Origin of the sequence: Delftia sp. CH05 (genome assembly GCF_009827015.1) — a bacterium.
Taxonomy (GTDB): domain Bacteria; phylum Pseudomonadota; class Gammaproteobacteria; order Burkholderiales; family Burkholderiaceae_C; genus Comamonas; species Comamonas tsuruhatensis.
The window spans coordinates 56,740-172,082 of sequence record NZ_WUMG01000007.1 but is presented as its reverse complement, the minus strand read 5'-3'; the positions used below and the strand labels follow the sequence as shown (position 1 = coordinate 172,082).

Genomic DNA, 115,343 nt, shown 5'->3' with positions numbered 1-115,343 from the left:
GCAGCCGTGACCCTGCGCTTGCCGCACTCAGGCGGCCTGCTGCCTGTCCAGCCGCTTGAGGAACACACCAATCTCCTTGACGACCTGGGCATCTCCCTTTTCCTCAGCACAGGCCAACCCCGTGCTCCACGCCTGCCGAGCCCCCGAAGCATCGTCCAGCGCCAGCAATGCCCGGCCCAGAAGCTTCCATGCCACCGAATAGCCGGGATCGAGTTCAGTGGCGCGCTGCAGGTGCGAGTGCGCCACAGCAGGCGCATCGCCATCAAGATACGCCTTGCCCAACGTGCAGCGCATCAAAGCCGAGTCATTGCCGGACGCCAGGAGGCCCTCGAGCCTTTGCGTCATTTCGTTCATGATTTCATCCTTTGGTGGCAATGCATGTTCTCGATCCAGCTGAAATTGCGGTCATGCTACAATCTCGCGGTTGTCTGCGCAGACAATGCTGTATCTCACGCCGGCGCGTCGTGCACTACGACGAAAAAAACAACGGTGACAGCCGCAGAGACGTTCTGCCGTAAAACGATGGTCGCGTAAGAGCCATCGTCCACATCACCCGCAAAAAGCCCGCTTTCAAGCGGGCTTTTTGCATTCCCACTGCCTGGCTGGTCTCACGATGGCGTGTGAAAAAAGCAGGATTTACGACTCAGTTGCATGCAACTTCACCCGAGTTAGCTCCGTCAAGCACCTTGTTTCAATTTACACTTGACAACTAGGAAGGACCGGGGGCGCCAGACGCCAGCGCTCTCATTTCAAACTCTTAGCATGTGTCCTTCCTGGATTGATCGCATGGAACGCTCCATTCAGCGCCCCGGCCGCCTCCGCAGCCGGGGCGTTTTTTCTTGACGACGATCGCTCAGGCGCCCTGGCAACAACCGAAACGGGCACAAAGGCAAGTTTTTTCTCAATTCCAGAGAAAAGCACAGGTTTATTTGAGAATGATTCTTGTTTGCGCGTATGATTCAACCCATGCCGCAGCATTCATGGTGTTGCAGCAGTTCAGTTTCATCGTGGGGCGACTCGTCAGGCCAGTTCAGCCTGCAGTCGTTTTTGCCAGCCAGCGGTATGCCGGTTAGCCAGGCTCTTTTTTTAAAGCACGATCATTTCTGGATATTCAATGCATCAGTTGCACTGAGGCAGCGTCCACAGCAGGCGCTTTTTCTTCGCCCCAACACTGCCATCGCGCATCCATCGCGCACCGGCCTGCGACTGCACACCAAATTTCTCTGAACTCCATCGCATCCAGGCAATGCCCTGGCTGCAGATTTCCTTCGCGCAATGCAACAGGCCCGGCCCGCGCCAAGCGCAAGCCGGGCCTTTTCTATTGCCGGATCAGGAGCCGCGACGGCGCAAACGGATGGCCAGCCCGCCCATCATCAGACTCAGCAGAGCCACAGCCCATTCGCTCAGTGAAGGAATCGCCGCTGGCGTGCCGCCGCCGACCGCCGCAGCAGGCACAACCAGTGCAGAGGGATCTTCCACCCGGCCGTTGGCCACCAGATCGTCATCACCCAGGCCACCATCGCGCAGCACGAAGGAGACGACGCGCCCCTGCAGCGTTGCCAGTATCCGATACCAGTGCTGCGTGGCGTTGTCGCTTGTGCGCCCCCACTTCCAGTACTCGGCACCGCTGGGCAGATCACTGGGATAGGTCAGCTTGACAGTCACGAGCGCACCCGCATCACAGCCATCGGTATTCAGCTTCAGCAGTCCGTGGGGCACCACAGCCCCCGGACGCGGTGTGCCAGGCGCCGCCATGACCTGAGGCGGCTCGGCCAGGCGGCAGTTGATACCGCCGCCGGCGACTTCGCCCGATACCGCCATCTGGCCCGACCCGGTGATGTTGAAGCGGTTGGCCTGGTCCACAGGACCTGCAGCAGCCGCCAGCAACGGATAGCTGGCAGTCACAGGCGCATGGACCCCATCGCTCACGCTCAGTTGCAAGCTGGCCGAACCGGCCACCGATGCCAGATAGACGGCGGAGCGAAATTGCTCCGACACCTGAGCGGGGCTGCCGCGCAACTGTATGCCCGGCTGCGCGGCATCGGCGTCTTCGAGTCCAAGCACCTGCCCGTTGCTGGCAACAATGGACAGCGTCACGACAGGACTGTCGGCATCTGCCACCTGCACATCGGCCAGATCGGCCGCCTGGCCAACCACCACGGATTGCGCATTGGCGGGCAAGCCACTGAGCGATGGCGCCTGCCCACCTAAATTCAGACCCAGCAAAATCGGATTGTGGTCGCTGGAACGATAGGCCGTCGGCGCATAGAAGCTGGCCTGCTGGTCCAGCGACTTGTACTCGAGGTTGTAGTCCAGGACTTCAGGCTCCTCGGCATTGATGGCCCACTTGACCGCGCGCCCCACGCTCGGCTGCAGGCTGGCACTTACCAGCACATGGTCCAGCGAGCCCCACATTCCATCGAACGCATAGGACAGGCCCTGAGACACCTTGGCGTAGCCGCCATCCTCCAGCGCCTTGATGGGGTCCTCCTTAGAGTACGCATTGAAATCCCCGACCAGCACCACATGCGGGCTGGTCGTGCCTGTGGGCCGGGTTGCCAGCCAGCTGCTCAGTTGCTCGGCCGTCTTCACACGCGCGGCGTTGTTGGCGCCCTGGCCGTCAAGCGCGTCTGCATTGCCCGGGCTGCTGAGCACACTGCCCTTGGATTTGAAGTGATTCACCACCAGCGTGAACTGCTCCGTGCTGCCGCCTACCGCAAAAGTCTGTGCAATCGGTACGCGAGCGCCGCCAACGCCTGGGTTGAAGGCGTCGTAGGTGGTGACGCTGGGTGCCGCTGCGCTGCCCACCGGCGTGACACGATCGCTGCGATAGAGGATGGCAACGGTGATCGCATCCGTGCCAGCACCCGCCACCGTACCTGAAGCCTCGCTGAAAGGCGCTTTGACCACCGCATACACGGCGCCGGCAGGCTTGTCCGCACTCGCGTTCAAGGCGTCGGCCAGATCCTGGATGGCGCTGCCCGGGCCAAAGCCGTTGTTCTGCACCTCCATCAGGCCATACACATCGGCGCCCAGCCCCAGCAGATTGGCCACGATCTTGGCGCGCTGCCTGTCCAGCTCGGCAATGCTGTTGGCACCACGAATGCCCTGCTGATTGCCCAGGGGCGTGCTGAACATCACCTGGGAAGAGCCGCTGGTGGCGCCCGTCAGGTTGAAGAAATTGAGCACGTTGGCTGAGGCAATCTTGAGCGATGCCGCCCCCACAGCCTGCTGCAACTGAGCAGCCGAGGGACGCGCCGCCCCCGAGAACTGCGGCGTCTGCGTGGGCTGTACGCGGTAGCTGGTCAGATACGGCTCGCTGGCAGCTGCATCCGAGAACTGATCAAGCACGCCGATGACACGGTCCACGCCATCGCCGGCACGCAGCGTGTTGGAGGCCGACAGAGACTGTCCGCCGCGGCCCGGCACAGAGGCGGGATTCTGTGCGCCAGAGCGATCATCCAGAATAATCTGGCTGCGCTGCAATGTCTGCACATAGGCGGCATAGCCCGTCACGCTGGGCGCATTGAGTTCGGTGTACTGCGCCAGCGGCGCGTCGGCAGACAGCGTGACATTGCCGTAGCGGCCCAGCGTGCGGTTGTCGCTCACCACCAGCTTGCCGCCCGCAGTGGCGGACGCGACCTCCACACGCATCCCCTCCAGACGCTCCCACTGCCCCATATCGCTGACAGGCAGCGTGACGCGCACGGGCTCCGGCAAGGCGGCCGCGCCACGGACCACGAAGTCCGTGACGGCGCTGAGCTGGGTCTGGTTGCGAAACTCGCTCACCGAGGCGGAGACCTGCACCAGCTTGCCTACCGTGCCCTCATCCACCCCGGGATTCGCATTGCCGTAATAGACGAAGACGCCCTCCGAGGTGGCAGCATCGCCATCGGAATCCGCCTCCTCCTCCTGCACGAAGAAGCCGCTCAACCCTGGCATATAGGCCGTTACCACGGCGCTCACTGTCACCTTCTGCCCCACCAGGGGAGACTGGTCGCCGGAACCCTGGAGTGCAGAAATTCTGGTGATGGGCGGCTCGCCCCCCGTCGTGAAGCCCAGCGCCGTGCCGGTCCACACATTGCCCGAGGTATCCAACACCGGCTCGCCCACGGGAACCAGGCTGTAGGACGTATTGACCGCCAGCCGCACACCCGCGTTGAGCGTGATGGTCGAGCCACTGAATTTCACCTGCGCCGCATCGCCAGCCTGCAGCATTGCCACCACGGTGCTGCCCTGGCGCAGTTCGAAGCTGCCGCTACCGGGTTTCACCGCCTCATCAAAGCTCAGCTTGATTTCGGGATTCAGCGCCACCCCGGTTGCCGCCGCAGCAGGAATGGTGGCCTGCACTGTGGGTGGCGTGGTATCGGGCAGTGCCAGGGCGATGGAGACATCGTCAACGGCCAAGCCGTGATCGTTGCCCACATCATTGAGTTCGACCCAACGCAGCCACAACGTGGCGCCTGGCGCCCAGCCCAGACCGCGCAGTTCGCCGCCCACATCATTCACCCGTCCGGCCACATTGCCATCCACCGGGGCGGCAGTACCGGTAGCGATCGGCGATTTCCAATTGAAATTCGCACCCGCAGGCAGCCATTCAGGCACATCGGCAAAGGTCGTGCCCATGCCGTACTCCAGCTCCATGGGCTGCTCGGAGGTGTTGCCGCCATTGCGCCATTGCTCGCCACTGAATCGCAGGCTGATGCCATCCACCGCGCCGCCCGTGTCATTGCGCATCGCCAGTGCAATCCAGCCGGCCACGGCACCCTGGGAGGGGCTGCCAAAGTAAGCTCCACCCGATGCCACGCCACCCAATGCACGGTCCGCATCCAGTCCCAGGCTGTAGAAGCTGCCGGCATTGGACGCGCCATTGCCTGCCGCATATGCAGTGATGCCCGCCAGGTTCCTGTTGAAGAGAAACCAGCCCGGCAGGGTGCTGTCATTGGCCCAGGCCAGCCCCGTCCCGGACGCGGCCAGGGTGTCGAAATTCTGCGCATAGGTGCCAGTGAAAGGAACCTGCGCCCATACGCTGGCGGAGGCCGAAAGAAGCAAGCCTGCACCATACAGACGCCAACGATGGCGCTGCAGCGGCGGACTCATCGGATTGGCCGGGTTGAATACAAACGGAATCAGCGTGCGGACAATGGACATGGACGTGCAATAAAAAATAATGCGCATCCCCCCGTGGTTGCGCAACTTCCGGTTTATCGCGCATGGACATGACCAGCCTGTGACTCGGCGGATGCTCCCGCGTCCTACGCGCAGACTGGCCGCTCACCCATCTGCCACTCCCCACACGGTATGCATCATTGCACCCAGTTTCTGAATCGTTTCATTGCCGGCCCTGGGGCATTTCCTCCTCCCTCCCTCTCATTCCCCCAGGAAGCCTTCAAAAAGGCACCGGCTCTTTCTTCCCAGGCCAGCGCAAGCCGCTGGCCTTTTTCTTGGGCGCGCCACGTCGCTGGTGGCTTTTCGTGCGTCCGCACACTCCCAAACTCTTTTTCTTACTCATAACTTACAAAAATTCATTCCCGTGATATACACGCGCATCTCCCACTGAAAATCATCATCGCCATGACATCCGACTACAGGGCCCTGCTGCAACAAAAAGCCGATCTTGAGAAAAAGATCGACGCTCTGATCAAGCACGCAAGAACGGATGCGATCACTGAAGCAAAGGCCATGGTGCAGCAATATGGCCTGACGAAAGAGGATGTCTTCCCCTCCGCCAGGATCAAACCTCGCAAGACCGGACAGCGCAGCGTGGGCGAACCCAAATTCCGCAACCCCGAAACCGGCGCAACCTGGACAGGCCGCGGAAAGCCGCCCAAGTGGATAGAAGGCAAGGACCGCGCAAGCCTCGCCATCTGATCGCCAGCCATATTCAGGCGCGATGCCATACCATGTGCTTCCATCACCAGGAGGAAGCACACATGAGCAAACAGAACTCGGACACGCTGTTGGCTGCAGAACTGGCCGACCACTTCATAGAAGTCATTTTGTCGACCAAGCCCGAACTGCTGGTGTCGGGCATCGGCGGAGTGGCAGACCTGAACCATATACAGCATGGAGCCAAGGCCCTGGCACATTTCCGCCTGACGCTGATCCAGGAACTGTCCCAGCAGCCCATGCCCGACATGAGCAGCCACTGAGGCGGGCGCGAGGCAACGAACAGGCAAGAAAAAACCGCCACACACTGAGGTCTTCAGTGTGTGGCGGTGTCTTGGATGGTGGAGCTGGCGGGAATTGAACCCGCGTCCGCAAGCCTTCGCCGGGCAGATCTACATGTTTAGCGTTCTGTTTTGAGTCTCGCCTCCCGAGTCGCGCAGGCGCACGCTACCCGGGATGCCAGCTTCCTTGGATCTTGCCACGTACTAAGAAGCCCAGCACGCAGCCAGCTGATGTGAATTCCCTTGCAGCCGGGAGGTATTGCTACCCCCTTGCCCAGCCCATCAGCGTGCTGTTGCAAGGCTCACCGGATTTAAGCGGCGAGTGCGAAACGTTCGTCGTTTGCAGTTAGTTTTTTGAATGGAGATTTACGAGCGTCAATCAAGCTCGACATGCACCACACCGGTCCTGAACCCACGTCGAAACCAGGACAGCCCCAAGGCTCCTATCTTAGCCTCTTTCCAGCAGTTTCAAGAGCTCCAGCGGAGAATTGATTTGCGCATCCGCCTGCCAGTGCAGCGTATCGCCGGCTGCGCCAAGGTAGCCGTAGCAAGCCGCCACGGTCTTCATGCCTGCGGCCTTGCCTGCAACGATGTCGCGCTCGTCGTCACCGACATAGACAAAACTCTCGGGAGGAAGGCCGATACGCGCGGCAGCCTCCAGCAAGGGTGCAGGATGGGGCTTTGCATGGGGCGTGGTGTCGCCGCTGACGACGGCTGACGCAGTTGCGAACAGCGGCATCTGTTGCGTCAGCGGATCGGTAAAGCGCATGGACTTGTTGGTGACCACGCCCCAGGGCATGGACACAGCCTGGAGTCGTGCAATCAGTTCCTCGACACCCTCGAACGCATAGGTGCGCTCTGTCATGCATTGCTCGTAGTTGCGGAAGAACTCCTCGCGCATCTGCGCAAACTCGGGCGAGTCGGGCGTGAGCCCGAACCCCACCCCCAGCATGCCCCGCGCCCCCGCGCCCGCCATGGGTCGATATCGCTCATAGGGAATTGAAGGCATCCCCCGATCCGTACGCATCCTGTCTGCGGCTGCACCCAGGTCTGGTGCACTGTCGATCAAGGTGCCGTCCAGATCGAACAGCACGGCTCGGACTTCTTTCCACATGCGGCTTACCCTTCGGCCCGGCGCGTGGCCAGCATGTAGTTCACAGATGTGTCTGCACTGAGCCAGTAGCGCCCGGTGATGGGGTTGTGCTGCAGGCCCTTGCTGGCCTGCAGATCAAGGCCTGCCTGACGGGCGAACATGGCGAGTTCGCTGGGCTGGATCAGTTTCGCGTACTCATGCGTACCCTTGGGAATCATCTTGAGCAGGTATTCTGCCGCGACGATGGCCAGACCGAAGGCCTTTGCACTGCGGTTGATCGTGGAGAAGAACACCCAGCCGCCAGGCTTGACCAGCTCAGCACAGGCCGATACCACGGAGGCGGGATCGGGCACATGCTCCAGCATCTCCATGCAGGTCACCACATCAAAGGAACCAGGCTGCTCCTGGGCTAGACGCTCCACACTCACTTCGTGGTAGTGAATGTTGGGCGTACCCGTCTCCAGTGCATGCAGCTGGGCCACGCGCAATGCCTTGGTGGCCAGATCGATGCCAACCACTTCGCGCGCACCCTTGCGCGCCATGGAGTCGGCAAGGATGCCGCCGCCACACCCGACATCCAGAATTCTGCGCCCCTTCAAGGGAACTTGCGCATCGATCCAGTCCAGCCGCAGCGGATTGATCTGATGCAGGGGTTTGAACTCACTTTCCGGGTCCCACCAGCGATGGGCCAGGCTGGAGAATTTCTCCAGCTCCGCCGGGTCGGCGTTGAGGTTGATTGCGTTGCTCATGGCGTCGATTGTCGGCGATTGCGGCGACCGTTCAGCCATAAAAAAAGCCCCGTTGCCGGGGCTTTTGCGAGAAGCAATCGAAAGATTACTTAGCGGCGCGGGTGCCGACCACTTCGATTTCCACGCGACGGTTCTTCGCGCGGCCTTCCTTGGTCTTGTTGTCGGCGATAGGCTGCTTTTCGCCCTTGCCTTCGGTGTAGACGCGGTTCTTTTCGATGCCCTTGGACACCAGGTAAGCCTTCACAGCTTCAGCGCGGCGAACCGACAGCTTCTGGTTGTAGGCGTCAGAACCAACGGAGTCGGTGTGACCCACGGCGATGACCACTTCCAGGTTGATGCCCTTGACCTTGGAGGCCAGGTCGTCCAGCTTGGCCTTGCCTTCGGGCTTCAGAACCGACTTGTCGAAGTCGAAGAAAGCGTCGGCAGAGAAGGTCACCTTGGAGGCCACGGCCGGAGCGGGTGCCGGTGCGGGTGCGGGAGTTGCCGGAGCGGGCGTTGCGGCGGGAGCCACAGCGGCGGCCACAGGCTTCAGAGCGCCGTCGCAGTCAGCAGCTGCAGTGGCGGGCGTCCAGTTGGCATCGCGCCAGCACAGTTCGTTCGTGCCGTTCTTCCACACCAGTTCGCTGGTGCCGTTTTGCCAGTTGTCGATGGTCTTGCCACCGTCAGCAGCCTTCACTTGTGCGCCAGCGGCCGTTGCGAGGGCGGCAGAGGCAAACAACATCGCCACTTTGTTCAGTTTCTTCATGGTTCTCCTCTTGGGGAAAAAGCCGCAGCAGGGCTGCGAATCTGTGGACGTCATCAGTGACCATCACCAAAAACGTTGAATTGATTGTGCCATACGTCACATGCAGACGGACCGCCAAGCGGGGGCCAACAAGTAGGACAGCGGCGGAATTCCAGGGTTATGTTGCTCGGCTGCTACACGTCATTCGACCTAAAATGGGCCTTTTCCCGCCGTCAGAGTATCGCCACACATGACCCAGTTTGCTAAAGAAACCCTGCCCATCAGCCTCGAAGAGGAGATGCGTCGCAGCTATCTCGATTACGCAATGAGCGTGATCGTGGGCCGGGCGCTGCCCGATGCGCGAGATGGTCTCAAGCCTGTGCATCGGCGCGTGCTTTTTGCCATGCACGAGCTCAACAACGACTGGAACCGGCCGTACAAGAAGTCGGCGCGTATCGTCGGTGATGTGATCGGTAAATACCACCCGCACGGCGACAGTGCGGTGTACGACACCATCGTGCGCATGGCGCAGGATTTCTCGCTGCGCCACATGCTGGTGGACGGTCAGGGCAACTTCGGTTCGGTGGACGGGGACAGCGCGGCGGCGATGCGTTACACCGAAATCCGCCTGTCCAAGATTGCCCATGAAATGCTGGGCGATATCGACAAGGAAACGGTCGATTACGGCCCGAACTACGACGGCAGCGAGCGCGAGCCGCTGGTGCTGCCTGCGCGGCTGCCCAATCTGCTGGTCAACGGTTCCTCGGGCATTGCCGTGGGCATGGCCACCAATATTCCACCGCACAACCTCAACGAGGTGGTGGACGCCTGCCTGCACCTGCTGCAGACGCCCCAGGCCACCATCGACGAGCTGATGGAGATCATCCCCGCGCCCGACTTCCCGACGGCCGGCATCATCTATGGCATCAACGGTGTCAAGGAGGGCTATCGCACGGGTCGCGGACGCGTGGTGATGCGTGCCAAGTGCCACTTCGAGGACATCGACCGCGGCCAGCGCCAGGCCATCATCGTCGATGAGCTGCCCTACCAGGTCAACAAGAAGACGCTGCAGGAGCGCATGGCCGAGCTGGTGCACGAAAAGAAGATCGAGGGCATCAGCCACATCCAGGACGAGTCCGACAAGTCGGGCATGCGCCTGGTGATCGAGCTCAAGCGCGGCGAAGTGCCCGAGGTCGTGCTCAACAACCTGTACAAGCTGACCCAGCTGCAAGACACCTTCGGCATGAACATGGTGGCGCTGGTCGATGGCCAGCCCAAGCTGTGCAATCTGAAGGATCTGGTCGAGGTCTTCCTGCAGCACCGCCGCGAAGTGGTCACGCGCCGCACGGTCTATGAACTGCGCAAGGCGCGCGAGCGCGGCCATGTGCTGGAAGGCCTGGCGGTCGCGCTGGCCAACATCGACGACTTCATCGCCATCATCCGCAACGCGCCCACGCCACCTGTGGCCAAGGCCGAGCTGATGACGCGCAACTGGGACAGCAAGCTGGTGCGCGAGATGCTGACGCGCACCCGTACCGATGGCGGCGTGGTCAATGCCGACGACTACCGCCCCGATGGCCTGGAACGCGAATTCGGCATGCAGGCCGATGGCCTGTACCGCCTGTCCGAGACCCAGGCCCAGGAAATCCTGCAGATGCGCCTGCAGCGCCTGACCGGCCTGGAGCAGGACAAGATCGTCGCCGAGTACAAGGACGTGATGTCCATCATCGAGGACCTGCTGGACATCCTGTCCAAGCCCGAGCGCGTGTCGGCCATCATTGGCGACGAACTCAAGCAGATCAAGGCCGAGTTCGGCCAGAGCAAGGTTGGAGCCCGCCGCAGCACGGTCGAGTACAGCGCGCAGGACCTGTCCACCGAGGACCTGATCACGCCCACCGACATGGTGGTCACGCTCAGCCACACGGGCTACATCAAGAGCCAGCCGCTGTCCGAGTACCGCTCGCAAAAGCGCGGCGGCCGCGGCAAGCAGGCCACGGCCACCAAGGAAGACGACTGGATCGACCAGCTGTTCATCGCCAACACGCACGACTACCTGCTGTGCTTCTCCAACCGCGGCCGCCTGTACTGGCTCAAGGTCTGGGAAGTGCCGGCGGGCTCGCGCGGTTCGCGTGGCCGCCCCATCGTCAACATGTTCCCTCTGCAGGATGGCGAGAAGATCAACGTGGTGCTGCCGCTGACGGGCGAGTACCGCAGCTTCCCGGCCGACCACTATGTGTTCATGTCCACCAGCATGGGCACCGTGAAGAAGACGGCGCTGGACGAGTTCTCCAACCCGCGCAAGGCCGGCATCATCGCCGTGGGCCTGGACGAGGGCGATTTCCTGATCGGCGCAGCCCTCACCGACGGCAAGCATGACGTGATGCTGTTCAGCGACGGCGGCAAGGCCGTTCGATTCGACGAAAACGACGTGCGCCCCATGGGCCGCAATGCGCGTGGCGTCAAGGGCATGACCCTGGAAGAGGGCCAGAGCGTGATCGCGATGCTGGTGGCCGAGGACGAATCGCAAAGCGTGCTCACGGCCACGGAAAACGGCTACGGCAAGCGCACGTCCATCGTCGAGTACACGCGCCATGGCCGAGGCACCAAGGGCATGATCGCCATCCAGCAGTCCGAGCGCAACGGCAAGGTGGTCGCCGCCACCCTGGTCCACGCCGATGACGAAATCATGCTGATCACCGACACTGGCGTGCTGGTGCGTACCCGGGTGTCGGAAATCCGCGAGCTGGGCCGAGCCACCCAGGGCGTGACGCTGATCTCGCTGGACGAAGGCGCCAAGCTGGGCGGCCTGCAGCGCATCGTCGAAAACGATGCCAACGAAGTCGAGGGCGAGGCCACGGGCGAGGAAGCCCCGGGCGGCGACGAAGCCGCTGCCGAAGGCACGGGCGAGCCCGCCTGATGACCCGGCCGCCGCTGGGGCTGCCTCCCACACCGGGAGCGCAGCCGTAGCGGCGGCCCAGATTTTTGACAGTTGCAGGCCCTGCCCGACCTGGCGCCTGCGCGTGACTTGACATTGAACTCCATGAACCGCCCTTACAACTTCTCCGCCGGCCCTGCCGCCATTCCCGCCGAAGTGCTGCAGCAGGCAGCCGCCGAAATGCTCGACTGGCACGGGTCCGGCATGAGCGTGATGGAGATGAGCCACCGCGGCAAGGAGTTCATCTCCATCTACGAACAGGCCGAGGCCGATCTGCGCGAGCTGCTGGCCGTGCCGCCCGAATTCAAGATTCTGTTCATGCAGGGCGGCGGCCTGGCCGAGAACGCCATCGTTCCGCTGAACCTGTCGCGCGCCGGCACGGTGGACTTCGTGCTCAGCGGCAGCTGGAGCCAGAAGTCGGCCAAGGAAGCACGCAAGTACGTGGCCGATGCACACATCGCAGCCAGCGGCGAGGACAGCCAATTCACCACCCTGCCCGCCCCTGAAAGCTGGCAACTGAGCCGTGGCGCCAGCTACGTACACATCTGCAGCAACGAAACCATCCATGGCGTGGAGTTCCAGGAACTGCCCGACCTGAAGGCGCTGGGCTGCGATGCTCCGCTGGTGGTGGATTTCTCCTCGCACGTGGCCTCGCGCCCCGTCGATTGGAGCCGCGTGGGCCTGGCGTTCGGCGGTGCGCAAAAGAACCTGGGCCCGGCCGGCCTGACCCTGGTCATCGTGCGCGAGGACCTGCTGGGCCACGCCCTGCCCGCCTGCCCTTCGGCCTTCGACTACAAGACCGTGGCCGACAACCAGTCGATGTACAACACGCCGCCCACCTGGGGCATCTACATCGCGGGCCTGACCTTCCAGTGGATCAAGCGCCAGACCGAAGGCGGCCTGACCGGCGTGGCGGCCCTGCAGGCGCGCAATATCGCCAAGGCCGACCTGTTCTACCAGTACGTGGACCAGTCCTCGTTCTACGTGAACAAGGTCGCTGCCAATTGCCGCTCGCGCATGAACATCCCTTTCTTCCTGCGCGACGAGTCGCGCAATGACGCCTTCCTGGCCGGAGCCCGGGAACGCGGCCTGCTGCAGCTCAAGGGCCACAAGTCCGTCGGCGGCATGCGTGCCAGCATCTACAACGCCATGCCCATCGCTGGCGTGCAGGCGCTGGTGGAGTACATGCGCGAATTCGAACAGCGCAACGCCTGACCGACCACACCCCCTTCCATGAGCACCCCACCCCAAGCCTCTCCCGATCTGGCGCATCTGCGCGTGCAGATCGACGATATCGACCAGCAACTGCTGGATCTGCTGAACCGACGCGCCCGCGTGGCCGAGCAGGTCGGCGAGGTCAAGAAGCGGGAAGGCACGCCCTTCTTCCGCCCTGACCGCGTGGCCCAGGTCATCCAGAAGATCGAGTCCGCCAACCCCGGCCCGCTCAAGAACGCCCATGTCTCGGCCATCTGGCGCGAGATCATGTCGGCCTGCCTGGCGCTGGAGTCACCCCAGCGCGTGGCCGTGCTGGGCCCGGCGGGCACGTTCTGCGAGGAAGCGGCCATCCAGTACTTCGGCGGCGCGGCCGACCTGATGTACTGCAACAGCTTCGACGAGGTCTTCCACGCCACGGCCGCGGGCAGCGCGCAGTACGGAGTGGTGGGCGTGGAGAACTCCAACGAAGGCGTGGTCACGCGCTCGCTGGACATGTTCCTGCATACGCCCTGCCACGTGGTGGGAGAGGTCAGCCTGCTGGTGCGCCACAACCTGCTGCGCAGCACCAACACGACCGAAGGCATCAAGGTGGTTGCGGCTCACCCCCAGGCCCTGGCCCAATGTCAGGGCTGGCTGTCCAAGCATCTGCCACATGCCGAACGCCGCCCGGTGTCCAGCAACGCCGAAGGCGCCCGCCTGGCGGCGCTGCACCCCGACATCGCCGGCCTGGCCAGCGAACGCGCGGCCCAGCAATTCGGCCTGCACGTGGTGGCGCATGCCATTCAGGACGATGCCTACAACCGCACGCGCTTCGCCGTCATCTGCCTGCCGCATACGCTGGCGACGCCCGCACCCAGCGGGCAGGATTGCACCAGCATCATCATCTCCGTGCCCAACCGTCCCGGCGCCGTGCATGACCTGCTGGTACCGCTCAAGCGGCACGGCGTCTCCATGACGCGCTTCGAATCGCGCCCCGCACGCACCGGCCAGTGGGAGTACTACTTCTACATCGACCTCGAAGGTCACCCGGCCCAGCCCAACGTGGCCAGCGCGCTGCAGGAGCTGCGCGAGCTGTGCGCCTTCTACAAGGTGCTGGGCACCTATCCGGTCTCCAAGTGATGCAGCCGTTCGAACAACTGGGGTTGATCGGCTGCGGCCTCATGGGCGGCTCGTTCGCGCTGGCGCTCAAGCAGGCCGGGCTGGTCAAGCGTGTCGTGGGCTACAGCAAATCCCCGTCCACCACCGAGCGCGCACGCCAGATGGGCGTCATCGATGTGGAGGCACCCTCGGCCCTGCTGGCCGCCGCCGGCGCAGACCTGGTGCTGCTGGCGGTGCCCGTGGCGGCCACCGAGGCCACGCTCAAGTCCATCAAGCACCTGGTCACGCCCGGGATGATGATCATGGACGTGGGCTCCACCAAGGTCGATGTGGTGCATGCCGCCCGCTCGGCATTGCGCGACCAGCTCGGCTCCTTCGTGCCGGCCCACCCCATTGCGGGCAAGGAAGTCTCGGGCGTCGAGCATTCCGACCCCCAGCTGTACAAGGGCGCACAGGTCATCCTGACGCCCACGGAACGCACACTGACCGAGCACCTGCAAAAGGCCCAGTCCCTGTGGGAGCTGCTGGGCTGCCGCGTGCGCGCCATGTCGCCAGAAGCCCACGACAGCGCCTTTGCCACGGTCAGCCACCTGCCGCATCTGCTGGCCTTCGCCATGATGCAAAGCGTGATCACCCAGCCCGATTCCGATGAGGTGCTGTCCCTGGCCGGCCCCGGCTTCCGTGACTTCACACGCATTGCAGCAGGCGACCCCAAGATGTGGCGCGATGTGCTGCTGGCCAACAGCGAACAGGTGCTGGCGCAGTCGCGCCAGTTCCAGCAGGCGCTGCAGCAACTCGAATGCCTGATCCAGGCCGGCGACGGCCAAGGCCTGGAAGACCACCTGACCCTGGCCAGCGCGGCGCGTGCCCACTGGCGCATGGGCGTACCGCGCCGCTGACGCGCAACGCCGGCCGCGCTCCAAGCGCCCCCAAGCGCATCTGTGGATTGCGGCCAGCGCGGCCGCAATGCCTTCCGATAGCCTGTTTGCCTCCGAATTGCCATGTTCAGTACCGCCTTCCTCGATATCCCCCCTCTTTCCCGCGCTCAGGGCACGGTGAGCCTGCCAGGCTCCAAGAGCATCTCGAACCGCGTGCTGCTGCTGGCAGCGCTGAGCCAGGGAACGACCGTGGTCCACGACCTGCTTGACTCGGACGACACGCGCGTCATGCTCCGGGCCCTGCAGCAACTGGGCTGCACGGTGGAGCCCGCGACCATCACCCTCGGCCAGCCTGTGCGCATCACCGGCCTGGGCGGCGTCCTGCCCTCCGGCGCCACTGCCGAGCTGTTCATGGGCAACGCCGGCACGGCCATGCGGCCGCTGACGGCTGCCCTGTCCGTGCTGGGCGGCGACTTCCAACTCAGCGGCGTGCCGCGCATGCATGAGCGCCCCATCGGCGATCTGGTCGATGCGCTGCGCCAGCTCGGCTGCCGCATCGACTATCTGGGCAACGAGGGCTTTCCTCCGCTGCACATCCGCCAGCCCGATTTCTCGCAGCTGCCGCACAGCCCCATCCAGGTGCGTGGCGATGTCTCCAGCCAGTTCCTGACCTCGCTGCTGATGGCGCTGCCGCTGCTGGCCACCACGCGCGACATCACCATCGAAGTCGTGGGCGAGCTGATCTCCAAGCCCTACATCCATATCACGCTGGAGTTGCTGGCCCGCTTCGGCATCGCCGTGCACAACGAGAACTGGCAGCGCTTCACCATCCCGGCCGGCAGTCGCTACCGCTCGCCGGGCGAGATCCATGTCGAGGCAGACGCCTCGTCGGCGAGCTACTTCATCGCACTGGGCGCCATCGCCTCGGACAGCGCCGAAGGCATCCGCATCCTCGGCGTGGGACTGGATTCCATCCAGGGCGATATCCGCTTTGTCGAAGCCGCGCGCGCCATGGGGGCCGAGGTGGAGGGAGGCCCGAACTGGCTGCGCATCCGCCGCGGCGCCTGGCCGCTCAAGGCCATCGACCTGGACTGCAACCACATCCCCGATGCCGCCATGACGCTGGCCGTCATGGCCCTGTATGCCGATGGCACGACCACGCTGCGCAACATCGCAAGCTGGCGCGTCAAGGAGACCGACCGCATCGCGGCCATGACCAAGGAGCTGCGCAAGCTGGGCGCCGAAGTCGAGGAAGGCGCGGACTTCATCCGCGTCACACCACCCGCATCCACCGCCGCATGGCGCGCGGCCAGCATCCACACCTACGACGATCACCGCGTGGCCATGTGCTTCTCGCTGGCGGCCTTCAACCCGGCCGCCCTGCCGGTGCGCATCGAAGACCCCAAGTGCGTCGCCAAGACCTTCCCCGACTACTTCGAGGCCCTGTTCTCGGTCTGCGAGACGGCCCGCGCGCGCATTCCCGTGATCTGCATCGACGGCCCCACGGCCTCCGGCAAAGGAACCATCGCCGCCGAGGTGGCCGAGGCCCTGGGCTACCACCTGCTGGACTCGGGCGCGCTGTACCGCCTCACAGGACTGGCCGCGTCGCGGGCCGGCATGGTGCTGGACGAATCCCACGCCCCGCAGATTGCCGCGCTGGCGCGCGCGCTGCCCGTGCGCTTTGATGCCGAGCAGCGCATCTGGCTGGGCGACGAGGATGTCACCCTGATCCTGCGCAGCGAGGAGTCGGGCATGAACGCCTCGCGCGTCTCGGCCCTGCCGGCCGTGCGCGATGCACTGGTGGACCTGCAGCTGTCCTTCCAGCAGCTGCCGGGACTGGTCGCCGACGGCCGCGACATGGGCACGGTGATCTTTCCCCATGCTCCCCTCAAGGTCTATTTGTCGGCCTCCGCCGCCTGTCGCGCCGAGCGCCGGCATAAGCAGTTGATTTCCAAAGGAATTGCCGCTAACATAAGCGCCCTTCGGGCAGACCTTGAAGCACGCGATGCGCGGGACATGAACCGCAGCGTTGCCCCCCTCAAGCCCGCCCAGGATTCCATGCTGCTTGACAGCTCCGAGCTTTCCATCGAAGAGGTGGCAGAGCAGGTGCTTTCATGGTGGCAGGAACGCCAGCCGTTCGGCCGCGACTGATTGCCAGTTGCGCCGCACGGTCGGCAACCCGCCCTCCGGGCCCAGACATGGCGGCACCGCCCCGTGTACGGCCCGAAGTTCATAGACTCCAACCCCGTGGTTGAACCCACAACACCTCCGCAAACAGTCCTAGAAACGCTTGGCAATGGTGCCAACGGAAACCTGTTTGCGGGCAAGGAAATACATGTCTGAATCTTTTGCCTCCCTGTTTGAAGAATCGCTGCAACGCACGGAAATGCGTCCTGGCGAGGTCATCACCGCTGAAGTCGTGCGCGTCGAGCACAACTTCGTCGTCGTGAACGCTGGCCTGAAGTCGGAAGCCTATGTGCCGATCGACGAATTCAAGAACGACCAGGGAGAAATCGAAGTCCAGGTGGGCGACTTTGTGTCGGTCGCCATCGGCTCGATCGAAAACGGCTACGGCGACACCATCCTGTCGCGCGACACCGCCAAGCGCCTGGCCTCGTGGCTGGCTCTGGAAAAGGCCCTGGAATCGGGCGAATTCGTGACCGGCACGACCTCCGGCAAGGTCAAGGGCGGCCTGACGGTGCTGGTCAACGGCATCCGCGCCTTCCTGCCCGGTTCGCTGATCGACACCCGTCCGATCAAGGACCTGACTCCGTACGAAAACAAGACGATGGAGTTCAAGGTCATCAAGCTGGACCGCAAGCGCAACAACGTGGTGCTGAGCCGCCGCGCCGTGGTCGAAGCCTCGATGGGCGAAGAGCGCGCCAAGCTGATGGAGACGCTGAAGGAAGGCGCCATCGTTCAAGGCGTGGTCAAGAACATCACCGAATACGGTGCGTTCGTGGACCTGGGCGGCATCGACGGCCTGCTGCACATCACCGACATGGCATGGCGCCGCGTGCGTCATCCCTCGGAAGTCGTGCAGGCTGGCCAGGAAATCACTGCCAAGATCCTCAAGTTCGACACCGAGAAGAACCGTGTCTCGCTGGGTCTGAAGCAAATGGGCGACGACCCGTGGATGGGCGTTTCGCGCCGCTATCCCTCGAGCACCCGCCTGTTCGGCAAGGTCACGAACATTGCCGACTACGGCGCGTTCGTCGAGCTGGAACCCGGCATCGAAGGCCTGGTGCACGTCTCCGAAATGGACTGGACCAACAAGAACATTGCTCCGACCAAGCTCGTGACCCTGGGTGACGAAGTCGAAGTCATGGTGCTGGAGATCGACGAAGACAAGCGTCGCATCTCGCTGGGCATGAAGCAGTGCAAGGCCAACCCCTGGCAAGAGTTCGCGCAGAACACCAAGCGCGGCGACCGCGTCAAGGGCCCGATCAAGTCGATCACCGACTTCGGCGTGTTCGTGGGTCTGGCTGCCGGCATCGACGGCCTGGTGCACCTGTCCGACCTGTCCTGGAACGAGCCCGGCGAAGCTGCCGTGCGCAACTACAAGAAGGGCCAGGAAGTCGAAGCCATCGTGCTGGCCGTGGACGTCGAGCGCGAGCGCATCTCCCTGGGCATCAAGCAGCTGGACAGCGATCCCTTCACGACCTTCGTGACCGTGAACGACAAGGGCCAGATCGTGTCGGGCAAGGTCAAGACGGTGGACGCACGTGGTGCTGAAATCGACCTGGGCGAAGACATCGTCGGCTACCTGCGCGCTTCGGAAATCGCCGTTGACCGCGTGGAAGATGCCCGCTCGGTGCTGAAGGAAGGCGACGAGATCACCGCCGTGGTGGTCAATGTGGATCGCAAGACCCGCAACATCCAGCTGTCGATCAAGGCCAAGGACCAGGTTGACCAGCAAGAAGCCATGGCTTCCCTGTCCGCCCAGTCGGCCAAGGAAAACGCCGGCACGACCAGCCTGGGCGCCCTGCTGCGCGCCAAGCTGGACAACTCCGACAAGTAATCAGCAGCCAGTCTGCTGACCGCTGAAGGTCGGATGCGACGGGTGCCTCCGGGCGCCCGTCGCCATTTCAACCCCTGATTCCTATCCTTGATGACCCGATCCGATCTCGTCGAAGAACTCGCAGCACGCTTTGGCCAACTGAGCCAGCGCGACGCCGAGCAGGCCGTCAAGACGATTCTTGACGCCGTCAGCGATGCCCTGGTGCGCGGCCATCGCATCGAAATCCGCGGCTTTGGAAGTTTCTCGGTCAACCACCGCCCGCCCCGCATGGGCCGCAATCCCCGCAGCGGCGAGGCCGTCCACATTCCGTCCAAGCGCGTGCCGCACTTCAAGCCCGGCAAGGCCCTGCGCGAAGCCGTGGACCTGCGCCCCGGCGCGGCGCCCGACACGGTTGCCGCCAGCTCCGCAGGCACCGGCCCTGCCGCCTGAAAGCCGGCTTGCCGGCTGCGCGCACTGCAGCCGTCGTCACCGCCAGGCTCTAGAATCGTTCCCGTCACACAAGGGAACACATGAAGTACTTCCTGTGGCTGCTCAAGGCGGCCATTTTTTTTACGCTGTTCGCCTTCGCACTGAACAACCAGCAGGACGCGACGGTGCACTTCTTCTTCGGCACCTCCTGGACTGCGCCGCTGGTACTGGTGGTGCTGGCGGCCTTCGCCCTGGGCCTGATCGTGGGCGTGCTGGGCATGGTGCCGCGCTGGCTCAAGCACCGCAATGCCGCGCGCTCGACCCAGGCCCCCGCGCCTGCAGCCGAAGGAGCGGCGCCAACCACGGCGCCCAAGGCGCCCCCCTCCCCCATCCTGCCGGGCGACGTGCATGGAATTTGATCTGAGCTGGATACTGCTGGGCCTGCCCGTGGCCTTCGTGCTGGGCTGGCTGGCCTCGCGCTGGGACCTGCGGCAGATCCGCGCCGAAAACCGCCAGGCACCCAAGGCCTACTTCAAGGGATTGAACTTCCTGCTCAACGAGCAGCAGGACAAGGCCATCGACGCCTTCATCGAAGCCGTGCAGAACGACCCCGACACCTCGGAGCTGCACTTCGCCCTGGGCAATCTCTTTCGCCGCCGCGGCGAATACAACCGCGCCGTGCGCGTGCATGAGCACCTGCTGTCGCGCGGCGACCTCAGCCGCGTGGACCGCGACCGCGCCCAGCACGCGCTGGCCCAGGACTTTCTGAAGGCAGGCCTGCTCGATCGCGCCGAGGACGCGCTGCGCCGCCTGGAAGGCACGGCCTTCGAGGCCGAGGCCCGCCTGGCCCTGCTGGCCATCTACGAGCGCTCGCGCGACTGGACACAGGCCGCCGCCATTGCTCGCCGCATGCAGGATGCCAACCAGGGGGACTTCAGTGGCCGGCTGGCGCACTACCTGTGCGAAGACGCCCAGTCCTTGCTCACGCAGGGCCAGCAGGCCGAGGCGCTGCAGCGGCTGCAGCAAGCCATCACCACAGCACCCCAGGCTGCGCGACCGCGCCTGGAGCATGCCCAGCTGCAGCATCGCATGGGGCAATCGGCCCAGGCCTTGCAAACGCTGGAGAGCCTGGCCGAGCAATCCCCCGCCGCGCTGCCGCTGGCAGCCCAGTTGCTGGTGGACATCGCCGCCGCCACAGGCCAACGCCAGGATGTCCACCAGCTGCTCAGCCAGCAATATGCCCAGGCACCTTCGCTGGACCTGCTGCAGGCGCTGGTTGCGCTGGACGCTCAAATTGAAGAACAGAGCACCGATGGTGAAACCAAGGCACCGGGACGCGCCCGCCTGGTCCAGCATCTGGACCGGGAACCTTCCCTGGTGGCTGCTGCGCAGTGGCTGGCTGGCGAGAAACTGTCCGAGGAGCAATACCACCCAGCCGTGCAACGCGCGCTGGACCACGCCGCCAAACCGCTGACCCGCTACCGCTGCGCGGCCTGCGGCTTCGAGGCTCGCCAGCATTTCTGGCACTGCCCCGGCTGCCAGAGCTGGGACAGCTACCCGGCCCGGCGCGTCGAGGAGCTGTGATGGGCCGGGGTGGCGAAAGGCGGCCATATCCCCGGCACCGCGTCACCCCCATTGGCAAACACGGCATGACCAGTGTATTTTCAGAGTATTCCTAGAAACCGCCCTGGAGGGCGCGTGGCCATTGGCTTTGGGCGCGTGCGGCCGTGCCTGCGCCGGCCTCCTGGAGCCCGCGACTGCCTGGCGGCACGCCAGAGGCCTGCATAAGATGCTTCTGGGTCGCAATGTTGCGGCCCTCAACATTGAGGGATCAGGAGGTTTGTATGTTCAGAAAATTGATGGCTGGCTTCATTGCGCTGCTGTGGTCCGTGATGGCTTTGGCCGCTGTGGAAGCCAACAAGGCGAATGAAGCCGAACTGACATCCATCAAGGGCATAGGCCCGGCCATGTCGGCACGCATTCTCGAGGAACGCAAATCCGCCCCCTTCAAGGACTGGCCCGACTTCATCGCACGGGTCAAGGGTGTGGCCGAACCGACAGCCACCAAGTTTTCGGGCGAAGGCCTGACTGTCAACGGCAGCAGCTACAAAGGCCACAGCGCCAAGCCTGATGCCAAGGACACTGCGGCCAAGGGGGGCAAGGACACGGCGGCCCAGGGCACCAAGCCGACCAAGGAGCAGGCGGCAAAGCCGGCCACTCCAGCCAAGGCCGGCTCGGCCTCCTGAAGACGCGAACTGTCTCTATCCAACCCGCTTCGGCGGGTTTTTCATGCGTACGACCCTCGGGGTATGCGCGGCCATAGCCTGAAACATGCTCAGGTTTTCATAGCGAAGCAAAAAACCTTGCCCGTAAAATGGACCGCCCATGCCCCTGATCACCCTCATACTCCTACCCTTCATCGGCAGCCTGATTGCCGCAATGCTGCCCGCCAATGCGCGCAATACGGAGTCGACTCTGGCCGGCGTGATCGCATTGGGCTGTGCCATACAGACCGCATTGCTGTTTCCACAGATCGCCGATGGGGAAGTGCTGCGCCAGGAGATCGAGTGGCTGCCGGCACTGGGACTGAACCTGGTGATCCGCATGGACGGCTTTGCCTGGATGTTCTGCATGCTGGTGCTGGGCATAGGCTCGCTGGTCGTGCTGTATGCGCGCTACTACATGTCGCCGGCCGATCCCGTGCCGCGCTTTTTCTCTTTCTTTCTGGCCTTCATGGGCGCGATGGCGGGCGTGGTGCTGTCGGGCAACATCATCCAGATTGCCTTCTTCTGGGAGCTGACCAGCCTCTTCTCCTTTCTTCTGATCGGATACTGGCACCATCGCAAGGATGCACGCCGCGGCGCGCGCATGGCGCTGACGGTGACGGGCACAGGCGGCCTGGCCATGCTGGCCGGCATGCTGGTGCTGGGCCACATCGTGGGCAGCTATGACCTGGACAACGTGCTCATCGCCGGCCAGCAGGTGCGTGACCACCAGCTGTACCTGATCGCCCTGGTGCTGATCCTGCTGGGCGCGCTGACCAAGAGTGCGCAGTTCCCCTTCCACTTCTGGCTGCCGCACGCCATGGCCGCGCCCACGCCGGTGTCGGCCTATCTGCACTCCGCCACCATGGTCAAGGCCGGCGTGTTCCTGCTGGCGCGCATGTGGCCCGTGCTGGGCGATACCGATGCCTGGTTCTGGCTGGTGGGCGGAGCGGGCGCGGCAACCCTGCTCATCGGCGGCTATCTGGCCATGTTCCAGCACGATCTCAAGGGATTGCTGGCCTATTCGACGATTTCCCACCTGGGCCTGATCACGCTGCTGCTGGGCCTGAACAGCAAGCTGGCCGCCGTGGCTGCGGTGTTCCACATCATGAACCACGCGACCTTCAAGGCCTCGCTGTTCATGGCCGCGGGCATCGTTGACCATGAAAGCGGCACGCGTGACATCCGCCGGCTTTCGGGCCTGCGGCACATGATGCCCATCACGGCCACGCTGGCCTGCGTGGCCAGCGCGGCCATGGCGGGCGTACCGCTGCTCAACGGCTTCCTGTCCAAGGAGATGTTCTTCGCCGAGACTGTCTACCTGGATGCCGCTCCCTGGGTGCGCACGGCCTTGCCGGTGGCCGCCACGGTGGCGGGCATGTTCAGCGTGGCCTATTCGCTGCGCTTCACCATCGACGTCTTCTTCGGCCCCAAGGCCACCGACCTGCCGCACGACCCGCACGAGCCTCCGCACTGGATGCGCGTGCCCGTCGAGCTGCTGGTGCTGGCCTGCCTGGTGGTGGGCATGCTGCCGGCGTGGGCGGTGGGCAGCTTTCTCGCAGCGGCCGCCACGCCCGTGGTCGGCGGCGACCTGCCCGAGTACAGCCTGGCCATCTGGCACGGCTGGAACATGCCCTTGATCATGAGCCTTGTGGCGTTGATTGGCGGCATCCTGCTGTACATGCTGCTGCGCTGGCAGCGCCAGGCCGGCCATATGGATACCGCGCCGCTGGTGGGCACGCTCAGCGGCCAGCGTGTTTTCGAGAATCTGCTGGCCCGCCTGTCCCTGCTGGGCCGCTGGTCGCGCCGGCGCCTGTCCACCATGCGCCTGCAGTGGCAGATGCTGTGGCTGGTCTGCACCGCCGTGCTGGCTGGCGTTCTGCCCCTGTGGCTGCAAGGCATCAAGCTGGGCGACCGGAGCATGCTGCCGCTGTCGCCCGCCTTCGTGATGCTGTGGGCCGTGGGAATTCTCTGCGCCCTGGGTACGGCCTGGAAGGCCAAGTACCACCGGCTGACGGCGCTGATCATGCTGGGCGGCGCCGGCCTGTGCACCTGCCTGACCTTCCTGTGGTTCTCGGCGCCTGACCTGGCGCTGACCCAGCTGGTCGTCGAGGTCGCCACCACGGTGCTGATGCTGCTGGGCCTGCGCTGGATGCCCAAGCGCGACAAAAGCCTGCACATTCCCGTGCTGTCCGCCGAGCTGCGCGCCCGCTCGCGCCGCATGCGTGACCTGCTGCTGTCGCTGGTTGCAGGTGGCGGCATGGCCTGGCTGGCCTTCGCCATGATGAGCCGCCCCTTCTATGACGGGGCCTCCACCTTCTTCCTGGAACATGCGCTCAGCGATGGCGGCGGCACCAATGTGGTCAACGTCATGCTGGTGGACTTCCGGGGCTTCGACACCTTCGGCGAGATCGTGGTGCTGGGCATCGTGGCCCTGGTCGTCTATGCGCTGCTCAGGCGCTTTCGCCCGGCCCGCGAGACGCTGGACCTGCCCGAGCAGCAGCGCTACATGCCTGGCGACCTGCAGACCGATCTGTTCAATCCGCGCAACGCAGGCGATACGGCCGTGGGCTACCTGATGGTGCCTGCCGTGCTGGTGCGGCTGCTGCTGCCGTTTGCCGCCCTGGTTTCCGTCTACATCTTCATGCGCGGCCACAACGAGCCCGGCGGCGGCTTCGTGGCCGGCCTGGTGTTCTCGGTCGCCTTGCTGATGCAGTACATCATCTCCGGCACGCAGTGGGTCGAGGCCCACCTGCCGATCTTCCCGCGCCGATGGATCGGTGTCGGCCTGCTGTTCGCACTGGGTACCGGCATGGGCTCCATCGTGGCCGGCTATCCCTTTCTCACCAGCCACACCTTCCATATGACCCTGCCAGTCGTCGGCGACGTGCATCTCGCCAGCGCCCTGTTCTTCGACATCGGTGTGTTCTCGCTGGTGGTCGGCGCGACCATGCTCATTCTGACGGCCATCGCCCACCAATCGGTGCGCAGCCACCGCTACCACGCCCGTCTGCTGGAGGAGCAGCAGCAACAGGCCGAAGAGGCCGAAGCCGCCGTGCAGCAGGCCACCGCTGCAGCGCTTGCACGAGGAGGTTTCTGATGGAAGTCGTGCTTGCCATTGCCATCGGCGTACTGACGGGCTCGGGCGTGTGGCTGCTGCTGCGCCCACGCACCTACCAGGTCATCATGGGCCTGGCCCTGCTGTCTTACGCAGTCAACCTGTTCATCTTCAGCATGGGCCGCCAGGGCCTGGCCATCGACAAGGAGCCCGTGCTGCGCGCCGGCGTGCCGCAGGATCTTGCGCACTATGCGGACCCCATGCCGCAGGCGCTGGTGCTCACGGCCATCGTGATCGGCTTTGCCATGACGGCACTGTTCCTGGTGGTGCTGCTGGCCTCGCGCGGCACCACGGGCACCGACCATGTGGACGGAGCCCATTCCCGCACCGAGCAGGAGATGCCATGAACGAGCTGACCGCCCGTCTCATGCCGCACCTGATGCTGGCGCCCATCGTGCTGCCCATGCTTTCGGCAGCGCTGATGCTGTTGCTGCGCGAAGAGCGCCAGCGCCTCAAATTCGCTCTTGGACTGGTATCCACCCTGATGGGGCTGGGCGTGGCCGTGATGCTGATGCTGTGGACCGACCAGGCCGGCGCGCCCGTCAACCTGGGCGTCTACATGCCGGGCAACTGGCCCATGCCCTTCGGCATCTCGCTGGCACTGGACCGCCTGACCGGCATGATGCTGGTGCTGACCTATACGGTGGCCCTGGCCTCGCTGGTCTTCTCCAGCGCCCGCTGGCACCGCGCGGGGATGCACTTTCACTCGCTGTTCCAGTTTCAGCTGATGGGCCTGAGCGGCGCCTTCCTCACGGCGGACCTGTTCAACCTGTTCGTGTTCTTCGAGATCATGCTCGCGGCCTCCTATGGACTGGTCCTGCATGGTTCCGGGCGGACGCGCATCCAGGCGGGCCTGCACTACATCGCCATCAATCTTGCAGCCTCGTCGCTGTTCCTGATCGGCGTGTCCATGCTCTACGGCCTGACCGGCACGCTGAACATGGCCGACCTGGCACGTGCCATCCCCCAGGTCAGCAGCGACGACCGCGGGCTGCTGCATTCGGCCGCTGCCATCCTGGGCATTGCCTTCCTGACCAAGGCAGCCATGTGGCCGCTGAACTTCTGGCTGGTGCCGGCCTACAGCGCAGCCACCGCTCCCGTGGGCGCCGTGTTCGCGCTCATGACCAAGGTGGGCGTCTACGTGGTGCTGCGGCTGTGGACGCTGCTGTTCAGCTCCGAGGCCGGCGCCTCCGCCCTGTTCGGCAGCACCTGGCTGATCGTCGGCGGCATGCTGACCATGGCCTTCGGCGGCCTGGGCATGCTGGGCTCGCAGCGCCTGACGCATATCGCAGGCTTTGCGGCCGTTCTCTCTTCGGGCACCTTGCTGGCCGCCACGGGCTTTGGCCAGAACGCCTTGACGGCGGGGCTGCTGTACTACCTGCCCAGCTCCACCCTGGCCGTGAGCGCCCTGTTTCTGATCGCCGACGTGGTGGACCGCTGGCGCGTGGATGACGATGCGGGCGAGCCCTATGAGGATGACGAGGCTCCCTTCCTCAACGCCGAACTGCTGCCCACGGAGGGCTTCAACCTCGACGAATCCGAAGAGGTGCTGATCGGCCGCGCGATTCCCGCAGCGGCCGCCTTCATCGGCCTGAGCTTCATGCTGGCCACCCTGGTGGTCACCGGCCTGCCCCCGCTTTCGGGCTTTGTGGGCAAGTTCGCCATGCTGTCTGCCCTGCTCAACCCGCTGGGCCTGGGCAACTCCAGCGGCTTCCAGGCCGGCTGGGCCGGCTGGGTGCTGGTGGCGCTGATGATCGCCACGGGACTGCTTGCCCTGCTGTCGCTGGTGCGCGCCGGCATACGCCATTTCTGGGCGACCGAGGAGCAGAACTCGCCTTCGTTGCGTGTGGCCGAAGGCCTGCCCATCGCCGTGCTGCTGGCCTGCTGCGTGGCGCTCACCGTGCAGGGTGGCCAGCTGATGGGCTACACGCAGCGTGCGGCCGATGCGCTGCTGGCGCCCGATGTCTATGTGCGCTCCGTCATGGGCACGCAGCCGGAGCCGAGCCCGGCAGAAAAGAAGGCGCGGCTGGAAGCCGGCCCCGAAGGCGCCGCGCGCGCCGCTGCCCAGGCCAGCGGCGCGCCCATGCCCGCAGGCATAGGCGATGCAGGCCCAACGGCCGGCAAGGAGGATTCCCGATGATGAAAACCCTGCTGCCCGCGCCGCTGCTGTCGGTGGCGCTGTTCCTGCTGTGGCTGCTGCTCAACCGCTCGTTCAGCAGCGGCCAGATCCTGCTGGGCGCCTTGCTGGGCCTGTTGCTGCCGCTGCTGCTGCGCGGCCTGCGCCCCTTGCCCGTGCGCGTGCGCCATCCGCTGACCATCGTGCGCCTGGGGCTGCGCGTGGTCTGGGACACCTCGGTGTCCAACTTCAACGTCGTGCGGTTCATGCTGTTTCCGGGCATGCGCAAGCACCCGGCCAACTTCGTGCGCATCCCGCTGGAACTGCGCGACCCCAACGGCCTGGCCGTGCTCGCCATGATCGTGTGCATCACGCCCGGCACGGCCTGGGCCGAGATCTCGCGCGACCGCTCCCAGCTCATGCTGCATGTGCTGGAGGTCGATGATCCCGAAGAGATCGTCCAACACGTCAAGCGCTCCTACGAGCGCCCCCTGATGGAGATTTTCGAATGATGCCCTGGTTCCACTGGACTTTGATGTTCGCGCTGGGCCTGCTGGTCGCCGCCATGGGCTGCGCCGTGCTGCGCCTGCTCAAGGGCCCGCACGCCCAGGATCGCGTGCTGGCGCTGGACTGCATGTACCTCAACGGCATGCTGGCCATGCTGCTGATGGGCATCATCTATGACAGCACCAGCTATTTCGAGGCCGCCCTACTGGTTGCGCTGTTCGGCTGCGTGGGCTCCACGGCCATGGCCAAGTTCCTGCTGCGCGGCGAGGTGATCGAATGATGCCGGAAACCACCACGCTGCCGCTGTGGTGCCAGATCCTGGTGGCTGCGCTGGCGCTGGGCGGCGCCATCATCGCCTTTCTGGGCTCCATGGGCCTGTGGCGCCTGGACAGCTATTTCGAGCGCGTGCATGCGCCTTCCATCATCGCCACCATGGGCTGCTGGCTGATCATGCATGCCACCTGGATCTACTTTTCCGTCAGCGGCCAGAGCCTGGCCGTGCATGCGCTGCTGATTGCGGTGTTCATCTCGGTGACCGTTCCCATCACGACCATCTTCCTGATGCGTGCAGCCCTGTTCCGCGCACGCCGTGCGGGCCAGGACGTGCCCCCGCCGCTGAGCAGCGTCGTGCGCAACGAGCCGGCCGAACACCCGGACGTCTGAAGCGCAATCGGGCCTGAAAATACCCGCCGATGCGGCAGGCAGCGGCAGGCAAAAGCCCTACTGCCAACTGTCCAGCATACGAATTCGCCCACGGCTGCGTCAATGCGCCAAAGCACCCGGTGCGCGAGCCCCGCGGCTATGAGTTTGTGAGCGTATAGTGCAGTCATCATCTGCGCTGGCAACGTATTTGATGGAACGGCCACAGGCGTGGCCGCCCTGGTTTTTCCTGTGTACGAGGGTTCATGCAAATCTCTTCCCCCCTGACCGATACCGACCTCGCCAACGGCTGGTCGGCCCTTCACAACCAGGCACACAACGGCATGGCATTGCAGCAGAACTCCAATCGCCTCGCCTTCGCGGACCCGGAATTCATGTTCCGCCGCGAAACCCGCGGTATCCGCATGCAGCTGGAGCTGCTCAAGCCGGACCTGGCCCAGATCGAGCGCGGCATCGAGCACACCGTCGTGGTCTATGGCAGCGCCCGCTTCGTGGACCTGGAGCAGGCCGAGCAGCAATTGGCCGACGCACAGGCCAGCGGCGATCCCCAGCGCGTTGCCTTGGCCGAGCGCGCCGTGCGCAATGCGCACCGCTATGAACAGGCCCGCGCCTTCACGCGCATCGTGGCCGCCGACAGCCTGAACCAGCCGCCCGAGGAGCGCCTCTACATCTGCACCGGCGGCGGCCCCGGCATCATGGAGGCGGCCAACCGGGGCGCCCATGACGTGGGCGCGCCCAGCATCGGCCTGAACATCGAGCTGCCGCACGAGCAAAACGGCAACCGCTTCATCTCGCCGGACCTGAGCTTCAAGTTCCACTACTTCGCCCTGCGCAAGATGCATTTCATGATGCGCGCCAAGGCCCTGGTGGCCTTCCCCGGCGGCTTCGGCACGCTGGACGAGCTGTTCGAGGTGCTGACCCTGATGCAGACCGGCAAGACGCATTCGGTGCCCGTGATCCTTTTTGGCACCGAGTTCTGGAAGCGCCTGCTCAACATCGACCTGATGATCGAGGAAGGCACGATCTCGCCCAAGGACCTGCAGCTGTTCCGCTATACCGATGATCCGGTCGAGGCCTGGGCGCTGATCAAGCAGTTCCACGCTGGCGGCTGGTAAGCCGCAGCGGCCGGCAGGCCGCCACCGCGTCGCAAGGCGATCTGCGCACCAAGGCGCAGGTCGCTTTTTTTCATTCCGGCTTGCGCGGCGTCAGCCCCATGAACCAGGCCGTGCGGATGCCCGAGGCCACGGCCGCACCCACCACCCAGAACAGCGCAGACACGCCGATCAATGCCCCCGCCGAGCCGAACAGCACGGGCATGGCCACGCTGGAGGCATTGATGGCCATGAGCCGCAGGCCCAGTGCCTCGCCATGGCGGTGCTCGGGCGTGATCTGGTGCAGCATGCTCATGACCATGGGCTGCACAGATCCCAGTGAAAAACCCAGCATCACTGAACACATGCCCATGGTCAGCGCCGAGTCCATGAAGGGGTACAACGCAAAGACGAAGGCGGTGATGGCCATGGCACCGGAGATCACGGCGCCTTCGCGCAAGCGCTCGGCCACCAGCGGCATGGCCAGGCGGATGGCGGCGGCCGCCACGGCAAAAATGCCCAGCAGCGTGCCGATGACCGAGGCGCTCAGGCCCTTCTCATGGCCCAGCAGCGGCAGCACGAAGGTGTGCACGTCCCAGCATGCGGACTGCAGCCAGTTGACCAGCAGCAGGTTGCGGAAATTGCGGTCGCGCAACAGGTCCCAGGCATGCTGCTTGGGACCGCCGATGGGCGCGCGCACGGGCGGCAGCTCCTGCGTGTGGCGCACCCAGCTCCAGGCCAGCACGGGCACCAGGGCCAACAGGCCGAAGGCGACGCGGTAGCCCATGGTGCTGCCCTCGCCGCCAAAATTCGCGTGATCGATCAGCAGCCCGGTGCTGAAGGGCCCGATGAAGTTGGAGATGGCCGGGCCTATGGCCAACCAGCTGAACACCTTCTTGAGCGCCACCGCATCGTGGGTGACACGGCCCGCATGGCGCTGCACGGCAATCACCACGGCGCCGCTGGCTCCGCCCGTCAACAACGCCGCAAGGCATAGCACCGGATACAGCGGCAATGCCAGCGCCAGCGCGCAGCCCCCGCTGGCCGCCAGCATGGACAGGAAAAACGGCTTGCGAAAACCATGCTTGTCCGCGAAGCGCCCGGCCGGCAGCGCCAGGAACACCTGGGTCAGCGCGAACAGCGCCAGCAAGATGCCCACGGCCGCTGCGCTATAGCCCTGCTGCAGGGCCAGCAAGGGCGCTGCCAGCCGCATGCCGGCCATGGTGGCATGCACGCTGACCTGCGCCATGATGACCTTGAACAGGGCCAGGTTCATCTCAATCCTGCTCCGATCCCGGCTCCATTCCGGCCGCAGCATCCTTGTCATCCGGCAGGCCGGGCCGCGCTGCACTAGAGGTCGGCGCGGGCAGCTCCTGCACGTCGCGCAGCTGGCGCTGGATGGCGCGCGTGCGCACGCCCACCTGCTCGAAGCGCTTGGCCGCCGCGTCTATGGACTTGCGCGTGGCATCCACCACTTCGCCGAACTTGGCAAACTCGGTCTTGACCTGGCCGAGCACCGCCCAGACCTCGGACGAGCGCTTTTCGATGGCCAGCGTCTTGAAGCCCATCTGCAGGCTGCTGAGCATGGCGGCCAGGTTGGCCGGGCCGGTGACCATCACGCGGCAGCCGTTCTGCACGGCCTCGACCAGGCCGGGGCGGCGCATGACCTCGGCAAACAGGCCTTCGGTAGGCAGGTAGAGCACGGCAAAGTCCGTGGTGTGCGGCGGGCTCACGTACTTGCCGTGGATCTTGCGCGCCTCGAACTTGATCGATGCCTCGAAGGCATTGCCTGCCGAGACAATGGCCGCCTTGTCCGCCGCATCCTGGGCGTCGAGCAGGCGCTGGTACTGCTCCACCGGGTACTTGGCGTCGATGGGCAGCCAGACCGGCGTCTCGTCGCTGCGTCCGGGCAGGCGGATGGCGAACTCCACCATGTCGTCGCTGCCGGGCACGGTCTTGACGTTGCGCGCGTACTGCTCGGGCGTGAGCACGTTCTCGATGATGGCGCCCAGCTGCAGCTCGCCCCAGGTGCCGCGCGTCTTCACATTGGTCATCACGCGCTTGAGATCGCCCACGCTGCCGGCCAGCGTCTGCATCTCGCCCAGGCCCTTGTGCACCTGCTCCAGCCGGTCGCTGACCAGCTTGAACGATTCGCCCAGGCGCTGCTCCAGCGTGGCATGCAGCTTCTCGTCCACCGTGCGCCGCATCTCTTCCAGGCGCGCCGCATTGTCTGACTGGATGGTGGCCAGCCGCTCGTTGAGCGTGCCGCGCAGCTGCTCGGCATGGACCTGGCTGGATTGCGCCAGCCCGCCCAGCTGCTGCTGGATGTCGTTCTTGAGGGAGTCCAGCGTGCTGCGCGTGGTCTGCGCCAGCGCCTCGAAGCGCTCCTGCACATGGGCGTTGAAGCGCTGCGTGCTTTCGCCCTGGGCCTCGCGGGCCTGGGCGCTGTCGGCGGCCAGCCGCACGGTGAGCCGGCCCAGTTCCATGCGAAAGGCTGCCAGCGCCTCGCCCTGCTCGCGCCGCGCCGCCTGGGCATCGAGCTGGGCCTGGGCCAGATGGGCCTGCAGCTGCTGCGAGACGCGGTCCAGCCCGCCATCGCTCTTGGCCACGGCCATCTGCGTGGCCTGGGCACCGCGCTCGAGCTGCTGCAGCCGCACGTCCAGCATCTGCAGCGCCTGCAGCACCTGCTGGGGCGCCACCCCGTCCTCGCGCTGCGCCGAGCGCCTCCACAGCAGCCAGATCACGGCCGCCTGCCCCAACAGCAGCACGGCCCAGGCCGACCACCACACTCCGGATATCTGGGTCAAGATTTTGCTTGCGCTCCATGCAGCGGGAAGCGGCCACGGCCAGCCTTCCCGCGATTGTCACAACACGGTGTTCAGGCCTTGGCGCGCGCGCCGGCGGCCGCCGCTTCGGGCTGGTTCACGGGCGTGCGCGGGCCCTTGCCGGACAGGAAGTCGATCAGGTTGTCGGCCGCCAGCTCGGCCATGGCGCTGCGCGTGCCCATGGTGGCGCTGGCGATGTGCGGGGTCAGCACCACGTTGGGCACGGTCAGCAGGTCGGGATGGACCGAGGGCTCGCCCTCGAACACGTCCAGGCCTGCTGCAGCAATGGTCCTGTCGCGCAGTGCCCTGGCCAGCGCCGCGTCATCGACGATGCCGCCGCGCGCGATGTTGATCAGCGTGGCCGTGGGCTTCATCCGGGCGATCTCGGCCGCGCCTATGGTGTGGTGGTTTTCCTTGGTGTAGGGCAGCACCAGCACCACATGGTCGGCCATGGCCAGCAGTTCATCCTTGCCCACGTAGCCGGCCTTGCATTCGGCTTCCAGCTCGGGCGACAGGCGCGAGCGGTTGTGATAGACCACCTTCATGCCGAAGCCATGCGCCCCGCGTTTGGCGATGCCCTGGCCGATGCGGCCCATGCCGATGATGCCCAGCGTGCTGCCGTGCACTTCCGCGCCGGCAAACAGGTCGTAGCGCCAGGAGTTCCACTTTCCGGCGCGCAGGTAGTGCTCGCTCTCTGTCACGCGGCGGGCCGTGGCCATCAGCAGGGCAAAGCCGAAATCGGCCGTGGTCTCGGTCAGCACGTCGGGGGCATTCGTGCCCTGCACACCTGCAGCCGTCATCGCAGGCACGTCGAAGTTGTTGTAGCCCACGGCCATATTGGCCACCACCTTCAGGCGCGGGCAGGCGGCCAGCAGCGCCGCATCGATGGTCTGCGAGCCCGTGGTCAGCACTCCATCCTTGTCCTGCAGATGCCTGGCCAGTTCCTGCGGGCTCCAGACCACGTCATCCTGGTTGGACTCGACCTCGAAGTGCTGCTCCAGCTTGCGCACCACTTCGGGCGGGATGGCACGGGCGATCAGGATGCGGGGTTTGCTTGCCATGTCTGTCTCTTTCCTTGTCTTGGCGTTAGGCGGTTCTTCAGCGGAACCAGATGAAGCTCATCAATACGAACAGCGGCACCAGAATGCACAGCGACCAGGCCATGTAGCCGAAGAAGCTGGGCATCTTCACGCCGCGCTCCTCGGCAATGGCCTTGACCATCAGGTTGGGCGCATTGCCGATATAGGTGTTGGCGCCCATGAACACCGCGCCCGCCGAGATGGCGGCCAGCGTCGAGGCCATGGCCGTCATCATCTGAGCGGCGTCTCCGCCCGCCGTATTGAAGAACACCAGGTAGGTCGGCGCGTTGTCCAGGAACGAGGACAGCAGGCCCGTGGCCCAGAAATACATCAGCGGATCGGGCGTGCCGTCGGCACGCGTCACGGCCCCCACGATGGCGCCGAAGGGTCCGGCCGTTCCCGCCTTGAGCATGGCGATCACGGGAATGATGGTCAGGAAGATGCCCGCGAACAGCTTGGCCACTTCCTGCATCGGCCCCCAGCCGAATTCATTGGCCTGGTGCACGCTGCGCGGCGTGAGCCTGAGGGACAGCACAGTCACGGCGACGAGGCCCGCATCGCGCACCAGACCCGGCAGGCCCACATGCGTGCCGGCCAGCACCAGACCGGCATCGGTACGCCACAGGCCGCTCATCAGCACCAGTGCCACCACGGCCAGCAGCAGCACGAAGTTCACGCCGCCATCAAAGCCCAGGCGGCTGGCGCGGCCCAAGGCATCGACGCTGGGCGTGGGATCGGGCAGATCCGCTTCGCCGGCCTTGCGCAGCAGCCAGGCATCGATTGCGTAGAACAGCGCCAGCAGCGCGCCCACCAGGAACAGCGTCTCGGTGAAGATGTGGCGTACCGTCCAGAAGAAATCCACCCCCTTGAGAAAGCCCAGGAACAGCGGTGGATCGCCCAGCGGCGTCAGCGAGCCGCCGGCATTGGAGACGATGAAGATGAAGAACACCACCACATGCACTTGGTGCCTGCGGTTGTCGTTGGCGCGCAGCAGCGGCCGGATCAGCAGCATCGAGGCGCCCGTGGTCCCCATGAAGCTGGCCAGCACGGCGCCGATCGCCAGGATGGCCGTGTTCAGCCCCGGCGATCCCTTGAGATTGCCGCGCACATAGATGCCGCCCGACACCGTGTACAGCGCCGTCAGCAGGATCACGAACGGCAGGTATTCAGCCAGCAGGGCATGCACCAGGTTGGCCATGGCCGCGCCCACGCCGAACACCGCCGCGAAGGGCAGCAGAAAGACCAGCGCCCAGGCGGCCGTCACCTTGCCGAAATGCCGGTGCCAGAAATGCGGCGCCGCCAGCGGCATCAGGGCGATGGACAACAGCATGCCCGCAAACGGCACGCCCCAAAGTACCGAAAGCTGGCCGCCGTCGATATCGGCGGCCAGGGCCCAGGATGGCGCGCAGGTGGCCAGCAGCGCCAGCAATCCGCGCAATGCCTTCATGGTCCCGTCTCCTCTTTGTTCTCTATTCACTGTCCCCTCCTGGCGGCAGGTGGTGCCGCAATCAAGCCTGCGCCGCAGGCGGCGCAATCTCGAACACCTGGCGCAGGTAGGCCAGGTACTTCTCGTCATCGCACATGCTCTTGCCCGGCGTGTCCGAGAGCTTGGCCACGGGCTGGCCGTTGCAGCGGGTCATCTTGATGACGATCTGCAGCGGCACATGGTCGGGCGCGTCGCCCAGGTCGTTGGTCAGGTTGGTGCCTATGCCGAAGGCCAGCTGGCAGCGGCCATGGAAGCGCTGGAACAGCTCGATGGTGCGCGGCACCGTCAGGCCGTCGCTGAAGATCAGCGTCTTGGTCAGCGGATCGATGCGGTTGGCACGGTAGTGGGCCAGCAGCCGCTCGCCCCACTCGAACGGGTCGCCGCTGTCGTGGCGCGCACCGTCGAAGAGCTTGCAGAAGTACAGGTCGAAATCGCGCAGGAAGGCCGACATGCCGTAGACGTCCGACAGCGCAATGCCCAGGTCGCCCCGGTATTCGCGCGCCCAGGATTCGAAGCCGAAGATCTGGCTGTCGCGCAGGCGCGGGCCCAGGGACTGGCAGGCCTGCAGGTATTCATGCGCCAGCGTGCCAAGGGGCCGCACGCCCAGCTTCATGGCGTACAGCACATTGCTGGTGCCGGCGAACTGGCCCTCGGACTCCACGGATGTGCCGGGCCGGCCCAGGCGTGCGCACAGCACGCGCAGCACCTCTTCATGCCAGGCCCGCGAAAAGCGGCGGCGCGTGCCGTAGTCGGCAATCTTGAGCTGCTCCAGGCCGGGCTGCTGCAGCAGCGCAATCTTGGCGTCGAGACGGCGCCGGCCTTCCGGAAAATCGGGCACCGGCTGGGTGTTGCGGAAGTACACCTCGTTGACGATGGCCAGCACGGGAATCTCGAACAGGATGGTGTGCAGCCAAGGCCCGCGGATGGTGATGTCGATCTCGCCATTGGGCAGCGCCTGCACCGTGATGCATTTCTCGTTGAGGTGGAACAGGCCCAGGAAATCGACGAAGTCGCTCTTGATGAAGCGCAGCGAGCTCAGATAGGCCAGCTCCGCGTCCTGGAAACGCAGGCTGCACAGCGAGCGGATCTCGGAGCGGATCTCGTTCACATAGGGTGCGAGCTGCACGCCGGGGTTGCGGCACTTGAAGCGGTACTCGACCTGTGCTCCGGGAAACTGGTGCAGCACCACCTGCATCATCGTGAATTTGTACAGGTCGGTATCGAGCAGGCTGGTGATGATCATGGACAGAGCCGGGCGGTAAGCGCCCCAGCGGTCAGATGGCAGACAGCTTTCGAGTGTAGGCCATACACACGCTGCCGCGCTGCGAGCGCACGCCTTGCATGCGCCCCGGACGCCATCAGCGGCGCAGCAGCGGCTCCAGCACCTGTCGCAGCGCCTGCGGAATCTGGGCAGGCCGGCGCGTATGCCGGTCCACATAGACATGCACGAAATGCCCGGCTGCCGCCGTCAATGGCTCGCCCTGCGCGAACAGCCCCACCTCGTAGCGCACGCTGGAGCCACCGATGCGGGCCACCCGGATACCGGCCTCCACCTCCTGCGGGAAGGCCAGCGGCGCAAAGTAATTGCATTGCGTCTCTATGACCAGGCCTATCGTCTCGCCCGCGTGGATATCCAGCGCGCCCTGCTCGATCAGATGGGCATTCACCGCCGTATCGAACCAGCTGTAATAGACGACGTTGTTGACGTGCCCGTAGACGTCGTTGTCCGACCAGCGCGTGCTGATGCGTCGGAATGCCGCATAGGCCGAACGGGGCTGCGGCGCGGGGCGGCTCGGGGGCGATTCATTCATGGCGGCCATTGTGCCGCCGGCCGAATGCGCCCTGTCCCCAGCCACTGTCGCCATCACGACGCGCACTGTTGCCAATCACTCGCCAAGCGAGTAAGCATGCAAACCGAAAAATGTCGTCAAACCGACATAAAACCAATTAAAAATCAAAGACTTACAAAAAACCCACAGCTTTGCCGATTTTTTTGCTGCACCGCAGCATCAGGTACTTGATTCCTTTTTTGCAATCCCTACAATAAGACCCATGCTGCACTGCAACATGACACTCAGTCAGGTCAGCGCAGGCAATTCCCCGTAACCCGAGACCCCTGTGGTCCGTTTTTCTGGAGACTGACATGAGCTTGACCCCTGACCAAATCCTGAGCGCACAAAAGGCCAACCTGGAAACCCTGTTCGGCCTGACGAGCAAGGCCTTCGAAGGCGTTGAAAAGCTGGTGGAACTGAATGTGACCGCCTCGCGCGCCGCACTGAACGAAGCCGCCCAGCACACCCAGGCCGTCCTGAGCGTGAAGGATGCGCAGGAGCTGCTGTCGCTGCAGGCCAACCTGTTCCAGCCCCTGGCTGAAAAGACCGCTGCCTACAGCCGCCACCTGTACGACATCGCCAGCGGCACCGGTGCCGAGCTGGCCAAGGCCTTCGAAAGCCAGGCATCCGATCTGCAGAAGAACTTCAGCGCCCTGGTGGACACCACCGCCAAGAACGCACCCGCAGGTTCCGAAACCGCCGTGGCCGTGATGAAGAGCGCCGTGTCGGCTGCCAACAATGCCTTCGAGTCGGTGCAAAAGGCCGTCAAGCAGGCTTCGGACCTGGCGGAAGCCAACTTCACGGCCGTGACCAACACCGCCAGCGAAGCCGTCCAGTCGGCCCAGACCCGCAAGCGTTGATCACGCCGTCTTACAACAGGGTTGCGTGCAAGAATTAGTGATTACCCTCATAATTGCATGCATCCCGGGTCGCAAGACCTGACCAGTTGTCTCCTTGGATCCTCTCGAAACCCCCGTTTCTGGATCCTTTCAAAACCCAGTCCTTGGACTGGGTTTTTTTTATTCCCGTCCTCGATACCCCGGGCTGCCATAGCCCTCCAGAACCACCCCCTTTATTAAGAACAATTCGCGTTTAGCCTATCATCGCGCTTTGCCAACAAAGAGAGGCCTGTCTTCATGTCGAAATCCCTGAAAGCCCTGTTTGCCGCTTGCGCCCTGGTGGCTGCCGGCACAGCCATTGCCGACTCCCAGGTCGTCAACCTCTACTCCGCGCGCCACTACTCCACGGACGAGGAGCTGTACAACGGCTTCACCAAGGCCACCGGCATCAAGATCAACCGCGTGGACGGCGACGACGCCGGCATCATTGCGCGCCTGAAGGCCGAGGGCCAGGCCTCGCCGGCCGACGTGATCCTGCTGGTCGATGCCGCGCGCCTGTACCGCGGCGAGGTGGATGGCCTGTTCCAGCCCATCCACTCCAAGCTGCTGGAAGACGCCATTCCCTCCAACCTGCGCGCCCAGCCCACGGCCGATGGCATCAGCTGGTTCGGCCTGTCCACACGTGCCCGCGTCATCGTCTACAACAAGGCCAAGGTCCAGCCTGCCGACGTGCAGAACTACGAATCGCTGGCCGACCCCAAGTTCAAGGGCCAGCTGTGCATCCGCTCGGGCTCGCATCCCTACAACCTGAGCCTGTTCGGCACCGTGGTCGAACACATGGGCGAGCAAAAGGCAGAGGGCTGGATCCAGGGCATGAAGGCCAACCTGGCCCGCCCGCCCAAGGGTGGCGACACCGACCAGATCAAGGCCGTGGCCTCGGGCGAATGCACCATCGGCGTGACCAACAGCTACTACCTGGCGCGCATGATGCGTTCGGGCAAGCCCGAGGACCAGGCCGTGGTCGGCAAGATCGGCGTGGTCTTCCCCAACCAGTCCAGCTGGGGCACGCACCTGAACATCGCGGGCGGCGCCGTGGCACGCCATGCCAAGAACAAGGACAACGCCGTCAAGTTCCTGGAGTACCTGGCCAGCCCCGCCGCCCAGAACTACTTTGCCAACGGCAACAACGAGTGGCCAGCAGCCAAGGGCGTGGAACTGGACAACCCTGCCCTCAAGGAAATGACCGGCGGCAAGCCCTTCAAGAGCGAGACCATCCCGATCACGGCCGTGGGCAAGAACATGACCAAGGTCCAGCAAATGCTGGACCGTGCCGGGTTCCAGTAATCCCCATCGCGCCCATCACCAGCCCGGCACTGCCGGGCTTTTTCTTGGGCGCGACATGGCTGCGGCCGGGGCTGCATGCATAATTTGAGAGTTACGTTTACGTCAACGTCAGATAACCAAGGAGACATTCCATGCAGATCAAGGACCGGGTATTCATCGTCACGGGCGGCGCCTCCGGGCTGGGCGAAGGCACGGCGCGCATGCTGGCGGCCGAGGGCGGCAAGGTGGTGATCGCCGATATGCAGGCGGACAAGGGCGAGGCCGTGGCGCACGAGATCGGCGGCGTCTTCGTCAAATGCGACGTGAGCCAGGAGGCCGATGGCCAGGCCGTGGTGGACAAGGCCGTGAGCCTGGGCAAGCTGGCAGGCCTGGTCAACTGCGCAGGCATTGCGCCCGCCGAGAAGACCGTGGGCAAGAACGGCGCGCACAACCTGGCGCTGTTCTCCAAAACCATCACGGTCAACCTGATCGGCAGCTTCAACATGATCCGCCTGGCCGCCGCCGCCATGTCGGCCAACGAGCCCGAGAGCACGGGCGAGCGCGGCGTGCTGATTTCCACGGCCAGCGTGGCCGCCTACGACGGCCAGATCGGCCAGGCGGCCTATGCGGCGTCCAAGGGCGGCGTGGTCGGCATGACGCTGCCCATTGCGCGCGACCTGGCGCGCAACGGCATCCGCAACATGACGATTGCCCCCGGCATCTTCGGCACGCCCATGCTGTTCGGCATGCCGCAGGAAGTGCAGGACGCGCTGGCCGCCGGCGTGCCCTTCCCCAGCCGCCTGGGCACGCCCCAGGACTATGCCAAGCTGGTGCGCCACATCCTGGACAACGACATGCTCAATGGCGAGGTGATCCGGCTGGACGGGGCCATTCGTCTGGCACCGAAGTAAGCACCCCCTGAGCGGCTACGCCGCTTCCCCCTCTCTTTCTCGCTTCGCGAGGGAGGGGGACGACACCCTCGCGGCGGGGCGGCGCGGCCGGCATAGGCCCTTGCTCGGTGTCCCTCGCTTTGGGCCGTGCCGGTTTTTGAGATACGCGCGTTGTCACACCGTGGTGTCTGCAGGCGTGTCTGCAGGCGCTCTGGCCATCATCTCCAGCCCCTTGCGCAATGCAGGGAACAGGCTGTGCTGGAAGTTGTTCCAGCGCAGCTCAAGAATCGTGTCTTGGGGATCGATGTCGGTGCCCAGCACGTCGGCGATGACTTCGCCGGAGTCGATGCCGTTGTCCACGTAGTGAAAGGATGCGCCGGTCTTGAACAGGGGCGGGGCCGGGCGCTGTTCCATGGTCTTCCAGTCCACGATCTTGTAGCCTTGTGCGCCATGCAGCGCGTCAAGCGTGGCGCAGGCGCCCCGGCGTTCATAGGGTGACTCCAGGCGCGTGATGCCGGGGTGGATGTTGGCGATCCTGCGGTGGAACAGGGCACCGGGCCGCACGAGCCGGTCCAGGATGACGAGCAGGCCATCCAGCACCACCCGCTCGGCACCCAGCTGTACCAGCCTGTCCTGCAACTGCGCCTCGAACATCTGCTTGCCCGCGGCGCGCTGCGGATCGTTCAGCGGCAGGCGCCGGTAGGAAGACGGCACGGCCATGAGCAGGTCATTGACCCTGCGCCCCTGGATGCGCAGGTCCGGCGGATAGAACCAGCGGCCGCCCGGCTGGTAGCTGAAGCCGTAGTCGCCGATTTTTTCGCGGTCGCGCGGCGAGGCCTCGTCGTCGTCGTGGATCACGGCCTCCAGGCTGTAGATATCGCCCAGCGGGCTGGTGTCCAGCAGCTCGCCCAGGTATTCGAGCGGCGACTTCATGTAGCGCGTTGCGCCCTTGTAGGCGATGTGCTGGCCTGCCTGGTCGGCGGCGGCGTTTCTCAGGGACCAGATGTAGACGAGTTTTGTCTTTGCCATGTGCGTGAGTTCAGCGTGAATCAGGTGGCCGCAAGTGCGGCGTCCGGGGTCGGCTCGGTGGCCGCGGGCCCTTGATGCTCCGGGTGCGGCTGCGGCGCAGCGATGCGGCCGGCATCCATGCGGACCACGCGGTCGGCCAAATGGAAGTAGCGGTCGTCGTGCGAGATCACCACCAGCAGGTGGCCCCTGGCGCGCAGCTCGGGCAGCAGCTCGGTGTAGAACAGGTGGCGGAAGCTCGGGTCCTGGTCGGCCGCCCATTCGTCGAAGACCAGCACGGGCCGGCCCTCCAGATAGGCGTGGACCAGGGCCAGGCGCTTGCGCTGGCCGGTGGATAGGTCGATGGTGCTGAAGCTGCCGTTGCGCACGCTGACCTTGTGGGCGATCTCCAGCCGCTGCAGGTAGGGCAGCGCGGCCTCGGGCAGCGCGGCGGCCTGGCCCTCTTCGCCGCCGGCCACCAGGTCCTCGAACAGGTAGAAGTCCGAGAACACCGTGGTGAACAGCTGGCGGTAGTCATCGCGCGTCTGTGCCGTGACGGGCTGGCCGTCATGCAGGATCTCGCCCTGCTGGGGCGCATACAGGCCCAGCAGCAGCTTGATCAGCGTGGTCTTGCCCGAGCCGTTGTCGCCCACCACAAAGACCAGTTCGCCCTTGTCCAGCTTCAGGTCGATGGGACCGATCTCGAAGGCCTTGCCGCCTTCGGGCGCATCGAAGGCATAGCGCACGCCACACAGCTCCAGGCCGTGGTCCAGGCGGACCTCGCCGGGCCGGCTGTCCAGGTGCAGGTGCGGCTCCGGGCTGGCAAAGCGCGCCGACAGGTCGGCAATGCGCTGCAGCGCCACCTTGGCACGGCCCAGGTTGGGCAGCGCGCCTGCGATCTGGTCCATGGGGCCCTTGAGGAACAGCAGCACCAGCACGAAGCCGCTGAGCACCACGGGCTCGGTGGTGCGCAGCGCGGCCCAGCCCAGGATGAGGGCAATCAACAGAAAGAACAGCGCCGAACCGAAGGCCGTGGCCAGTACATAGGTGTTGATGGCGCGGCTGTTGATGCGGCGGATGGCATCCACGGTGGAGCCAATCTGCCCGTCGAAGATGCGGCCCCGGCGCGCGCGGTGCATGCGCAACTCCTTGGCGCCTTCGCTGATGGCGCGGTAGGCCTTGTGCAGCACTTCCTCGTGATCGCGCGCCTTCCAGAACCCCGCCACGCCGCGCGACTGGGCCAGCGCCTGCAGGCTGACGCCCAGCACCAGCGCCACCACCAGCATGGCAAACAGCGGCGGCGACAGCAGGGCCAGATAGGCCAGGCAGCCCAGCGCAATGGCCAGGGCGATCACGTTGGAGGCCAGCACGAAGGCCACGTCGCTGATCATGTCCACATCCTGCGTGAGCACGGGCATGAGGCGGTGCGTGCGGTAGCGCTCCAGCGCATCGATGGGCGCGGCCAGGATCTTGCTGGCCAGCTCCTTGCGCAGCCGGGCCACCAGGCGCTGCCCCACGAAATTGCCCGACATGTCGGACGCGGCCCGGCACACCAGCACGGTGGCGCACAGGGCGATGAAGGTCAGCAGCAGCCCGCCGGCCAATCCGCCTGGGCGGTTGAGCACCTGGTTGATGGTCGCCAGCAGCGCCACCGTGGCCCCACCCGCGCAAATGCCCGTGACCACGGACAGGGCCATCCACGGCAGGAAGGGCCTGAGCAGGCGCAGTACCTCGGAGGGCGGTCGGCTGGCGTTTTCCATAAGGGATTCCTCTGGCGCCCGTGGGCGCATGGCCTTGCAATGCCGGCGCGGCCCGGCGTTTTCCTGGGGATGCGGCGCACGACGCACGCTGCCCACTCCCTGCAAGACGTGCGAGCGCGGGAAATGTTCATCGTCCCGGCGATGAACAAATTCCGCCGCCCAGCGTCATCACGGGGAAGGGGCAGCGCGGGCGCCATGCCCTGCATCGGCCCGCCCTGCCTTGTCTGCCGCACACCCGAAGGACGCCATGGCTCTCCACCCCGACCTGCAAGCATTTCTTGAACTCGCCAACGCCCAGGCATCCAGCCGCCCGCGCATGAGCCAGATGACGGCAGCGCAGGCGCGCACCGCCTACGACAACGCCACGCTGGCGCTGGACCTGCCGGGCGACGATCTGCCCACCGAGGACCTGGAGCTGCCCACGCGCGACGGCGCGCGTATCCGTGCCCGGCTCTACCGCGCAGCCCCTGGACACACAGCCGCGCCCTGCCTGCTGTTCCTTCACGGCGGCGGCTATGTGCTGGGCGGCCTCGAATCCCATGACAGCCTGTGCCGCAGCCTGGCGCTGGGCACGCCCTGCAATGTGCTGGCCATCGACTACCGGCTGGCGCCAGAGCACCGCTTTCCCACCGCCTTCCTCGACGCACAGGACGCCCTGGCCTGGCTGCTGGAGCACGGCGGCCGCCATGGCCTGGACGCGCAGCGCCTGGCCATTGGCGGCGACAGCGTCGGGGGCACGCTGGCCACGGCCCTGTGCATCGCCGCGCGCGACGCGGGCATGCCCCAGCCCTTGCTGCAGTTGCTGCTCTACCCCTGCACGGCAGCACGGCAGGACAGTGACTCGCATGCGCGCCTGGCCACCGGCCATCTGCTGGAAGGTGACACCCTGGCCTGGATGTTCGGCCAATACCTGCGCAGCGATGCGGACCGGCAGGACTGGCGCTTTGCCCCGCTGCAGGCATCCGACCTGGGCCGGCTGGCCCCCACGCTGATGGTGCTGGCCGAGTACGACCCGCTGATCGACGAAGGAAAGCGCTATGCCGAGCGGCTGCAGGCCGCCGGCCTAGCCGTGGACCTGCAGATCTACGCCGGCATGGTCCATGACTTTGCGCGGCTGGGCGCCCTCACCGAAGAGACCGAGGTGCTGCGCGACCGGATCTGCAAGGCACTGGCCCATGCCTTTCAGGCGGCCCAGATCCCGGCCCTGGCATGAACGGCCCTGGCATGAACATTTGCCGCGCCTGCACGTCATCCCGGTCATGAGGCTGCCTTGTGTCCCCTGCGTCCCTTGCGTCCCTTGTGTCCCCTGTGCCCTTGCCCGAGCCCCGACCCGTGTCCCGCACGCGGGGCACTCCATCTGAAAGAGTCCACGTGCGTCCAGCCGAAGCCACCGCTACACCGTCACCGGACGCCTCCGGCGCCAGCTACCTCGCCCATGCAGGCGCCGAGACGATCAGCGTCTTCGGCGATGGACAGCGGCTGCGCCTGGAGCGTTCGGGGTCCGTGGATGCCGGCAGGCCCGGCAAGCACAGTCTCTGGAACCTGTCACCCGCGGCCGCGCCAGGCCTGCTGCGGCTGCAATGGATGGGGCCCTGCTCGGGCATGCCCGAAGCCGATGAACTGCTGGCCGCGCTGCAGGCCGGTTTCGGCCTGCGCCCGGATGCCCGGGAAATCGAGCTGTCCCTGCCCCGCCTGCCACCGGGCCTGCGCGACAGCATCGCCACGGTGCAGCCGGGCCAGGCTGCGCGCGTGGCAAGAGACGTGCTCTGGCAGCAGCCCCTGTGGCTGCCCCGCCCGCGCCCACCCTATGCGCTGCACTACACGATCAGCGAAGGCCGGCGCCACCCCGTGCGCCTGCACAAGCCGCGCGGCGAGGTCTACCGCCGCTTCATCCCCTGGCTGGGCCGCACGCTGAGCTTTCGCACCGTGGAGCCCGAGGCCGACCTGCCCCTCATCCACCGCTGGATGAACGACCCGGTCGTCGCGCATTTCTGGGAGGAAAGCGGCGACCTTGCCCACCACCGCGCCTATCTGCAGCGCATGGCCGGCGACCCGCATGCGCTCGGCCTCATCGGCTGCTTCGACGGCGAGCCCTTCGGCTACTTCGAGGCCTACTGGGCCAAGGAAGACCGCATCGCCCCCTTCTATGACGCGGGCGACCATGACCGGGGCTGGCATGCGCTGGTGGGGGAGGCGCGGTTCCGCGGCAGACCCTACCTGACGGCCTGGCTGCCCTCGCTGTCGCACTACCTCTTTCTGGACGACTGCCGCACGCAGCGCATCGTCGTAGAGCCGCGCGCCGACAACCGCAAGATGCGCAAAAGCCTGCCGCGCTGCGGCTATGCGCTGGTCAAGGAATTCGACTTCCCGCACAAGCGCGCCGTGCTGGGAGTGCTGCTCAGGGAACGCTTTTTCGCAGACGCCTTGTGGATACCGCAGACCGACGCAGCCGCGCCGGACGCACTGGACGCATCGACCCAATGAAAGGACCTTCCATGCAAACCCACCCGCTGATCGGCATCGGCTTCGGCCCCTCCAACATTGCCCTGGCCATCGCCCTCAAGGAGCGCGAAACCACCGCGCGGGCCATGCACCCCGTCTTCATCGAAAAGCAGCCGCGCTTCGCCTGGCACCGGGACATGCTGCTGGAGCAGGCCCACATGCAGGTGTCCTTCCTCAAGGACCTGGCCACGCTGCGCAACCCCACCAGCCGCTTCACCTTCATCAACTACCTGCACGAGAAGGGCCGGCTGCAGGACTTCATCAACCTCAAGACCTTCTTTCCCAGCCGCCACGAATTCAACGACTACCTGGCCTGGGCCGCCTCCAAGTTCGAGGACCGCTGCGTCTACGGGCAGGAAGTCATCGAGGTGCTGCCTGAAAAACGCGACGGCAAGGTGGAGCTGCTGCGCGTGCGCTCGCGCGATGCGGCCGGCAACGTGCATGAGCGCCTGGGCCAGAACCTGGTCATGAGCATCGGCGGCACGCCCAGCATTCCCGAGCAGTTCAAGCCCCTGCGCGGCGATGCGCGCGTCTTCCACTCCAGCGCCTACCTGCGCAGCATTGCAGAGCATGCCAGGCCGCTGCGCATCGCCGTGGTCGGTGCGGGCCAGAGCGCCGCGGAAATCTTCATGGACCTGCACGGCCGCTACGCCAAGGCCGAGATCGACCTGGTCATGCGCGCCCGCTCCATCCGCCCCTCGGACGACAGCCCCTTCGTCAACGAAATCTTCAACGCCGACTTCGTGGACCATGTCTACAGCCGCCCGCACGACGAGCGCGGCGCTCTGCTGCGCGAGTTCTGGCACACCAACTACGCCTGTCCCGACCTGGAGCTGATCGAGAGCATCTTCAAGGTGTTCTATGAACAGAAGGTCGTCGGCGACACGCGCCACCGCTTCCTGCGCCGCCACGAGGTGCAGGACGTGCGCGCTGCCAGCGACGGCATCCACCTGGGCCTGCGCGACCTCAACAGCGGCATCGACCATGCATCGCGCTACGACGTGGTGGTGCTGGCCACCGGCTATGCGCGCGAGCACCACAAGACCCTGCTGGACCCGCTGGCCCCCTACCTGGGCGACTTCTCCGTGAGCCGCGACTACCAGGTGCACACCACGGCGGACTTTCGCCCCGCCATCTTCCTGCAGGGCGCCTGCGAGGGCTCCCACGGCCTCAGCGATACCCTGCTGTCCGTCACCTCGGTGCGCACCGGCGAAATCGGCGACGCCCTGCTGGCAGCGCAAGCCCAAAAACCCGATGTTGCGCGCACAGAACAGCTGGCGCTGCAGGACTGAAAGATCGCACCGGGCATGATGGCGCACGAATCTCCCATGCCATAATTTGAATGCAAACCATTTGCATTTGAATTCGAATCACCTGCGCCGCTGAATCCCATACCCGCTGCTGCACCGCCCCGGCCCTGGCCGGGGTTGCAGCATCCGGTAGGCCCTTCTCTGTACGGACCCAGGGATTCCAACCCATCGCCCTTGCGGAAAGGCAGGTATCCGGATGCGTGACCTGATCCAGGAACTCGTGGCTCACTATGGCGATCTGCGCCGCCAGCTCACGCGCGATCTCCGGGATCCGCACTATGCGGCCGACATCGCGCAATCGAGCTTCGAGCGGGTCTATGTGCACGCCCTGGGCCTGCGCAGCGGCAAGAAGGCCGAGGCGCTGCCCGATGCCGACATCGAATCCCCGCGCGCCCTGCTGTTTCGCGTGGCACGCAACCTGTGCATAGACGATGCGCGCAAGCGCAAGACCTCCCAGGACTGGACGCGCCAGCAAATGGCGGTGCAGCACAGCGCGCCCTCCAGCGAAACCCTGGCCGCCCAGCGCCAGATCCTGGACCGCGTCGTCCAGGCGCTGGAAGGCCTGCCGCCGCGCCGGCGCGAAGTCTTCATCCTCTTTCGCGCCCATGGCTACACGCGCGCGGAAATCGCCGATCAGCTCAACATCACCGAAATGGCCGTCGCCAAGCACATGGTGCGCGCCACGCTGGACTGCTCGCGCGTGCTGGCCCAGCTGCGCTCCGAGCTGATCGAGGACCATGCGCTGGGCAGCGCCATGGATTTCGACAACAGTACACTGACCGACGACGCATCCTGACCCCCCTTTCCATGGCAAGTGCACCTAGCGAGCGCATGGTCGAGCATGCGCTGACGCTGATCGTTCAAAGCGAAATCGCTCCCGACCCGGTGGCCCACCAGGCACGCCTGACCCTGGGCGCATGGCGCGAGAAATCAGCCCGGCACGATGCCGCCGCACGCGAGGCGCACCTGCGCTGGAACATGCTCGGCGGCCTGTCCGGCGGACTGCGCGAGCAATTCCAGGAAACCGCCCTGCTGGCGGACAGCGCCTCGCGCTCCACCAGGAGCGTCCAGCGCCGCAAGCTGCTGCTGTCGTTTGCAGGGCTGCTGGGCACCGGCGCGCTGGCGGGCCGGGGCGCCTACTGGTACTGGCAGCAGCCCCTGCACACCTCGGCCTATGCCACGCGCAACTCGCAGATGCTCAAGGTCACGCTGGCCGACGGCAAGGCGCCGCTGCAGGCCAGCCGCATCGAGCTGGCGCCCCAGAGCGCCATTGCCGTGACGCTCTACCGCCAGCGCCGCAGCGTATCCATGTCGCGCGGGGAAGCGCGATTCGAAGTGGCCTCGGACCCCGACCGCCCCTTCGAGGTCATCACGCGCGAGGCGCGCATCGAGGTCGTGGGCACGGTGTTCACCGTGCGCGACCGTGGCGGCACGGTCACGGTGGGCGTGGAGCATGGCCATGTCAGGGTCCGCGTGCTGGGCAGGGATGCGCAGGATCCGGCGACCGAGGCGGCGGCCACGCTGGACCTGCTGCCAGGCCAGGTGGTGGACATCCGCAATGGCCAGCCCGAGGCCGTGCGCCAGGCCGATGCCGCCACGCTGTCCGCCTGGCGCGAAGGCTGGCTGGTCTTCGAGAACACCCCGCTGGCCGAGGCCCTGGCCACCGTCAACGCCTACCGCACCCAGCCCATCGAAGCCGCCGATGCGCGCGTGGCCGCGCTGCGCCTGACGGGGCGCTTTCGCGCCAACGACTCGGCCGGCCTGCTGGCCGTGCTGCCCTCCATCCTGCCGCTGAGGGTGCGCCCGCAGGCCGATGGCAGCGTGCTGCTGCAGGCGCTCTGAACGGCGCCTTCGGTTCCCCGACAAAGAAAAGGCCACGGCCGGATCGCTCCAGCCGTGGCCCATGGCCCATGCCCGCTTACCAGCGATAGGTGGCCGTGCCGATCACCTTGCGGGGCTCGCCGTAGAAGCAGCCGTAGGAGCAGCTGGCGATATAGGTCTTGTCGGTCAGGTTGGTGAGGTTCAGGGCGAAGCGCCAGGGTCCGGTGGTGTAGCTGACCATGGCATCCACCAGGGTGAACGCCGGCAGCGAGACGGGAACGCCATAGGCCAGGCCGCGTGTCTGGCCCAGGTACCTGGCGCCCATGCCCACCTTGAGGCCCGCAAGCCCGAAGTCTCCAAAGCTGTAGTCGCCCCACAGCGATATCTGGTTGTAGGGCACGCCGATGGAGCGCTTGCCCAGCTCGTCCGGCTGCAGGGGGCTTGCCTGCGTGGTGCGCGCATCCGTGTAGGCATAGGCGGCAATGATGTTCACATTGCGGCCTATGGAGCTTCGCGCCTCCAGCTCGAAGCCACGGGAACGGACTTCCCCGGCCTGGATGTTGAACGCCCTGCTGGCGTCCTGGGGATCGGGCACGAGCAGGTTCTGGCGGGTGAGCTGGAAGACCGCTGCCGAAACCATGGCCCTGGAGCCGCTGGGCTGGTAGCGGACACCGGCCTCGTACTGCTGTCCCGTCGTCGGCTTGAACCGCGATCCGAGGCGGTCCTGGCCCTGGGTGGGCTCGAAGGACTCGCTGTAGCTGAAGAAGGGGGCAAGGCCATTGGCGGCGAGATAGACCACGCCCACCCGGCCCGTGAAGGCCGAGCTTTTCTCATTGGCCGCGCTCACGTCCCCGGTGAAGAAGTTCGTCTCGTTGAAGCGGACCTTGTCATAGCGGCCGCCCAGCAGGACCACCCACTTGTCATCGATCTTGATCTGGTCCTGCGCATAGATGCCGAGGCGCTTGTAGTCGTTCTTCCAGGACGAACGGTAGTAGGGGGAGACAGGCCCCACCGGCTTGCCGTAGACCGGGTTGAAGACATCGAGGTCGGCGGCCTGCTGTTCATAGCGCTCGGTCTCGTGCTTTGGCAGGGCGTAGTCGAAGCCCACCAGCATGGTGTGCTTGATGCGGCCCTGGTCCAGCTGGTACTGCAGCGAGGTATCGGTCACGAAGGCCGACGAGCGGTCCCAGCGCGGCTGGTAGTAGCGCTCCACCACCGAGCGCTGGTCGGCGGACAGGCCCCAGCCGTCCGTGCTGAAGTAGCTGCTCTTTGCGTTGTAGTAGCGCATGCTGTTCCTGAGCTTGAGCTTCTCGGAAAAGGCATGTTCGAAGAGATAGCCGATGGAGTAACGGTCCAGATCGAATTTGTCCCGTCCCGCCTCTCCGATGAAGCGGTTGCGGGGAATCTGTCCATTGATGTTGGGCAGCAGGGTGCCGTAGGCGGGCAGCCCGTAGACGTAGGTGGTGCGGTCCTTCTGGACCTCGGCCAACAGTGTCAGCGAGGTGTTCGCATCGGGCTGCCACTTGAGCGATGGGGCGATATAGGTTCTGTCATCGGGGACTCGGTCGATGAAGCTGTCGCTGTCGCGCTTGAGCGCCACCAGCCGGTAGGACCATTTGCCCTCGTCGTCCAGGGCACCCGCAAAATCACCCGAGACCTGCTTGCGCCCGAAGCTTCCGGCATCGATGTTCAATTCCCGGATTTTTTCCGCGGTGGGCCGCTTGCTCACGGTGTTGACCACGCCGCCCGGGGAGACCGAGCCAAAGATCACCGAAGAGGCACCCTTGAGCAGCTCGATGCGCTCCAGGCCGTAGGGCTCCTGCCGTCCGTCGTAGATGTTGGCCGTGAACAGGCTGCCGTCCCGGTACATGCCCGTGGTGCGGAATCCGCGCAGGTACAGGCTGTCCGAGGTCCGGTCCAGGCCCTCGGCGCGGGTGACGCCGGCCGCGTAGCCCAGCGCATCCTGCAGGCTTTGCGACTTCAGCGTCTCGATCTCCTGGGCGCCGATGACCGTGATGGACTGCGGTGTCTCCAGGATGGGCGTATCGGTCTTGGTACCCGTTGAACTGCGCCGGGCGACATAGCCCTGCACGGGGCCGGCTGCGGTTTCGCTGTCCGTGACGTTGATGGTCGGCAAGGTCGCGCCGGAGACCGCGGGACGGCGGATGGCGAAGCCTCCGTTGTTCATCCTGATGGCTTCCAGGGACGTGCCGGCCAGCAGCTCCCGCAAGGCCTGCTCCGATGTCAGGCGGCCGTTGACGGCGCGGGAACTGAGCCCGGCCACCAGGTCGCCTGCGGCAAACATCTGGGTTCCCGTCTGGCGGGACAGCTCGTTGATGGCCGAAGCCAGGGCCTGGGCCGGCACATGGATATCGAACACTTGGGCAGCCTCCTGCCCTGTGGCCTGGGCCACCGCCTCGGTGCTCCAGAACGAGACGGAACCAAAGGCCGTGGCAAGGGCCAGGCTCAGCAGATGTTGACGGGGCAAGGAAGGCATGGTCGAAGAATTTCCAAAGGCATTGAATGAGACTGGTTACCAACCGGGCACGGACCTCCGCCCGGGTTGTTGTGCATTCCAAAGACGTTCTGCGCGCAAAAATGGAGACAAGGTGTAACCCGGTTTTCACGAAAAAGACCCGGGACGGGACGGGCCGGGGGGCACCCCGGCCGCCGTTGCCCCTCAGTCCAGCGCGTACTCCAGCGCCAAGGCGTCGAGGATTTCGGCCGTCAGCCCCTCGTTCCTCATGATGGCGTAGTGGTCGGCGCGGATCACCGCGCCCTCTGCCCTTTCGGCCCTTCCGGCGTCCTCCTGGCGCAGCTGGTGCGCGAGCCGCAGCCGGTGCCCGGCCGCGGTTTCATCGCTCCACCAAAGGCTTGCCGCCGCTTGCACGGGCGCCAGGGCCTGCGCCTGCAGCGCCAGGTGCTTCAGGTGCAGGGTGGTCAGAAAGGCCTGGGCCAGGTCGGCGCCGTCCATGCAGGCATGGCCGCTCGGTCCCCCCGGTCCCTGCCTTGCAGCTTCGCGGCCCAGCGCGGCAGCCAGCAGATCGGCGCGGGGCGGCACCGATGCATCGATGTCCGCAAGGTCCTCGATGCGCGCCAAGGGCAGCATCTGCGAGACGAAGAGCCGGAAGTCATCCCACCACGACGGGGACCCGGCCGCATCGCCAGCAGGCACGAACGGGTCCACCAGCCCCAGGAAACCCACCGTCTGTCCCTGGCCTTCGAGCCGGGCCGCGATCAGGGCCGCCAGGCTGCCGCCCAGGGACCAGCCGAGCAGGTGGTAGGGGCCGGCGGGCTGTACCTGCCTCACCATCGCGCAGTAGTCGTCGGCCATCTGCTCCAGCGAGCGGTCGCGGTAGCCGGGATCGCCCAGGCTGCGGCAGGGTATGGCGTGGACGGTGCGCCGGTCCTGCAGTGCCCGCGCCAGCGGCTGGTAGTCAAACACCGTGCCGAACCCGGCATGCACGCAAAACAGCGGTGGCGCAGCCTCACACACGGCGTTGAGCGCCACGACGCCCCCAGCTCCACCGGCGCCGGCTGAGCGAAGCTCCAGCAGGCCGGCAATGGTGGGCCGCTGCAGAAGGTCGCGCAGCTTGAAGTCCAACTGCGGATCGCCCAGCTTGCGCACCTTGGCGTGCATCCTGAGACTGAGCAGGGAGTCCCCGCCCAGCTCGAAGAAGTTGTCGGTCTCGCCCACGCGTTCCACGCCAAGCACCTCCTGCCAGATGCGGGCCAGCGCCATGGCCGACGCTGTGGACGGTGGCACGTGAACCCGCCCGGCATCTGCCTGCGGCAGCGGCAGCGCACCACGGTCGAGCTTGCCGCTGACCAGTCTTGGCAGGGCGGGCAGGACCAGCGTATGGGCCGGCAGCATGTAGTCGGGCAGGTGCTCGCCTGTCTGCTGGCGGATGCGCTGGACCAGGGACTGCGCGGCCGTGCCCTCCTCCCCCACCACATAGGCCACCAGCTGCTTGCCTGTACCGGCATCCTGGACCAGCACGGCGGCATCGACCACGCCGGGCACGGCCCGGACGGCCTTCTCGACCTCGCCCAACTCGATGCGGAAGCCCCGGATCTTGACCTGGTGGTCGGCCCGGCCGATGTACTCGATGTTGCCGTCCGGCATCTCGCGCACCAGGTCCCCCGTGCGGTACAGGCGGCCGCCACCGCCGTCGAAGGGGTCGGCGACGAAGCGCTCGGCCGTCAGGCCGTGGCGCGACAGATAGCCGCGCGCCAGGCCGTAGCCGCCGATGTACAGCTCGCCCACGACGCCGTGCGGCACCCGGTGCAGGTCGGCATCCAGGATGTGCACCGTGCGCTCGCCCACGGGCCGGCCGATGGGGGCGTAGGCGCAGTCGAAGGTCTCGCTGGCCTCGGCCTTCCAGATCAGCGGCGTCACCACCGTCTCGGTGGGGCCGTAGCCGTTGATGAGCAGGCGCGGGCGCAGGCTCTGGCGCACCTTGTCGTAGGCGGCCTTGGGCATGGCCTCGCCACCGAAGACGTACAGCTCCACCGGCGGCGGCTCCTGCGACTGCTCTGCGGCCCAGTCCGCGATCTGCGCCAGATAGGCCGGCGGGAACGCGGCATTGGAGATGCCGTGGTGGCGCAGGGCCTCGCAGGCCTGCTCCGCCGTCCACATCTGCGGCTCGCGCAGCACCAGGCCGGCGCCGATGCTCAGCGCCGTCAGCCAGCGCTCATGCGCGCCGTCGAACGAGAAGGACATGAAATGCAGCTCGCGCGAGTTCGCCCGCATGCCGTAGATCCCGGCCGTGGCCGCGCAGTGCATGGCCAGCGGCCCGTGCTCGACCACCACGCCCTTGGGCTGCCCGGTCGAGCCCGAGGTGTAGATCACATAGGCCAGGTCGCGCTCGTGCACGGCATGGGCCGGCGCCGCGTTGCAGGCCTGGGTGAAGTCCACCTCCTCGGCCACCACCAGATGGGCCACGGCCGGCGTGCCCAGCTTGTGCAGCGCCGCCCTGTGGGCGATCAGGTGGGAGGCACCGCTGTCTGCCAGCATGAACCTCTGGCGTTCGGCCGGCGACGCCGGGTCCAGGGGCAGGTAGGCCGCGCCCGCCTTGAGCACGGACAGCAGGCAGATCACCATTTCCAGCGAACGCTCCATGGCGATGCCGACGATGGCGCCGCGCCCCACGCCGGACTGCACCAGGCGGTTGGCGAAATGGTTGCTGCGCGCCTGCAGCTCGCCATGGCTGATGGTCTGCTCGCCCATGACCAGCGCCACCGCGCCCGGGTCCCGGTGCGCCTGCAGCGCCATGCCGGCATGCACGGGCAGGAACGGCGGGCGGCAGGCATCCGTGCCCGTGCCCGTGCCTGTGCCCGCCGGCCCATCGCGTCCGGGCTCGGGCAGCAAGGCGATGTCCCGCAGGCAGTGCACGCCCTCGCCCGCCATGGACGCCAGCACCTGCACCAGTTGCCGCAGCAGGGCCTGCACGGTGTCATCGCCGAAGCTGCTCCGCTGGTAGATCATCTTGAGCGACAGCACATCGCCCAGCCGCACCTCCAGGTCCATGGGATAGGAGGTCACGTCGATGGCATGCGTCACCGCAAACCGCAGATGCGGGTCGTCGTGCGCGGACAGCACGGCATCCATGGGGTAGTTCTCGAACACCAGGATGCTGTCGAACAGGCCGCGCTGGCCCTTGCCCGCCCAGCGCTGGATGTCCGAAAGCGACGTCTGCTCATGCTCGCGCGAGGCCAGGTTCTGTGCCTGCAGCGTGCGCAGCCAGGGGCCCAGCTCCAGCGCGCCGTCGCAGGCCACGACCACCGGCAAGGTGTTGATGAACAGCCCCTGCATTCTTTCCACGCCGGCCAGCTCGGGCGGGCGGCCTGCCACCGTGGCCCCGAAGGCCACCGTGGCCTGGCCCGTGTACCGCGCCAGCACCAGCGACCATGCGGCCTGCACCAGGGTGTTGGCCGTCACGCGCTCGCGCTGGGCAAACTCCACCAGCTGCTGCGTGGCACCGGCATCCAGCGCGGTGCCGGCCTCGTGGTGCCCCTGCCGGGCTGCAGGCGAGGCACCAGGCCGGACAGCAGGCCGGGCAAGCGCATCCACCAGCAAGGTGGGCTCGTGCAGCGGCTGCACCAGGCGCCTCCAGTAGGCCTCGCTGGCCCCGTGGTCCAGGCCTTGCAGCCATGCGATGTAGTCGCGGTAGCTGGTGTCCACGGGCTCCACGGCAATGCCCTTGTAGTCGCGCAGCACCTCGCCCAGCAGGCTCGATGAACTCCATCCGTCCGTGAGCAGGTGGTGGGCGGTCCAGATGCAGTGGTGGCTGCCATCGGACACGCGGACCAGGGCCAGCCGCATCAGCGGCGGCTTGCTGAGGTCGAAGGCCGCGAACTGCCCGGCGGCCAGGGCATCCAGGGCCCCCGCCACATCCTCGCTGTGCCGGCAGTCATGCTCGGTGATGTCCAGCAGGACCTGCCGGGCCACCCATTGCAGCGGCAGGGACGCATCGGCCAGGAAGCCGCTGCGCAGCACGGCATGGCGGTCCAGCACCGCCTGCCAGGCCTTTCGGAAGCGCGCGGCATCCAGGCCATGCGCGTCGATGCGCAGCTGGGTGACATAGGACAGCCCCGAGGGATCGGACAGGCTGTGGAACAGCATGCCCGACTGCATGGGAGACAGCGGATAGAGGTCCGCCAGATTGCCCGCAGGCAGGTCCAGGCCGTCCAGCTGCGCCTGCGTGACCCGGGCCAGCGGGAAGTCCGAGGGCGTCACCCCCTGCGCGCCGCTCAGGCAGTGGTCGATCAGGCCTTCCAGCTCCTGCCGGTAACGCCCCATCCAGGCCTGCACATCGGCGGTGTCGTGGCGCGCCGTGCTGAAGGCGGCCGTCATCACCAGCTCGCCGTCGTACACGCGGCCATTGATGGTGAACTCGTGCGACAGCGGCGCCGAGGCGTCGGCCGGCATGCCGCTGCCCTCGGCAGCCGGCAGCCATTGGGCCGCGCTGTCAAAGCTTGCATCGAACTGCCCCAGGTAGTTGAAGACCAGGCTGGCCTGGGGCAAGGCCTGCATGGCCTGCCTTTGCTGCGCCGTGCCCAGGTACTTGAGCACGCCATGGCCCAGGCCGTGCAGCGGCACCTCGCGCAGGCTTTGCTTGACGCGCTTGAGCGCGTCGCCCGGGCCTGTGCCCGCATCGAGCGCCACCGGGAAGACGCTGGTGAACCAGCCCACGGTGCGCGAGACGTCCACGCCGGCCGACAGCTCCTCGCGGCCATGGCCCTCCAGGTCCACGAGGATGCGCTGCTGCCCGCTCCACGCGCACAGAGCGCGCCCCAGGGCGGCCAGCAGGATGTCGTTGATCTGCGTCCTGTAGGCCGCCGGCACGCGGCTGATCAGGGCCTCGGTGCGCTCGCGGTCCAGCCGCAGCTCGACGCTGGACTGCCATGCCAGGGTGTTGGCCCCCCCGGGGCGGGCACAGGGCAGGCTGGCCGGCACCTGGGCCAGCGCCTGCCAGAAGGCCACCTCGCCGCCGCATTGCGCGGCATGGGCCTGCAGCGCCTGCGACCAGCGCTGGTAGCTGGCGGTCTTGTGGACCCTGGCGGGCTCCAGGCCCTGCAGCCGGCTGGCATAGGCCGAACGCAGGTCCTCGAGCAGGATGCGCCAGGAGACCCCATCGACGATCAGGTGGTGGGCCACCAGCAGCAGGCGCCAGCTGCCGTCGCCCACCTCGATGCACAGCCCGCGCAGCAGCGGCCCGTGGACGATGTCCAGGCTGCGCTGCGCCTGTTCGCACAAGGCCTCGATCGCGCCGGCATCCCGTGCCTGGCGCACCCACAGCAGTGCCTGCAGGTCGGCCTCGGACGGGCTTGCGTAGGCCTGCTCCCAGGCGCCCTGCGCCGTGGGGCGAAAGCGCAGGCGCAGGCTGTCGTGCCGGGCCAGCAGGTCGGCCAGGGCCTGGCGCAGCGGCGCAGGCTGCAGCGGCTGCATGCTGCGCAGCAGCAGGGCCTGGTTCCAGTGGGATCGCTGCGGCACGTCCGTTTCGAAGAACTCCGCCTGAATGGGCAGCAGGGGAACGCTCCCTTGGACCGGGGTCTCATGCTCCACGGCCTCGTCCTGCACGGGCTCGGCCACACGCGCCAGCTCGGCAATGCTTTGCCGCTCGAACAGCTGCCGTGGCGACAGCTTCCAGCCGAAGCGGCGCAGGCGCGAGACGATCTGCAGGCTCAGGATGGAATCACCGCCCAGCGCGAAGAAGTTGTCGCTGCGCCCCACCCGCTCCAGGCCCAGCACCTCGGCCCAGATACGGGCCAGCAGCGCCTCCAGTTCGCCCTCGGGCGCCTGGCTGGCGGCTGGCATGCCGAACGCGGGCAGGGCCTGCCGGTCCAGCTTGCCGTTGGCGTTCTGCGGCAACTGGTCCAGCACCATGATGGCGCCCGGCACCATGTAGTCGGGCAGTACCGTGGCCAGGCGCTCGCGCATCTCCTGCCCGTCCAGGGTCCGCCCGCTGCGGGCAGACACATAGGCCAGCAGCCGCGTGCCCGCCGGTCCCTCGCCGGCCACGACCACGGCCTCGCGCACATCGTCCAGCGCCAGCAGTTGCGACTGCACCTCGCCCAGCTCGATGCGCAGGCCGCGGATCTTGACCTGGTGGTCCACCCGCCCCAGGTACTCCAGTTGGCCCTGCGCATTCCAGCGCACCAGGTCGCCCGTGCGATAGAGTCTTGCGCCATCGCGGCCGAAGGGGTCGGCGACAAAGCGCTCCGCGCTGAGCCCTGCCCGGTTCAGGTAGCCGCGCGACAGCAGGGGCCCGCCTATGCACAGCTCGCCGGCCACGCCCAGGGGCACGGGGCGCATCCGGTCGTCCACCACCCACATGTGCCGGCCCGCCAGGGGCCGGCCTATGGGAAGGTCCTGGGGCGCCGCGCCGGCGCCTTCCACCAGGCCGGTGCAGTCGAAGAGGGAGGCCGTGACGGTGGCCTCGGTCGGGCCATAGGCATTGAGCAGCCTCACATGGCCCAGCCCGGCATCGCGCCAGGCCTGCAGGCCGGCGCCCGGCATGGCCTCGCCGCCCACATGCACCTGCCTGAGCCGCCCGTACCCGCGCAGGCCCTGGCGCGCAAAATCCTGGACCAGCAGCAGCCAGTAGGCGGTGGTCAGATCGGCCACGCTGATCTGCCTGGCCATGAGTTCCCTGTGGAAGGTGGCGCTGTCCCAGAGTTCGGGCCCGCGCAGCACCATGGCCGCGCCGGCCACCAGCGGCGCGAACAGTTGCTCGATGCAGCCATCGAAATTCAGCGTGGCGAACTGCAGCACACGGTCCTGCGGCGACAGCGCGGCAAAGCCGACGGCCAGCTGCGCCTGCTCGGCCAGGCAGCGGTGGGAAATGCCCACGCCCTTGGGCCGGCCGGTGGAGCCCGAGGTGTAGATCACATAGGCCAGGCATTCGCCATGCACGGCGGCACCGGGGTTGTGGTCGGGCCCCGGCATCGCGCCGATGGCATCCAGGTCCAGCGCCTTCACGCGACCGGCCACCTCCAGCCCCAGGCGGGACTGCGTGAGCAGGCAGGCCATGCCGCTGTCCTCGACCATGTGGGCCAGGCGCTCGGCCGGATAGCCGGGGTCCAGGGGCACATAGGCCGCGCCCGACTTGAGCACGGCCAGCACGGCCACCACCATCTCCACCGAGCGTTCCACCGCAATGCCCACGCGCACCTCAGCGCCCACCCCCTCGGCGATCAGGCGGTGCGCAAGGCGGTTGGCACGCCGGTTGAGCTGCGCATAGCTGATGCATTCGTCGCCAAAGACCAGGGCCGTGGCCTGGGGCTGCTCGTCCGCCTGCTGCTCGAACAGCCTGTGCACCAGGGGCTGGGCGTCGCGGCTCTGCGGGTTGCATCCGGACTGCCCCGATTGCGCCCATTGCGTCAGCAGCGCCCATTCGTCCCGGTCCAGCAGCTCGATATCGCAGGCCGGCAACGCAGGCGTTTCGGCCAGGGCCGCAACAATGCCTTCCACTGCGGCCAGCATGTAGGCGCACAGGCGCTGCGCGCCCACGGTCTTGCTGGCCTGCCCGACCAGGCGAAAGCCCTGGCCCAGGTCATCGATGGACATGTCCACCGGGTAGTTGGTGCGCTCCTGTCCGCCCAGGGCCGTCATGCCCTCCCACGCGCCCGAGGCTGCGCCCGCTGCCTCCGTCTCCTGCGGCGCTGCGGTGTAGCGGTAGTTGAGCAGGGCCGAGAACAGCGGCGTCCCCCCCGCCAGAGCGCTGCAGCGCTGCGCCAGCGACAGCGTGGCGTGCTCGTGGTGCATCAGCCCCGTCAGCAGTTCATGCGTCTGGCGCAGGCATTCCTGCACGCTGCGGCCGCCCAGCCGTATGCGCAGCGGCAGCGTGTTGATGAACATGCCCAGCGCGCTGTGCGCGCCCTCCCCGCCCTGCATACGGCCAAAGAGCACGGTGCCGAACACCACGTCGTCCTTGCCCGTGGTCCTGCCCAGCACCAGCGCCCAGGCCAGGTGGAACAGGCTGGCTGCACTCACCCCATGGCGCTGTGCCTGCCGCCGCACGCTGCGCGCCAGGGGCTCGTCCAAGGCCAGCCTGGCCTCTTGCACCGCACTGCCGTCGCCCTGCACATCCAGCAGGCCAAACGGCGCCGTAGGTTCATCCACATCGCCGAGCATGGCGCGGAAGAAGTCCTCATGCTCGCTGGTGCTCACGCCCAGGCGGGCCTGGGCCACGAAGCGCCTGAACGGCAGGGGCCTGGGCAACTCCGCCTCGCGGCCCTGGGCCATCAGCGCGATCTCCTCGACGATGCGCTCCAGCGTCGTGTGGTCCAGCACCAGGTGGTGGGTCAGCAGCTGCAGCAGCCAGCGCCCGTTGGGCGCATCCTGCGCCGCCACGGCGCGGATCATGGGCGCGCGGCGCACATCGATGCGCTGCACGCGCGGGTCCAGCACGGCCTGCAGCCGGCTGGCCACATCCGTTCCTTCCCCTTCACCTTCGCTCTCCTCCAGCCAGTCGAGCAGCACCTGCGCCTGCCGGCAGACCACCTGCACGGGCTCGGCCAACCCCTCCCACAGCACGGCCGTGCGCAGGATGTCGTGGCGTGCGATGACCCGGTTGAGCCGTTGCACAAAGCCCAGCAGCCGCTCGCGCGTGTCGAAGCCCAGCAGCGTGGGCGTGGCATAGGCGTCGCCCTGCGGGTGCAGCGTGTGGTGGAACAGAATGCCTTCCTGCAATGGCGCCAGCGGATAGATGTCCTGGATGTTGGCCGCGCCACCGGGCACGGCGGCCTCGACCCGTGCGATCTCCTGCACGTCCAGCGCCGCCAGTGTCAGCATGGCGGGCGTGATGGCCGTGCAGCCTTCGGGGATGCCGTTGGGCGGCACCTGCACCTGGGCGGCGCCGTCCGCCTGCATCAGCTGCGCCGCAAAATCCGCCAGCTGCGGATGCTGGAACAGGCTGCGCACCGAGGCCGACAGGCCATGCGCGCGCATGCGTTCCAGCATGCCCATGGCCAGCAGCGAGTGTCCGCCCAGCTCGAAGAAGTTGTCGCGCCGCCCCACGCGGTCCTGCCCCAGAAGCTCGGCCCATATCGCCGACAGCTGCTGCTCGACCCCGTTGTGCGGCGGCTCGTATCCACGCTGCGCCCATTCGGGCTGCGGCAGGGCCTTGCGGTCCACCTTGCCGTTGGCATTGAGCGCAAGCGCAGGCAGCACGACGATGGCCGAAGGCTGCATGTAGTCCGGCAGCCGCCGGGCCAGCGCCTGGCGCAAGGTTTCGGCCAGCCCCGCATCGGCGTCCGGGCCGGCCACATAGGCGACAAGGCGTGCGCCCGCCGCGCCCGATGTGGCTTGCGCCGCGACCACCACGGCCTCGCGCACGCCGGGCTGGGCCAGCAGATGGGCCTCGATCTCGCCCAGCTCGATGCGCAGGCCGCGGATCTTCACCTGGTGGTCCAGGCGCCCCAGGTACTCGATCTGGCCGTCGCCGTTCCAGCGCACCAGGTCGCCCGTGCGGTACAGCAGGCCGCCCTGCGTGTCCAGCGGATCGGCCACAAAGCGCTCGGCCGTCAGTGCGGGGCGGTTCAGATAGCCGCGCGCCAGGCCCGTGCCGCCCAGGTACAGCTCGCCGGCCACGCCCTGTGGCGCCGGCCGCATGGCGCAGTCCAGCACATAGGTGCGGATGCCGCTGATGGGCTGGCCGATGGGAACCTGGCGCCGCCCGTCGTCGCGGCAGCGCCAGTGGGTGACGTCGATGGCCGCCTCGGTAGGGCCATAGAGGTTGTAGAGACCGGCTCCGGGCAGGAGCCTGAAGACGGCGTTCTGCGCCTCGGCCGGCAGGGCCTCGCCGCTGCACAGGATGCGCCTGAGGCCCGTGCATGCTGCAACGCCCGCGTGCGCCACAAAGGCCTGCAGCATGGAAGGCACGAAGTGCACGGTGGTGACGCCATGGCCCGTGATCAGCGCCACCAGCCTTGCGGGGTCACGGTGATCGCCAGGCGCGGCCATCACCAGCCGGGCGCCGGCCATCAGGGGCCAGAAGAACTCCCAGACCGACACATCGAAGCTGAACGGTGTCTTTTGCAGCACGGCGTCCGAGGCATCGAGCGCATAGGCCTGCTGCATCCAGGCCAGCCGGTTGTGCAGGGCCGCATGCCGGTTGGCCGCGCCCTTGGGACGGCCCGTGGAGCCCGAGGTGAAGATCACATAGGCCAGATGCTCCCCATGCACGGCAACCACCGGGTTGCGCTGCGATTCACCGGCCACATCGATGCGGTCGATGTCCAGCCACTGCAGATCCTCGCCTGCGGGCAGGCGCTCGCGCAGCGCGCTGTGGGTGAGCAGGCGCCGCACGGCGCCGTCTTCGATCATCTGCGCCAGCCGTTCGGGCGGGTGATCGGGGTCCAGGGGCACATAGGCGCCACCGGCCTTCATGATGGCCAGCAGGCCCACCACCATCTCGATGGACCGCTCCATGGCGATGCCCACCCGGGTCTCCGGCCTCACGCCCAGGGCCATCAGCCGGTGTGCCAGCTGGTTGGCGCGGCGGTTGAGCTGGTCGTAGCTCAGCACCTGATCGCCAAGGACCAGCGCCACGGCGTCCGGCCGTGCCTGGGCCTGGCGCTCGATCAACCGGTGCACAGGCTGCATCCCTGGTTCGGTTCGGGCGCCCAGGCTCCAGGCCTGCAGCTGCGCCCATTCCTTGCCGTCCAGCATGTCCAGCGCCGCAGCCTCCAGGCCGGGCTCGCTTTCCAGCGCGTGGACCAGGGAGGCCACGGCCGACGCCATGTATCCACACAGCCGTTCAGCCCCCAGAGCAGCATCGGCCTGGGCCACGATGCCAAAGCCTTCGCCCAGGTCATCGATGGACACGGTCACGGGGTAGTTGGTGCGCTCCTGTCCGCCCAGCGCCGTCATGCCTTCCCACGCGCCCGCTGCGGCCCCCTCCTGCGGGGCCACGCTGTAGCGGTAGTTGAGCAGGGCCGAGAACAGCGGCGTTCCCCCCGCCAGAGCGCTGCAGCGCTGCGCCAGCGACAGCGTGGCGTGCTCGTGGTGCATCAGCCCCGTCAGCCCCGCATGCGTCTCATGCAGGCAGTCCTGCACGCTGCGCCCGCCCAGCCGACCGCCCAGCCGTATGCGCAGCGGCAGCGTGTTGATGAACATGCCCAGCGCACTGTGCGCGCCCTCCCCGCCCTGCATGCGGCCAAAGAGCACGGTGCCGAACACCACGTCATCCTTGCCCGTGGTCCTGCCCAGCACCAGCGCCCAGGCCAGATGGAACAGGCTGGCCGCACTCACCCCATGGCGCTGCGCCTGCCGGCGCACGCTGCGCGCCAGGGGCTCGTCCAAGGCCATCCTTGCCTCCTCCACCGCGCTGCCGTCGCCCTGCACATCCAGCAGGCCAAACGGCGCCGTGGGCTCATCCACATCGCCGAGCATGGCGCGGAAGAAGTCCTCATGCTCACTGGTGCTCACGCCCAGGCGGGCCTGGGCCACGAAGCGCCTGAACGGCAGGGGCCTGGGCAACTCCGCCTCGCGGCCCTGGGCCATCAGCGCGATCTCCTCGACGATGCGTTCCAGCGTCGTGTGGTCCAGCACCAGGTGGTGGGTCAGCAGCTGCAGCAGCCAGCGCCCGTTGGGCGCATCCTGCGCCGCCACGGCGCGGATCATGGGCGCGCGGCGCACATCGATGCGCTGCACGCGCGGGTCCAGCCGCTGCTGAAGCGTGGCGGCCACATCGCCTTCGCCCTCGCGTTCACCAGGCTCCAGCCAGTCGAGCAGCACCTGCGCCTGCCGGCAGACCACCTGCACAGGCTCGGCCAACCCCTCCCACAGCACGGCCGTGCGCAGGATGTCGTGGCGTGCGATGACCTGGTTGAGCCGTTGCACAAAGCCCAGCAAACGCTCCCGCGTGTCGAAGCCCAGCAGCGTGGGCGTGGCATAGGCGTCGCCCTGCTGGTGCAGGGTGTGGTGGAACAGAATGCCTTCCTGCAGCGGCGCCAGCGGATAGATGTCCTGGATGTTGGCCGCGCCGCCGGGCACGGCGGCCTCGACCCGCGCGATCTCCTGCGCGTCCAGCGCCACCAGCGTCAGCATGGCGGGCGTGATGGCCGTGCAGCCTTCGGGGATGCCATTGGGCGGCACCTGCACCTCATGCCGGGGCAGGCCTTGTTCGCGGCGCAGCGCCAGCGCCAGATCCGCCAGCCGGGGGTGCTGGAACAGCGTGCGCACCTGCGTCACCCAGCCCTGGGCGCGCATGCGCTCCAGCAGCTTCAGGGCCAGCAGCGAGTGCCCGCCCAGCTCAAAGAAATGGTCGTGGCGCCCCACGCGCTCCACGCCCAGCACCTCGCTCCAGAGTGCGGCCAGACGCTGCTCGCCGTCGCCCACGGGCGCCTCGTAGTGCAGGCTGGCCAGCAGTTCAGGCTCGGGCAAGGCGGCCCTGTCCACCTTGCCATTGGCATTCAGGGGAAGGCGGTCCAGCACCATGATGGCGGCCGGCACCATGTAGTCCGGCAGTTCAAGGGCCAGGCGCTCGCGCAGTTCGGCCGCCGTGACCTGCAGCCCCTCATGCGCCGAGACATAGGCCGCCAGGTGCATGCCCGCCGGACCCTTGCGGGCCACAACCACGGACTCCCGCACCTGGGGCTGGGCCAGCAGCCGGGCCTCGATCTCGCCCAGCTCGATGCGAAAGCCCCGGATCTTCACCTGGTGGTCCAGGCGCCCCAGGTACTCCAGCTGGCCTTCGTCGTTCCAGCGCACCAGGTCGCCCGTGCGGTACAGGCGGCCGCCGCCCTGGTCGAACGGGTCGGCGACGAAGCGCTCGGCGCTCAGGCCGGGCCGGCCCAGGTAGCCCTGCGCCAGCGCCTGCCCGCCCAGATAGAGTTCGCCGGCCACGCCTGCGGGAACCAGTCCCAGATCCTGGCCCAGCACCAGGGCCTTGGTCGCGCTGACGGGGCGGCCGATGGGGACCGGGCTGCGGCCATCGTCGCGGCAGGTCCAGTGCGTCACGTGGATGGCGGCCTCGGTCGGGCCGTAGAGGTTTTGCAGGCTGACGCCGTGCAGGCGGCGCAGGGCTTCGCGCTGTGTCTCGGCCGGCATGGCCTCGCCGCCGCAGATCACATAGCGCAGGCGGGTCTCCTCCTCGATGCCCTCATGGGCCAGAAACGCCTGCAGCATGGCCGGCACGAAGTTCAGCGTGGTGATCTGGTGGCGGCGGATCAGCGCGACGATGCGCTCGGGATCGCGGTGGTCGCCGGGCCGGGCCACCACCAGGCGCACGCCCGCCGTCAGCGGCCAGAAGATTTCCCAGGCCGAGACATCGAAGCCGAAGGCCGCCTTGTGCAGCACCGCGTCGGCCCGCGTGAGCCGGTAGTGGTCCTGCATCCAGGCCATGCAATTGGACAGCGCGGCATGCCGGTTGGCCGCCCCCTTGGGCCGGCCGGTGGAGCCCGAGGTGTAGATCACATAGGCCAGATGGTCGCCATGGACCACCACTCCGGGATTGTGGTCAGGCCCTGCGTCCAGGTCCAGATCGTCGAGCTCGACCACGTTCAGCGCCTGCGCGAACGGCAGGCGCTGGCGTGCCTTGCGCTCGGTCAGCAGCAGGGCAATGCCGCTGTCCTGGGCAATGTAGGCCAGGCGGTCCACCGGGTACTCCATGTCCAGCGGCACGTAGGCGCCGCCGGCCTTGAGCACCGCCAGCAGCCCGGCCACCATGTCCACCGAGCGCTCCAGCGCAACGCCCACGCGCACGTCCGGCCCCACGCCCAGGGCCATCAGCCGGTGGGCCAGCCGGTTGGCCCGGGCGTTGAGCTGGGCCGAGGTCAGCGCCTCGTCGCCATGGACCAGGCAGACGGCATCGGGCTGCTCCCGCACGCGGGCCTCGAATTCCCGGTGCACGGGCAGGGCCTCGGGATGGGACTTGCCATTGAGGCTCCACTGCAGCAGCCTGTCCCGTTCATGCGCGGGCAGCACCGCAATCGCGGTCACGGGCTGGCCGGGGTCGCGCGCCAGGGCATCGGCCAGGCCGTCCAGCGCCTCGTGCATGTAGCCGCACATGCTGTGGGCATTCACCGCATCGATCACATGCGCGATCAGCGTGAAGCCCTCGCCCGTGTCGTTGACCGACAGGCCGAACGGGAAGTTGGTGCGCTCGTGGCTTTGCAGTATCTGCACGCCGGTCCAGGCATCGCCGGCGTCCGCGTCCTGCAGCGCCGTGTGCCGGTAGTTGAGCAGGGCCGTGAACAGCGGCGCCCCGCCGGCCAGGCCGCTGCAGGACTGGGCCATCGACAGGCTGGCATGCTCGTGGTGCAGCAGGTCCGTCAGCGCGGACTGGGTCTGGCGCAGGGCCTGGGCCACGCCACGGCCGGCCAGGCGAACGCGCAGCGGCAGCGTGTTGATGAACATGCCCAGCGCGCGGGCCGCGCCCTGCTGCGCCTGCATGCGGCCAAACAGCACGGTGCCGAACACCACGTCGTCCCTGCCGCTGGTCCTGGCCAGCACCAGGGCCCAGGCCAGGTGGAACAGCGCGGCGGCGCTGACGCCGTGGCGCCGGGACTGCTGCCGCAACCGGGCGGCAAGGCCGCCGTCAAGCACCTGCCGCACCTCGTTCGTGCGCGCTCCGTCGCCCTGGACATCGAGCAGCCCGAAGGGCGCCGTGGGCTCCTGCACATCGCCCAGCATGGTGCGGAAAAACGCCTCATGCCCGGCCATGCCCTCGCCCGAGCGCGCCTGGGCCACGAACTGGCGGAACGGCAGCGGCCGGGGCAGCGCACTGGAGCGGCCCTGCTGGATCAGCGCGATCTCGCCGATCACCTGCTTGAGCGTGGTGTTGTCGTCCACCATGTGGTGGGCCAGGATCTGCAGCAGCCAGCGCTGGCCCGGCGCGTCGTGCGCGGCCACCAGGTGGATCAGCGGCGCCTTGCGCAGGTCGATGCGGTAGCCCTGGGCGCAGGCGGCCAGCCGGGCCCGCGCGTCCTGCGCGTCCTGCGCGTCCTGCGCGTCCTGCGCGTCCTGCGCGTCCTGCGATGATGCCGCTGTTCCGCCCTCCTCCAGCCAGGACAGCGGCAGGCGGGCCTGCCGGCAGACGACCTGCACGGGCGTCGCCAGGCCCTCCCAGAACACGGCCGTGCGCAGGATGTCATGCCGCGCGACCACCTGGTCAAAGCTCTCGGCAAACCGCTGCAGCCGCTCGCGCGAGTCAAAGCTCAGCGTGTGCGAGGTGACATAGGCATCGCCCTCGGACTGCAGCAGGTGGTGGAACAAAATCCCCTCCTGCAGCGGCGCCAGCGGGTAGATGTCCTGGATGTTGGCTGCGCCACCGGGCACCGCCGCGGCAATGCGTGCAACCTCATCCTCATCCAGCGCCACCAGGGTCAGCATGTCCGGCGTGATCGCCGTGCAGCCTTCGGGGATGCCGTTGGGCGGCACATCGATCTCGCCGGCTACCTGCTCCCCTTGCTCACCCTGCTGCTCCTGCCGCACCGCCTGCGCAAACTCCGCCAGCCTCGGGTGCTGGAACAGCGTGCGCACCTGCACGCGCAGGCCCTTGGTGCGCACGCGCTCCAGCAGGCCCAGGGCAAGCAGCGAATGCCCGCCCAGCTCGAAGAAGCCGTCCTGCCGTCCCACGCGCTCCACGCCCAGCACCTCGGCCCAGATCTTCGCCAGCGTTTCTTCGAGTTCACCTTGCGGTGCCTCGTATTCCTGCGCACTCGCCATCTCCGGCTCGGGCAGCGCCTTGCGGTCCACCTTGCCGTTGGCCGTCAAAGGCAGGGCGTCAAGCACGACGATGGCCGAGGGCACCATGTAGTCGGGCAGTACCTGGCCCAGGCGCTGCTTGAGCTGGCTTTCCTCCACCGCGTCACGCAGGGAGACATAGGCGATCAGCCTTGCACCATCCTTGGCCAAAACCACGGCCTCGCGCACTTCAGGCTGGGCCAGCAGTTGCGACTGCACCTCGCCCAGCTCGATGCGGAAGCCCCGGATCTTGACCTGCTGGTCGGCACGGCCCAGGTATTCGAGTTCGCCCTGTGCACTCCAGCGCACCAGGTCGCCCGTGCGGTACAGGCGCTCGCCGGACTCCGCGAAGGGGTTGGCGATGAAGCGCTCGGCGCTCAGGCCTGCACGGTTCAGATAACCGCGCGCCAGGCCCTCACCCGCCACAAACAGCTCCCCCGCCACACCCTGCGGCAGCAGGTTCAGGCTGCCGTCCAGCACATACAGGCCCAGGTCCGGAATCGCCACGCCCACGGGGCTGCGCCCGCTATCCAGATCCTTCCGTGTGATCTGCCGGTACGTCACATGCACCGTGGTCTCGGTGATGCCGTACATGTTGATGAGCTTGGGGCTCTGCTCATCACCGAAGCGGTCGAACCAGGGCCGCAGGCTCTCGGGCTCCAGCGCCTCGCCGCCGAAGATCACCTGGCGTAGCGCCAGGCCAGCGCCGCCTTCTTCATCCTGCTCCACGGCATGAACCAGTTGCCCAAAGGCCGAGGGCGTTTGATTGAGAACCGTTACGCGCTCGGCACGCAGCAAAGCCAGGAAGTCCTGGGGCGAGCGGCTGACCCAGTACGGCACCACCACCAGCCTGCCGCCCGTGCACAGGGCGCCGAAGATCTCCCAGACCGAGAAGTCGAAGGCGTAGGAGTGGAACAGGGTCCAGACATCGTCAGGCCCGAAGCCGAACCGGGCATCGGTGGCGTCCAGCAGCCGTGCCACGTTGCGGTGGCTCAGTTGCGCGCCTTTGGGTTTGCCTGTCGAGCCCGAGGTGTAGATCACATAGGCCAGACTGTCGGCCGAGACTTCAACCTGCGGATCGGTATCGGGTTCGCCCGACAGGTCCAGCATGTCGATCTCCAGCACCTGCAGCACAGCAGCGCCGGGAATGCGCTCGCGCAGCGCAGCCTGCGTCAGCACCAGAGAGATCCCGCTGTCGGCCACCATGTGCGCCAGCCGGTCGGCAGGGTAATCCGGGTCCAGCGGCACATAGGCGCCACCGGCCTTGAGGATGGCCAGCAGTCCCACCACCATCTCCACCGAGCGCTGCATGGCAATGCCCACGCGTGTCTCCGGCCGCACGCCCAGGGCGATCAGACAGTGGGCCAGGCGGTTGGCCTGGGCGTCGAGTTCGGCGTAGGTCAGTCGTGCGGACTCGCAGGTCAGCGCCACCGCATCCGGCCGCTGCTGCGCGCTTGTGGCAAAGCGCTGGTGCAGGCAGGCGGGCTGCGCAGGGTTGAGGGCAGGTCCATTGCGGGTACTGCGGCGCGCACTGCGGTCCAGAAGCTGCGCCTGCTCATCGCCGGGCAGCAGTTGCACCTGGTCCAGCGCGCACTGTGGCGCATGCGCCAGCGCCTGCAGCAGCAGCGACAGATGCGCGCCCATGCGCTGCACCGTGGCCGGCTCGAAGCGCTCGCGCGCATAGGCAAAGCCCAGCTGCAGGCTGCCGTTGGCGCGGCGGCTGGCGTGCAGGGTCAGCTCGAACTGGGCGTCCAGGCCGTCCAGCTCCAGCTTCTGGATCTCCAGGCCCGCCAGGCCGGCCGCCTCTTCGTGCTGGTAGTTCAGCATCACCTGGAACAGCGAGCTGCCGTCCAGGCTGCGGCGCGGCTGCAGCGCCTCGACCAGTTGCTCGTAGGGCAGGTCCTGGTGGGCCAGGCCCAGGCGGACCCGCTCGGCCAGCTGGGCCAGCAGCTCCTGCAGGCGCATGCGGGGATCGAGCCGGCCACGCATCACCAGCGTGTTGACGAAGAAGCCGACCAGCGGCTGGGCCTCGGGCTGGTTGCGGTTGGCCACGGGCACGCCCACGCGGATATCGGTCTCGGCGGTATAGCGGTGCAGCAAGGCCTGGAAACCGGCCAGCAGCGCCACGAAGAGGGAGGTGCCCTGCTCGCGGGCGCGCTGCTCCAGTCCGGCCACCAGGCTGGCGGGCAGATCCAGCCGGTGCCAGGCGGCATGCCAGCGGGTCTCGGCGCCCGGCGCACGGGCATGGTCGGCGGGCAGCTCCAGATGCAGGTCCTGACCACCGGCCAGTTCGGGCAGCCAGTAGTCCAGCAGGCGCTGCCTTTCCCCGGCCTCCAGCCAGTCGCGCTGCCAGGCGGCGTAGTCGCTGTAGGCAATGGGCAGCGGCGGCAGGCGGGTCGGGCGCTGCTGCACCAGTGCCGCGTACAGGCCGGCGAACTCCTCCAGCAGGATCTGCATGGAGCGGCCGTCGGAGATGATGTGGTGTATCACCACCACCAGCAGGTGCTGGCGGCTGTCCAGGCGGACGGCGGCCACGCGCAGCAGCGGGCCGCGCGTCAGGTCAAAGGGCGTGAGGCACAGGCGCTCGGCTTCGGCCAGGGCCCGTTCGCGCCGCTGTGCGGCAGGCAGGGAGCTGAGGTCGATCAGCGGCAGCTCCAGGGCCAGCTGCGGCACGATGCGCTGCCGCGCCAGGCCGTCGGGGCTTTCCTCGAACACCGTGCGCAGTCCGCCGTGGCGCTCCAGCAGCACGCCGAACGCCTGCCGCAGGGCCGCCAGATCCAGCTCGCCATGCATCCACGAGGCCTGGGCGATGTGGTAGGCCGAGCTTTGCGGGTCCAGCTTCCACAGGAACCACTGGCGCAGCTGCGCATGGGACAGGGCTTCGGTCTGGTCGGGCGATGGTGCGCGGACAGGGATGGGGAAGTGCGAGAGATCCAGTCCCTCGGCCCGGATCTTTTGCAATGCCAGCGTGCGCTGGGCAGGGCTCAGGCTTGCAAAGCGCTCGGCGATTTGGCGCAGGCGGCCACGGTCCATCAGATATCTCCCAGAGTTTCGAGAAAGGAATCCAGCGCATCGAGCGCCTGCGCATCCGCGCCTGTCGTGCCTGTTGCACCCACAGCATCCGCGCTGCCATGGGCCGGCAGGCGCACCAGACCCGCCATGTCCTGCAGCACCGGGGTGCGGAAAATGTCCTGGGCGGTCAGCCCCGCAGCGCCTGCCCCCTGCAGTCGCGCCAGCAGTTGCACCACCTTGAGCGAGTGCCCGCCGCGCTCGAAGAAGCTGTCGCGGCGGTCCACGCGGCCACCGCCCAGCAGCTCGGACCAGAGCCCGGCCAGCATTTCCTCGGCCTGCCCCGAAGGCGCCTCGTAGGACTGGCCGGCCGGTGCCTGCGCCGCAGGCAGCGCGGCACGGTCCACCTTGCCGCTGTTGTTCAGCGGCAGCGTGTCCAGCACCACGATGGCGGACGGCTGCATGTAGTCGGGCAGGCCGCTGGCCAGTCTTGCGCGCAGTGCCGCAGCGTCCAGGGGCGGGCCTGCATGCAGCGGTGCATGTAGAGATACGTGCGCCACAAGGCGCGTATCGCTGCCGGACCCCGCTGCCGTGACCACGGCCTCGCGCACCTCGGGCTGGGCCAGCAGTGCGGCCTCCACCTCGCCCAGCTCGATGCGGTGGCCGCGGATCTTGACCTGGTGGTCCAGCCGGCCCAGGTATTCGAGCGCGCCATCGGCATTGCGGCGCACCAGGTCGCCCGTGCGGTACAGGCGTTCGCCAGCCGCGCCCGGTCCCGCGAAAGGATCGGCCACAAAACGCTCTGCGCTCAGGCCCGGCCGCTGCCAGTAGCCGCGCGCCAGGCCCTGGCCGCCAATGAACAGCTCACCGGCCACGCCTTGCGGCACGCAGCGCAGTCCTTCGTCAAGCACCAGCAGCCGGGTGGCCGCGATGGCCTGGCCCAGCGTGGCGGCATCGCCCTGCACCTGCTGCAGGCTGGACCAGATCGTGGTCTCGGTCGGGCCGTAGAGGTTCCAGAGGTCCACGCCCGCCGCGCGCAGCAGGGCAATCAGGTCCGGTGCAAGCGCCTCGCCGCCGCACAGCGCCTTCAGCGGCCGTGCCGCCTTCCAGCCACCGGCCAGCAGCAGGCGCCAGCCCGAGGGCGTGGCCTGCATCACGCTGGCGCGGCTGCGCTCCAGCAGCGCCGCCAGCGCGGCCGCGTCGCGCACCTGTTCGCGCCCGGCCACCACCAGCTGCGCGCCCACGGCCAGGGGCAGGAAGATCTCCAGGCCCGCAATGTCGAAGGACACGGAGGTCGTGGCCAGCACCACGTCCTGCGCCTGCAGGCCCGGCTGTGCCGCCATGGACTGCAGGAAGTTGGAGAAGGCCGCATGCCGCACCACCACGCCCTTGGGCCGGCCGGTAGAGCCCGAGGTGTAGATCACATAGGCGGCCTGGTCGCCATGCACCTCGACGCGGGGCGCGCGTTCCGTGCCTGCCTGCGGCCCTGGCTCCCTTGCCTCCACTGCCTCCGGTACCTCCAGCGCCTCCAGCTCCAGCACCTTCGGCACGCTGGCGGCGAGCACGGCCAGCCGGCCCGGCGCCAGGCCCGAGGCCAGCACCAGGCAGGCCCCGCTGTCCTGCAGCATGTACTGCATGCGCTCATCGGGCAGGGCCGGATCGACGGGCACGTAGGCAGCGCCCGCCTTGAGGATGGCCAGCAGGCCGGCCACCATGGCGGCCCCGCGCTCGGCCACCAGGCCCGCGCGCTGCCCGGGCCGCAGCCCCTGGGCGATCAGGGCCTGCGCCAGGCGGCTGGCCCGCCGGTCCAGATCGCCGTAGCTGAACACCTGCCCGTCCGCGGCCAGGGCCGGGGCCTGGGACCGCTGCCTTGCCTGCGCCTCGAACATGCGGTGCACCGGCAAGGCCTGCGGCCAGGACCGGGGGTTGCCGGCCTGCGCCAGCAGCGCCTGGCGCTCGGCCGGGGGCACCACGTCCAGCGTGCGCAGGTCGCAGCCGGGCTGCTGCTGCAGCGCCTGCACCAGCGCCTGCAGGGCCTGCTGCATGTAGGCGCAGACGCGCCCGGCCCCCACGCTGCGCACCACCTGGGCGACGAGCACAAAGCCCTGGCCGTCGTCATCCACGGCCATGCCCACGGGATAGTTGCTGCGCTCGGGGCGGCCCAGCACCTGCACGCCGGCCCGGGCCAGCTCTTGCGCAGCACTCTCTGCCGCGCCATGCCGGTAGTTCAGCAATGCACTGAACAGCGGCGTTCCCGCAGGCAGGCCGCTGCAGCGCTGGGCCAGCGACAGGCTGGCATGCTCGTGCTGCAGCAGCGCCGCAAGCGCCGCCGCCGTGCGGCGCAGGCCCTGGAGCACGCTGCCTTCGCCCAGCGGCAGGCGCAGCGGCAAGGTGTTGATGAACATGCCCAGCGCCTGCTGCGCACCGGCGCCGCCGTCCATGCGGCCCATCAGCACGGTGCCGAAGACCGGCTCCTGCCTGCCGCTGGTGCGGGCCAGCACCAGCGCCCAGGCCAGGTGGCAGAGCGCGGCGGGGCTGACCCCGTGCGCACGCGCCTGGCGGCGCATGCCTTGGGCCAGCGGTGTGTCCAACCGCAGGCGGGCCTCCTCCATGCCCCGGCCATCGCCTTGCACATCCAGCAGGCCGAAGGCGGCCGTGGGCTCCTGCACATCGGCCAGCATGCGGCGGAAAAACCGCTCGTGCGCCTCGGCCGCCACGCCCTGGCGCGCCTGCGCCACAAAGCGCCGGAAGGGCACGGGCACCGGCAGCTCGGCCGCACGGCCCTGCTGAAGCCGCAGCACTTCCTGCAGCAGCAGGTCCAGCGTGATGCGGTCCATCACCAGGTGGTGACTCAGCAGCTGCAGCAGCCAGCGGCCTTGCCCGGCATCGTGCGCGGCCCGCGCCCCTATCATCGGCGCCTGCCGCACGTCCAGGCGCAGGTCGTGGCTGCCCAGTTGCTCCAGCATCTGCGGCACCAGCGCCTCATGTGCCTCATGTGCCTCATGTGCCTCGTGCGACCCATGCGCCTCATCCGCATCAGGCCACTGCAGTTGCAGCGGCGCCTGGCGCAGCACCACCTGCACGGGCTCGGACAGCCCCTCCCAGAGCACGGCCGTGCGCAGGATGTCATGGCGCGCAATCACCTGGTTGAGGCTATGCACGAAGGATTGCAGCTGCTCGCGCGCCCCGAAGCTCAGCAGGTTGGGCGAAACGAACACATCGCCCTCGGACTGCAGCAGGTGGTGGAACAGAATCCCCTCCTGCAGCGGCGCCAGCGGGTAGATGTCCTGGATATTGGCCGCGCCACCGGGTACCGCCTGCGCAATGCGAGCAATCTCATCTTCATCCAGCGCCACCAGGGTCAGCATGTCCGGCGTGATCTCCGTGCAGCCTTCGGGGATGCCGTTGGGCGGCACATCGATCTCGCCGGCTACCTGCTCCCCTTGCTCACCCTGCTGCTCCTGCCGCACCGCCTGCGCAAACTCCGCCAGCCTCGGGTGCTGGAACAGCGTGCGCACCTGCACGCGCAGGCCCTGGGCGCGCACGCGCTCCAGCAGGCCCAGGGCGAGCAGCGAATGCCCGCCCAGTTCAAAGAAGCCGTCCTGCCGGCCCACGCGATCCACGCCCAGCACGTCCGCCCAGATCTGCGCCAGCGTTTCCTCCAACTCGCCCTGCGGTGCCTCATATTGCTGGGCGCTGACCATCTCCGGCTCGGGCAGCGCCTTGCGGTCCACCTTGCCGTTGGCGGTCAAAGGCAGGGCATCGAGCACGACGATGGCCGAGGGCACCATGTAGTCGGGCAGCACCTGGCCCAGACGTCCCTTGAGCAGACCCTCTGCGATTTCTGCATTCAGCGACACATAGGCGATCAGTCTGGCACCGCCCGCCCCCTCCTTGGCCAGCACCACCGCCTCGCGCACCTCGGGCTGGGCCAGCAGTTGCGACTGCACCTCGCCCAGCTCGATGCGGAAGCCCCGGATCTTGACCTGCTGGTCGGCACGGCCCAGGTATTCGAGTTCGCCCTGAGCGTTCCAGCGCACCAGATCGCCCGTGCGGTACAGGCGATCGCCCGTCTCGCTGAACGGGTTGGCAATGAAGCGCTCTGCCGTCAGTCCTTGCCTGTTGAGATAGCCGCGTGCCAAGCCCTCGCCTGCCACGTACAACTCTCCTGCCACTCCCTGCGGCAGCAGGTTCAGGCTGCCGTCGAGCACATACAGGCCCAGGTCCGGAATCGCCACGCCCACGGGGCTGCGTCCGCCCTCCAGATCCTTCCGGGTGATCTCCCGGTACGTCACATGCACCGTGGTCTCGGTGATGCCATACATGTTGATGAGTTGGGGGCCCTGGTCACCGAAGCGGTCGAACCAGGGCCGCAGGCTCTCGGGCTCCAGCGCCTCGCCGCCGAAGATCACCTGGCGCAGCGCCAGGCCAGCGCCGCCCTGCTCGTTCCCATCTTCCTGCTCCACCGCATGCACCAGCTGCCCGAAGGCCGAGGGTGTTTGATTGAGAACCGTTACGCGCTCCGCAGCCAGCAAGGCCAGGAAGTCCTGGGGCGAGCGGCTGACCCAGTACGGCACCACCACCAGCCTGCCCCCCGTGCACAGCGCGCCAAAGATCTCCCAGACCGAGAAGTCGAAGGCGTAGGAGTGGAACAGGGTCCAGACATCGTCCGGGCCGAAGCCGAACCAAGGAGCGGTGGCATCCAGCAGCCGTGCCACGTTGCGGTGGCTCAGTTGCGCGCCCTTGGGACGGCCCGTGGAGCCCGAGGTGTAGATCACATAGGCCAGGCTGTCAGGGCTCACATCGACCTGCGGATCGGTATCGGGTTCGCCCGACAGGTCCAGCGTGTCGATCTCCAGCACCTGCAGCGCAGCGGCGCCGGGAATGCGCTCGCGCACCGCCGCCTGCGTCAGCACCAGGGCAATGCCACTATCCTCAACCATATGTGCCAGCCGGTCCGCCGGGTAATCCGGGTCCAGCGGCACATAGGCGCCACCAGCCTTGAGGATGGCCAGCAGGCCCACCACCATCTGCACCGAGCGCTGCATGGCAATGCCCACGCGTGTCTCCGGGCGCACGCCCAGGGCGATGAGGCGGTGGGCCAGACGGTTGGCCCGGGCGTCGAGTTCGGCGTAGCCGAGAACGTGGTGCTCGAAGGACAGCGCCTGCGCCCCGGCCCGCGCCAATGCCTGGCTGGCGAAGCGGCCGTGCAGCGTCTGCGCTGCGGCCGGCCGGCAGGCAGGCAGGCCGGCGGCGCGGCCCCATGCCTGCTGCCTGTGCAGCTCGGCCGCGCCCAGCAAGGCGACCTCGCCCACCTTGCGGGCCGGATCATCGGCCAGCGCCTGCAGCATGGCCACATAGTGGCCGGCCAGTGCGCCGATGGTGGCGGCCTCGAACAATTCGCGGGCATAGGTCAGGCGCAGGTGCAGGCGGCCCTGCGCATCCTCGGTGGTGTCCACGGTCAGCTCGAACTGGGCGCCCTGGCCCTGCAGCGCATATTCCTGCAGCTCCAGCCCAGGCAGTTGCTGCAGCGCGCTGCGGTCCTGGCGCTGGTGGTTGAACAGCACCTGGAACAGCGGCTGGGTGCCGGCGTTGCGTTCGGGCTGCAGCGCCTCGACCAGTTGCTCGAAGGGCAGGTCCTGGTGGGCCTGCGCGCCCTGGGCGGCCTGCCGGGCCTGGTCCAGCAGTTGCGCCAGGCCCATGCGCCCGTCCAGCGTGGCGCGCAGAACCTGGGTGTTCACGAAAAAGCCCACCGTGCCCTGCGTTTCCACCCGGTGGCGGTTGGCAATGGGCACGCCCACGCGAATGTCTTCCTGGCCCGTGTAGCGGTGCAGCACGGCCTGCAGGCCCGCCAGCAGCAGCACGAACAGCGTTGCGTCCTGCGCCTGGGCGCGGCGGCGCAGGCTGCCGACCAGTTCGGCCGGCAGCTGCAGGCCATGGCTGGCGGCCACATGGTCCGCGCCGGGCCGGCGCGGGTGGTCGGTGGGCAGTTGCAGCACGGGGTGCGTGTCGCCCAGCTGGGCGCGCCAGTAGGCCAGTTGCCGCTGCCGCTCGCCGGCCTCCAGCCACTGGCGCTGCCAGGCCGCGTAGTCGGCGTACTGCAGCGGCAGGGGTGCGGCCTGCGGCACCTGTCCCTGGCACCGTGCGCGGTACTGCTGCACGAATTCATCCACGATGATCTGCATGGACCAGCCGTCGGAGACGATGTGGTGCATGGCCACGACCAGCAGATGCGCCTCGGCCGACTCCCGGATCAGGCCCACGCGCAGCAGCGGCCCGGCCTGCAGGTCGAAGGGCTGGCGGTGCACGGCGGCCGCCGCCTCGTGCAGTTGCTCCTGGCGCTGCGCAGCGGGGAGTTCGGACAGATCCGTTTGCTCGACCCGCACACTGCCCTGTGCGGCAACCACCTGCACCACCTGCCCGTCCCCGCCCATGCGGAACACCGTGCGCAGCGACTCGTGGCGCGCCACCAGCGCGTCGAAGCTTTGCTGCAGCGCCAGCACGTCGAGCGTGCCCAGCAGACGCAGCGCGCCGCTGATGTGATAGGCCGTACCGGCCGGCTCCAGCTGCCACAGGAACCACTGGCGCAATTGCGCAAAGGACAGCGGCAGCGGGCCACTGCGGTCGGCCCTGGGCAGGGACGCCGCGCCTTCGGTCTGCTCGGCGCCGGCGACCGGCCCCTCCACCAGCCGTGCCACACCCGCGGGCGTCTTGCCCGTGAACAGCTGCTTGGGCGTGAGCTTGACGCCGCGCTTGCGGGCACGCGCCACCAGCTTGAGCGCGAGGATGGAGTCCCCGCCCAGCGCGAAGAAGTCGTCATGCCGGCCCGCGCGCTCCAGGCCGAAGAGGTCGGCCCAGACGGCGGCCAGCGCCTGCTCGGCCTCGCCTTGGGGCGCCTCGAAAAGATCGGCGGCCGCCTGCTCCGGCACGGGCAGGGCCTTGCGGTCGATCTTGCCGTTGGCCGTCAGGGGCATGCCTTCCAGCACGGTGATGCTGGCGGGGACCATGTATTCGGGCAGCGCCTGCGCCAGCGCGGCGGCCCACCCCGGCCTGTCGGCGGGAACGCCCGCCTGGGGCACGGCATAGGCATGCAGCTGCATGCGCCCGTCGCCGCCCCCATCCCCATTCCCGTCCAGCCGTGCCACGACTTCGGCCTGGGCCACGCCGGGCACGGCCTGCAGCGCCAGCGCCACCTCGCGCAGCTCCACGCGGTAGCCGCGCACCTTCACCTGGTCGTCCATGCGGCCCAGGAACTGCAGGCTGCCATCGGCCAGCATGGTCACGCGGTCGCCCGTGCGGTACAGGCGCTCGCCCGGCTGGAACGGGCTGGCCACGAAGCGCTCTGCCGTCTGCCCGGGCCGGAGCTGGTAGCCGCGCGCCAGGCCCGGCCCGCCCAGGTACAGCTCGCCGCTGGCACCCAGGGGCACGGGCTGCAGGTCGGTATCCAGCACCAGGGCGCGGCTATTGGCCAGCGGCCTGCCCACGGGCAGGCTTTCGCCGCCGCGCAGCGCCTCGCCCGCTTCCTGGGTGAGGATGCCCACCGTGGTTTCGGTAGGGCCGTAATGGTTGAGCACGCGGCAGCCGGGCCTGAGCGCGGCGATGCGGTCGATCAGCGGCCAGCGCGTGGCCTCGCCGCCCAGCACCAGGCGGCTGGCAGGCAGCACCTCGGCGGGCATGCCGGCGTTCAGCAGCCCCTGCAGATGGCTGGGCACGATCTTGAGCACGTCCACGCGGTGCTCTGCCATGTAGCGCGCGAAGCCGTCGGGGTCGAAGGCCAGTTCGGGCGCCATCAGATGCAGCGCGCGCCCCGAGCACAGCGCGCCGAACAGCACGGTGTGCCCCAGGTCCGCCGCCACGGTCGAGACCATGGCCATGCTGCGCGCCGCCTCGGGCAGGTCCAGCCGCTGCAGCACGGCCTGCACATAGTGGGCCAGCGCCCCGTGGCTGACGACCACGCCCTTGGGCTGCCCGGTCGAGCCCGAGGTGTAGATCACATAGGCGCCCTGTGCGGAATGCGGCGGCGCGGCCGGCGGCGCCTGCCCCGCAATGCACGGCTCCCGGCAGGCATTCAGGTCCAGGCTCAGCAGGGGAACGCCCGCGTCCCAGGCGGGCGCCTGCTGGCAGAGCATCAGCACCGCGCCGCTGTCGCGCAGCTGCCAGGCCAGCCGCTGCGCCGGCAGGCCGGGGTCCAGGGGCACACAGGTGCCACCGGCCTTGAGCACGGCGAGCAGGCCCAGCACAAAGGCGCAGCTGCGCTCGGCATGCAGGGCCACGCGCACATCGGCCCCCACGCCGCGCGCCACCAGGGCCCGGGCCAGCTGGTCGGACTGCCGGTCCAGCTGCGCGTAGTCCAGGGCCGAGCCCGCGTCCCTGACCGCCGTGCCATCGGGATGGGCCTGCACGGCGCGCGACCACAGCTGCAGCACGCTGTCGGCGCCAAAGGCCTGCACCGGGCCTGCAGACTCCGACACGCGGCCTGGCAGTGACAGTTCGCCCAGCCTGGGCTGCCTGTCGCTGATTGCGCCGGTGACCTGCCGCGCAAGGTCCTGGAACGCGGCGGCCATGTCACGCACCACGGCTTGGTCGAACAGTTCATCGGCGTAGATCAGCACGCAGTCGATGCCGTCCTGCCGGTCGGTGAAGTCCAGGCTCAGGTCGAAATGCGCCTGGCCGCTGGAGACGGCCTGCATGGCGATCTCCAGGCCGGCGATGTGGCGCGCGGCCGATGCATCCTCCTGCTGGGTGCACTTGACCTGGAACAGCGGGTGAACGCCCGGCTGGCGGGCTGGCTGCAGCGCCTCGACCAGCAGGTGGAACGGCAGGTCCTGGTGGGCCTGCGCGCCCAGCACCGCCTCGCGCACCTGCGCCAGCAGCGCGCCGAAGTCCTGCGCGGGATCGATGTGCGTGCGCAGCACCAGCAGGTTCAGGAAGTAGCCGATCAGCCCATGCGTCTCGGCCTTCTGGCGGTTGGCCACGGGCGTGCCCACGCGCAGCTCGCGCGTGCCGCTGAAGCGGTACAGCACCAGCTTGAGCAGGGCCAGCATCACCATGAACAGCGAGGCGCCATGCGCGCGGCCCAGGGCGCGCACGCGGGTGGCCAGCGCGGCGGGGAGCGTGAACTCCAGGCGCTGCTCCTGTGCCTCCTGCGCGGCCGCCCTGGCCTGCTTCATCGGCAGGGCCAGGGCCTCATGCTCGGTGCCCAGCCGGGCGCGCCAGTAGGCCAGCTGCCGCTCGCGCTCACCGGCATCGAACCAGCGGCGCTGCCAGACGGCGTAGTCGGCGAACTGCAGGGCCATGGCCGGCAGGCGCGATGGCTGCTGCGTGCGCAGGGCCTCGTACAGGTGGAACAGTTCCTCGACCACGATGCCGTTGGACCAGCCATCGCCCGCAATGTGGTGCAGCGACAGGCCCAGCACATGCTCCTGCGCGCCCAGCCGGCACAGGACGGCGCGCAATGGCGTTTCCATGTCCAGCGCAAAGGGCTGGCGGGCCAGCAGCAGCACCTGGCGCTGCGCCTCGGCCTGCGGATCGCCGTCCGTCCATGCACCCAGATCGACATGGCGCAGGGGCACGGGCGCGGCGGGCTGGATGGACTGCCGGGGCTCGCCGTCCTCGCCGGCCGGATAGCAGGTGCGCAGGATCTCGTGGCGCTCGGCCAGGGCCTGCAGCGCCTGCTCCAGCGCCCACGCATCCAGCGGCCCCTTGAGCGACAGCGATCCCACCATGTTGTAGGCGGGGCTGGCGGGCTCCAGCCGCCAGGTGAGCCAGAGGCTGCGCTGGGCGGGGGACAGGGCAATGGCCAGCGTGCGGTCGCAGCGGGTGATGGTGTGGGCCGTGTTGCGGGCGTCGCCGTCCGGCAGGCCACCTGCGCCGGATGCAGCGGATGCAGCGGGTGCACCGGATGCACCCCGGAGCCTCAGGGCCAGTGCGGCACGCTGCGCATCGGACAGGCGGGACTTGCGGGAATCGAGATCGTTCAGGGACATGGTGGTCTTCTCACGCAGATGCGAAGGCGGCAAGGGCATCGCCTTCATCGGTAACGGTGGCCTCGATCTCCTCGATCAGCCGGGTCTCCACCAGCACGGCCAGCTCGCCGACGGTGGGGGCCTTGAAGAAGGCCGCAGGGTGCAGCTCGACACCAAAGCGCTTTTTCACGCGGCCCAGGATCTGCAGGGCCAGCAGCGAGTCGCCGCCCAGCTCGAACAGGTTGTCGTCCACGCCCACCGGGGCAATGCCCAGCATGTCGGTCCACAGCGCGGCCAGTGCCTGCTGCAGCTCGCCTTCGGCCGCGACGTAGGCGGTCTGCAGCGCCGGGCGCGGATGGCCGCCACGGGCCTGCGATCCGTTGGCAGGTTCGGCGACGGCTTCGGCGGCAGGTTCTGCCAGCGCATCCACCAGCCCGGCATCGATCTCGCCCAGGCGCTGCCGCAGGTCGGTGGTGGAGATGACCACCTGGTGCGGCACATCGCCGTTGACGATGCGCTCGAACACCGCTGCCGCTTCTGCGCCGCTCCAGCCTATGCCCTCGGGAATACGCATGCCGGCGGCCATGCCCAGGTCACGCCAGGCGTCCCAGTCCACGGAGATGACGGGCCAGGCGCGCTGGCGGCTGGCCAGTGCCGCCAATGCATCCATGCAGGCATTGGCGGCGGCGTAGTCGCTCTTGCCCAGGCCTGCGGTGAGGCTGGAGATGGACGAGCACAGCAGCACGAAGTCCGGCGCCTGCATGTCCTGCATGTCCTGCATGTCCTGCATGTCCTGCGTGCCCAGCAGATCCAGCAGCAGCCGGGTGCCGCGCAGCTTGGGGGCGAACGTGCGCTCCACGCCGTCCCGCGTGCGGGTGGCCAGCATGCCGCTGTCGGCATGGCCTGCGGCATGGACCACGCCATGCAGCGCGCCAAAGCGCTGGTGCGCCTGCGCCAGCGCCGCCTGCATCTGCGCGGCGTCGGCCACATCGGCCGCCAGGGTCAGCACCTGGGCGCCCTCGGCCTCCAGGGCCAGCAATTGCAGCAGTTGCTGGCGCAGGGTGCTCGGCTGCCCGTCATCGGCGGCCAGCGCCTCCCATTGGCTGCGCGCAGGCAGCGCCGTGCGGCCCAGCAGCACCAGGCGGGCCTGCCAGTGCGCGGCCAGATGCCGGGCCAGCGCCAGGCCCACGCCGCCCAGGCCGCCCGTGATCAGGTACACGCCCTGCCTGCGCAGGCGCGGCGCCGCGGCGTCCTGCCACTGCAGGGGCTCGTAGGTCTTGCGCCAGCGGTGGGCACCGCGCAGGGCGATGGCCGTGTCGGCCGCGCGCAGCCCATGCGGCGCGCGGGCTTCGTCCAGCAGCTGGCGCGCCAGCCGGGCCTGCATTGCGGGCGAGCCCGCCTGCACCACATCGACGAAACGGCAGTCGATGGACGGGCATTCCTGCCCTATCGCCTTGCACAGCGGAAAGACGGCGGCCATCTCGGGGTTCAGCGCTTCCGCTCCGGTCACATCTTCCGAACCGCCTGCGGCCACCAGCAGCAGCCGCCGTGTGCGCGGGCCTCCAGCTCCGTGCGCACGGGCCTCCAGCGCCTGCGCCAGGGCCAGCACGCTGTGAAAGCCGCGCTCCAGCGGCGCAGGGGCGGCCGCGTCCATGGCCCACAGGTGGTAGATGGCGCCCACGGGGCCGAACTGCGCCTGCACCGCATCGAGCAAGTCCTCACAATCGCGGCGCTCGCCGGGGCGCACGGCATGCCGGCCCGGGGCCAGGCAGGCGGGGGCGGCGCCCGTTTCCACGCAGACCACATCGGCGCCCTGCGCGCGCAATGCGTGCACCAGGGCCTCGGCCGTGGCACTGCCGTCGCCAAACACCAGGGCCACCTGGGCTGCGGCTGCGGCGGTGCCTGCCTCCCACCGCAAGGGACTGCGCTGCCAGGCGGCGGCGTAGAACGGACCCGCGGTCGCCGAGGGGCCTGCCGCGCCTGCCGCTTTCGGTGCATCGCCACCCTGCCCCGCCGCCTGCACCCAGAAAGAGCGGCGTTGGAAGGCATAGGTCGGCAACGGCACGCGCCGGCCTGGCCGCCCGCCCCGGCAGGCAGTCCAGTCGATGTCCACGCCCGCGCACCACAGTCCGGCAACGGCCTGCGCCAGCAGTTGCGCGCTGCGTGCGGTCTGCTGGGGATGGGCCTGGCTGGGCCAGATGCCGGCCGCCGTGGCGGCGCGCGCATGCTGGCGAGCCAGGGCGGCAAGGGCCTGGCCGGGGCCCACCTCCAGCAGCACGCGGCCCGGCTTTCGCACAAGCTCGTCCAGCCCGTCCGCAAAGCGCACGGTATGGCGCAGGTGGCCGGCCCAGTAGGCGGGGTTCATGGCCTGCTCGGCCGTGATGGGCTTGCCGGTCACGCTGGAGATGAAGGCCAGGCGCGGCGCATGCCGGGGCACGCTGGCCACCACCCGCTCCAGCTGCGCCAGCAGGGGCTCGGTCATGGCCGAGTGCGAGGCCACGGCAATGTGCAGCCGGCGCGCGGTGATGTCCCGCGCGCGCAGCGCCTCTTCGGCCGCCTCGATGGCGGCCAGCGGGCCGGACAGCACGCACAGGCGTTCGCCATTGACGGCACCCAGGTCACAGCCCAGATCCAGCAGGGATTGCAGCTCGGCCTCGGCCAGGGGCACCGAGGTCATGGCGCCCTGCGGCAGCGACTGCAGCAGGCGGCCGCGCGCCGCCACGATGCGCAGGGCATGCGGCAGTTCGAACACGCCGGCCAGGCAGGCCGCCACATACTCGCCCAGGCTGTGGCCCAGCATGGACACGGGCTGCACGCCGCGTGCCATCCACATCCGGGCCAGCGCATAGCCGATCACGAACAGGGCCGGCTGGGCCTTGTCCATGGCGGACAGCGCCGCGTCGGCCTCCACCTCTTCACCCGGGGCGGGGAACAGCCACTGGCGCAGGTCCCAGCCTGTTTCGGCCTGCAGCAGCTCGCAGCAGCGGTCCACCTCCTGCCGGAACACACCGCCGTCGCGGTACAGGTCCAGGCCCATGTTGGCGTGCTGCACGCCCCCGCCCGGGAAAAGAAAGACCACGCCGGGCGGCTGTGCCGGCACCTCGGTGGCCTGGCCTGGCGGCGCAGCAGCAGCAGCAGAAGCAGCAGCAGAAGCAGCAGCAGCAGTAGCAGCAGAGAGGTGCAGGCCCTCCACCGCCATGCCCATGCCGTCGGCCACCACGGCACGGCGATGGCCGAAGGCGCGGCGGCCCTGCTGCAGGGTGTGGGCCACATCGTCCAGCGACAGGCCGCTGCCGGCCTGCTGCAGATGGGCAGCCAGGCGGCGCGCCGCTTCGTCCAGCGCACGGGGGCTGCGAGCGGACAGCGGCAGCACCTGCCAGCCCCGGGCTGTATCCGCCGGTGCACCGGAAGGGGTGGCAAAGGTGGCAGGGGCTGCAGCAGCCTCCTGCAGCACCACATGGACATTGGTGCCGCCAATGCCGAAGGCGCTCACGCCCGCGCGGCGCGGCGTGGCCGCCTGGGGCCAGGGCCTGGCCATGGTGTTGACATGGAAGGGACTGCGCTCGAAGTCGATCTGCGGGTGCGGCCGCTCGAAATGCAGGCTGGGCGGCAAGGTGGCATGCCTGAGCGAGAGCACCGCTTTGATCAGGCCCGTGACACCGGCGGCCGCATCGAGATGGCCGATATTGGTCTTCACCGAGCCGATGGCGCAGTAGCCCCTGCGCTGCGTGCTGGCGCGAAAGGCCTGGGTCAGCGCCGCGATCTCGATGGGGTCGCCCAGCGCCGTGCCCGTGCCATGGGCTTCCACATAGCCGATGGTGTCGGCCGGCACGCCCGCCAGGGCCTGCGCCGCGCGCACCACGGCGGCCTGGCCGTTGACGCCGGGCGCCGTGAAGCCCACCTTGTCTGCACCATCGTTGTTGGCGGCGCTGGCCAGGATGACGGCGTGGATGGTGTCGCCGTCGCGCAGCGCATCGTCCAGGCGCTTGAGCACCACAATGCCCGCGCCGCTGCCCTGCAGCGTGCCTGCGGCCTGGGCATCGAAGGCGCGGCAATGCCCGTCCGGCGAGAAGATGGCGCCGGCCTGGTAGCGGTAGCCGCCGTTTTGCAGCAGGTTGAGCGAGACGCCGCCGGCCAGCGCCATGGCGCATTCATGGCCCAGCAGCGCCTGGCAGGCGGTGTGCACCGCCATCAGCGAGGTCGAGCAGGCCGTCTGCACGGTGACGGCCGGGCCGCGCAGGTCCAGCTTGTAGGCCACGCGCGTGGCCAGGGCATCGGCCATGTTGCCGCTCATCAGACCCAGCAGATCGGCGACGTGGGCGCCAGGGCCCGGCGCATGGCGGGGCAGCAGATGGCGCATCAGGTAGACGCTGGCGCCCGTGCCCGCATACACGCCGATGGCGCCGGGGTAGCGCCGTCCCTCGTAGCCCGCATGTTCCAGCGCCTGCCACGCGCATTCCAGGAAAAGGCGGTGCTGCGGGTCCAGCTGCTCGGCATCGCGCGGGGTGTAGCCGAAGAAGTCGGCATCGAAGAGGTCCATGCCGGCCAGCGGCACGCCGGCCTTCACGTAGCCGGCATCGTCCAGCAGGGCCTGGGGCACGCCCAGGGCGCGCAGCTCATCGTCGCTGTAGCGCTTCACGGACTCGACGCCGTCACGGATGTTGGCCCAGAAGCGGTCGATGTCGTCGGCGCCCGGAAAGCGCCCGGCCATGCCGATGACGGCGATCTCCAGGCCGGTGGTTTCGGAGGAAGAAGACATCAGAGGGTCCTTTCGATGTGGCGCTTGCGCTGCAGCAGCGCCTCGCGGCGGCGCTGGGCCGCGTCCATGCCGTCCCGGGCGGCGGCCGCCTGCGCGGCGCCGTCACCCTCGCCCCCGCCCTCGCTATCTGCGCCCTGCTCGATGCGCCGCGCCAGGGCCGACACCGTGGGGTGCTTGAAGAGATCGACCAGGGACAGCTCCCGGCCCAGCCGCGACTCCAGCAGGCCATGCACGCGGATGAGCTGCAGCGAATGCCCGCCCAGGTCGAAGAAGTTGTCGCTGGCGCCTACGCGCTCCACGCCCAGGACCTGGGCCCAGAGGGCGGCAATGGTCGCGGCCACGCCGCCCTCGGGCGGCTCGTAGGCCTGGTGCTCCAGGGCCGGCAGGGTGGGCGCCTCGGGCAGCGCCTTGCGGTCCACCTTGCCGTTGGCGTTCAGCGGCAAGGCATCCAGCACGGTGATGGACGAGGGCAGCATGTAGTCGGGCAGGGCTGCGGCCAGCGCGCTGCGCAGCGCGGCCATGTCCAGGGTCTGCCCCTGCTGCACCGAGACAAAGGCGGCCAGCCGCGCGCCGTCGGCCGCCTGGCGGGCGACCACCACGGCCTCGCGCACGGCGGGGTGGGCCAGCAGTTGCGCCTCCACCTCGGCCAGCTCGATGCGAAAGCCGCGGATCTTCACCTGGTGGTCCACGCGGCCCAGGTAGTCGATCTGGCCGTCGCCGCGCCAGCGCACCAGGTCGCCCGTGCGGTACAGGCGCTCGCCCGTGCGGCTGGCGGGGTCGGCGACAAAGCGCTCGGCGCTCAGGCCAGGCCGCCGCCAGTAGCCGCGCGCCAGGCCCACACCGCCCAGATACAGCTCGCCGGCCACGCCGCGCGGCACCTCGTTGAGCGCGGCATCCAGCACATGGGTACGCAGCCCGGCCACGGGGCGGCCTATGGGCACGGACAACGCGCCCTCGTCCCGGCAGTCCCACCAGGTGACCTCGATGGCCGCCTCCGTGGGACCGTAGAGATTGAGCAGGCGGGTGCCGGGGAAGGCCTGCAGCACGGCCGCCTGCAATTCGGCGGACAGGGCCTCGCCGCTGCAGATGATGCGCTGCAGCCCCTGGCAGGTGGCGGCCACCGGGTGCGCCATGAAGGCCTGCAGCATGGACGGCACGAAGTGGATGGTGTTGACCTGGTGGCGCGCTATCAGCTCGGCCAGGCGCCGGGGATCGCGGTGGTCGCCGGGGGCGGCCAGCGCCAGGCGTGCGCCGGTGGTCAGCGGCCAGAAGAATTCCCAGAAGGAGATGTCGAAGCCGAAGGGCGTTTTCTGCAGCACCGTATCGCCCGGGCCCAGCGGCTGGTGCATCTGCCCCCAGGCCAGGCGGTTGCACAGCGAACGGTGGCGGTTGGCCGCGCCCTTGGGCCGGCCCGTGGAGCCCGAGGTGTAGATGACATAGACCAGGCTGTCGCCATGCAGGGCAACGGCCGGGTTGTGGGCCGGCATGTCCTGCAGCCGGGACGCCAGGCCCGGCACATCGACCAGTCGGGCACTGCAGTTGGCCGGCAGGCGGTCACGCACCTGCGGCTGCACCAGCACCAGGGACACGCCGCTGTCCTCCAGCATGTAGGCGATGCGGTCGGCCGGATGCTCGGGGTCGATGGGCACATAGGCCGCGCCGGCCTTCATGATGGCCAGCAGCCCCACGACCATCTCGATGGAGCGCTCCATGGCAATGCCCACCGGCACGCCGGGCCGCACGCCCGATGCGATCAGGTGATGCGCCAGCCGATTGGCGCGCGCATTGAGTTCGGCGTAGCCCAGCGTGGCCTCGCCCAGGCACAGGGCCGGGGCATCGGGGCTGCGCGCCACCTGCTGCTCGAAGCGGCGGTGCACGATGTCGCCGCCGTGCAGGACCTGGCCATTGCAGCTCCAGGCCGCCAGTTGCTGGCGTTCTTCGGGACCCAGCAGCGGCACCTCGTCCACGGCACATTGGGGCTGGTGCGCCAGTGCCTCCAGCATGGCCGCATAGTGGGCGGCCAGGCGCTGCATGCTGCCCGGCTCGAACAGCTCGCGGGCATAGACCAGGCTGATGCCCAGGCTGCCATCGGAGCGCTCGCGCACTTCCACGGTCAGCTCGAACTGCGCATCTGCGGCCGCCAGCGGCTGGCCGGCCACGGTCCAGCCCGGCACCTGCTGCAGCGCGTGCCAGTCCTCCACCAGATGATTGAACAGCACCTGGAACAAGGGGCTGTGCGCCAGGCTGCGCTGCGGCTGCAGCGCCTCCACCAGCTGCTCGAACGGCAGCGCGTGGTGGGCCTGCGCGCCCTGCGCCGCCTCGCGGGCCTGCTGCAGCACGTCGGCCAGGCGCATGCGCCCGTCGATGCGGTTGCGCAGCACCAGGGTGTTGACGAAAAAGCCGACCACGCCCTGCAGGTCGGCATGCGCGCGGTTGGCCACGGGCACGCCGACGCGGATGTCCTCCTGGCCCGTGTAGCGGTACAGCAGCGCCTGCCATCCTGCCAGCAGCAGCGTGAAGAGCGTGTCTGCCTGCTGGCGGGCCTGCGCGCGCAGTGCCTGCAAGGTCGCGCCGGGCAGCTCGAAGCTGTGCCGCCCCGCACGATAGCGTGCCAGCGCCTGGCGCGGATGGTCGGTAGGCAGGGCCAGCACAGGCTGGGCCTCGCCTGGGGGCACCTGCAACCGTTCCAGCCAGTAGGCCAGCGAGGCCTGCTGGCCTTGCTGGGCCTGCTGAGCCTGCTCCCGCTGCCAGACGGCGTAGTCCACGTACTGCAGCGCCGGGCCGCTGTCCGGGGCGCCGGCATACAGCGCCGCCAGATCGTCCAGCAGGATCTGCATGGAGGCGCCGTCGGAGACGATGTGGTGCATCACCAGCGCCAGGATGTGCTCATGGGCCTGCAGCCGCACCAGGGCAGCCCTGGCCAGCGGCCCCTGCTGCAGATCAAAGGGCTGGGCGCACAGCGCCTGCAGCCATTGGGCGGCGTGCTCCTCGCGCTGCGCGGGCTTGCCCTGCGCGGCATCCAGCCACTGCAGCTCCAGCCTGCCCTGGGGGTCCAGGCGCTGCTCGACCTCCCCATCGGGCCGGGCGTTGAATACCGTGCGCAGCGAACCGTGCCGTTCGGCCAGGCCCTGCACGGCCGCACGCAGGGCGCCTGCATCCAGCGGCCCGGTGATGCGCAGGGCGCCCTGCACGTGGTAGGCCGTGCTGCGCGTATCCATCTTCCAGAGAAACCATTGGCGCTGCTGGGCCGGCGTCAGCGGCAGGGGCATGGCGCGACGGGCCTCGGCCAGCGGGGCAATGCGCTGCAGCGCCGTGCCCGGCTGGCGCTGTTGGCACAGCCGGTCGATGTCCTGCGCCTGGTCGCGCAGCCGCGGGTGCTCGAAGACCCGCCCGGCCGGATACGCCAGGGACCATTGCCGGCAGATGCGCGCAGCCAGCCGCACGGCGGCCAGGGAGTTGCCGCCTTGCGCGAAGAAGTTGGCCTCGCCGGCCGGCCCGGGCTGCGCATCGCCACCGAGCACCTCGCGCCACAGGCCGGCCAGCGTGCTTGTGGTGGGATCTGCCGCGCCCGCCTCCTGCGGTGCCTGGCTGCCGCCGCCCGCGAAGCGGCCCGACTCGAACACCGCCCAGGCATCCAGCGTGCGCGCGGACCAGCCTTGGCGGCAGGCTGCGCGCTGCAGCTTGCCGCTGGAGGTGCGGGGCAAGGCGCCGGGGTTGAGCAGCACGATCACCCGGGGTGCCTCGCCGCACTGCGCACCCACGGCGGTGCTCAGGGCATCGACCAGGGCCTGGGCCGGCACCAGCTTTTGCATGCCGAACGAGACTTCGGCAGCAATGCCTATGCCTTCCCGGCCATCGATGTCCACCGCAAACGCGGCCACGCGCCCCTTGCGCACGGCTTCGACCTCGGCCTCGACCACGCACTCGATGTCCTGCGGGTAGAGGTTGTGCCCGCGCACGATGATCAGGTCCTTGATGCGGCCCGCCACATGGACCTGCCCAGCATGCACGAAGCCCAGGTCGCCCGTGCGCAGCCAGCGCCGGCCTGCATGCTCGACAAAGGCCTGCTGCGTTTGCTGCGGCTTGCCCCAGTAGCCCTGGCTGATGCTGGGGCCGTGCGCCCAGATCTCGCCCACGCGGCCGGGCTCCAGCACCTGCAGGCTGTGCGGATCGACGATGGCCACCGCATGGCCGGGAACGGCGGGGCCGCAGCCCACCAGCGCGGTGGTCTGCGAGGCGCCGGGGCTTTCCTCGGCCCGGCCCTGACCCAGGGCCTCGGTATCGAAGGATGTGATCGTGGCGCCCGCGCCGCAACTGCCGCCGGTGATGAACAGGGTGGCCTCGGCCAGGCCGTAGCAGGCATAGGCCGCGTCGGGCCGCAGCCCGCAGGCGGCAAAGCGCTGCGCGAAGGCCGTGACGGTGTCGGCACGCACGGGCTCGGCGCCGGTGTAGGCCAGCCGCCAGCTCGACAGGTCCAGCTGCGCCAGCTGCGACGGCTTGATGCGCTCCAGGCACATGCGGTAGGCGAAGTCGGGGCCGCCGCTGATGGTGGCGCGGTGGCGCGAGATCAGCTCCAGCCAGCGCACGGGGCTTTCCAGGAAGAGGCGCGGCGAGGTCAGCACCAGCGGCAGCCCGCTGTACAGCGGCTGCAGCAGGCCGCCGATCAGGCCCATGTCGTGGTACAGCGGTGCCCAGGACATGAAGCGGTCGCCCGCGCCGATGTCCATGCGCTGCTGGATGGCGGCCTCGTTGGCGATGAGGTTGCCGTGGCTGACCATCACGCCCTTGGGCGCCGAGGTGGAGCCCGAGGTGTATTGCAGGAAGGCGATGTCGTCGGCAGCCGGCGCATGGGGCCGCCAGGCCTCGGCATCGGCCAGGTCCACCTGGTCGGCGGCCACGGCGGCAATGCTGCCAAAGCGCGCATCGGCGCCGGGCAGGGCCTGCATCACTTCGGCCGTGCTGATCACGCAGGCCGCATCCGCGTCGCCCACGATGCCCAGCAGCCGCTCCAGGTGCTGCACGCGCAGCGATTCCAGCGGCGGCACCGGCACGGCGATCACGCCCGCGTAGAAGCAGGCCAGCATGCTGGCGGCGTAGTGCTCGTCGTTGTCCATCATCACCAGGGCGCGCGCGCCCACGGGGCACAGCTGCTGCAGCCGGGTGGCCAGCGCACGCACGCGGCGGTCGAACTCGCCATAGCTGTGGCTGCGCTCGACCACGCGGCCGTCCTGCACGGCGGCCACGGTGAGCCAGATGTCGTCGGGCCGCTGCTGCGCCAGGCCCCTCAGATGCTCGACCAGGCTGGCCGGCGCCCGGCCTGCTGCCGCGATTGCACTTTGTCCACTCAGCATGTCAGCTGCCTCCCGGGTTCTCAGAAACGGTCCAGATTGCTGCGCGGCTCGGCCATGGCGACGATGACCTTGCGCGGCCCCTTGAAGGGCGAGCGGGCATGGGCCACGAGCATGTTGTCCAGCATCAGCACGTCGCCCTGCTCCCAGGGGAAGCTGACGGTCTCGGCGTCCAGCGCGGCGCGCACCTCGGCGAAGATGTCGTCGCCGATGGTGGAGCCGTCGGCGAAGAAGGTGTTGCGCGGCAGGTTCTCGATGCCGTAGACCTCCTCCAGCACCTCGCGCTCCTCGGGCTCGCGCGCCGAGATGTGGAACAGGTGGGCCTGGTTGAACCAGACCATCTCGCCCGTGACGGGGTGGCTTTCCATGGCCTGGCACAGCTGGCGCGTGCGCAGGCCGTCGTCCTCCTTCCACTCCCAGTCCATGCGCGCATGGCGGCAGAAGGCCTCGACCTCGGCGCGGCTTTCGGTGTTGAAGACCTTCTGCCAGGGCACGTCCATCTCGCCGAAGTTGCGCACGTAGAGGATGCCGGGCTCGAACAGCTCGCGGATGCGCGCCGGAATGCGGCGGTAGACCGCACGGCTGTCGGCAATCGGCGTCTCGCCGCCCTCGGGCGATGCGGTGACGCAGTGGAACCAGATCTTCATGGGCCACTCGCGCGTGTAGGCCTGCTCGTTGTGCAGCGGAATGCTCTGGTGGGCCGGGTATTCGGTGGAGGTGTAGACGCCCGCGCCGCTGGAGGCCTCGACCGCGCTGCGCGGCGTGGAGGCGAATTCGTACTTGAGCAGCGGGTGGCCGAAGGCCGAGGCGAAGCGCTGGAAAGTCTCCACATCGGGCACGCCAAAGCCGCGCAGCAGCACGCCGCCCGTGGTCAGCAGCGCCTCGTCGATGTCGCGGCGCAGCGGCGGCAGCGCGGCCAGCAGGTCCTGGCCCGGCTGGGCGGGCGTGATGAGCTGGGGAAGCAGCGAGCCCGCGGGGGCCTTGCGCTCGAAGCGCTGGAGGGTTTCGTTCATGTCGATTCCTTGGTGCGCCACGCAAGAGCTGCCGCGTAGCCCGGCGGCGCTGGCAGCGCCATCGCTTGAAAACCATTCCAGTCGGGGACCGCGCAGGCGATGGCCAGCCGTCCTTCCCCTCCCGGGCTGATGCCGATGGAGCGCAGGTGCTCGGCCACGCCAATGCCGATGGCCTTGAGCACGGCCTCCTTGCCCACCCAGCGCTGGTAGAAGGCCGCCAGCCGATCAGGCGCACGGTGCACGCTGGCGCGTTCCTGGTCGGTGCAGACGGCGTCGAGCATGACCTCGGCATCGAGGTCGGGCTTGTGCTGCTCGATGTCCACGCCCAGGTGCAGCACGCCACCGGGGTCGGCCAGCGCGATCAACGCATGGCCGCCCGAATGCGAGACGTTGAACACAGGCGTCCTGTGCGGCTCGTCATCCACGAAGGGCTTGCCGTGCGTGCCGATGGCCAGGGGCACATCGGCCGGGCAGCAGCCCAGCCTGCGCCCCAGCAGCCGCCGCGTGGCAGCGCGCGTCTGTGCGAAGCGCAGCCGGTCGGCGGCCCGCACGAAGCGCGCGGCACGACCGCGCTCCTCGGGGGTCAGGTGCGGCAGGCTGTCGCTCAGTTCGGCCGACAGGTCCAGGTCCAGCCTGAAGACCTCGATGCCCTGGCTCATGGCCTCACGCACGGACACGAGCTGCATGGATTTCCTCCTGGAGTGACTGGGACCCGGCCAGGCGCTGCGCCAGCACGGCCAGCACATCGCCTTCGCGCTGCCTGATGAAGAAATGCCCGCCCTCGAACCAGTCCAGCGTGAAGGCCCCGGCGGCCTCCTGCGACCAGGCCTGTACACGGGGCGCCTCGATGTCGTCCTGCCGCCCCGCAAAGACATGCACCGGCAGCGGCAGGCCCGCAGCGGGCACATGGCCGAAGCTCTCGCAGACGCGGTAGTCGGACCCCAGCACATCCAGCGTGATGCGCATGAGCTCGGGGCTGCCAAACACCTCTTCGGGCGTGCCGCCCTGCCTGCGCAGATCGGCAATCAGCGCCGCATCGTCGCCCTTGCCCGCAAAGCGCTCGGGATCGCGGCAGGCCGGTGCCGGGCTGCCCGAGGCAACCAGGGCCAGCGGCAGCTCCCTGCCCTCCTCGCGCAACTGCCGCGCCATGCCGAAGGCCAGCAGCGCGCCCATGCTGTGGCCCAGCAGCGCAAAGCGGCCGCGCATGGCCTGGCGCTGCTCGGCGCACAGCAGCGAGACCAGCTGCCCGAAGTCCTCGACCGCAGGCTCGCCCAGCCGGCTGCCCCGCCCCGGCAGCTCCACCGGCGCAATGCGGATCCAGTGGGGCAGCAGCCTGCGCCAGCGCAGGTACATGGTGGCGCTGGCGCCTGCGCACGGCAGGCACAGCAGGGTCAGCGGCGCGTGCATGCGCGTCAGCCCGCTGCGGTTTCGATCACGGTATCGGTATCGCTTTGCAGCGCGGCGCCGGCACCCGCCTGCTCCTGCTGCTGCATCCACACGCGCAGCGACTTGGGCCGCATGTCGGTCCAGGTGGCGTCCACGTAGTCGAGCACGGTTTTCTTGTCGCCCTTCACGCCCTCCACGGCGGTCCAGCCGCCGGGCACGGCCTTCCAGTGCGGCCAGATGGAATACTGTTCCTCGTGGTTGACCAGAACGATGAAGGTTTCGTCTTCGCGGTCGAAGCAGCTTGTAGACATGCAGGCGTCCTTAATGCGGTTGAACATCGGTGAGGCCAGTACGGGATCGCGGCGATCCGGTACTGCGCCTCTGTTGAACATGACGTTCCGGATCCGAAACTGTTCACGCCGCATGCGCGCCGGTTCCGGGTCGTGCGCCGGGCTGCACCGTTCAATGGTGGTCCAGCAGCGAGCGGTGGACATGGATGGCCTTGCAGGCATCGGCAATCCTGGCGTTCACTAGGCCCAGCGCGCACTCCATGTGCTCGGCGATCTGGCGCTGGGTGAGGCCCTTGATGCGGTACAGCTCGAAGGTCTCGCGGGTCTTGGGCGGCACCTCGTCCAGGGCCTGGTCGATCAGGCGTATGGCCTGGGACTCGAACAGGCTGCGCTCGGGCGAGCGGCCGTCCGGTATCTCCAGCGTCTCCACATCCACGCCGTGGGTGCGGTAGCTGTTCTCGCGCTCCTGGCGGCGCAGGTAGTCCAGCGCCATGTTGCAGACGGCGCGCGTCCAGTAGGCGGCGGGCTTGGCGATCTCGGCATCGCTGCGCATTTCGGCAACGCGCAGATAGGTGTCCTGCACGGCCTCGTCGGCCAGTTCGGGATTCCTGAGAATTCTTCGCGCGACCCTCACCAACTGTCCACGCGAAGCAATGAAGACCTCTTCCAGCGAAGAATGTGTGTGATTCAAGGACACGATGCAGTTCCTCTCGCAAGCTAGGCAAGAACGTCAAGGGGAAATGTCGACCGCAGGTCGATGGACGGCCGGCGTGCCGCCCGTGCAATAGGGCGGAGCGGGCCTCGGCACAGGCGGCAAGCGGCGGCACAACCGCTGACCGCAGGGCATCAGTGCGCGCCGATGCGCATCGGCGTGACTTGGGAGGCAGGCCTAGATCGGGCCTAGATCGGCCTCATGACGGCCTCAGGGCGGCGGCCGCCCTCGCCGGATCCATGCGTCCTGCAACAGGATCGGCAAGGGCTGTGCAGCCTTGCAGACGTGCTGAAACTTGAACCGGGACCATGGCATGCAGTGGCGCTCCTTTGACGTTTTCCAACATTGAAATGAGAAGCATTACCAGTTCCGGCGACAGGACCGGGCCTGGAATGGCTGCTCACACCTGCCTGGAAGACGTCCCGCCAGTGCAAACGGAGACACGACTATCGGCTGTGGAAAATCGGCAGACATCGCCTATGGCGCATCGCATCACCATGGCTTTCCCTCGCCGTGGATGATGGGCCTGGATCATGACGGACTGGTGATGCCCGATACATCGGGATGTAAGCAGGAACTGCCTGCAGCGCAGGCCCCTGCCATCGCACTGGGCAGGCCCCATCGAGACGCGGCGCGCAGCGAAACTGCAGACGAAAAAAAGCCACCTTGCGGTGGCTTCTTGTCTGCGCAAACGCGGCGGTTTGCACAAGGAATCTGGCGGAGTGGACGGGACTCGAACCCGCGACCCCCGGCGTGACAGGCCGGTATTCTAACCAACTGAACTACCACTCCTGGCAGGCAACTTTTGCGCTCTTTCGAGCCAAGTGCTGCAAACTTGGCGACCCTACGGGGATTCGAACCCCGGTACTCACCGTGAAAGGGTGATGTCCTAGGCCTCTAGACGATAGGGTCAATCCTAGAACTTGCGTAAATACTCAAGTCTCAATTTTTGGTGGAGGTAAACGGGATCGAACCGATGACCTCTTGCATGCCATGCAAGCGCTCTCCCAGCTGAGCTATACCCCCTTGCTGCAACGTTGCACTGCTTCGTTGCTGCGATTCAAAAATTGTAGCACAGCGTTTTTGGGGCAATTCCGGAATGCATGACTTTTTTATGTCGCCCTGCATTCCGGCGCCCTGCTGCAGCCCGGGTCAGGCCAGGCTTTGCCCATCGCGTATGCGGTGGATCTCGGCGATGTCCACCACCCAGACCAGGCCGTCGCCGACCTGGCCCGAGTGACAGGCCGAGGTGATGGCCGCGCGGATGGGCTCGACCATGGATGCCTCGGCCAGCACGCAGACCATGATCTTGTCGGAGAAGTCGGTCAACTCCTCCTTCACGCTGCGCTTGTCGATGGCGGCCGGGGCCGTGAAGCCCTCGGCACGGAACAGCGTCACGCCGGGGAAGTTGGGAATGGCGCGCAGCGCGTCGCGCAGGCGCTCCAGGCGGCTGGGGCGCACGATGGCCCGGATTTCCTTCATGGTCATTGCAGTGTCTCCTTCATCAGGCTTCCAGCGGTTTTTCGTCAAACCAGCGGTACAGGGTCGGCAACACCACCAGCGTGAGCAGGGTGGACGAGATCAGGCCACCGATCACCACGATGGCCAGCGGGCGTTGCACCTCCGAGCCGGGGCCGGTGGCGAACAGGAAGGGCACCAGGCCCAGCAGCGCGACGGTGGCCGTCATCATCACGGGGCGGAAGCGCTGCACGCAGCCTTCGCGCACGGCCTCGGCCACGTTCATGCCATCTTCGCGCAGCTTGCGGATGCAGGAGACCAGCACCACGCCGTTGAGCACCGCAATGCCCCACAGCGCGATGAAGCCCACCGATGCCGGCACGCTCACGTATTCGCCCGTGACGAACAGGCCTATCAGTCCCCCGATGGAGGCGAAGGGCAGCACCAGGATGATCAGCCCGGCCAGCTTGACCGAGTTGAACAGCAGGAACAGCAGGAAGAAGATGGCCACGATGGTCAGCGGCACGATGATCTGCAGCGTGCCCATGGCGCGCTCCATGTTCTCGAACTGGCCACCGTACTTGAAGTAGTAGCCATCGGGCAACTGCACTTCACTGTCGATGCGCTGCTGCACTTCGGTCACGAAGCCGCCCAGGTCGCGCCCTTCCACGTTGGCTCCCACCACCACGCGGCGCTTGCCGCCTTCGCGGCTGATCTGCGCGGGGCCGTCCACCAGCTCGATGCGGGCCACGCTGCTCAGCGGCACCTGGGCGCCCGTGGCCGTGGTCAGCAAGGTGGCGCCGATGGCGGCGGGCGAGCCGCGGAACGGCTCGGGGAAGCGAACCACCACGTTGTAGCGACGCTCGCCTTCGTAGACCGTGGTCACTTCCTTGCCGCCGATGGCCGACTCGATCACGCCCTGCACGTCGGTGACGTTCAGGCCGTGGCGGGCGATCGCCTTGCGGTCGATATCCACGGTCAGAGCCTGCTGGCCTGAGAGGCGCTCGACGCGGATGTCCGTGCTGCCCGGCACGCTCTTGAGGATGCGTGCGACCTGCTCGGACACGTCGCGCAGCTCGCTCAGCTCGTCGCCGAAGACCTTGATGGCCAGTTGCGAGCGCACGCCCGTGACCATTTCGTCCACGCGCTCGGAGATCGGCTGGGACAGCACGATCTGCACGCCCGGGATCGAGGACAGGCGCTGGCGGATGTCTTCGTCGATCTCGTCCTGGGTGCGGTCGGACTCGGGGTCCAGCAGCACGATGGGGTCGGACTCGTTGGGGCCTGCGGGATCGGCCGGCGATTCGCCGCGTCCGAGCTTGGAGACTACGCTGAGCACGCCGGGCACTTCTGCCACGGACTTCATCGCCGCCATTTCCATGCGGATGGACTCGTCCAGCGAGATGCTGGGCACGCGGTTGATCTGCGGCGTCAGCGCCCCCTCCTTCATGGTGGGCATGAAGGACTTGCCCAGCAGCGGGAACAGTCCCAGCGAGCCCAGCAGCAGCGCCACGGCCACGGCCAGCGTGGCGCGGTTGCGCGCGGTGGCCAGGTCCAGCAGGCGCAGGTAGTGGCGCTTGAGGAAGGCGATCAGGCGCGTGTCATGGTCCGCGCCGCCCTTGAGGAAGTACGAGCACAGCACGGGCGACAGGAACAGCGACACGGCCAGCGAGACGGCCAGCGAGATCGCGATGGTCAGCGCCAGCGGGCCGAACATCTTGCCTTCGATGCCTTGCAGCGTCATCAGCGGCAGGAACACCAGGATGATGATGGCGATGCCGAAGATGGTGGGCGTGGCCACCTCGGTGGTGGCCGACAGCACGGTGCGCACGCGTGCGCCCATGCTGTCGCCGGCCTGGCCGAGCTTGTGGAACACGTTCTCCACCACCACCACGGTGGCATCGACCATGAGGCCGATGGCGATCGCCAGCCCCCCCAGCGACATGAGGTTGGCCGAGATGCCCCAGCGGTTCATCATGATGAAGGTGGTCAGCGGCGTGATGATCAGCGTGGCCACCACGATCAGGCTGGAGCGCACGTCACCCAGGAAGATGAAGAGCACCACGACCACGAGCAGGATGCCCTCGATCAGCACCTTGCCCACGGTCCACAGCGCCGAGTCGACCAGGTCGGTACGGTCGTAGTAGGGAACGATCTGCAGGCCGCCGGGGAGCATGCCCTTGGAGTTGATCTCCTGCACGCGCTCCTTCACGCGGGTGACCACCTCCTTGGCATTGCCGCCGCGCATCATCAGCACGATGCCGGAGACGCCTTCGGTATAGCCGCCCTTGATGATGGCGCCCTGGCGCACTTCCTGGCCCAGCTGGACCTCGGCCACATCGCGCACGAAGACCGGCACGCCGCCTTCCTGCTTGAGAACGATGTTGCCGATGTCATCCAGCGACTGGACCAGGCCCACGGCGCGGATCAGGTACTGCTCGGTGACCTGGGGCAGGATGCCGCCGCTGGCATTGGCGTTGTTGTCGGCGATGGCCTGGACCACATGGCGCACGGACAGGCCGTAGTGGCGCAGCCGGCCGGGATCGACCTCCACCTGGTACTGCTTGACGTAGCCGCCCTGCGAGTTGATTTCGGCCACGCCGGGAATGGAGCGCAGCAGCGGGCGCGCCACCCAGTCCTGGATGGTGCGGCGCTCGGTCAGCTCCTCGGGCGTGAGGGCCCGCTTGCCGTCGTCGGGATGGTCCAGCGTGTACTGGTAGACCTCGCCCAGGCCCGTGGACACCGGCCCCAGCACGGGGATGATGCCTGCGGGCATGCGCGGCGTGACCTCCATCAGCCGCTCGGTGACGAGCTGGCGAGCAAAGTACACGTCGGTGGCATCGGTGAAGACCAGGGTGATGATGGACAGGCCGCTCTTGTTGAGCGAGCGCATCTCCACCAGGCCCGGCATGCCGGTCATGGCGATTTCCAGCGGCACGGTCACGAAGCGCTCGATTTCCTCGGGCGAACGGCCTGGCGCCTCGGTGGCCACCTGGACCTGGACGTTGGTCACGTCAGGAAAGGCATCCACCGACAGATTCATGGCGGCGCGCAGGCCGAAGCCGCACAGCACCAGCGAGAGCACGATCACGATGAGCCGCTGGCTCAGTGCGGCCCGGATCATGGAAGCGATCATGGGCTTACTCCAGCTCTGCGCGCTTGCGCTCGTTGTTCAGGTGGAAGGCACCCGTGGTGACGATGACCGTGCCATCGGCCACGCCCTTGTTCACGGGGCGCATGCCGCCGCTGGCGGTGCCCAGCTCGACGGGCGTGAGGCGGTAGTGGTTCTCGCCCTTCTTGACGAAGACATGGTCGCGGTCGTTCTCGCGCACCACGGCCTCGGCCGGCACGGCCAGCAGCTGGCGCACCTCGCCCTGGATGCGCATGGTGGCCAGCATCTGGGGCTTGAGGTCGCGCTCGGGGTTGTCCACCTGGGTGCGGATGGTGACGGTGCGGGTCTCGGGCGTCACGGTGTCGCCCACATGCACGATTTGGCCGGACAGCACGCGCTCGCCCAGGGCGGGCACGGCGATCTCCACGGCCTGGCCGGCACGCACGCCGCTGGCCATCTGCTCGGGGATCGCGCCCACCACCCAGACGCTGCTCAGGTCGGCCACGGTGAACAGCGGATCGCCGGGCTGGGTCACCTGGCCGGAGCTGACCTTGCGCTCGATCACCACGCCGGCCCCTGTGGACAGCACGGCCGCATGAGACTGCAGCGTGCCCTTGTCGCGCAGCTGGGCGATGGCGCTGTCGGGAATGCCGATCAGGCGCAACTGGTCGCCGGCAGCGCGCTGCTCGGCGCGCGCAATCGACAGCTCGGACTCGCGGCGCTGCAGCTCGGCCGAGCCGATGACGTCGGCGGCTATCAGCTGGCGCGCGCGCTCCACGCCGCGCTCGGCCAGCGTGGCGGCGGAGTGTGCACGCAGATAGGCCAGCTGGGCGGTGGTCAGCTCGGGGCTGGCCACGCGGGCCAGCACCTGGCCCGCGCGCACGCGGTCGCCCACTTCGACCAGCACTTCGGTCACGCGTCCCGTGGCGGCCGCGCCAATGCGGGTGACCTGGCGCTCATTGGCCTCGATGCGGCCGGACACCTCCTGCAGCAACGCGATCTGCGCCTGCGCCACGGGCTTGACGGCGAAGTTGGGCGCCATCTCGGCGGTCACGCGGACCTCCATCGGGTCCTGCTCCTGCGCAGCGGCCGCTGCGGGCGCCGCCTTGGCTTCGGCCTCTTCGTTCTTGCCGCAGGCGCTCAGCGCCAGCGTTGCGGCCAGCAGGCCGGCCAGGGCCAGGGAGTTCACCAAGGTGCTGCTGCCTGCGCGGGCGGCGATGGGTTGCGGATGCATATTCAAGGACATGTTCGTTTCTGATTTCGGGTGTGAGGCAGGGACGGCGCGCTTCACAGCGCGGACGGATCGTCGTAGCGGCCCGCCAGGTATTCGAGCTGTATGCGCGCCGCCTGCAGCTGGTAGCGCGCGTCGAGCAGGTCTGCACGGATGGAGCGCAGCACGCGCTGCGCATCGAGCACATCGAGAATGCCGCGCTCGCCGAAGCGGTAGGCGGCCTCGGCCACGCGCAGGGCCGACTCGGCCTCGCGCACCGAACCCTGGCTCAGTGCCTGGGTGCGCAGTCGCGCCATCTCCAGCTCCTTCCAGGCCTGCAGCGTCTGCTGGCGCAGCTCGATCTGCCGGCCTTCCAGCTGCAGACGCGCGCGCTCCAGCTCGGAGGCCGCCTCGTCGATGGGGCCGCGGTGCTGGTCGAGCAAGGGGATCTGGATGCTCACGCCCACCGTGTTCAGGCGCACGTCGGGCTCGCGCGTCTGGCCGTAGCGCAGCTCCACGCCCGGCCAGCGCGAGGCCTTGGCACCGTCAAGCCGGGCCTGGGCACGCTCGACCTCTGCCTTGAGCTGGCGCAGTTCGGGATGCTCCATGGGATCGATCTCGCCCATGTCCTCGATGCGCAGCGGATCCTCCAGCGACACATCCAGGCGGAAGCGCACGGGCAGCTGGCCTGCGGCCAGGCGGCCCAGCGCCAGCTGCGCCTGCTCGGCACGCAGCCGCGCGGTCTGTTCCTGCTGGCGCGCCTGGATGATTTCGGCATCGGCCTTGATGATTTCGTAGCGGGCCGCCTCGCCGCTGTCCACGCGGACGCGGACGCGCTCATGGGCCTGCTCCAGAAGGCGCACCGCCTCCTTGGCGGCCTCGACCTCCGCCTCGCGCAGCACCATCTCGTAGGCGCGTAGCCGCACCTGGGCCACCAGCGCATTGCGCGTGGTCGCCACGAAGTGCACCGAGCCCTGCTCGCCTGCCCTCGCGGCCTCCACGCGCGCACCTCGCACGGCGGGGTTCTCGATGGGCAAGGCCACGGCCCAGCCCTGCACCGTGCCGGCTGCCGCGCCCGGAACGCGGGCGCTGTTGCGGCCCTGGTTCCATTCGAGCTTGGGATTGGGCAGCGCCGAGGCGCTGACCACGCCTGCGCGCGCCGTGGTCCGGGACTGCTCGACAGCGCGCAGATCGGGGTTGTGGTCCAGCACGGCGCGAACGACCTCGTTCAGGCTCAGCTGGGGCAGGCGCTGTGCGGCGGCCGAAGCCACCGAAGGCGCCTCTGCGGCCGAACCGGCCTTCGGCACGATCGGCGTACGGGACGCCGCGGCCTCGGCGGCCTCGGCGGCGGCCGGAGCCGCCTGCGTCAGGGGCGCCTGGGACGCCTGGGGCTTGCCAGGGGGGTGGGCCTGCGCCGAAGCGCCAGCACCCCAGCCCACCAGCAGGCTGCAGATCGCGCCTTGCAGGACCTTGCGCGAACAGGATGGAAAACGGGCGGGGGCCATTCCCGCCAATACCGTTGGATTCACCATGGCATGCATCTGCCGCAAAGCGACAGTCGAGGGGTTGAGTAAGAGATGGGCCCTTCCCTGCGGACCACGCGGGAACGGGCATGGCCGCGCCGTGCGCAGTCAGCGCGCGGACGACGGCATGGCGTGCACGCCAGCAAGGCGCGCACGAGCAGTGATCAGGCAGTGGGATGCGTCAGCCGACAAGGGGCGCAAGGGGCACAAGGCATGCCTGCGCCGCAATATGCGGTCAGCCGAGCAGGGAAGGTCTTGGAGGGCGCAGCAGCTGGCCCGGGGCGGGCGACAGGTGCGCCTGGGAATAGGTCGAAGGCGGGGCCCACAGCGACACCACCTGCACGGCGATGGGCTCGGGCGGCCAGTACATCTCGGCGGAACGGTCCTCGCCGCAGGCCAGCAGGGCCAGCAGTTGGCGCTTGTTGCCGCTGTGTGCCGTCAGCTCGGCAAACTCGGTCTCGTCGTCTTCCTCGACTTCCGCGAGTTCCTCGAGGAATTCATCATCGATGGTCACGACGGGATGGTGCGCCAGCAGGCCATCGCCTTCCAACCCATCGGAAGATGCCGAAGCTGCCACCTGCCCGCAGAAGATGGACAGCAGCATCAGCAACGAAAAGACAAACGATGGCGCAAGGCGCATGGAGCGGGGCAGACGAGTCGGTGAAAGATGGACGCCCTGCAAACAGGACACCGTCTATTGTTACGAATGTTGAGGGAAAGTTCCGGGTTTGCCCTTAAAAAATCTGGGCAATAGATCGTGTTTTGTGCACAAAGGCTTTCCATGTGAAGAAGTCACACCAAAAACCGCAACAACCAGAAACAAAAAAGCCACCTTGCGGTGGCTTCTTGTCTGCGCAAACACGAGGGTCTGCACAAGGAATCTGGCGGAGTGGACGGGACTCGAACCCGCGACCCCCGGCGTGACAGGCCGGTATTCTAACCAACTGAACTACCACTCCTGGCAGGCAACTTTTGCGCTCTTTCGAGCCAAGTGCTGCAAACTTGGCGACCCTACGGGGATTCGAACCCCGGTACTCACCGTGAAAGGGTGATGTCCTAGGCCTCTAGACGATAGGGTCAATCCTAGAACTTGCGTTACAAACTCAAGTCTCGATTTTTGGTGGAGGTAAACGGGATCGAACCGATGACCTCTTGCATGCCATGCAAGCGCTCTCCCAGCTGAGCTATACCCCCAAAGAATCCGATACTGGCGGAGTGGACGGGACTCGAACCCGCGACCCCCGGCGTGACAGGCCGGTATTCTAACCAACTGAACTACCACTCCTGGCAGACAGCTTTTGTGCTCTTTCGAGCCAAGTGCTGCAAACTTGGCGACCCTACGGGGATTCGAACCCCGGTACTCACCGTGAAAGGGTGATGTCCTAGGCCTCTAGACGATAGGGTCACAGCCTGTGATCCGCCGATAAAAAAGCGCCTTCGTGTTTCAAAGGCGCTTACATACCAAGCGACAAATTTTGGCGGAGTGGACGGGACTCGAACCCGCGACCCCCGGCGTGACAGGCCGGTATTCTAACCAACTGAACTACCACTCCTGGCAGACAGCTTTTGCGCTCTTTCGAGCCAAGTGCTGCAAACTTGGCGACCCTACGGGGATTCGAACCCCGGTACTCACCGTGAAAGGGTGATGTCCTAGGCCTCTAGACGATAGGGTCAATCCTAGAACTTGCGTTACAAACTCAAGTCTCAATTTTGGTGGAGGTAAACGGGATCGAACCGATGACCTCTTGCATGCCATGCAAGCGCTCTCCCAGCTGAGCTATACCCCCTTCATGCTGCAATCGCTGCTTCTTGTTAGTTGCTGCGTTTGCATCAGAGACTCGAATTATAGACAGGTTTTCAGCGGTTTTTCAAACGCGCCAGAATTTTTTCACGACCCAGCAGCTCCAGCACCGCATCCACCGAAGGCGTGTGCGCCGTGCCCAGCGTCAGCACGCGCACCGGCATGGCCAGTTGCGGCATCTTCAGGCCCTGGGCCTTGAGCACTTCCTTGATCAGGGCAGCAATGGCTTCCTTGCTCCACTCCACCGAGGCGATGCCTTCGGCGAAGGCGTCCAGGGCGGGCGCCACGGCGTCGGTCACGTGCTTTGCCAGGTCCTCGGCGTTGCGGTCGAAGGCGTCCACATAGAACAGGCGCACCCAGCCGGCCAGATCGACCAGGGTTTCGCAGCGGTCCTTGAACAGGGCGCAGATGCGCGGCAGGCGGTCGTCTGCGTCGAGCAGGGCCTGGTCCAGGCCGGTCTTGAGCACGAAGGGGCGCACCAGCTCTGCCAGGGCCGCGTCGTCCAGCGCCTTCAGGTGCTGGGCGTTGACCCAGCGCAGCTTGGCCTCGTCGAACTGGCCAGCGCTGCGGCCCAGGTGGTCCAGGTTGAACCACTCCAGGAACTGGGCGCGGCTGAAGATTTCGTCGTCGCCGTGGCTCCAGCCCAGGCGGGCCAGGTAGTTGACCATGGCGTCGGGCAGGTAGCCTTCGTCGCGGTACTGGGTGACGGCCTTGGCGCCGTTGCGCTTGCTCATCTTCTCGCCCTGCTCGTTGAGCACGGTGGGCAGATGGGCGAACACGGGCACGCTGGCGCCCAGGGCCTCAAAGATGTGGATCTGGCGCGGCGTGTTGTTGACGTGGTCGTCGCCACGGATGACATGGGTGATGGCCATGTCCATGTCGTCCACGCAGACGCAGAAGTTGTAGGTGGGCGTGCCATCGGGGCGCGCGATCACCAGGTCGTCCAGCTCGCTGTTCTGGAACTCGATGCGGCCCTTGCATTTGTCTTCCCAGGCCACGACGCCGCCCTTCGGCGTCTTGAAGCGCAGCACGGGACGCACGCCTTCGGGCACGGGCGGCAGCACCTTGCCTTCCTCAGGGCGCCAGGTGCCGTCGTAGCGCGGCTTTTCCTTGTTGGCCATCTGGCGCTCGCGCAGGGCGTCGAGTTCTTCCACGCTCATGTAGCAGGGGTAGACATGGCCCGAAGCCTGCAGGCCGGCCAGCACCTCCTTGTAGCGGTCCATGCGCTGCATTTGATAGAACGGACCTTCGTCATGGTCCAGCTGCAGCCAGGCCATGCCCTCGATGATCACGTCCACCGAGGCCTGGGTGGAGCGCTCCACGTCGGTGTCCTCGATGCGCAGGACGAAATCGCCGCCCGTGGCGCGCGCAAAGGCCCAGGGATACAGGGCCGAGCGGATGTTGCCCAGGTGGATGAAGCCCGTGGGAGACGGGGCAAAACGGGTACGTACTTTTTGTGTCATTGCAGGGTATCCAGTCCGCGGGAGAGATCGTTCTTGAGGTCGCCCAGGTATTCCAGTCCGACGGAGATGCGCAGCAGGCCCTGGCCGATGCCGGCGGCACGGCGCTGCTCTTCGCTCAGGCGGCCATGCGAGGTGCTGGCCGGATGGGTGATGGTGGTCTTGACGTCGCCCAGGTTGGCCGTGATCGAGCACACCCGGGTGCTGTCGGCCACATGGAAGGCGTTGGCGCGCAGCTGTTCGGCGCCCTCGCCAACCACATCGAAGGACAGCACGCCGCCGCCCATGCCGTTTTGCTGGCGCATGGCCAGCTCGTGCTGCGGGTGGCTGGCCAGGCCCGGGTAGTAGACGCGGGCGACCTTGGGATGGGCTTCCAGCCAGGTGGCCAGCTCCAGCGCGGAGGCGCTTTGCGCCTTCACGCGCAGGGACAGCGTCTCCAGCCCCTTGAGCACCACCCAGGCGTTGAACGGTGCCAGGTTCAGGCCGCCGCTACGCAGGAAGGTGCCCATGACCTTGTCCACCAGTGCCGTCGTGCCGCAGACGGCGCCCGACATGACACGGCCCTGGCCGTCCAGCAGCTTGGTGCCGGAGTGCACGACCAGGTCGGCACCGAACTTGGCAGGCTGCTGCAGCACGGGCGAGGCAAAGCTGTTGTCCACGGCCAGCAGCGCGCCATGGGCGTGCGCCAGCTCGGCCAGCGCGGCGATGTCGCACAGGTCGGTCAGCGGGTTGGTCGGCGTCTCGGCGAACAGAAGGCGCGTGTTGGGACGGATGGCCGCCTTCCAGGCCTGCACATCGGTCTGCGAGACAAAGCTGGTCTCTACGCCGAAGCGCGCCATCTCGCCGCCCAGCAGCTTGATGGTGGAGCCGAACATGGACTGCGAGCAGATCACATGGTCGCCGGCCTTGAGCGTGGTCAGCGCCACGAGCAAGATGGCCGACATGCCCGTGGACGTGGCCACCGCGCATTCCGTGCCCTCCATGGCGGCCAGGCGCTGCTCGAAGCTGGTGACGGTGGGGTTGGAGGTGCGGCTGTAGGTGTAGCCGGGCTCTTCATTGGCGAAGCGGCGCGCAGCCGTTGCACAGTCGGGCTGCACGAAGCTGCTGGTCATGTACAGGGCTTCGCTGTGCTCACCCCACTGGCTTCGCTCCACGCCCACGCGCAGGGCCAGCGTATCGGGATGCAGGCCTTCGGGAAGTGTCTTGTTGGTCACGTTGATGGTCCTTGGGGATCGGGCGCAGCACGCCAGCGGTGGCGGTGCCCGGAAAAAAGGAGCTAGAAGCACTTGTCACCTGGCGGCTTCCAGGGCCTTGCGGCCCTGGACGCTCCAGCACCAGCGCTTTTAGCTCATTTGTCAAAAAAGGCGGGCCACAGGCCCGCCCGACATTGTCACTGAATGCCCTGGCGCTCAGGCTTCCTGGGCATTGGGCAGGGACAGGCGCGACGCATCGCTGGCCTCTTCCTCCCCGCCCCGGTTACGGCCCTCGTTGAGCGCCGTGACCTCGTCCTCGGAGATGTCGCCCGTGATGTAGACGCCGTCGAAGCACGAGGCCTCGAAGCCCTGCACCTGCGGATTGATCTTGCCCACGGTCTGCTTCATGGCGGCCACGTCCTGGTAGATCAGCGCGTCGGCGCCGATGACCTGGCGGATTTCCTCGACCGTGCGGCCATGCGCCACCAGTTCGGCGCGCGTGGGCATGTCGATGCCGTAGACGTTGGGATGGCGCACCGGAGGAGCGGCCGAGGCCAAGTAGACCTTGACGGCGCCGGCGTCACGCGCCATCTGCACGATTTCCTTGGAGGTGGTGCCGCGCACGATGGAGTCGTCCACCAGCAGCACCTTGCGGCCCTTGAACTCGCTGCCGATGGCGTTGAGCTTCTGGCGCACGGATTTCTTGCGCGAGGCCTGGCCCGGCATGATGAAGGTGCGGCCCACGTAGCGGTTCTTGACAAAGCCTTCGCGGTAGGGAATGCCCAGCAGCTGGGCCAGCTGCATGGCGCTGGGCCGGCTGGATTCCGGAATCGGGATGATGGCGTCGATCTCGTTGGGCGGCACGGTGGAGACCACGCGCTTGGCCAGCGTCTCGCCCATGTTCAGGCGCGCCTGGTAGACGGAGATGCCGTCGAGCACCGAGTCCGGACGGGCCAGGTACACGTACTCGAACACGCAGGGGTGCAGCTCGCTCTTTTCGGCGCACTGGCGGGTTTCGACCTGGCCGTCGCTGTGCACGAACACGGCTTCACCCGGAGCGACATCGCGCTCGAGCTGGTGCAGCGTGCCTTCCAGGGCCACGGATTCGCTGGCCAGCATCACCGTGCCGTCGGCGCTGCGGCCCATGCACAGGGGACGGATGCCGAAGGGGTCGCGGAAGGCCAGCAGGCCGTAGCCCGCAATCAGCGCGATCACGGCGTACGAGCCCTTGATGCGCTTGTGCACGGCGCTAACGGCCTGGAAGACGTCTTCGCTCTTGAGCGGTGCGCCGCTGCTGGCGCGGGCCAGCTCGTGGGCCAGCACGTTGAGCAGGACTTCGGAGTCGCTCTCGGTGTTGGTGTGGCGGTGGTCGGTGTCCGACAGTTCCTCGCGCAGCTGCTTGGCGTTGGTGAGGTTGCCGTTGTGCACCATGACGATGCCGAAGGGCGCGTTCACGTAGAAGGGCTGGGCCTCTTCCTCGCTGGTCGCGTTGCCGGCCGTCGGGTAGCGCACCTGGCCCAGGCCCACCGTGCCCGGCAGGGCGCGCATGTTGCGGGTGCGGAACACGTCGCGCACCATGCCCTTGGCCTTGTGCATGAAGAACTTGCGCTCCTGCTGGGTCACGATGCCGGCGGCATCCTGGCCACGGTGCTGCAGCAGCAGCAGGGCGTCATAGATCAGTTGATTCACGGGCGCGGTGCTGACTACACCAACGATTCCACACATAGTTGCGTTCCATCCGTTTGCGAAGGTCGCCCTTCGCTGTCTGGGCCGTAGCAGCCACCCATTGGCCACGCCTGCGCCCGATTTCTCTATCCAAACTGTTTCTGCCAGCCGACTCCTGCGCTGCAGCGCCTTGTCATGCAGCCGGCAGATAGCGTCCCCATTCCTGCGGCAGCTGCGGCAAAACCGCAGCCAGCGCCTGCATCAGCCACGGCGCCAGGGCTGAATCCTGCCACCACTGTCCCTGGTGCAGCGGCGTGTAGCTGATCACCATCGTTGCCACCAGGGCCAGCAGCGCCCCGCGCAGCACGCCGAACAGCGCGCCCAGCGTGCGGTCCACGGGCCTCAGGCCCACCGCCTCGATCAGCCGGCGCGACAGCCAGGACACCAGGCCCCAGCCGAACAGCGCCAGCACGAACAACAGCACAAAGCCTGCGGCATAGCGCAGTTGCATGTCCCAGTCCTGCATGGGCAGCCACAGCGCCACGTCGGCAGCCCAGATGCGTGCCACGACGAAGGCCACCAGCCAGCCGAGCAGCGACAGCACCTCATACACCAGCCCGCGCCAGGCGCCTAGCAGCATCGATGCCAGCACGCAGGCCAGCAAAACCCAGTCCACCGTGGACATACGCTATCTCTGTGCGCCTGTGCTGCTTTGCAAGATGTACGTCACCGCCTCAGAGCTTGAGCACCGAAGCCGGCAGGCCCTGGCCCTTGACGCGCGCCGCCGCCTTGTCGGCTTCGGCACGGCCGTTGAACGGACCCACACGCACACGCGTGCGCTTGCCGTCCTTGGTGTCCACCACCTGCGTGAAAGTCTTCAGGCCCGCCAGCTCCAGCTTGGCGCGGATTTCCTGGGCCTTGCCGGCATCGGAGAAGGCGCCGACCTGCACGATGAAGCGCTCGTCCGTCGCCGCAGCAGCCGCCGGCGCCGCCGGTGCGCTGCGACCTTCCAGCAGGGCCCGGGCACGCGCGGCGTCGTCGCTCCTGGACGGCTCGGGCTTGGGTTCGGGCTTTGGCTTCGGCTCGGGTTTGGGTTCGGGCTTGGGCTCCGGCTTGTGTTCGGGTTTGGCCGGCTCGGGCTTGGGCCTGGGTTCCGGCTTGGGCTCGGGTTTGGTCTCAGGCTTGGCGGCGGGCTTGGGCTCAGGCTTTGCCTCGGGCCGGGTTTCGGGCTTTGCTTCCGGCTTGACCGGAGCCACCTGCGAGACGGCCGGCGCCACGGGCACGGAAGGCCTGCCCATGGGAACCTCTTCCTCGTCGGCGCCCAGCGAGGCCTGGGCCGGCACGCGGCCTGCCGGGGAAGCGGCGCCCTGGTGCGGATGGGCGTCCACGGCATTGGCGCCGGGCACGACCAGAGGAGCGACCTTGTCGCGGTCGGGAATCTCGATGGGGATGTCCACGGGAATCGGACGCGGCTGCGTGTCGAACAGCAGGGGGAATCCCACCACGCCCGCCAGGACCAGCACGGCCGCGCCGATGAGGCGGTGGCGCGCCCGGCGGCGCATGACATCGACGCTTTCCGCCTGTCCCAGCCGTGTGGGCCGCCTCGATGCGGACGACGAATCACCGTCGTCTTTTTTGCCGGGCCAACGAAAATTGAAAAATGCCATGGAGTGCGGACTCGTTCAGATCGGCCACCACAGGCAGCCACGATGGCCGTTTGCGGTGCGGATCACTGGATTCAGGTGCCCAGATGCTTGGCGTTCAGCCGGGGCGGGCCGTCCTGCAGCACGCCGCCCACCGTGAAGAACGAGCCAAAGACCACGATTCTATCAGTGGGACCTGCTGCAAGAACCGCGGCATCCAGCGCCAGCTGCGGGTTTGCGAAGGTGGCCAGCGAGATCTCGCGTGGCACGCCCGGCGCGGGCGGCAGGGCTTCGATCTTCTGGCGCAGCACCTCGGCGCTCTCGGCGCGCGGCGTGGGCAGGTCGGTGAGATACCAGCGGTCGATCAGCGGGGCAATCCTGGCCAGCATGGGCGCCAGGTCCTTGTCGTGCATGGCGCCGAAGACCGCATGCGTGCAGGGAAAGTAGCCCATGGCATCGAGGTTGGCCGTCAGCGCCGCCACCGAATGCGGGTTGTGTGCCACGTCCAGCACCAGCGTGGGCTGGCCCGGAATGATCTGGAAACGGCCCGGCAGCTCGACCATGGCCAGCCCCGTGCGCACGGCCTGGGCCGTGACGGGGAGGCGGCTGCGGATGGCCTCGAGCGCGGCCAGCGCACCCGATGCATTGACCAGCTGGTTGGCGCCGCGCAGCGCCGGATAGGCCAGGCCCGCATAGCGCCGCCCGCGTCCGGCCCAGCCCCACTGCTGCTTGTCGCCCGAGAAGTTGAAGTCCTGGCCCAGGCGCCAGAGATCGGCACCAATGGCCTGTGCATGGTCCAGCACGCTTTGCGGCGGCATGGGATCGCTGACCACCACCGGCCGGCCGGCGCGCATGATGCCGGCCTTCTCGCGGCCGATGCTCTCGCGGTCCGGCCCCAGGAATTCCACATGGTCGATGTCGATGCTGGTGATGACGGCGCAATCGGCGTCGATCACATTGGTGGCATCCAGCCGCCCGCCCAGGCCCACCTCGAGAATCGCCACATCCAGCCTGGACTGGCTCATCAGCCGCAGGATGGCCAGCGTGGTGAACTCGAAATAGGTGAGCGCCACTTCCGTGCCCTGCGCGCGCGCCTGCTCCACGGCCTCGAACTGCGGCAGCAGCTCGGCGGCCTTCACGATCTCGCCGCCCACGCGGCAGCGTTCCTCGAAATGCACCAGATGCGGCGATGTGTAGACGCCGGGGCGAAAGCCCGATTGCAGCGCCACGGCCTCCAGCATGGCGCAGGTCGAGCCCTTGCCGTTGGTGCCCGCAACCGTGATCACGGGGCAGTCGAAACGCAGGTCCAGGCGCTGGGCAACTTCGCGCACGCGATCCAGGCCCAGCGCAATATTCTTGGGGTGCAGGCGCTCGCAATATGCGAGCCATGCATCCAATGTGGGAAATGAGGTGTGCATACTGCGCGCTATTGTTACCCAGGGACAGTGTCCTTATGGGGTCCTCGCCATCCATTGACTGCGGCAACTGCAACCAATCATGACCACTGCAAACACTGTGACGCTCTACGGCATTCCCAACTGCGACACCGTCAAGAAGGCCCGCGCCTGGCTCACCGACCAGGGCATCGCCTACGAATTCCACGACTTCAAGAAACAGGGTGTTCCCGCCGAGCAGTTGCCCGCCTGGATGCAGGCTGTCGGCTGGGAAAAGCTGCTCAACCGCCAAGGCACGACGTGGCGCAAGCTCGATGCCGACACCCAGGCCGCCGCCCAGGATGCGGCCGGTGCCGCAGCCCTCATGCAGCAGCAGCCCAGCGTCATCAAGCGCCCGGTCGTCCAATGGCCGCAGGGACGCATCACCGTGGGTTTTGCGCCCGACGCCTGGGCAGAGATGGCCCACGGGGGCAAGCGCTGACTCTGCCATCAGGCCTGGAACAGCTTATTACGTGGATTTACGCGACCGCAAACTGCTTTCCAGGCCCGAGGAATACACTTGCATGGAGCCTGGCAGGAAATACCGCCAGCGCAACAGGAGTGCAATCATGAAATCCCTGGTTCTTTTGACGCTGGCGGCCACGACCGCCACCGTAGCCCTGGCCCAGGAGCAAGGCCGGGTGCTGTCGGTGACCCCGGTGACCCAGCAGGTGGCCGTGCCCCAGCAGGTCTGCCGCGATGAAAACGTCTATACCGGCCAGCGCACCTCGGGCGCGGGCGCCGTTCTGGGTGCCCTGGCGGGCGGCGTGGTCGGCAATGCCATCGGCCATGGCGGCGGACGGGCGGCCGCCACGGCGGCCGGCGTGATCGGCGGCGCCATGCTGGGCAACCAGGCCGAGGCCACGGGCCAGCCCCAGTACCAGACGGTGCGCAACTGCACCACCCAGACCTACTACCAGAACCGCGCCGTGGCCTATGACGTGGTCTACGAGTACGCAGGCCGCAACTACACGACGCGCACCACCACGCCGCCCGGGGACTGGATCGCGCTGAGCGTGCAGCCCGCCGCCAACAGCGCGGCCTATGGCAGCAACGGCTACTACGGCACCAACCAGCCGCCCCAGGCCGCGTACTCCACCGCACCCGTGCCGCCGCCCGTGGTCTACCAGAACAACTACTACGACGGCGGTGGCTACTACGCCCCCCAGCCTGTGCAGCCCGTGTATTCGGCCGGTGACTATGTGGCCCCCGTGGTGATTGGAGCAGCCCTTGCTGCCGGCGTGTACTACGCCTCGCGCCCCAGCTATCACGGCTGGCGCGGCGGCTACCGCCACGGCTGGCGCCGCTGAGACGGACCTGCGCATGCAAAGCCCCGACAAGGGGCTTTTTGCATGGCGGCGGCCAGCACGTACGGGCAGCGGCCGGGTGCTGGCCTAAAATGGGCGGTTTAGTCCACCCTCTGCCCAGCTTCCATGACCACCGAAACCATCTCTGGCATCACCCTGACCACCAAGGCCAATGTCTATTTCGACGGCAAATGCATCAGCCATGGCTTCACGCTGGCCGATGGCACGAAGAAGTCTGCGGGCGTGGTGCTGCCCAGCCAGCTGACCTTCGGCACGGCCGCCGCCGAGATCATGGAATGCGTGGCCGGCTCCTGCGAGTACAAGCTCGACGGCTCGGACCAGTGGCTGACATCCAAGGCCGGCGAGTCCTTCCAGGTGCCTGCGAACTCCAAGTTCGACATCCGCGTGACCGAGGCCTATCACTACATCTGCCACTACGCCTAAGAGCGCCTGAGCGCCTGGGCAGACCGACGCATTCGACCTGACGGCGCCCAGGCGCCTTCCGTGTTTTCCGGCAGCCGCGTCCAACACGCCAGCCGCCATCGTTATTGAGAGAAGCATCGTATGGAAACCATCCTGCAAAACGTCCCCGTCGGCCAAAAGGTCGGCATCGCCTTCTCGGGCGGCCTGGACACCAGCGCCGCCCTGCGCTGGATGAAGAACAAGGGCGCCCTGCCCTACGCCTACACGGCCAACCTGGGCCAGCCCGACGAGGCCGACTACGACGAAATCCCCCGCAAGGCCATGGAATACGGCGCCGAGCAGGCCCGCCTGATCGACTGCCGCGCGCAGCTGGCCGGCGAAGGCATTGCCGCCATCCAGGCCGGCGCCTTCCACATCTCCACGGGCGGCATCACCTACTTCAACACCACGCCCCTGGGCCGTGCCGTGACCGGCACCATGCTGGTGGCCGCCATGAAGGAAGACGACGTCAACATCTGGGGTGACGGCTCGACCTTCAAGGGCAACGACATCGAGCGCTTCTACCGCTACGGCCTGCTGACCAACCCCGCGCTGAAGATCTACAAGCCCTGGCTGGACCAGACCTTCATCGACGAGCTGGGCGGCCGCGCCGAGATGTCAGCCTTCATGACCAAGGAAGGCTTCGGCTACAAGATGAGCGCCGAGAAGGCCTACTCGACCGACAGCAACATGCTGGGCGCCACGCACGAGGCCAAGGACCTGGAGTTCCTGAACAGCGGCATCCGCATCGTCAACCCCATCATGGGCGTGGCGTTCTGGAAGCCCGAGGTCGAGGTCAAGGCTGAGGAAGTGTCGGTGACCTTCGAAGAAGGCCGCCCCGTGGCCCTCAATGGCAAGGAAATCGCCGATCCCGTGGAGCTGTTCCTGGAAGCCAACCGCATCGGTGGCCGCCACGGCCTGGGCATGAGCGACCAGATCGAGAACCGCATCATCGAAGCCAAGAGCCGCGGCATCTACGAGGCCCCCGGCATGGCCCTGCTGCACATCGCCTACGAGCGCCTGGTGACCGGCATCCACAACGAGGACACCATCGAGCAGTACCGCATCAACGGCCTGCGCCTGGGCCGCCTGCTGTACCAGGGCCGCTGGTTCGACCCGCAGGCCATCATGCTGCGCGAAACCGCCCAGCGCTGGGTGGCCCGCGCCGTGACCGGCACCGTGACGCTGGAGCTGCGCCGCGGCAATGACTACTCCATCCTGAACACCGAATCGCCCAACCTGACCTACGCGCCCGAGCGCCTGTCGATGGAAAAGGTCGAGGACGCGCCCTTCAGCCCCGCCGACCGCATCGGCCAGCTGACCATGCGCAACCTGGACCTGATGGACACCCGCGACAAGCTGGCCATCTACGCCAAGGCCGGCCTGCTGTCCCTGGGCACCAGCACCGCCCTGCCCCAATTGGGCGGCAAGGAATGACCTACACCCCCTGAGCGGCTGACGCCGCTTCCCCCTCTCTACTCGCTTCGCGAGGGAGGGGACGACGCCCTCGCTGCGGGGCGGCCCTTGCTCGGCGTCCCTGGCATGGGACGCGCCCGCCAAGCACGCGACGCCATGGGCCAGAAAATCGCACACTTGCATCCCACAAGCCGCCGCAAGGCGGCTTTTTTACGCCCCGGCTACCAGTGCGCGCCCTCGAAACGCTGCACGAGAAAATCCAGCAGCGCCCGCACGGCCACCGGCAGATGGCGGCGGGAGCTGTACAGCGCATGCACGGTCAGCGGCTGCGGGCGCCAGTCGGGCAGCACCAGCTCCAGCTGGCCGTTTTGCAGCATGGGCTGGACCAGATAGGTTGGCTGCAAGGCAATGCCGGCGCCTTCGACGGCAGCGGCGGCCAGCACGGTGGCTTCGTTGGCGTTGAACCAGGTGGTGACGGCGATCTGCTGCTCATCGCTTTCATCGTCACGGCGAGTCAATTGCCAGACATTGCGCCCCACGCGCATATGGCCCAGGCAGCGGTGCGCCTGCAGCTGGGCCGGTGCCTGCGGCCGGCCAGCCGCATCCAGATAGGCGGTCGAGGCCACCAGCACCGATTCGCAAACGGCCAGCGGCCGGCCGATGAGTGCGGCGCCCGGATCGGCGCTGATGCGTATGGCCAGGTCGATGCGCTGCTGCACCAGGTCCAGCGCGCCGTCGTCCACCAGCAGGTCGATCTTGAGGTGCGGGTGCAGCCGCATGAACTGCGCAATGGCCGGCGCCATCTGCGCATGGCCGAAGGACATGCTGCAGGTCACGCGCAGCAGGCCGCGCAACTGGCTGTCGCTGGCGCGCATCTCGCCTTGCACCTCATCGGCCAGGGCCAGCATCTGCTGGCTGTAGCGCAGGCACTGCGCACCGGCATCGGTGAGCGAGACACGGCGCGTGGTGCGGTGCAGCAGGCGCGCGCCCAGCCACTGCTCCAGCGACTCCACATGGCGCGTGGCCATGGCGCGCGACAGGTCCAGCCGCTCGGCCGCCGCCGTGAAGCTGCCGCATTCGGCCACCGTGGCAAACACCTGCATCGCCAGCAATCGGTCCATGGATATGCTCGATTTCTGCAACAAACAAGCGCATATTTTGCCGTTTATCTGCTCGATTTCAAAAACTAAAGTACCACCCATGGCAGCACGGCGCTGCCACCCGCTTTCTGTCTTGTGCTTTTTTCAAAGGAAATCGACATGCTTCGCACCACCTTGCTTTCGCTCACCCTGGCCCTGTCGGCCGGCCTGTCCCACGCCCAGGCGCCCGCCCCGCTGCAGATGAAGGTCTACCAGGCCGACGAACACAGCTTTGCCGTGACCTCCACCCTGATCACCGGTGCCAAGGAGGCCGTGGTCGTGGACAGCGGCTTCACCCGCGCCGACGGCCTGCGCATTGCCGCCAATGTGCTGGACAGCGGCAAGCAGCTGACCACCATCCTCATCAGCAATGCCGACCCCGACTACTACTTCGGCGCCGAGGTGCTCAAGAGCCTGTTCCCGCAGGCCAAGGTGGTGGCCACGCCGGCCGTGCGCGAGAAGATCGAGTCCAAGCTGCAGGGCAAGCTGGCCTTCTGGGGCCCCAAGATGGGCGCCAACGCCCCCAGCCATCCCGTGCTGCCCGAGGCCCTGCAAGGCAATACGGTGATGGTGGACGGCCAGGCGCTGGAGCTGCGCGGCACCACCGGCCCGCTGGCCCACCGCCCCTATGTCTGGGTGCCTGCGCTGCAGGCCATCGTCGGCAACGTGGGCGTGTTCGGCAACCTGCATGTCTGGACAGCGGACACGCAAAAGAGCGCCGAGCGCAAGGCCTGGCTGGCGCAGCTGGACGAGATGCAGGCCCTCAAGCCCGCTGTCGTCGTGCCCGGCCACATGCAGGCCGGCACGGCCATGGACGCCAGCGCCATCGCCTATACACGCGACTATCTCCAGCGTTTCGAGGCCGCCGCCGCCAAGGCGGGCAACAGCGCCGAGCTGATCGGTGCCATGAAGCAGGCCTACCCGCAGGCCGGCATGGCGCTGTCGCTGGACATCGGCGCCAAGGTGAACAAGGGCGAGATGCCATGGTAAGCATGCACTTTCGCAAAAATCCTCATGGAACCTGCATGCTGCGCCCTTGATCCAACCAGCTGCCGCCCTCATTCGTCGTGGCGGCAGGAGGTGCAGCCATGAAATACATGAAGCATTGGCAGGACCCGCTCAACGTCCTGCTGGGAGTCTGGTTGGCAGTCTCGCCCTGGGTGCTGGGGTTCCAGGACCAGATGGCGCCCACGGCCAACGGCGTGGTCATCGGACTGGCGCTGATTGCCGCTGCGCTGGGAGCCATCTTCATGCCCCGCGCGTGGGAGGAATGGACCGAAGGCCTGCTGGGTCTGTGGATGGTGATCTCGCCCTGGGTGCTGGGCTTTGCCGGCCAGATGGACGCCATGCGCAATGCCGTGGTGTCGGGCATCGTGGTGCTGGTGCTCGCGCTGTGGGTGCTGATGACCGACAAGGACTATATGGACTGGCGCAGTCACTCCGCCCACTGAGGCGCTGATGCGCAGCGGCCCGCAGGCGGCAATGCCCTGCGGGCCGCTGTTTTTTTGCCGCCGTGCCCCTCAAGAACCGCCCAAGGACCGCCCAAGGCCGCTCAGACTACGACGGGCTCGGGCTCCAGGCGGATGCCGAATCGCTCGTAGACGCTGGTCTGTATCGCTCCGGCAAGCGTCATGACCTCGCCGCCCGTGACGCTGCTGTCCACGCTGTGCCGGTCGCCCCGGTTGACCAGCACCAGGGCCTGCTTGTCATACACCCCGGCGCGGCCCATGGACTTGCCCTTCCAGCCGCAGGCATCGATCAGCCAGCCGGCGGCCAGCTTGATGGAGCCGTCGTCCATGGGGTAGTGCACGATGCGGGGCTCGCGCGCAATGATGTCGGCGCACTGCTCGGGCGTCACCGTCGGGTTCTTGAAGAAGCTGCCCGCGTTGCCGATGTGCTCCGGATCGGGCAGCTTGGCGCGGCGGATCTCGCACACCCAGTCGAAGATCTGGCGGGCCGTGGGCTCGGCCACGCCCGCCTCGGCCTGGCGGCGCTGCAGGTCCAGGTAGCCCAGGCCGGGCTTCCAGTCCTTGGGCAGGGCCAGGCGCACGCGCGTGATCACGGCGCGGCCCTTGAGGCCCATGCCGCGCGGCGGCACGCCGCTCATGCGCGCACGCGCCACGG

General features: G+C 67.6%; 71 protein-coding genes, 11 tRNA genes and 1 other RNA gene (2 of these 83 only partly in view). 35 read left to right on the top strand and 48 right to left on the bottom strand.

Translation table 11 applies throughout. From position 1 onward, the window contains the following. Nucleotides 1-10 carry the 3' end of a ribonuclease HI family protein gene (locus tag GRX31_RS08895; RefSeq protein ID WP_337193871.1) on the top strand. 344 nt of this gene lie to the left of the window's left edge, so 10 of the gene's 354 nt are visible here — the last part of the coding sequence; its start codon lies beyond the left edge, outside the window; the stop codon is at nt 8-10. Nucleotides 11-27: 17 nt separating this feature from the next. Here the strand turns inward: GRX31_RS08895 and GRX31_RS08890 are convergent, their stop codons facing one another. Next, the gene (locus GRX31_RS08890) at nt 28-354 is read right to left on the bottom strand and encodes a tetratricopeptide repeat protein (protein WP_160852250.1); all 327 of its coding nucleotides are present in this window, start codon (nt 352-354) and stop codon (nt 28-30) included. A 612-nt stretch (nt 355-966) separates the two neighbouring features. Between GRX31_RS08890 and GRX31_RS08885 the strand changes: the two genes are divergently transcribed. After that, complete coding sequence (locus GRX31_RS08885; protein WP_160852248.1) at nt 967-1,227, top strand: hypothetical protein; 261 nt, start codon at nt 967-969, stop codon at nt 1,225-1,227. A 102-nt stretch (nt 1,228-1,329) separates the two neighbouring features. Here GRX31_RS08885 and GRX31_RS08880 read toward each other — a convergent pair whose 3' ends face one another. Continuing rightward, the gene (locus GRX31_RS08880) at nt 1,330-5,151 is read right to left on the bottom strand and encodes an ExeM/NucH family extracellular endonuclease (protein ID WP_160852246.1); all 3,822 of its coding nucleotides are present in this window, start codon (nt 5,149-5,151) and stop codon (nt 1,330-1,332) included. A 423-nt stretch (nt 5,152-5,574) separates the two neighbouring features. On the opposite strand from GRX31_RS08880, the gene GRX31_RS08875 reads away from it, so the two are divergent. After that, a complete protein-coding gene (locus tag GRX31_RS08875; RefSeq protein ID WP_016449506.1) occupies nt 5,575-5,871 on the top strand; it encodes an H-NS histone family protein in 297 nt (98 codons plus the stop codon). A 62-nt stretch (nt 5,872-5,933) separates the two neighbouring features. Then, complete coding sequence (locus GRX31_RS08870) at nt 5,934-6,152, top strand: hypothetical protein (RefSeq protein WP_016449507.1); 219 nt, start codon at nt 5,934-5,936, stop codon at nt 6,150-6,152. A gap of 76 nt (nt 6,153-6,228) precedes the next feature. Here GRX31_RS08870 and ssrA read toward each other — a convergent pair. The 4 genes from ssrA to ompA all read right to left on the bottom strand — a co-directional run bounded on the left by ssrA (nt 6,229) and on the right by ompA (nt 8,757). Beyond that, nucleotides 6,229-6,606: a transfer-messenger RNA gene (gene ssrA / locus GRX31_RS08865) on the bottom strand. Nucleotides 6,607-6,618: 12 nt separating this feature from the next. Continuing rightward, on the bottom strand, nt 6,619-7,284 hold the full coding sequence (locus GRX31_RS08860; protein WP_016449508.1) for an HAD-IA family hydrolase: 666 nt from the start codon (nt 7,282-7,284) through the stop codon (nt 6,619-6,621). Nucleotides 7,285-7,289: 5 nt separating this feature from the next. Beyond that, a complete protein-coding gene (gene ubiG / locus GRX31_RS08855) occupies nt 7,290-8,012 on the bottom strand; it encodes a bifunctional 2-polyprenyl-6-hydroxyphenol methylase/3-demethylubiquinol 3-O-methyltransferase UbiG (RefSeq protein WP_017406940.1) in 723 nt (240 codons plus the stop codon). A gap of 85 nt (nt 8,013-8,097) precedes the next feature. Further along, nucleotides 8,098-8,757, bottom strand: a complete 660-nt coding sequence (gene ompA, locus GRX31_RS08850) for an outer membrane protein OmpA (protein WP_160852244.1) — start codon at nt 8,755-8,757, stop codon at nt 8,098-8,100. A gap of 229 nt (nt 8,758-8,986) precedes the next feature. Between ompA and gyrA the strand changes: the two genes are divergently transcribed. The 17 genes from gyrA (at nt 8,987) to GRX31_RS08765 (ending at nt 29,071) form a co-directional block, all read left to right on the top strand. Next, nucleotides 8,987-11,653, top strand: coding sequence for a DNA gyrase subunit A (gene gyrA, locus GRX31_RS08845; RefSeq protein ID WP_016454362.1), 2,667 nt, complete (start codon nt 8,987-8,989; stop codon nt 11,651-11,653). A gap of 123 nt (nt 11,654-11,776) precedes the next feature. After that, nucleotides 11,777-12,886: a 3-phosphoserine/phosphohydroxythreonine transaminase gene (gene serC / locus GRX31_RS08840; protein WP_016454363.1), complete on the top strand. Its 1,110-nt coding sequence runs from the start codon at nt 11,777-11,779 to the stop codon at nt 12,884-12,886. An 18-nt stretch (nt 12,887-12,904) separates the two neighbouring features. Beyond that, a complete protein-coding gene (gene pheA / locus GRX31_RS08835; RefSeq protein WP_016454364.1) occupies nt 12,905-14,005 on the top strand; it encodes a prephenate dehydratase in 1,101 nt (366 codons plus the stop codon). Next, entirely contained in the window at nt 14,005-14,883 is an 879-nt protein-coding gene (locus GRX31_RS08830; RefSeq protein WP_016449514.1) for a prephenate dehydrogenase, read from the top strand. Before pheA ends, GRX31_RS08830 begins: the two co-directional genes overlap by 1 nt. A gap of 102 nt (nt 14,884-14,985) precedes the next feature. Continuing rightward, nucleotides 14,986-17,013, top strand: coding sequence for a bifunctional 3-phosphoshikimate 1-carboxyvinyltransferase/cytidylate kinase (locus GRX31_RS08825; RefSeq protein WP_160852242.1), 2,028 nt, complete (start codon nt 14,986-14,988; stop codon nt 17,011-17,013). A 145-nt stretch (nt 17,014-17,158) separates the two neighbouring features. Then, nucleotides 17,159-18,883 carry a 30S ribosomal protein S1 gene (rpsA, locus tag GRX31_RS08820; RefSeq protein ID WP_255247313.1) on the top strand — a complete coding sequence of 575 codons (1,725 nt, stop codon included), beginning with the start codon at nt 17,159-17,161 and terminating at the stop codon, nt 18,881-18,883. A gap of 90 nt (nt 18,884-18,973) precedes the next feature. Then, entirely contained in the window at nt 18,974-19,312 is a 339-nt protein-coding gene (locus GRX31_RS08815; protein ID WP_017404723.1) for an integration host factor subunit beta, read from the top strand. 80 nt (nt 19,313-19,392) lie between these two features. Then, entirely contained in the window at nt 19,393-19,710 is a 318-nt protein-coding gene (locus GRX31_RS08810) for a LapA family protein (protein WP_160852240.1), read from the top strand. Then, nucleotides 19,700-20,875, top strand: coding sequence for a lipopolysaccharide assembly protein LapB (gene lapB / locus GRX31_RS08805; RefSeq protein WP_160852238.1), 1,176 nt, complete (start codon nt 19,700-19,702; stop codon nt 20,873-20,875). The genes GRX31_RS08810 and lapB overlap by 11 nt, the downstream gene beginning before the upstream one ends. 260 nt (nt 20,876-21,135) lie before the next feature. Next, on the top strand, nt 21,136-21,537 hold the full coding sequence (locus GRX31_RS08800; RefSeq protein ID WP_034363686.1) for a ComEA family DNA-binding protein: 402 nt from the start codon (nt 21,136-21,138) through the stop codon (nt 21,535-21,537). 139 nt (nt 21,538-21,676) lie between these two features. After that, nucleotides 21,677-24,655, top strand: coding sequence for a monovalent cation/H+ antiporter subunit A (locus GRX31_RS08795; RefSeq protein WP_016450500.1), 2,979 nt, complete (start codon nt 21,677-21,679; stop codon nt 24,653-24,655). After that, on the top strand, nt 24,655-25,020 hold the full coding sequence (locus GRX31_RS08790; protein WP_016450499.1) for a Na+/H+ antiporter subunit C: 366 nt from the start codon (nt 24,655-24,657) through the stop codon (nt 25,018-25,020). Before GRX31_RS08795 ends, GRX31_RS08790 begins: the two co-directional genes overlap by 1 nt. Then, nucleotides 25,017-26,813, top strand: a complete 1,797-nt coding sequence (locus tag GRX31_RS08785) for a monovalent cation/H+ antiporter subunit D (RefSeq protein WP_017404727.1) — start codon at nt 25,017-25,019, stop codon at nt 26,811-26,813. Before GRX31_RS08790 ends, GRX31_RS08785 begins: the two co-directional genes overlap by 4 nt. Next, complete coding sequence (locus GRX31_RS08780; protein WP_016450497.1) at nt 26,810-27,301, top strand: Na+/H+ antiporter subunit E; 492 nt, start codon at nt 26,810-26,812, stop codon at nt 27,299-27,301. Before GRX31_RS08785 ends, GRX31_RS08780 begins: the two co-directional genes overlap by 4 nt. Next, the gene (locus GRX31_RS08775; RefSeq protein ID WP_012206532.1) at nt 27,298-27,576 is read left to right on the top strand and encodes a K+/H+ antiporter subunit F; all 279 of its coding nucleotides are present in this window, start codon (nt 27,298-27,300) and stop codon (nt 27,574-27,576) included. Before GRX31_RS08780 ends, GRX31_RS08775 begins: the two co-directional genes overlap by 4 nt. Then, nucleotides 27,573-27,959, top strand: coding sequence for a monovalent cation/H(+) antiporter subunit G (locus GRX31_RS08770; protein WP_017404730.1), 387 nt, complete (start codon nt 27,573-27,575; stop codon nt 27,957-27,959). The genes GRX31_RS08775 and GRX31_RS08770 overlap by 4 nt, the downstream gene beginning before the upstream one ends. Nucleotides 27,960-28,201: 242 nt before the next feature. Continuing rightward, nucleotides 28,202-29,071: an LOG family protein gene (locus GRX31_RS08765; RefSeq protein ID WP_016450495.1), complete on the top strand. Its 870-nt coding sequence runs from the start codon at nt 28,202-28,204 to the stop codon at nt 29,069-29,071. 70 nt (nt 29,072-29,141) lie between these two features. Here GRX31_RS08765 and GRX31_RS08760 read toward each other — a convergent pair whose 3' ends face one another. The 6 genes from GRX31_RS08760 to GRX31_RS08735 form a co-directional block, all read right to left on the bottom strand. After that, nucleotides 29,142-30,323, bottom strand: coding sequence for an MFS transporter (locus tag GRX31_RS08760; RefSeq protein ID WP_016450494.1), 1,182 nt, complete (start codon nt 30,321-30,323; stop codon nt 29,142-29,144). Nucleotide 30,324: 1 nt separating this feature from the next. Then, a complete protein-coding gene (rmuC, locus tag GRX31_RS08755) occupies nt 30,325-31,815 on the bottom strand; it encodes a DNA recombination protein RmuC (RefSeq protein ID WP_046238057.1) in 1,491 nt (496 codons plus the stop codon). Between the two features lie 110 nt (nt 31,816-31,925). Then, a complete protein-coding gene (locus GRX31_RS08750) occupies nt 31,926-32,933 on the bottom strand; it encodes a 2-hydroxyacid dehydrogenase (RefSeq protein ID WP_160852236.1) in 1,008 nt (335 codons plus the stop codon). Nucleotides 32,934-32,970: 37 nt separating this feature from the next. Further along, nucleotides 32,971-34,398, bottom strand: a complete 1,428-nt coding sequence (locus GRX31_RS08745; RefSeq protein WP_047218008.1) for a sodium:proton antiporter — start codon at nt 34,396-34,398, stop codon at nt 32,971-32,973. Between the two features lie 61 nt (nt 34,399-34,459). After that, nucleotides 34,460-35,680 (bottom strand): nicotinate phosphoribosyltransferase, encoded by a 1,221-nt coding sequence (pncB, locus tag GRX31_RS08740; RefSeq protein WP_047218007.1) that lies wholly within the window; start codon nt 35,678-35,680, stop codon nt 34,460-34,462. A 115-nt stretch (nt 35,681-35,795) separates the two neighbouring features. Beyond that, complete coding sequence (locus GRX31_RS08735; RefSeq protein WP_016450489.1) at nt 35,796-36,257, bottom strand: acyl-CoA thioesterase; 462 nt, start codon at nt 36,255-36,257, stop codon at nt 35,796-35,798. Nucleotides 36,258-36,580: 323 nt separating this feature from the next. On the opposite strand from GRX31_RS08735, the gene GRX31_RS08730 reads away from it, so the two are divergent. From GRX31_RS08730 to GRX31_RS08720, 3 genes are all read left to right on the top strand, one after another. Further along, nucleotides 36,581-37,129, top strand: a complete 549-nt coding sequence (locus tag GRX31_RS08730) for a phasin family protein (RefSeq protein WP_016450488.1) — start codon at nt 36,581-36,583, stop codon at nt 37,127-37,129. Between the two features lie 276 nt (nt 37,130-37,405). Then, the gene (locus GRX31_RS08725; protein ID WP_016450487.1) at nt 37,406-38,452 is read left to right on the top strand and encodes an extracellular solute-binding protein; all 1,047 of its coding nucleotides are present in this window, start codon (nt 37,406-37,408) and stop codon (nt 38,450-38,452) included. Between the two features lie 131 nt (nt 38,453-38,583). Continuing rightward, nucleotides 38,584-39,342 carry a 3-hydroxyacyl-CoA dehydrogenase gene (locus GRX31_RS08720; protein ID WP_016450486.1) on the top strand — a complete coding sequence of 253 codons (759 nt, stop codon included), beginning with the start codon at nt 38,584-38,586 and terminating at the stop codon, nt 39,340-39,342. Between the two features lie 153 nt (nt 39,343-39,495). Here GRX31_RS08720 and GRX31_RS08715 read toward each other — a convergent pair whose 3' ends face one another. Further along, the gene (locus tag GRX31_RS08715; protein WP_160852234.1) at nt 39,496-40,350 is read right to left on the bottom strand and encodes a N(5)-hydroxyornithine transformylase PvdF; all 855 of its coding nucleotides are present in this window, start codon (nt 40,348-40,350) and stop codon (nt 39,496-39,498) included. 20 nt (nt 40,351-40,370) lie between these two features. After that, nucleotides 40,371-42,086, bottom strand: a complete 1,716-nt coding sequence (locus GRX31_RS08710) for a cyclic peptide export ABC transporter (RefSeq protein ID WP_160852232.1) — start codon at nt 42,084-42,086, stop codon at nt 40,371-40,373. Nucleotides 42,087-42,333: 247 nt separating this feature from the next. On the opposite strand from GRX31_RS08710, the gene GRX31_RS08705 reads away from it, so the two are divergent. The 5 genes from GRX31_RS08705 (at nt 42,334) to GRX31_RS08685 (ending at nt 47,740) form a co-directional block, all read left to right on the top strand. After that, the gene (locus tag GRX31_RS08705) at nt 42,334-43,299 is read left to right on the top strand and encodes an alpha/beta hydrolase (protein WP_160852230.1); all 966 of its coding nucleotides are present in this window, start codon (nt 42,334-42,336) and stop codon (nt 43,297-43,299) included. A 158-nt stretch (nt 43,300-43,457) separates the two neighbouring features. Further along, nucleotides 43,458-44,570 carry a GNAT family N-acetyltransferase gene (locus tag GRX31_RS08700; RefSeq protein ID WP_160852228.1) on the top strand — a complete coding sequence of 371 codons (1,113 nt, stop codon included), beginning with the start codon at nt 43,458-43,460 and terminating at the stop codon, nt 44,568-44,570. 11 nt (nt 44,571-44,581) lie between these two features. Next, nucleotides 44,582-45,880: a lysine N(6)-hydroxylase/L-ornithine N(5)-oxygenase family protein gene (locus tag GRX31_RS08695; protein WP_160852226.1), complete on the top strand. Its 1,299-nt coding sequence runs from the start codon at nt 44,582-44,584 to the stop codon at nt 45,878-45,880. Between the two features lie 214 nt (nt 45,881-46,094). After that, complete coding sequence (locus GRX31_RS08690; protein WP_016450480.1) at nt 46,095-46,694, top strand: RNA polymerase sigma factor; 600 nt, start codon at nt 46,095-46,097, stop codon at nt 46,692-46,694. 11 nt (nt 46,695-46,705) lie between these two features. Continuing rightward, nucleotides 46,706-47,740, top strand: a complete 1,035-nt coding sequence (locus GRX31_RS08685) for a FecR family protein (protein WP_160852224.1) — start codon at nt 46,706-46,708, stop codon at nt 47,738-47,740. Between the two features lie 76 nt (nt 47,741-47,816). Here the strand turns inward: GRX31_RS08685 and GRX31_RS08680 are convergent, their stop codons facing one another. The 32 genes from GRX31_RS08680 to folC all read right to left on the bottom strand — a co-directional run bounded on the left by GRX31_RS08680 (nt 47,817) and on the right by folC (nt 108,880). Further along, a complete protein-coding gene (locus GRX31_RS08680; RefSeq protein ID WP_160852222.1) occupies nt 47,817-50,216 on the bottom strand; it encodes a TonB-dependent siderophore receptor in 2,400 nt (799 codons plus the stop codon). Nucleotides 50,217-50,399: 183 nt separating this feature from the next. Further along, on the bottom strand, nt 50,400-68,948 hold the full coding sequence (locus tag GRX31_RS08675; protein WP_160852220.1) for a non-ribosomal peptide synthase/polyketide synthase: 18,549 nt from the start codon (nt 68,946-68,948) through the stop codon (nt 50,400-50,402). Continuing rightward, complete coding sequence (locus GRX31_RS08670; protein ID WP_160852218.1) at nt 68,948-78,910, bottom strand: non-ribosomal peptide synthetase; 9,963 nt, start codon at nt 78,908-78,910, stop codon at nt 68,948-68,950. Before GRX31_RS08670 ends, GRX31_RS08675 begins: the two co-directional genes overlap by 1 nt. A 10-nt stretch (nt 78,911-78,920) precedes the next feature. After that, complete coding sequence (locus tag GRX31_RS08665) at nt 78,921-83,648, bottom strand: type I polyketide synthase (RefSeq protein ID WP_160852216.1); 4,728 nt, start codon at nt 83,646-83,648, stop codon at nt 78,921-78,923. Next, nucleotides 83,648-88,999 (bottom strand): non-ribosomal peptide synthetase, encoded by a 5,352-nt coding sequence (locus tag GRX31_RS08660; protein WP_160852214.1) that lies wholly within the window; start codon nt 88,997-88,999, stop codon nt 83,648-83,650. The genes GRX31_RS08665 and GRX31_RS08660 overlap by 1 nt, the downstream gene beginning before the upstream one ends. 20 nt (nt 89,000-89,019) lie before the next feature. Further along, nucleotides 89,020-90,009, bottom strand: coding sequence for a TauD/TfdA family dioxygenase (locus tag GRX31_RS08655; RefSeq protein ID WP_016450666.1), 990 nt, complete (start codon nt 90,007-90,009; stop codon nt 89,020-89,022). Next, nucleotides 90,006-90,695, bottom strand: coding sequence for a 4'-phosphopantetheinyl transferase family protein (locus tag GRX31_RS08650; RefSeq protein ID WP_160852212.1), 690 nt, complete (start codon nt 90,693-90,695; stop codon nt 90,006-90,008). Before GRX31_RS08650 ends, GRX31_RS08655 begins: the two co-directional genes overlap by 4 nt. After that, complete coding sequence (locus GRX31_RS08645) at nt 90,673-91,416, bottom strand: thioesterase II family protein (protein ID WP_160852211.1); 744 nt, start codon at nt 91,414-91,416, stop codon at nt 90,673-90,675. The genes GRX31_RS08650 and GRX31_RS08645 overlap by 23 nt, the downstream gene beginning before the upstream one ends. 5 nt (nt 91,417-91,421) lie before the next feature. Further along, nucleotides 91,422-91,706: an MbtH family protein gene (locus GRX31_RS08640; RefSeq protein ID WP_034395838.1), complete on the bottom strand. Its 285-nt coding sequence runs from the start codon at nt 91,704-91,706 to the stop codon at nt 91,422-91,424. A gap of 151 nt (nt 91,707-91,857) precedes the next feature. Then, entirely contained in the window at nt 91,858-92,382 is a 525-nt protein-coding gene (locus tag GRX31_RS08635; protein ID WP_016450662.1) for a sigma-70 family RNA polymerase sigma factor, read from the bottom strand. Between the two features lie 730 nt (nt 92,383-93,112). Continuing rightward, a tRNA-Asp gene (locus GRX31_RS08630) sits at nt 93,113-93,189 on the bottom strand. A gap of 44 nt (nt 93,190-93,233) precedes the next feature. Then, nucleotides 93,234-93,309 (bottom strand) — tRNA-Glu (locus GRX31_RS08625). A gap of 38 nt (nt 93,310-93,347) precedes the next feature. Continuing rightward, nucleotides 93,348-93,423 (bottom strand) — tRNA-Ala (locus tag GRX31_RS08620). A 126-nt stretch (nt 93,424-93,549) separates the two neighbouring features. Then, a complete protein-coding gene (locus GRX31_RS08615) occupies nt 93,550-93,885 on the bottom strand; it encodes a P-II family nitrogen regulator (RefSeq protein WP_016450797.1) in 336 nt (111 codons plus the stop codon). A gap of 16 nt (nt 93,886-93,901) precedes the next feature. After that, the gene (locus tag GRX31_RS08610; protein ID WP_016450796.1) at nt 93,902-96,991 is read right to left on the bottom strand and encodes an efflux RND transporter permease subunit; all 3,090 of its coding nucleotides are present in this window, start codon (nt 96,989-96,991) and stop codon (nt 93,902-93,904) included. Between the two features lie 4 nt (nt 96,992-96,995). Next, a complete protein-coding gene (locus GRX31_RS08605) occupies nt 96,996-98,213 on the bottom strand; it encodes an efflux RND transporter periplasmic adaptor subunit (RefSeq protein ID WP_016450795.1) in 1,218 nt (405 codons plus the stop codon). A 41-nt stretch (nt 98,214-98,254) separates the two neighbouring features. Further along, nucleotides 98,255-99,709, bottom strand: a complete 1,455-nt coding sequence (locus GRX31_RS08600) for a TolC family protein (RefSeq protein WP_016451428.1) — start codon at nt 99,707-99,709, stop codon at nt 98,255-98,257. Nucleotides 99,710-99,935: 226 nt separating this feature from the next. After that, a complete protein-coding gene (locus GRX31_RS08595) occupies nt 99,936-100,304 on the bottom strand; it encodes a hypothetical protein (RefSeq protein ID WP_237426634.1) in 369 nt (122 codons plus the stop codon). A 278-nt stretch (nt 100,305-100,582) separates the two neighbouring features. After that, nucleotides 100,583-100,659: transfer RNA gene (locus tag GRX31_RS08590), tRNA-Asp, on the bottom strand. 44 nt (nt 100,660-100,703) lie between these two features. Next, nucleotides 100,704-100,779, bottom strand: a tRNA-Glu gene (locus GRX31_RS08585). 39 nt (nt 100,780-100,818) lie between these two features. Then, a tRNA-Ala gene (locus GRX31_RS08580) sits at nt 100,819-100,894 on the bottom strand. Between the two features lie 14 nt (nt 100,895-100,908). Further along, nucleotides 100,909-100,985, bottom strand: a tRNA-Asp gene (locus GRX31_RS08575). A gap of 44 nt (nt 100,986-101,029) precedes the next feature. After that, nucleotides 101,030-101,105, bottom strand: a tRNA-Glu gene (locus GRX31_RS08570). Between the two features lie 71 nt (nt 101,106-101,176). Further along, a tRNA-Asp gene (locus tag GRX31_RS08565) sits at nt 101,177-101,253 on the bottom strand. Nucleotides 101,254-101,297: 44 nt separating this feature from the next. Then, nucleotides 101,298-101,373, bottom strand: a tRNA-Glu gene (locus GRX31_RS08560). A gap of 38 nt (nt 101,374-101,411) precedes the next feature. Next, nucleotides 101,412-101,487 (bottom strand) — tRNA-Ala (locus tag GRX31_RS08555). 70 nt (nt 101,488-101,557) lie between these two features. Then, nucleotides 101,558-102,964, bottom strand: coding sequence for a glutamate--tRNA ligase (gene gltX / locus GRX31_RS08550; RefSeq protein ID WP_160852207.1), 1,407 nt, complete (start codon nt 102,962-102,964; stop codon nt 101,558-101,560). Further along, entirely contained in the window at nt 102,961-104,175 is a 1,215-nt protein-coding gene (locus tag GRX31_RS08545; RefSeq protein WP_016449260.1) for an O-succinylhomoserine sulfhydrylase, read from the bottom strand. Before GRX31_RS08545 ends, gltX begins: the two co-directional genes overlap by 4 nt. Nucleotides 104,176-104,370: 195 nt before the next feature. Continuing rightward, complete coding sequence (gene purF / locus GRX31_RS08540; RefSeq protein WP_016449259.1) at nt 104,371-105,879, bottom strand: amidophosphoribosyltransferase; 1,509 nt, start codon at nt 105,877-105,879, stop codon at nt 104,371-104,373. A 133-nt stretch (nt 105,880-106,012) separates the two neighbouring features. Continuing rightward, complete coding sequence (locus GRX31_RS08535; RefSeq protein ID WP_016451425.1) at nt 106,013-106,504, bottom strand: CvpA family protein; 492 nt, start codon at nt 106,502-106,504, stop codon at nt 106,013-106,015. A 49-nt stretch (nt 106,505-106,553) separates the two neighbouring features. Further along, nucleotides 106,554-107,486, bottom strand: coding sequence for an SPOR domain-containing protein (locus tag GRX31_RS08530; RefSeq protein WP_016449257.1), 933 nt, complete (start codon nt 107,484-107,486; stop codon nt 106,554-106,556). Nucleotides 107,487-107,557: 71 nt separating this feature from the next. Then, a complete protein-coding gene (gene folC / locus GRX31_RS08525; RefSeq protein WP_160852205.1) occupies nt 107,558-108,880 on the bottom strand; it encodes a bifunctional tetrahydrofolate synthase/dihydrofolate synthase in 1,323 nt (440 codons plus the stop codon). Nucleotides 108,881-108,959: 79 nt separating this feature from the next. Here folC and GRX31_RS08520 point away from each other — a divergent pair, with 79 nt between their 5' ends. From GRX31_RS08520 to argG, 4 genes are all read left to right on the top strand, one after another. Beyond that, the gene (locus GRX31_RS08520; RefSeq protein ID WP_016449255.1) at nt 108,960-109,337 is read left to right on the top strand and encodes an ArsC family reductase; all 378 of its coding nucleotides are present in this window, start codon (nt 108,960-108,962) and stop codon (nt 109,335-109,337) included. Between the two features lie 127 nt (nt 109,338-109,464). After that, on the top strand, nt 109,465-110,205 hold the full coding sequence (locus GRX31_RS08515) for a glycine zipper 2TM domain-containing protein (RefSeq protein ID WP_016449254.1): 741 nt from the start codon (nt 109,465-109,467) through the stop codon (nt 110,203-110,205). A 123-nt stretch (nt 110,206-110,328) separates the two neighbouring features. Next, entirely contained in the window at nt 110,329-110,646 is a 318-nt protein-coding gene (gene ppnP / locus GRX31_RS08510) for a pyrimidine/purine nucleoside phosphorylase (protein ID WP_012206574.1), read from the top strand. A gap of 120 nt (nt 110,647-110,766) precedes the next feature. Continuing rightward, nucleotides 110,767-112,101, top strand: a complete 1,335-nt coding sequence (argG, locus tag GRX31_RS08505) for an argininosuccinate synthase (protein WP_016449252.1) — start codon at nt 110,767-110,769, stop codon at nt 112,099-112,101. A 200-nt stretch (nt 112,102-112,301) separates the two neighbouring features. Here argG and GRX31_RS08500 read toward each other — a convergent pair whose 3' ends face one another. After that, on the bottom strand, nt 112,302-113,201 hold the full coding sequence (locus GRX31_RS08500) for a LysR family transcriptional regulator (protein WP_026062941.1): 900 nt from the start codon (nt 113,199-113,201) through the stop codon (nt 112,302-112,304). Nucleotides 113,202-113,339: 138 nt separating this feature from the next. Between GRX31_RS08500 and GRX31_RS08495 the strand changes: the two genes are divergently transcribed. After that, nucleotides 113,340-114,209 (top strand): MBL fold metallo-hydrolase, encoded by an 870-nt coding sequence (locus GRX31_RS08495; protein ID WP_017407584.1) that lies wholly within the window; start codon nt 113,340-113,342, stop codon nt 114,207-114,209. Between the two features lie 98 nt (nt 114,210-114,307). Next, a complete protein-coding gene (locus tag GRX31_RS08490) occupies nt 114,308-114,670 on the top strand; it encodes an SPW repeat protein (RefSeq protein WP_016451422.1) in 363 nt (120 codons plus the stop codon). A 101-nt stretch (nt 114,671-114,771) separates the two neighbouring features. Here the strand turns inward: GRX31_RS08490 and murB are convergent, their stop codons facing one another. Further along, nucleotides 114,772-115,343, bottom strand: the 3' portion of a protein-coding gene (gene murB, locus GRX31_RS08485; RefSeq protein WP_016449248.1) for a UDP-N-acetylmuramate dehydrogenase. The gene runs 529 nt beyond the window's last position; only the last 572 of its 1,101 coding nucleotides appear in the window; its start codon lies off the right edge, out of view; it ends in the stop codon at nt 114,772-114,774.

Excerpts from the sequence above, each read along its gene's own strand:
- GRX31_RS08890 (WP_160852250.1), bottom strand. The coding sequence starts at position 354 with ATGAACGAAATGACGCAAAGGCTCGAGGGCCTCCTGGCGTCCGGCAAT.
- GRX31_RS08885 (WP_160852248.1), top strand. The coding sequence starts at position 967 with ATGCCGCAGCATTCATGGTGTTGCAGCAGTTCAGTTTCATCGTGGGGC.
- GRX31_RS08880 (WP_160852246.1), bottom strand. The coding sequence starts at position 5,151 with ATGTCCATTGTCCGCACGCTGATTCCGTTTGTATTCAACCCGGCCAAT.
- GRX31_RS08875 (WP_016449506.1), top strand. The coding sequence starts at position 5,575 with ATGACATCCGACTACAGGGCCCTGCTGCAACAAAAAGCCGATCTTGAG.
- GRX31_RS08870 (WP_016449507.1), top strand. The coding sequence starts at position 5,934 with ATGAGCAAACAGAACTCGGACACGCTGTTGGCTGCAGAACTGGCCGAC.
- GRX31_RS08860 (WP_016449508.1), bottom strand. The coding sequence starts at position 7,284 with ATGTGGAAAGAAGTCCGAGCCGTGCTGTTCGATCTGGACGGCACCTTG.
- ubiG (WP_017406940.1), bottom strand. The coding sequence starts at position 8,012 with ATGAGCAACGCAATCAACCTCAACGCCGACCCGGCGGAGCTGGAGAAA.
- ompA (WP_160852244.1), bottom strand. The coding sequence starts at position 8,757 with ATGAAGAAACTGAACAAAGTGGCGATGTTGTTTGCCTCTGCCGCCCTC.
- gyrA (WP_016454362.1), top strand. The coding sequence starts at position 8,987 with ATGACCCAGTTTGCTAAAGAAACCCTGCCCATCAGCCTCGAAGAGGAG.
- serC (WP_016454363.1), top strand. The coding sequence starts at position 11,777 with ATGAACCGCCCTTACAACTTCTCCGCCGGCCCTGCCGCCATTCCCGCC.
- pheA (WP_016454364.1), top strand. The coding sequence starts at position 12,905 with ATGAGCACCCCACCCCAAGCCTCTCCCGATCTGGCGCATCTGCGCGTG.
- GRX31_RS08830 (WP_016449514.1), top strand. The coding sequence starts at position 14,005 with ATGCAGCCGTTCGAACAACTGGGGTTGATCGGCTGCGGCCTCATGGGC.
- GRX31_RS08825 (WP_160852242.1), top strand. The coding sequence starts at position 14,986 with ATGTTCAGTACCGCCTTCCTCGATATCCCCCCTCTTTCCCGCGCTCAG.
- rpsA (WP_255247313.1), top strand. The coding sequence starts at position 17,159 with ATGGTGCCAACGGAAACCTGTTTGCGGGCAAGGAAATACATGTCTGAA.
- GRX31_RS08815 (WP_017404723.1), top strand. The coding sequence starts at position 18,974 with ATGACCCGATCCGATCTCGTCGAAGAACTCGCAGCACGCTTTGGCCAA.
- GRX31_RS08810 (WP_160852240.1), top strand. The coding sequence starts at position 19,393 with ATGAAGTACTTCCTGTGGCTGCTCAAGGCGGCCATTTTTTTTACGCTG.
- lapB (WP_160852238.1), top strand. The coding sequence starts at position 19,700 with ATGGAATTTGATCTGAGCTGGATACTGCTGGGCCTGCCCGTGGCCTTC.
- GRX31_RS08800 (WP_034363686.1), top strand. The coding sequence starts at position 21,136 with ATGTTCAGAAAATTGATGGCTGGCTTCATTGCGCTGCTGTGGTCCGTG.
- GRX31_RS08795 (WP_016450500.1), top strand. The coding sequence starts at position 21,677 with ATGCCCCTGATCACCCTCATACTCCTACCCTTCATCGGCAGCCTGATT.
- GRX31_RS08790 (WP_016450499.1), top strand. The coding sequence starts at position 24,655 with ATGGAAGTCGTGCTTGCCATTGCCATCGGCGTACTGACGGGCTCGGGC.
- GRX31_RS08785 (WP_017404727.1), top strand. The coding sequence starts at position 25,017 with ATGAACGAGCTGACCGCCCGTCTCATGCCGCACCTGATGCTGGCGCCC.
- GRX31_RS08780 (WP_016450497.1), top strand. The coding sequence starts at position 26,810 with ATGATGAAAACCCTGCTGCCCGCGCCGCTGCTGTCGGTGGCGCTGTTC.
- GRX31_RS08775 (WP_012206532.1), top strand. The coding sequence starts at position 27,298 with ATGATGCCCTGGTTCCACTGGACTTTGATGTTCGCGCTGGGCCTGCTG.
- GRX31_RS08770 (WP_017404730.1), top strand. The coding sequence starts at position 27,573 with ATGATGCCGGAAACCACCACGCTGCCGCTGTGGTGCCAGATCCTGGTG.
- GRX31_RS08765 (WP_016450495.1), top strand. The coding sequence starts at position 28,202 with ATGCAAATCTCTTCCCCCCTGACCGATACCGACCTCGCCAACGGCTGG.
- GRX31_RS08760 (WP_016450494.1), bottom strand. The coding sequence starts at position 30,323 with ATGAACCTGGCCCTGTTCAAGGTCATCATGGCGCAGGTCAGCGTGCAT.
- GRX31_RS08750 (WP_160852236.1), bottom strand. The coding sequence starts at position 32,933 with ATGGCAAGCAAACCCCGCATCCTGATCGCCCGTGCCATCCCGCCCGAA.
- GRX31_RS08745 (WP_047218008.1), bottom strand. The coding sequence starts at position 34,398 with ATGAAGGCATTGCGCGGATTGCTGGCGCTGCTGGCCACCTGCGCGCCA.
- pncB (WP_047218007.1), bottom strand. The coding sequence starts at position 35,680 with ATGATCATCACCAGCCTGCTCGATACCGACCTGTACAAATTCACGATG.
- GRX31_RS08735 (WP_016450489.1), bottom strand. The coding sequence starts at position 36,257 with ATGGCCGCCATGAATGAATCGCCCCCGAGCCGCCCCGCGCCGCAGCCC.
- GRX31_RS08730 (WP_016450488.1), top strand. The coding sequence starts at position 36,581 with ATGAGCTTGACCCCTGACCAAATCCTGAGCGCACAAAAGGCCAACCTG.
- GRX31_RS08725 (WP_016450487.1), top strand. The coding sequence starts at position 37,406 with ATGTCGAAATCCCTGAAAGCCCTGTTTGCCGCTTGCGCCCTGGTGGCT.
- GRX31_RS08720 (WP_016450486.1), top strand. The coding sequence starts at position 38,584 with ATGCAGATCAAGGACCGGGTATTCATCGTCACGGGCGGCGCCTCCGGG.
- GRX31_RS08715 (WP_160852234.1), bottom strand. The coding sequence starts at position 40,350 with ATGGCAAAGACAAAACTCGTCTACATCTGGTCCCTGAGAAACGCCGCC.
- GRX31_RS08710 (WP_160852232.1), bottom strand. The coding sequence starts at position 42,086 with ATGGAAAACGCCAGCCGACCGCCCTCCGAGGTACTGCGCCTGCTCAGG.
- GRX31_RS08705 (WP_160852230.1), top strand. The coding sequence starts at position 42,334 with ATGGCTCTCCACCCCGACCTGCAAGCATTTCTTGAACTCGCCAACGCC.
- GRX31_RS08695 (WP_160852226.1), top strand. The coding sequence starts at position 44,582 with ATGCAAACCCACCCGCTGATCGGCATCGGCTTCGGCCCCTCCAACATT.
- GRX31_RS08690 (WP_016450480.1), top strand. The coding sequence starts at position 46,095 with ATGCGTGACCTGATCCAGGAACTCGTGGCTCACTATGGCGATCTGCGC.
- GRX31_RS08685 (WP_160852224.1), top strand. The coding sequence starts at position 46,706 with ATGGCAAGTGCACCTAGCGAGCGCATGGTCGAGCATGCGCTGACGCTG.
- GRX31_RS08680 (WP_160852222.1), bottom strand. The coding sequence starts at position 50,216 with ATGCCTTCCTTGCCCCGTCAACATCTGCTGAGCCTGGCCCTTGCCACG.
- GRX31_RS08675 (WP_160852220.1), bottom strand. The coding sequence starts at position 68,948 with ATGGACCGTGGCCGCCTGCGCCAAATCGCCGAGCGCTTTGCAAGCCTG.
- GRX31_RS08670 (WP_160852218.1), bottom strand. The coding sequence starts at position 78,910 with ATGTCCCTGAACGATCTCGATTCCCGCAAGTCCCGCCTGTCCGATGCG.
- GRX31_RS08665 (WP_160852216.1), bottom strand. The coding sequence starts at position 83,648 with ATGTCTTCTTCCTCCGAAACCACCGGCCTGGAGATCGCCGTCATCGGC.
- GRX31_RS08660 (WP_160852214.1), bottom strand. The coding sequence starts at position 88,999 with ATGCTGAGTGGACAAAGTGCAATCGCGGCAGCAGGCCGGGCGCCGGCC.
- GRX31_RS08655 (WP_016450666.1), bottom strand. The coding sequence starts at position 90,009 with ATGAACGAAACCCTCCAGCGCTTCGAGCGCAAGGCCCCCGCGGGCTCG.
- GRX31_RS08650 (WP_160852212.1), bottom strand. The coding sequence starts at position 90,695 with ATGCAGCTCGTGTCCGTGCGTGAGGCCATGAGCCAGGGCATCGAGGTC.
- GRX31_RS08645 (WP_160852211.1), bottom strand. The coding sequence starts at position 91,416 with ATGCACGCGCCGCTGACCCTGCTGTGCCTGCCGTGCGCAGGCGCCAGC.
- GRX31_RS08640 (WP_034395838.1), bottom strand. The coding sequence starts at position 91,706 with ATGTCTACAAGCTGCTTCGACCGCGAAGACGAAACCTTCATCGTTCTG.
- GRX31_RS08615 (WP_016450797.1), bottom strand. The coding sequence starts at position 93,885 with ATGACCATGAAGGAAATCCGGGCCATCGTGCGCCCCAGCCGCCTGGAG.
- GRX31_RS08610 (WP_016450796.1), bottom strand. The coding sequence starts at position 96,991 with ATGATCGCTTCCATGATCCGGGCCGCACTGAGCCAGCGGCTCATCGTG.
- GRX31_RS08605 (WP_016450795.1), bottom strand. The coding sequence starts at position 98,213 with ATGTCCTTGAATATGCATCCGCAACCCATCGCCGCCCGCGCAGGCAGC.
- GRX31_RS08600 (WP_016451428.1), bottom strand. The coding sequence starts at position 99,709 with ATGGTGAATCCAACGGTATTGGCGGGAATGGCCCCCGCCCGTTTTCCA.
- GRX31_RS08595 (WP_237426634.1), bottom strand. The coding sequence starts at position 100,304 with ATGCTGCTGTCCATCTTCTGCGGGCAGGTGGCAGCTTCGGCATCTTCC.
- gltX (WP_160852207.1), bottom strand. The coding sequence starts at position 102,964 with ATGACACAAAAAGTACGTACCCGTTTTGCCCCGTCTCCCACGGGCTTC.
- purF (WP_016449259.1), bottom strand. The coding sequence starts at position 105,879 with ATGTGTGGAATCGTTGGTGTAGTCAGCACCGCGCCCGTGAATCAACTG.
- GRX31_RS08535 (WP_016451425.1), bottom strand. The coding sequence starts at position 106,504 with ATGTCCACGGTGGACTGGGTTTTGCTGGCCTGCGTGCTGGCATCGATG.
- GRX31_RS08530 (WP_016449257.1), bottom strand. The coding sequence starts at position 107,486 with ATGGCATTTTTCAATTTTCGTTGGCCCGGCAAAAAAGACGACGGTGAT.
- folC (WP_160852205.1), bottom strand. The coding sequence starts at position 108,880 with ATGCACACCTCATTTCCCACATTGGATGCATGGCTCGCATATTGCGAG.
- GRX31_RS08520 (WP_016449255.1), top strand. The coding sequence starts at position 108,960 with ATGACCACTGCAAACACTGTGACGCTCTACGGCATTCCCAACTGCGAC.
- GRX31_RS08515 (WP_016449254.1), top strand. The coding sequence starts at position 109,465 with ATGAAATCCCTGGTTCTTTTGACGCTGGCGGCCACGACCGCCACCGTA.
- ppnP (WP_012206574.1), top strand. The coding sequence starts at position 110,329 with ATGACCACCGAAACCATCTCTGGCATCACCCTGACCACCAAGGCCAAT.
- argG (WP_016449252.1), top strand. The coding sequence starts at position 110,767 with ATGGAAACCATCCTGCAAAACGTCCCCGTCGGCCAAAAGGTCGGCATC.
- GRX31_RS08500 (WP_026062941.1), bottom strand. The coding sequence starts at position 113,201 with ATGGACCGATTGCTGGCGATGCAGGTGTTTGCCACGGTGGCCGAATGC.
- GRX31_RS08495 (WP_017407584.1), top strand. The coding sequence starts at position 113,340 with ATGCTTCGCACCACCTTGCTTTCGCTCACCCTGGCCCTGTCGGCCGGC.
- GRX31_RS08490 (WP_016451422.1), top strand. The coding sequence starts at position 114,308 with ATGAAATACATGAAGCATTGGCAGGACCCGCTCAACGTCCTGCTGGGA.